This is a genomic window from Granulosicoccus antarcticus IMCC3135 (genome assembly GCF_002215215.1).
GTDB classification, from domain to species: Bacteria; Pseudomonadota; Gammaproteobacteria; order Granulosicoccales; family Granulosicoccaceae; genus Granulosicoccus; species Granulosicoccus antarcticus.
The window spans coordinates 5,342,268-5,457,610 of sequence record NZ_CP018632.1; the positions used below are offsets into that span (position 1 = coordinate 5,342,268).

Consider the following 115,343-nt stretch of genomic DNA (forward strand, 5'->3'; position numbering starts at 1 on the left):
TCACCCAGCCGTTCATGGTGACTGAGGCCTTTACCGGCATACCCGGTGCCAGTGTGCCGCTGGCTGACACCCTGTCAGGTTGTCGTGCCATTCTGGATGGCGCAGCCGATGACTGGTCGGAAAGCTCGCTGTACATGGTAGGCACCTTAGAGGATGCCCGCCAGAAAGAGAGCGCCGCGAAGGCTCGTGATACCTCTGATACAGAGGCCGCAAAGTGAGGTTGATAATCGTAACGCCTCTGTCGATCGTCGTGGATGAAGAGATCGACAGTCTGCGGGCTGAGGATGCCAGCGGTAGTTTTGGCGTGCTCGCCGGTCACACCCCCTTTCTGACGGCACTCACGGTCTCCATCGTCAGCTGGCATCAGGCAGAGAATGAGCGATTCTGTGCTGTACGAGGTGGCGTCATGACCATCAAAGAGGGACGCGCCATCGATATTGCCACCCGCGAGGCTGTCGTCGGTGATGATCTGGCAACGCTGGATACAGTGGTATTGACCCGATTCCAGACAGACGCTGATGCGGAGCGCACCGAACATGTCGAAACGGTGCGCCTGCAGCTACACGCGATCCGTCGAATGATCAGCCGGTTGCAGCCAGAGTCAGGCAAGGGTAAGTTTCTGTGAGCAACAAGCCACCCAAGCCGCCAGAAAACGATCCTCTGGTTACGCAAACCCGCCTGCACCGCGATCGGCGCGAACGCTGGCTGCGTGAGGGCGACCAGTCCATCGGCCGTCATCTGGCGCAGATTGGTGTACTGGGCTGGATCTACGTCGCGCCAACGCTGCTGGGCCTGTATTTCGGTCGCTGGCTTGATGAGCACTTTGCTACAGGCATCTTCTGGAGCGCAACCTTCATCGTTCTGGGGCTTTGCCTGGGTGGCTGGAGCGCCTGGAAATGGATGAACGCGCGATGATTGACTTATCCACATGGCCGCTGACGGCAACTCTTCCGATCTGCTTTCTGGGAGGCATGATACTGGGCTATGGCTATTTCCGAGCTTTGCAGGAGACAACCAATCTGCTGGTTAGCCAGAGGCCTTTGCCCTGGATCCTGGGACTGACTCTGATGCGCATGGGGCTGCTTGGCGCAGGCTTCTACCTTGCCGCACAGGCAGGTGCTTATGCCCTGCTGGCAGCCCTTGCCGGTGTCCTGTTGTCCAAAGCTCTGCTGCTGCGTCGCATAAACAGGAAACAACCATGAATTCTCCGCTGTCCTCCGTTGTTCTGTTTCATATCGGACCCGTGCCGATCTCGCAGGCGATTCTCACCACCTGGGGCATCATGCTGGTGCTGGTGTTGGGTGCCTTTGTGCTGACCCGACGGCTCGATTTGAAGCCGGATAAACGCCAGACTGTGCTTGAGCTGATCGTTGTTACGCTGGACACACAGATTCGTGAGACCAGTGGCGCTGAACCTGCGCCCTATCGCGGATTCATAGGCACTCTGTTCCTGTTCATCCTGATCGCAAACTGGTCCTCGCTGGTACCGGGGCTGGAGCCACCAACGGCGCAACTGGAAACCGATGCGGCACTTGCCGTGCTGGTCTTTCTGTCAGTGATCTGGTTCGGCATACGTGGCGCAGGCGTGAGCGGCTATCTGAGATCTTTTGCCGCGCCCAATGCCGTCATGATTCCTTTGAACATGCTGGAAAGCGTCACCCGGACCTTCTCGATGTTCGTGCGCCTGTTTGGCAATGTCATGAGCGGGGTTTTCATCATCGGCATCGTCGCCTCGCTGGCAGGACTGCTGGTACCGATCCCGTTAATGGCGCTCGACCTGCTGACCGGTCTGGTACAGGCCTATATTTTTGCGATTCTGGCGATGGTGTTCATCACTGCCACGGTCGAGGACGGCCAGCCCGAGCCGGCCGACACAGAACCTACCTCACCTACCTCTTTTCCAACAAAACAAGACAAGGAACCCTGATGGACTATCTCAGCCTGGCCAGTATTATCTGTGCCGCTTTCGCCGTATCTTTCGGCGCTATCGGACCTGCACTGGCCGAAGGTCGCGCTGTTGCCGCCGCAATGGATGCCATTGCGCGGCAGCCAGAAGCAGCGAACACCATCTCACGAACGCTGTTTGTGGGACTTGCAATGATCGAGACGACAGCGATCTATTGCCTGGTGATCGCGCTTTTATTGCTCTTCGCCAACCCGCTACTGGCGTAGCCCCATGACAATCGATTTCTGGGGTCTCGGGCTACAGGTCGTCAATGTCCTGATCCTGATCTGGCTACTCTCGCGTGTGTTCTGGCGTCCGATCTCGACGGCCATTGCCAAGCGGCAAGAGGCTACCCACGCCATGCTCGCCACGGCACAAACAACGCAGAGCAAAGCCGACGAGACTCTATCAAGACTGCTTGAGGATCGTAACGGCATCGAGATGGAGCGCACGACATTACTAGCCAACGCCGCTACCGAGGCACAGGAAGCCTCCAAGGCAATCCTGGCCGATGCACAGAAGCGGGCGGACACGCTACTCAGTGCTGCGCAAACCTCTGTTGAGCGTAACAACGAGACTGCGCGCAAGGACAATGCTGTGCAGGCCTCGGCATTGTCAGTGGACATTGCGGCAAAGCTTCTGGGACGACTGAACAGCCCCACGCTTCACAACGCCTTTCTGGCCTCTTTGCTTGAGGCCATCGCGACCATGTCGGACTCAGAGCGCGCCTCCTTGCTCGCCGCTGATGACGATATACAAATAGTGAGTGCAGCCGCCCCGACGAGTGAGCTTAGAGACGAGATCGAAAAAGCGGTGATCACCGCCCTGGGCGGGGCTCCGTCCGGGCTGAGTTTTGTTGTCGATCCCGACCTGATCAACGGACTGGAACTGCGTAGCAAGCATTTCGTACTGCATAACAGCTGGCAGGCGGATCTGGCGGTAGTCCTGAAGGAGATGAAGGGTGCAGCCTGAAACACCTGACTGGTTTGCTACCGCGCAGACGGCATTAAACAAGACGCAGCTTGGGCCAAGAGCTGAATATAAAGGCCGAGTCGAGGAAATCGGCGACGGCGTGGCGATGATCTCGGGGCTCGACAACGTTCGACTAGACGAGGTGTTGCGCTTTCAGGGCGGTCAGATCGGCTTTGCCCGCGTGCTTGATCCCGACCTGATCGGCTGTGTGCTACTGGATGCAGCCAGCGAAGTCGAGGCCGGCGATGCGGTGTTCGGCACCGGTGAGGTGGTCAATGTTCCCGTCGGTGAAGCGCTGCTCGGACGCATCATCGACCCGCTTGGCCGCCCCCTCGATGACAAGCCGCCCATCGAGACTCAAACACACCTGCCTATCGAACGCCCTGCACCGTCGATCATCGATCGTGACCTGGTGACCGAACCGGTACAGACCGGTATCGTGGCCATGGATACTTTATTTGCGTTGGGCCGAGGTCAGAGAGAACTGATTGTCGGTGATCATTCCACCGGCAAGACAACGCTTGCCATCGATGCATTGATTGCACAGCGCGACAGCGACATGATCTGCATCTATGTCGCAGTGGGTCAGAAAACATCCAGCGTGCGCCGCGCCATCGATGCATTACAGGCGAAGGGGAACTTTGCACGTTGTATCGTGCTGGTGGCAGGCTCAGCCTCAGCCCCCGGACTGCAATGGATTGCACCCTATGCCGGCATGACAATGGCTGAGTACTTCCGTGACAAGGGGCAGCACGCCTTGATCGTGATCGATGATCTGTCCAAACACGCTGCCACCCACCGCGAGATTGCGCTGCTGACCCGTCAATCGCCAGGGCGTGAAGCCTATCCCGGTGATGTCTTCTACATTCACGCACGTCTGCTGGAACGAGCGGCAAAGCTGTCGAAGGAGCTCGGCGGCGGCTCTCTGACCGCCCTGCCCATTGCCGAAACGGATTCGGGCAATCTGTCGGCCTATATACCGACCAACCTGATTTCGATTACAGATGGCCAGATCGTTCTGGATGCCGCCCTGTTCCATCAGGGACAGAAACCGGCAGTCGATGTCGGTCTGAGTGTCAGTCGTGTAGGTGGCAAGACCCAGGCACCCGCCTTGCGCGAGGCCGCCGGCACACTGCGGCTGGACTACGCACAGTTTCTGGAGCTGGAGGTTTTCACCCGTTTCGGCGGTATGCCTGAAGGTCGGGTGCGCGACCAACTCAGGCGCGGGGAAAGAATTCGGGCAATCCTGCGTCAGTCGCAACACGCCCCCTATCGCCTCGCCGACGAGGTCGCCCTGATGCTGGCGGTGCAAAGCAGCGCTCTGGACAAGCTGCCACTTACAGCAATAACCACATTCCTGGCGAAACTGCCTACCATCCTGGACAGAGACGCAGCCCAGCTTCTGCAGACGATTAACGAGACCGGCAAGTTGGATGCGGATGCTCGCAAGACTCTGACAGAGGTGACGACTCGCCTTGCCACATCGCTTTGCAATATGGAACCTTCAAGTCCATGACTGAAAGACTGGCCGATATCAGTGCCCGGATCGATGGCATCCGTCAGCTCGGGGCTGTCGTCAATGCCATGAAGGGTATTGCTGCGGCTCGTGCTCACGCCGCCCGTGCCCAGCTTGCAGCCGTTGACAGCTATGCAACAACCCTTGCAACAGCGATGGCAAGCGCCCTTGGCCCTGAGGCCGCAACCGCAGCCAGAGAACCCAGCAAGCCAGAACCGGGCAAGCTCGGCCTGCTCGTTTTCTGCGCCGAGCAGGGATTTGCCGGTGCCTTCAGCGAACGCATGCTCGACAGTATTGGTTCACAGCTCACTCCTGAAACTCTGTTCCTTATCGGCACCCGAGGTCTGACACTCGCCACAGCCCGCGGGATTGAACCGGTATGGAATGCAGCCATGCCCTCACATACGCCGGGTCTGCCCAAACTTGCCGACGAGATAACCAAAGCCATCTACCGCCAAGTGGACATGAACAGGATCGAACGACTCGATGTCCTCTACACCGGCTGGCACTCGGGCCGGCCCAGCGTGATTCGCAAGACGCTATTTCCGATCGATCTGTCTGATCAACCTTCAAGCATTGGTGAACGGCCTCTTACACAACTTCCCGTTGCCAGCCTGATCGATAGCCTGGGTATGGATTATTTTCACGCACTGGTTTGCAAGGCTGCTCTCCACGCGTTTTCAGCCGAGAACGAGGCGCGGATGGAAGCCATGTCCGCCGCCGGTAGCCAGATTGCCAGCGAACTGGAAACCTTTCAGGCGACATTGCGCAGAGTACGACAAGAAGCAATCACCGCAGAAATCATCGAACTGGGCACCGGCGTTGCCTCAGCGAGCACCAAAACCTGATCATCTGATCACCCGCAACGCAACATCACTATTCGGGCTTGAAGATAAACATGCACGGATTACCGGATGTACACGTGTACCCGGGACACTGACCTAGATCAATACTGCACTGCAAAATTGATTTTATGCTTATCAAACGTAATGGGACCTACACACTACCCATTACCGGAGAATTCAGCTTGAACCAGTCCCGCACAAATAAAAACGCACTGACACTTGTCAATGATGCCCCTCAAACCATCCAGCCTGAGCCGGTGGCCGTGGCCTCACCCCCGCCAGGGGTAGATGAGCCGACACTTCATGAATCGATAGATCGCACTGTGCGTGCCAACCTTGCCAAAGCAACTTCAGGGATCGCCCCTTCGCCGCTCGCCGAAGCCTGGATGGACTGGGTTGTGCATCTGGGCGCCTCTCCCGGCAAGCAAATGCAACTGGTGGAATCCGCTCTCAAAAAGAACCAGAAACTGTGGAGCGCAGCTCTTGGCATAAAGCCTGCCAGCGATGATCCAGACACGCCAACCGATCGTCGGTTCGCTGGCGAGGGCTGGCAGCAATATCCCTTCAATCTCTACGCACAAGCTCATCTGCAAAATTATCAGTGGTGGCAGGAAGCCACGACTGATGTTCATGGGGTTGCACCTCCTAATGAGGATCTGATGGCGTTTGTGACCGGTCTGTTGGTCGACGCCACCTCGCCTTCCAATTTCGCCCCCACCAATGCCGACGTGGCTTCTGCAACTGTGGCACAAAACGGTCAGAATCTTGTTCAAGGCACAAAGAACATGATCGAGGATCTGGGCCACAAGCTCGGCGCTCCACAAGAGGCGCCACCGCAGCTCTTCGAAGTCGGTCGCAATCTGGCCATTACACCGGGTAAGGTGGTCTACCGCAACGAGCTGATTGAGCTTATCCAGTACACGCCGACTACCGACACCGTGCACCCCGAACCGATACTGATAGTGCCGGCCTGGATCATGAAGTACTACATCCTCGACCTGTCACCGGAAAAATCACTGGTCAGCTTTCTGGTCGCACAGGGTTATACCGTATTCATTGTCTCCTGGAAGAACCCGGGCTCCGATGATTCCAATCTTGGTATGGATGATTACCTGCGTCTGGGCGTCATGGATGCCCTGGATGCCACGCAGGCGATTACGCAGGCGCCAAAGATCCATGCGGTTGGTTATTGTCTCGGCGGCACACTGCTGGCGATTGCGGCAGCGGCGATGGGACGCGACGGCGACGATCGTCTTGCATCGGCAAGTTTCCTGGCCGCCCAGATTGATTTCACTGAGGCCGGCCAACTCAAGCTGTTCATCAATGAAGCCGAAATCTCACTGATCGAAGACCTGATGGCGGAAAAGGGTTTCCTGTCATCGGAACAAATGGCGGGAACCTTCGCCCTGTTGCGCGCCCGCGACCTGATCTGGGCACCCAAAATTCGAGACTATATGCTGGGCGTACGCGGCAAGACTTTCGACCTCATGGCCTGGAATTCGGACGCGACACGGATGCCTGCGCGAATGCATTCAGAATACCTGCGCAAACTGTATCTGAACAATGAACTGGCCGAAGGCCACTACCAGATGAACGGCCAGTCAGTCACTGTCTCGGATATCCGTGCCCCGATCTTTGCGGTAGGTACCGAGAACGATCATGTTGCGCCCTGGCATTCGGTCTACAAGTTTCACCTGTTCGCCGATGTCGACGTGAACTTCGTTCTTACCAGCGGCGGCCACAATGCCGGCATCGTCTCCGAACCCGGTCATCGTAACCGGCACTTCCGCATGGCTAACACGCCGGCAGACGCCCCGTTTCGTAACCCCAGCGAATGGCTTGCAGATACCGACCCGGTGCAAGGTTCATGGTGGCCTGCCTTCACCGCCTGGCTTGACGAACGTTCCGGCAAACCAGCCGCCCTCCCACCAATGGGTACCTCTTCAGGGCCATACGCCGCGCTTTGCGATGCGCCCGGCACCTATGTGATGCAAAAATAATGTTACTTGATAATAAAGTTGCGCTGGTAGTCGGCGTCGCGAATACCCATTCGATTGCCGCTGGTTGCGTGCAGGCCTTTGCCAGGGCCGGCGCCCAGGTTGCAATGACTTACGTCAACGAGAAAGCCAAACCCTATGTGCAGCCGGTTGCAGACACTGCCGGAGCAACGCTTCTGTTACCGCTCGACGTGGAAACAGAAGGAGAAATGGAGGCTGTCTTTGACGAGGTCAGGAGACAGTGGGGCCGGCTCGACATTCTGGTACATTCGATTGCCTATTGCCCCGCGGATGATCTGCACGGCAGGGTAACGGATTGTTCGCGCGCAGGCTTTGCCCGCGCCATGGACGTCTCGGTGCATTCACTGATCCGTATGGCGCGACTGGCTGAACCCTTGATGGCCAGGGGCGGCACCATTCTGACCATGAGTTATTACGGGGGCGAAAAGGTCGTCGATCACTACAACATCATGGGCCCTGTAAAGGCGGCACTGGAAGCCACCATGCGTTCACTGGCTGTAGAACTGGGTCCACAGCACATCCGCGTCAACGCCATCTCTCCGGGGCCACTGCAGACTCGGGCCGGTTCAGGCATTGCACATTTCGACGAACTGATCGACAACGCACGGCTACGTGCACCTGAGAAAAGTCTGGTCACTATCGATGACGTCGGTGATGTTGCCGTGATGCTGGCAAGTGATGGCGCACGTTGCGTTTCCGGTGATACAGCCTATGTTGATGGAGGTTTACATGTCCGCGCCTGAGCAAAGTGAATCTGTTCCAACCATGCAATATATCGAGAATCGTACCTACGACGAGATCTCAGTAGGCGACAGTGCCGAACTGACGAGAACGTTGAAGGCGCAGGATATCGAGTTGTTCGCCATCATGTCAGGGGATGTAAACCCGGCGCATGTTGATGCCGAATATGCAAAGACCGATATGTTCCACGGTGTGATCGCTCACGGCATGTGGGGCGGTGCGTTGATCTCGGCCGTGCTGGGCACCGAACTGCCCGGCCCTGGCACCATCTTTCTCGATCAAAGTCTACAGTTCAAGGCTCCCGTGGGCCTGGGCGATACGGTTACCGTAAGAGTCGAGGTGAGCGAAAAACAAGCCAAGGGACGCTTGATCCTGAGCTGCACTTGCCTCAATCAGGACGGCAAGATGGTCATCGAAGGCGTGGCCAAGGTTATCGCCCCACGTGAAAAGGTGCGCCGGCCCCGCGTCGTCTTGCCAGAGGTACATCTGCACGTGCGGGCCGCCCAATATACCAAGCTGATCGCGGCAACCCAGGCATTGGCCCCCATTTCCACTGCAGTGGTGCACCCTTGCGATGCGCTATCGTTGAATAGTGCGCTGGATGCCGCCGATCAGGGCATGATCGTGCCCGTTCTGGTAGGCCCACGGGACAGGATCGAAGCCGCAGCCCTTGCTGCAGGTCGTAGCCTTGAGGGTATAGAGATACTGGATACACCTCACAGCCATGCAGCAGCGGCAACGGCCGTGGCGCTGGTTCGCTCAGCTAAAGCGTCTGCCCTGATGAAGGGGGCCTTGCATACAGACGAATTGATGGAAGCCGTTGTCAACTCCGATATGGGCCTGCGGACCGAGCGGCAGATGAGCCACGTTTATGTACTCGACGTGCCAACCTACCCCAAGCCACTGCTTATCACCGATGCGGCTATCAATATCTATCCCGATCTTGCTGCAAAGCGAGACATTGTCCAGAATGCCATTGATTTGGCTCTGGCGCTTGGCATCGTACTGCCCAAGGTAGCGATTCTTTCAGCCGTCGAAATGGTCAACCCTCGCATGGCCTCCACAGTGGATGCAGCGGCACTGTGCAAGATGGCCGATCGGGGACAGATCACGGGTGGATTACTGGACGGCCCGCTGGCCTTTGACAATGCCATCTCACCGGCAGCGGCAGCAACCAAGGGCATTCTGTCCGATGTCGCCGGTGTGGCCGACATTCTGGTCGCGCCTGATCTGGAGGCCGCCAACATGATGGCCAAGCAGCTTGTGTATCTGGCCGGGGCTGATGCGGCCGGTATCGTTCTCGGCGCACGGGTACCCATTATACTGACTAGCCGTGCGGACAGTTCAACCTCACGTCTTGCCTCCTGCGCTCTGGCGCAACTTTTCATCAACCATAGTCTGCAGTCAGCATTGTGACAGACGCCACCCTTGTATTGAATGCGGGCTCATCAAGCCTCAAGTTTGCGCTCTACCCGAACGAGGATGGTTCACCCTCCCCGATCTTGCACGGCAAGATTGCGGGTATCGGAAATGCTCCACAGTTCTCGGCGCGCGATGCCAAAGGCAATACTCTGCCACCCGATGCCAGCATGCCGCTCAAGCCCTGCGCCGGACACGACGAGCTTATCCCCCAACTGCTTGACTGGCTGCAATCTCACCAGAGTGGCCTTACCATCACTGCAGCCGGTCACCGCGTGGTGCACGGCGGTCGAAATCATGCAACTCCAGTACGTATAAACCAGGCACTGCTTGCCGAACTTGATTTGCTGGTGCCACTGGCACCGCTGCACCAGCCACATAATCTGGCAGCGATCCGTGCTGTTGCAGCCGTTATCCCCGAGCTCCCTCAGGTCGCCTGTTTCGATACCAGTTTTCACCGGACTCAGGAGCGACTTGCTCAACTCATCCCCCTGCCTCGCAAGATGACTGAAGCAGGAATCATTCGCTACGGCTTTCACGGACTGTCCTACGACTACATTGCCAGCACCTTGCCGATGCATCTTGGCGAACGGGCTCAAGGTCGCGTAATCGTTGCTCATCTGGGCAACGGGGCAAGCTTGTGCGCCATGAACAAGCGTCGTAGCGTTGCCACCAGTATGGGCTTCACGGCGCTTGGCGGACTCATGATGGGCCGGCGCTGTGGCTCCATCGATCCTGGCGTATTGCTGTACTTGATGGATAACCAGGGTATGACAACTCGGGACCTTGAACACCTGCTCTACCATGAATCCGGCCTGCTTGGAGTGTCGGGGGTCAGCAACGATATGGCGGTTCTACAGGCAAGTGATGCACCCGAGGCACGAGAGGCAATCGAGCTGTTCTGTTACCGCACCGCTGGCGAATTGACATCGCTTGCAACAGCCAACGGTGGTCTGGACGCCATCGTCTTCACAGCCGGAATCGGCGAGAACTGCGCTCTGGTGCGCAGCCTCATCTGCGAGCGTCTCGGCTGGCTAGGGGTGGAACTCGATCCTGATGCAAATATACGCAACGCAACACACATCAGCTCAACAGCCTCGAAGATCGAAGTACTGGTCATCCCAACTGACGAGGAATCCGTCATTGCGCGTGCGACATACAGATTGAGTAGCGCCTGTACGTGACAACGCCATCGCGGTAGGCCATATTACGGTGAACAAAGCGCTCTACCCCTCAGAAAAAACCGCTACATTCACCCAAGAGACCTGCACATGTTCTACGATCCCAGAAGCGAAGCTCACGGGCTTGCCCACAGCCCCTGGACTGCGCTGGTAGCCCCACGTCCGATCGGCTGGATCTCGAGTTTATCGGACGATGGCATTGCGAACCTGGCGCCCTACAGTTTCTTCAACGCGGTCTCTGGCGTCCCCCCTTTCGTCATGTTCTCTTCTGCCGGTCGCAAAGACAGCCAGGCCAATGTAGAGGCCACCGGCGAATTTGTCGTGAACATGGCAGTGGCTGAACTACAAGAAGCTCTCAACCTGACATCGGCACCGTTCGAGCCGGGAATTGATGAGTTTGAACGTGCCGGACTGGAAAAAGCCGCCTGTCGTAATGTATCGGTACCGCGAGTCGCCGCCTCCCCGGTCGCTATCGAATGCGTCCTCAGCCAGATCGTACCGCTCGTCACGCGGGGCGGCAAAAAGATCCAGTCGGAAGTGATCTTCGGCGAAGTGGTCGGCATTCACATCTCGGAGGATGTCATCGTGGACGGCATGCTCGATATCTCGCGCATCCGCCCACTGGCTCGCCTTGGCTATATGGATTATGCAATTGTCGACGAGGTTTTCGCGATGAAACGGCCCAAGATGAAGGAGTGAGACTCTGGCCTGGGCAGTCGCACGAGATAATGAAAGGCAGTAAGGCTCTGACCCGGCACAATCGAGCGGGATATTAAAATCAGAGGGGCTATGGCCTGGCACATTCGAGCGGGACAATAATTCGAACGTGCCGGTGGTCAGATTCGATCTTCAGACTCCAATATATCGTTTCAAAAAAACTAGGGGGTGCGTTATGCTTCATGAGCCTTAGGGATCGTGAAACAATTAACTATCATTTTCAGTCGTCCCTGCATCCTGCCCTGCTGCGTTGTTCGGCGGTTGAATAGCCGGCTATTCGCCCTTCTCACGCCTTGCCGGACAGGCGCAGGAACACCTGAAAATTGATACTTAATTATTTCACAATCCCTTACGTACAAAAATAGCTGGTTTCAAACCGGCATAAAACCTCAAGGAGACTGATTTTGAAATTCAATCACCAGCCGATGCTTCGCGTATCGGTCATGCTGGCGGGTATTTTCGCGCTAAATGCCTTCGCCGCAGACGGCAACAGTACTCAGGCTGACGAGCCTGCGAATGCCACATCAGAACCACAGACCGGTACCGAGGCCGCAACCAATGCAGAACAACCCCTGCCACTTGGGCCGAAGACTTGCGGAGAGTTGCTTGACTACGCAGTCACCTCAGTAACGACCGAAATCACCAACGCCGAACCTATCCAGGCGAGTGTCAGCTCACCATGGACAAGCCCGGATGGCGGCGGCGGTTCCGTCGATGTCACAAGTCCGATTTGCCGGATCGCCGGATCCATCAAACCGACACGTGATTCGGATATCCGCTTCGAATTGTGGATGCCATTGAACGCAGACTGGAACGGTAACTTTGCAGGAACCGCCTCTGGTGGTTCGAATGGCTATATATCGTACCGGGCCGTCAATCAACATCTGTCAATGGGATACGCCAGCATCGGGCACGATAACGGACACCGAAAAGAAGAAACCGATTTCGCACTGGTAGAGGCGCGTAAAATAGATTTTGCCTACCGGGCTCAACACGTGGCCACCTTGGTCGGCAAAGAAATAACCGAAGCGTTTTATGATGCAACTCCACAGTATGCCTACTACAACGGCTGCTCACAGAGTGGTCACCACGGCATGATGGAAATGCAGCGCTACCCCGATGATTACGATGGCATCATCGCAGGCGCGCCCGCGAACGACTGGACCGGCACCCTCGCGGCCGAAGCCAATGCCGCCTTGGCGCAGTGGTCGAACAAGGGCGCAGGTGTATCCAGAGACTTACTGGCCAAGGTAGGTGAAAAAGTTCTGCAAAGCTGTGACGGCCAGGCAGGCATCGACCATTTACAAGACGGTATGCTGGACGATCCTCGAAAGTGCAACTTCGACCCTGCAAGCCTGCAATGCGATACGCAAGGTGCTGATAGCACAGCCTGTCTGACTCAGCCACAGGTGCAAGCCTTGCGTACAGCCCTCGATGGCAGACGTAATACTTCAGGCGACATTCTCGCCATGCCGTATCTAGCCGAGTCACTGGCTGGATCTTTCTACCCTACCGACCAGACCTCCCCTACCAGTCCGCAAGGCAGTTGGGCTAATCACTGGAGCTACGCGGTACACGGCAATCCAACCTACGACTTCAGCAATTTTGACTGGCCAACAGAGGTGGCATTTGCACGTGGCAAAGAAGGACCAAGCTATGATGCCATCAACGGTAACTACTCAGTCTTCGCAAATCAGGGTGGCAAATTTCTGATGTATCACGGCTGGGCAGATTCGCTGATACCGGCGAGCTTGTCTTTGCAAACCTGGGATCGCATGAATGCTCAGATGGGGAAGGAAAAAGTCGATTCTTTCGCCAGATTATTCATGGTGCCCGGTATGGATCATTGCGGCGGCGGAAGCGGAGCCTCGAGTTTCGAGTTGATGAGCTCTCTGGCTGACTGGGTCGAGAACGATATCGCCCCCGATAGTACAAGCGTTGCCAACACGCCGATCGCCACTCGTGAAGCCAACACAGAGACAGGCATTGAGGCCATGACTCGGCCGCTATGCCCGTTCCCAGCCATTGCAACCTACTCTGGCAATGGTGACGTAAACGCTGCAGAGAACTTTTCCTGTAGCCAACCCTGAGAACGGCTAAGTACCCTTGTCTCAGAGACATTCAGCGCCGCCCTCTGAGGCAAGTTCGAACTGTCCCGGATAAACGACCAGCCTGAAACGGGGTGGTCGTTTACCGTTCCCCTGGTGAGACGAATCAGTCCGACGTTGGAGATAAGCCAAAGCCGGGAGTTCCGACCAGATCAGCAAACTGGGCAGGGTAAAGATCGGCGGCTAGAGCCTCAATGCCATCAATGATACGAATTCCGGGGTTAACAGCTTCCTGCGGTAAAACAAGGTAGCGCTGATTGGCGATGGCAGGTACTTCGTCAATGCCATCAACAGAGCTCAGGAACGCCATCTTTTCATCGCCGCTCTGACCGGCGCCAGCGCTACCATAATCGGTGATCACAATGAATTCCGGCTTCGCATCGACGAACGCTTCCCAGCTGACCGAGCCCCACATCTCGAGCAAGTCTTCGAAAACGTTAATAGCGCCGGCTCGTCGGTAAAGCTCAGAGACGATAGTCAGGCCAAGACCGCCACCAGGGGCATCATCACCGAAACCGTAACTGAACACAGGCACCGGATCAGTGTCAGGTAGGCGCTCAGCGACCCGGGCAAGGCGACCTTCCCAGTGAGCAATAAGCGCTTCGGCTCTATCAGGGACTCCGAAGATGGTGCCGATATTTCTGACATCGTCGTACCATTCATCAATCGTTGCGGGAGTAAGGCTATTATTGATTCGACGGCATGATTCGTTGAGTACATAGCTATTGATTCCAAAGTCAGCGAGGATCGCCGGACTGACGCCATCTTCGCTGAAGCCGTAGTTCCAACCGGAAAATACAAAATCCGGGTTTGCACCAAGAAGTGGTTCCAGCTTGAAGTAGTCATCACCGAGCGAGGTCACAGCCGCATAATCATCTTTAAACGCTGCCAGTCGAAGCCGAGGCCCTGCGGCGGAGTAAGCTGACATGTGCTCCGTCAGGCCAAGGGCGAACATCAACTCGATCATGTTGTCATCGTTGACGACAGCACGCTCAGGAGCTGCCTCAAAAGTCACACCCTCGCCGCAGGAGTGCACCGTCACAGGGTAATAATCTGCTGGCAGCTCGGCATCGGGCCACGTGTAATCGAAACTGACCGCAGGCAGTCCGGTAATGCTGCCTGAGGTTGGCACAATCGAATCGTCAGCATGGCCTCCACTTGCCATGAAGAATATGATCACCGCAATTGCACTGCTGTAGCGATGAGGTGTAAGTCTGATAGTCAAGGGCGTAGCTCTCCTTCAGTAAATTGGCGAGTATGTGGCGAGGTGGAAGGGGCGACGGAATCGCCGGTAATCGGTGAGAAAACAAGTTGTGTCTCACCCGTGCGAGGATGTATGACCGAGTCGACGTGAACCTGCAATATCGGGGCGAGCACTTCATCGGTAAGAACGGCATCCGGAGAACCAAATGCAACGACAGCACCTTCAGACAGGACAATGACCTTGTCGCAGTAGCGGGCTGCAAGGTTCAGATCGTGGAGCGCCGCAATAGTCGTCGCACCGAGCCGTCGCACAGTCGCCAGCAAATCCAACTGGTAGCGAATGTCCAGGTGATTTGTTGGCTCGTCGAGCATCAGTACGGCGCTCTGCTGGGTGAGAGCGCGGGCAAACAGCGCCCTTTGCTTCTCACCACCTGACAGTGTCTGCCAGTTGCGATCAGCAAGATACTCCACCCCAGCAGTCGCCATGGCTGCATAGGCGATCGCCACATCTGTCCTCGATGCACCACCAAACGCTCTCTGGTATGGAAGTCGGCCCAACATGACCATCTCGGACACCGTCATCTCGATCTCGGTTGGCGCCTCCTGTGCAACAACGGCAAGCTGGCGGGCCACCATGCTGCTCGACTGGCGGAGAATATCGGCCCCGTCGAAAAGCACACATCCGGACTCCGAGCGCAGCACTCGTGAAATAGCCTTGATGAGGGTTGATTTGCCACTGCCATTCGGCCCGACAAGACCCACAAAGCTCCCAGCTTCAATCGTCAGGTCGAGACCATCAATCAACAACTGCTGCCCAACCCGAACACGCAATGCATCAATGTCAATATGCATCAACCGAGTCCCCGTTGTGTACGTCCTCGACGGCGCATCAGCGCCAGGAACAATGGGCCACCGATAATCGCTGTCAGGACCCCGGCAGGAATCTCCTGCGGTGCAATCAGCCATCGGGCGAAGACGTCGACCCAAACCATGAAGAGAGCACCAAACAACAATGAGATCGGCACGACACGAACATGCAGGCCACCGACCAGTAGCCGGGTAATATGTGGGATAACCAAGCCGATGAACCCGACCGCGCCGCTGATGGCAACCATCACACCAGTCAACAAGGCTGTAATCACAAACAACTCCGCTCGACGCCAGGCGATGGGCACGCCCAGAGTGGTCGCTGCCTCGTCACCCGCATGCATGGCGTCAAGTTGACGCGAGATCATCATCATCCGCAACGCCACCACTAAAAGCACCGTGGCAGGTAGCCAGAGCACGGCCCAGCGAGCTCGCCCCAGGCCACCGAGCAGCCAGAAAAGCACTTGTTGAGCAGCACGAGGATCACCCCAGAACACCAGAAGACTGGTAATCGCCGACAGCACATAACCAATTACAACGCCCGAAAGCACAAGGCGCATCGGTGTCAATCGGCCACCCTCCTGAGCAATCAAGTACACGACGGCCATTGTCAACGCCGACGTCACGAATGCGGCAAGCGAAATACCCAAACTACCTAATCCGAAGCTACCGAACAGGATCACCAGTGTTGCACCGACTGATGCGCCAGACGAAGCACCGAGCACATAAGGATCGGCCAGCGGATTGCGGACCAACACCTGCATTGCTACGCCTACAACCGATAGTGCAGCTCCAAGGATAGCCGCCAGAACTACTCGGGGTGCACGCAGCTCCCATACGATCTGGACCACGTTGCGGGGTATGCCATCGATCTCTTCCTGGCCCAGAAGTTTGCCGATTATGATGTCCCAGATTGTTCCAGGTGTCACGGCAACAGCACCTATGCCAATCGCTAGAATCATCGAGATCGCAAGAGTTGCAATCAGAGCGACCACCACCACAGGGACTGCGTTCACATCGAGAAGTCCGGTCGTACGTATTTGCCTCGAACCGTGATGGGTCGACGAGACCGTGATTTCAGAAGCTATGGCCATATCGCGCTCAAAAACCGACAATGAGCGACAAGGCAACACTAACGCCACGACAGCGCTTGCGTAGCCCACGACGCAGACCACGGCGACTAATGGGGGTAATAAAACTCGCCGCAGGCATTCGGGCTCGCCGATCGTGAAAACGATCAGCCTACCGTTGCGGGTCAGCGCCGGATTTTGACCGGACTTTCCCTGCGCACGAATTACATTTTCGAACAACTATAGTAGCATTTGCGCGGGCAAAGAATGACCAGGCGATGATGTCATTAACGGAAACGACTCAGTCTTCGTCAACCAGAGTGACAAGTTCGGAATCAATCAGCCTGACCTGCTTGCGGACAAGCTGATTGAAGTGTGAGTAGTCAGCTCAGAACGACTTCTGTTGTAAGACTCATTCGGCAACAACAAGTGGAATGCTGGCTAATAGCTGTCTGTCGGTATCGATGATATATCGGATTTCGTAATTGCCTGCGGCGGAAGGTGCGCTGAATTGCAGCGTATCAACACCAGCTTGCACATACCGGAAGCTCTCATAGCTGTTCAGGCCATCGCCTTCGATTGCAATGGCGATATAGTCCCGATTATTGGCTGGACCTGTCCACTGAACATCAAACGTACTTCCACTAGCGACCGTTGAGGGCGCAGACAGGGAAGCTGACACGCTGGTGACAGTAATCGGAACCGATGCCAGTACCTGATTGTTGTTGTCTATGACATATCGAATCTCATAGTTACCCGGTATTCCCGGCACCGTCAATGCCACGCTACCAGTCCCTTCCTCCAGGTAGCTAAAAGTCCGATAACTGCCTGGGGAGGCGCCCGCATCTGACAGTGATATGTAGTCTCTGTCATTCATTGGGCCTACCCACTCAACCGCGATAGTCGATCCGGCCGGAGCCGTGCCGGGCGCCGTAACCGTCGCAGTAACAGTTGTGACTGTTATAGGCAATCTGAATAATATCTGGCTATCTGAATCAACGATGTAACGAAGTTCGTAATCCCCGGGAGGAACAGATAAGGTCAACTCAACTTCATTCGAGCCCTCTTGTAAATACTCATAGGTCTCGTAAGAGCCCGCTGCCGCACCTGGCTCTGCCAGCGCAATATAATCTCGTGGATTGTTTGGACCACTCCACTGAATCACAATATCGGAACCCGCTGGAGCCGCCTCAGGTGCCGTTAATGTGACTGTGGATTCAACAACCTCTAGAGTCACTGCTGCCACAATCGGGTTTTCTGATTGCAAAGCAGGATCCAGTACATATCGTATCTCGTACGTCCCTGTGGCACCGGGTGCCGTCAACGTTACCGAATCAGAATCCGGAGTCGGATAGCTGAAATTCGAATAGCTTGACGGAAAGGCGCCGACATCAGCGATAGCAATGAAATCACGAGGATTTCCAGGCCCAGTCCAGCTGACAGCAAAGACAGCACCTTGACCAACCGTTGACGGTGCAGAAAGTGTGGCAGCTCCTGCTATCGGAACATTCTCATTCAGGATTTCCTGTAGTGGCTCACGAATGGTTAACGCATAATTTCCACCCAGGGTGCTACCAAAAATCTGCACACGAAAGGGTGTCCGCGATTCTGTCAATTCAAGCAATCCCAGATCCTGACATATAGATGCAAAGTCAATGACGGGTTCATTAGTCGAATCCAATACTCGCCAAACTACATCACAGTCGGCCCCAGCCTCAGAGCCAAGATAGACTGTGTTGCCGGCAGCTGAGGGCAATGTACCCACCGCCACTTCATTGTTTGCAAGTTGCCCCTCGACCAGCTGGCCCAGCGGCAGTACACCAAGATCGAGCGTCGCCGGCGTGATCAAATCAAACGTGTAATTCGTCGCATCACCAGCGGCACTGTAGACATCGATCTCTGCCACATCAGAATTAATGAAAGCCGAACTTTCACACGATAATAATATTTCTTGCTGCGAACCAGATTCGGTTCGTACAATTGCACTTATCGATACAGCGCCATCACATGGAGTACGCAACTGCAACAGCTGTGGCTCTCCGACAGCATCGGCCAATCGATAACGGTCCAAAGCAGTGTCAGTTTCAAGGTTGCCAGCACCATTTGCAGGGATATTCAATGCAACAGACGCGTTATGTTCAAGAGTAAAGGCAGTAACATCCTTGCCAAGGATAGATGCTGCGCTTAGCGTGCCAGGAAATCTTTCTCTCAACGATAAAGCATCATTGATCAAAGATGCATCTCCGGTTACCGCGACATCAAAGGTACACTCATCCAGCCCAGCGCCGAGCTCTACCCCAGCTGCAAGACACTGCAAACGGGCTTGTCTGCGGATTTCAGGATCCAATTCATCAAGCGTTTGTATCTGTGGCCCCGCCCCTTCAGAGGGATCGGTAGTGTAGTTGAAAGGCGTCAGAAACAGAGAAGCATCACCCACCCGCCTCCAATCATCTGCATAGCTGCCATAGAGTTCTTCTTGCGTGTAAGCGACGGACGCTCCCGCAGCCGTTCGTAAATCATTGCCCGGATCACCATCGCCATCACCCAGCAACCCCGTTGTCGCACCCGCGAATCGCTTGTTCAGCTGAACGGTTAATGTTGTTCCGCTGATAGCCAGCTTAACGAACCCATCAACCTCTATTCGGAACCCATCCTCAATCCTTTGTATCAAAAAATCCGGATCGGCCAGCTCATACCAATCTCCTGAACTCAGGAAAACCAGCTCACCGTTGATGTTGAGACCGGAATTTTCCTCGAAAGAATCATCGATTGACACAGTGTGTTGCCCTGCACGTACAGCAACACCGTTTGTATAGCCAATACTGCCAAGCAGGCGCACTTGAACTTCAAGCTCGTCAGCTACGACCAGTGCATAGTCTCCTTCCTGATGGAAATTGAACCGCAGTCCATCACGCGTGATCATATGCGGATCGCCCCAGGATTCATCACAGGGTGTGCCGCCCAGCGCCCCGCTCAAGATACAATCAATACAATTATCTTTGAAATCTTCATAGCTCGGATACGGGATGGCATCATTGCAGATTTTCTGAGCTACGGGACCGCTGGCCAAATTGCAGGCTATTTCCATTGCGACTCTTCTCTGCAGCGAAGTGGCCACATTGTTCGCACTGCATGCCCTCTCCCGAGGAGTTTGAACAGATTGGGCATATGCCAGACTGCCCATGAAGGTAAGGCAGATGAAACAAAGGAACCTTGCATGGTTTTTCATGGGGTTGCCTCCGATACAACGAAGTTGTTTTGTACGACAGACGTCAACGTACCCGCCTGCCCATTGACGCTAACCTCCCCTTCAAAACTGGATTCCCGAATGAGTTCGGTTTCGATGAGCAACAGGGTGTTCGTGTCATAGCTAGTGGTAGCAGTGACGCTATACCCTGAACTGGCAAGTACATCGGAGGGCAGAATAGTAGCTTGCAGGTCAATTTTGACAATAGAATCATTGATCTGGGCGACGGTTACCGTGTTAGTAACTACGCCTTCCGGCTCGGCGGATTGATACGTCCAAATAGCGCCCTCACCAACTTCTGCATCAGGCACTGCCAGGATCAGCTCAGGCATCATGAATACGCCCAGTGTGTTGTGACGGGCAATACCGGTTGAGTCGGTATTCACGGAGTCAATTAGCTCCCCGAATTTCGTGTAGGTAAAATTCCACCGGCCATCGATAGTGGCGGGAAATTCGTTGGGTGCGACAGAGTAGCTTTTTAAAACAGGCGTCAGCTGCAGCGACACAACGTCTTCCAGCAACGTCATTTCTGCACTAACGTCATACGAAGCAGAAACAGAGTCCGTACTTGGTATATTTTCAAAGTCAACTGCCTCCTCTGCGTTTGCAACTGCAGAATAGAACCTGTCAGCACTGCTCATCACTGAAAGTGATCGCAACGGTTCACTACCAGCCTCTATCAGAGTTACAAACGTCAGCGTATTTCCGCCCCCGTTATTTAGCAGCGGGTCATCTTCGGAGCTTGAAGAGCTACAACCGACCGCAAAGATCGTTGTAACGCCAAACAGCAACAATGGCATTCGAAAGACAACAAGGCGTGATCGATAATCTACAGATTTCATGGAAGCTCCATTTCGACATATCCTCTAGTGCAAAACCTGAGGATAAGAATCAACTCGTGCAGCCACTCTAGATGAATATGGAAAAACGTAAACTGCTTTTCCCCATCTTTATGACTAGTTGCAGCTGACCCTGTCAACAATCACATCCCAATCTATCCTTAGACTGACTTCCTCATTGAGCACGCGCTTGTGGCTCTTCCGATAGGCTCTATTTTGCAATGACTATCAATGCAGCACCACAGAACACCCCGGGATTTCTCTGAAACAACAGGTTCTTGCAAACGTCAGTTGTAGACTTGAGACGCTATGCTGGAGTTACCGATAGCCAGGGTCGTCGTCTCAACCACTGCATTCAACAGGGCAACGTCAGGATCTGTTTTTGCCAGCACGTTCAGGCCTTGTGAGACACAGAGCAGATGTTGTGCCCAGATGGAGGCGTTCTTGATCCCATCGCGTTCCAGAGCTCTTTCGAATACTTTGGCTAAATGTGCGAAGTGATTCTTGAAGATTTTAGCGACTTCGTCATCGGACTCTTTGAGTTCAATGAAGGCATTTGTACCAAGGCACCCCCATCGCCGATTGTTATGCAGGATGCCTTCAACGATATGTTCGAAATAGTCTCGTATACCGCCCAAGCCCTCAGGGTTAGACTCCAGAATGACAATGCCAGGTTGATTTATCTGCTCTAGATAGTGGTGGATTACAGCTAGAAACAAACCTCTTTTGTTGCCAAAAGCGCCATATATGCTACCCGGATTGAGGCCCGTGGCTGTGCAAATGTCGCCTATCGCAGCACCAGAATAGCCATCACGCCAAAACACGCCCATCGCACCATCCAGAACATCGTCCATATTGAATTCGCGATGACGTGCCATGCTGTTCATTACTCCTGGTGAGGCTTTGGACCTAATGGAGGCTACCCCATAACGGCCTCTGATTATATGTCAAATCGGTAGAAAACTTATGCAGCCATCTATCTATACTGATACAGATGCATATCAGTATAGATGTGAGGCCTGAAGGCATTCCTGTAATGAACAGGTATACGTGTTCAGAAGAACTTCAGCCGCCCTGAAATTCCCGGATAGCGAGCACCGACGAGTAGGTTGAAACGGAATACGGCACGCAGAATGTCAACAATATCTTGAACATGATGCTTACATCGATATCCCCAGCCAACAATCGATCACCATGATTGATTGTAGCCAGCACCACACCGACCAGAATTGACACCCGTAGTGCCCGTTTCATGACAGAGGGACTACAGGCTATCTGCAAAAAGCTTCTAACCGGTAGTTGCGGCGCCGATTCTTTCATTTTATCAATGAGGCAAGGTCTGAAAGTGATGTAAGACGATGATCAGGCTCCATGCCAAAATTCTCCAGTTGCATCCGTAATAATTTGAACATGGTAGACGGACCAACGACCTCCTGGGATGCTACTTCAGCCGCCAATGCCTCCGGGGTAACTCGTTCTATCCAGGCTACCTGGAAACCGAAGTTCTTTGCGGCTGTAGCATCAAAGGAGTTGGAAGAGACAAACATTACATTCTCCGGCTTTATACCGAGAGTCTGCTCGACAAGTTCATAGGCCGTTGGATGTGGTTTGAATGTTTTGACTTTATCAACACTGATAACCGATTGTAAGCGCGTATCCAGTCCGGTATTTTTAACCAGCTTGTCCAATATTTCCTGATTGCCATTGGAGAGAATGGCAAGCGGATAACCTTTCAAAGCATCCAGAGCGGACAGGCAGTCAGGATATGGATCCAGGTGCAGATATTTGTCGAGAATACGATTTACGACCACCTTGTCAGTTGAGAGTCCAATCGCTTTCAGCGTGTAGACAAGCGACTCTTCAGAGACTTCCCAGAAGTCACGATACACCTGCATTTGTGAACGTAGCCAGGTATATTCCAACTGTTTCAATCGCCAGATTTGAGTGATCAAATCCCCTCTTCCAGGAAACTCTTCCTCCGTGAGTTGTGAGACGGAATGGACATCATAAAGAGTCCCATAAGCGTCAAACACAAAAGCTTCGATTGTCATGTGTAGCTCTCCATTTTTTATTTTCTAGAGTCAGTTATTCAGGAAGGTAAAACTGAACAGGAATATTGCGGCTGAACTTACTGCCCCCACAGAGCGCAAAATCGACCACGAAAGTCTGGGTGCCAGCAATCGTGCTGCTGTGTATAAAAAGGCACATAAACTCAGCATAGATATCAACCCGGCTACGCTCACCAATGACTTCCCGGAATATAAACAGTAGGCAAGCGCTGGAGCACCCACCCATAAGGGCAATGATGCAGAGCAAATCAGAGTGAAAAGCTCAGTAAAAGGCAGGTGCGCACCAAATGCTCGCACCATCGCCCAGAGAACCGCTGAGAATCCTGCCCATAAAGCAATAGTTTGCGTAAGGCCACCAAGAGCAACAACCATGAACGCCTGAGTCGGCAAGACCCCCGCGGTAGCGAGCTGTTCAGTATTCAGCCACACGACAGCCAGACTCCATAGCAGTCCTGTCACTGGAATACCAATCATGGGCATCCAGCTATTTTGCACAGTCCTGGTCTGCATCATGGCCCTTACCATGGGACCAAGCCCCAAAGCAAAACAGGTACCCATAGTCCACACAGAATCAGCAGCCAGGTAGAACTGTCATAGCGCACGCGGGTGACATCCGCCCAGCCATGCATTCTTTCCACCAACTCCTGTGCTTCGCTTCGCTCAGCAGAGGCGGCCTGTACAACCACCCTCTCTGCCAGAAAAGAGACGAGTATTGTCACTATGAAACCGACAGGAACTGAAATCAGCGCTTGTGCAAAACCAAGCTTGCTGACCAGGCCAGTACCAACTGATAGATCCCCAAACACATACGGGGAGATAACAATATATAAAGCACCTGACACAAAACTACCAACAAAGGCACCCCAGGAATTAATACGCGTTGACCAGACTCCCAGCACCACCATCGGTGTGATTGTCGTTGCGCAGAGTCCAAATGCCCAGAAAATGGAGGTAATCAGGAATGCTGGCGGGTTCAGCGAAACCAGAAGCGAAACAACGCCCGTGCCTGCCAACGCAAAGTACCCATACTTTAGCTGGGTCTTCTCATTCATTTCCGGTTTGATCACACCCACTATGTCATGCCCTACCACTGTTGCAACACCAATCATCAGCCCTGCAATGGTGGAAACACCGGCTGCCAATACTCCTGCAATGACAAAGGCAGACACCCAATCCGGGTTATAGGCCAAATTTAGCAACAGAGTCGTTTTGTCAGCAGCCTCTGGTGAAAGTTCAAGGCCGAGCAAGGCAAAATGATAAACACCTGCGAACCCCATCGCATAAATCCCCAGAAACATGATGCCGACCCAAAGACAAAACCAGGGGACGACTTTGCGTGCGGACTTGATGCTCTTGGAAGTCAGAATACGTTGGGCTAATTGCGGAAGACCGATGGTGCCAATTGTCAGTGCGACAAACAGTGACAAGTAGAAACGAGGTTCATATTTCAGATCAAAGAATGTCGGGATTTTCTCTAACAGTGCATCCGTCATATCCCCATAACCCAATGGTGGAAACCAGTATCCTGAGACTCCCATTGCCTTGAGGATAGCGGCCAGAGGCACTAACAATGCGACCATCATGATCACCATTTGAATGGCATCGTTATAAGTCGCCCCTTTCATGCCGCCAATGGTGATATAGCCTGTAATTACCACGGCGGAGAGAATCAGCGACAGGGTGTAATCCAATCCCAACAAGACCTCAAACACCTTTGCAATGCCAATGAACTGTCCGACCATGTACATCAACATGATCAACAGCATCCAGCCTGCGGCCAGAAAAGCACTTTGACGCCCGTATCGTTGCTTCACGAAATGAACGGAAGTAAACACCTCCATCCTGTAAAGAGAGGCTCCGTAAAGCATCACGAGTAGTGGCACACTGAGAATCAGTTGAATCCACATATAGACAAAAGGCAGATGCAGCTGCTGTATAAGCGCCACAACGCCCAAAAATGTGGCGACACTCATCCAGGTAGATGAGGCAGCAAGGGAGTTGACCAATGGCCCTATCGAACGCCCTGCCAGATAGAGGTCGGTGGCATTCTCTGTCTTTTTATTGTTTATAAAAGCAACAATATAGTAAAGGCTAAAGACCGCAAACGTTATCCCAAGTCCTAGCCAGATATTGTCTAACTGCCAGTTTTCTGCAGTCATTTCGCCTCTTCCTGCAGCGCTGAATTCTCAGCCTCTATCTCGTCTTCCAGCTTGTTCGCATAGCTTGCCCAGAATATGGACACGACTAATATTCCCAGCGACCCGAGAATAAGAGCAATAAAGTAGTGAGTAGGGAAACCCAGAATTCGGTTGTCGTTATTAGTCCCAATCAGTATCGCGAACAAACCTGTATGGCCCAGAATCACATAAATCGCACCGAACCAAATCGTAGATCTTATTTCTTTGTCATATGCCTTCACTGCCATCCTCCGGTTTTTAAAAACCCTGTTTTTCTATTGGGTGAGTGGTATCTACATATTTCTTTTTTTATTTGTGGCGTGACACTATCCTTTTTTGAATTCATATTCAAGAATAATTTTCAGCATAGCCATCATCAAGATTCATCAATCACTCTGTTGAATTCGAGCACCAAAACGCAGACAAGCACTTTTCTTCATGAGGGCTACCAGTGCGTCTCACTCTGGAATTGCTGGCAAATTGATGAGTCAGGTTTTCTGAGCAACCCTCATCCTGCCTTGTAAGGCATCACTGTGGACGGTCCTCCTACGGAGGCAACTGCCTTCAGGTACCCAGCCAGAAATTGTGCACATCAATTCCCATTACGTTTCAGATTATGAGATTTGTGCAAGCTGTGAGAGCTGTGCAACTTATGGGGGTGGCGCATCGCGCCTGAGCGAAACAGCATTCCGGCAGTACGCGGTTACCGGTACTGCTACAGGGGAAGAGAGACACCACTGATTGGTCGGTAACTGATTGAATAGAAAGGTTAAAACTGCGCGCCGAGCCCAGGAAGGCTTCAGGCTCCGGGCCCAGGAAGGTTCCAGACTCCGGGCTTTACTCATCAGAGAGTGTGTGTATGTTTCAAAAAACGAGAGCGCAAGGCTTTCAGGCCTGCCTTGCGCTCTCTCAATACGGGCAATACGGGCTGTTAAGGCTTGTTAAGGCGTGATAACGACTGTGTTGATGATCGTACCTGTCGCCTCTGGTACACCGACTGCATCGATATCAAATATAAACGCCGAATCAGGATTCGGCCAGTTCACGAGAACGTACAAAGGTTTGTTGAATGATCCAGGCATCGAAGCTGGCACGATGTCGCGTTGCCGCAGCCTCATCGATTAACTGCAGCTTGACGGTATCCCAGCACTCGATCTGAGCCTCTGACATCAATTGCTCGATCGGGCTCAGCGTGAACTGCATTGGCACGCGCGCAGCATGAAACAAACTGGTCAGCCAGGGTCGGTCCACGACCCAGCCATCCGAGTAAGCTGATTGACCAGCCAGCAGGGAATTCAGGAGATCGGCGACTTCGCGTACCGGCTTACCGTGGGCAAGCAATGTTTCGCGTGATATCTGATGAAGTGATTCAGCCGAACTTTCCCAGTCCGTCCATTCAGCAACCGGGTGGATGAGCATGCTGTGACGCTGACCGTCTGCCAACGCCACGCCCACTTCAATCGGATAGCACATGGCCCCAAATCCGGACGCTTCGATATCGATAATGATGGGAGTCATAGCAGGCCTTTGCATAAGTGGAAGAGCATGATTTCAGACACATGAGCTCATTGCCACCCCAATGCTGCATATCTCCTGTGCCATTCCGGTCAACGCATCCTTAGTGACTCAGTAACGACAAGCTAAAACGCCACCAGCACAAACCGAGCCTGGTCTCCCTATGAGGCTCAAGTCTTCTCAGGGCGATCCCCCATGAGAAAACGTGGTCCCTGACCAAAGCCTGATGCTTCATCCTGCGGGTTGTACAGCCTGCAGCGTGCCAGAGACAGGCAACCACAACCAATGCAGGATGTCAGGTTTTCGCGAAGCTGTTCAAGGCCTGCAATTCGGCGATCAATATCTGCGACAAAGTGTTGGCTCAATATCTCCCAATCACGTTTGCTTGGTGTCCTGGAATCAGGCAATGTTGCCATCGCTTCTCGTATATCTCCCAGTGAAAAACCCAGATTCTGAGAGATCTTGACAAAGGACAATCGACGAAGACTACTGCGTGGAAACCGCCGCTGGCCACCGGGACTACGATTCGAGCTGATCAGATCCTTGCTTTCGTAGAATCGGATGGCCGTCACCGATAAGCCCGAGCGTTCCGCCAATTCACCAATAGTGAGTGCATCAGTCTTTTTCTTGCCTGCAGTCATTACTCCCCAGCCCGTAATATTTGTCTTGACCTCTACCTTACTTGAGGTATTAGCCTATGACTACACCCTGGACGAAGACTGTGAAATCTCATGAACGAATCCATACTTGAGCACATTAACCTGACGACTCCCGACCCGCTAAGCACCGCCAGCATGTTGTGTGAGCTGTTCGACTGGCGCATTCGCTGGCAAGGCGACTCCATCCATGGCGGATTTTCGGTTCACGTAGGAGGCATGCACTCATACCTGGCTCTGTATTCGAACGAAAAGCAAAGTAAAAACGCCACCGATAGCTATTTCCGACAACATGGGCTTAACCACATCGGTGTGGTTGTCAACAATCTGGAGCAGGTCGAACGCAAAGTAATCGAGCTTGGCATGACACCCCACTCACACGCTGACTATGAGCCGGGCAAGCGTTTCTACTTCCACGATGCCAACGGGCTCGAGATAGAAGTCATCTCCTACGATAACTGATTGCGAGCCAGTCACACCCCACACCCTGACAGTTATCCATCTACTGTCGGGGTGTGGAATGACACGCTATCTTATAGGCAAGGCTTACTGCAGATGGTGAGACTCCTGCAATTTGTACGTTGGAGTATCAAGCCCTTCCATGCGAGCTTTCAATTGCAAGGACAGATACTGCGAATAATGCCGGCTCTGATGAAGATTGCCGCCATGGAACCACAATGCGTCCTGCTGTGTGGGCTTCCACATATTGCGCTGTTCGCCTTCCCAGGGACCAGGGTCTTTGGTGGTCTGTGAACCGAGTCCCCAAACCTTTCCTACCTTCTCGGCCGTTCCCTTGTCAATCAGGTCCTCGACCCAACCATTCATCGATCCGAAGCCTGTGGCATAGACTATGAGATCGGCGTCCAGATGCTGCCCGTCAGACAGAATGACGCCGGTTTCATCCAATGCCTCCACACCCACACCACTAACCAGCTTGATGGTCCCATCAATGATCAATTGACAAGCACCGACATCAATGTAGTAACCCGACCCACGACGCAGATACTTCATGAATAGCCCGGATTCATCATCGCCCCAATCAAGCATGAAACCAGCTTTCTCCAAGTCGGCATAAAATTGAGCATCACGCTCTTTCATCTGCTGGTATAGCGGAATCTGAAATTCGTGCATGATTTTGTAGGGCAAGGAGGCGAAGATCAGATCAGCCTTTCGAGTCGTCATGCCATTGGCAACTGCCTCTTCGGAATACAAGGCACCCAGGCCAATATCCATCAATGAATCAGAACGTACGATATGCGTGGATGATCGCTGCACCATGGTCACATCAATACCGGCTTCGGCAAGTGCTGCACAGATATCGTGTGCCGAATTATTCGCACCCAGCACCACGACTTTCTTGCCCGCATAATTATCAGGTCCCGGGTGTTGTGAGGAATGTTGCTGCTCGCCTTTGAACACGTCCTGCCCGGTAAAATCAGGCACATTGGCCTTGCCAGACATGCCCGTCGCCATGACCAGTTGTTTAGGCCTCAGAGTCACCTCCTCACCATCCCGATTGACCTTGACAACCCATTCTTTCTTTTCCTCATCATAGTAGGCATTAGTAGCCTCACTCGATGTCCAGTAATTGAGTTCCATGATTTTGGTGTACATCTCCAACCAATCACCTATCTTGTCCTTGGGTGCAAACACAGGCCATGTGGAGGGAAATGGCAGATAGGGCAAATGGTCATACCAGACAGGATCATGCAAACAAAGCGACTTGTAGCGATTACGCCAACTATCACCCGCCTTGGGATTTTTCTCGATGATGATGGTCGGTACATTCAGATGTCGCAAACGCGCGCCCAATGCAATACCACCCTGACCACCACCGACAACGACACAATAGGGTTGCTCGGTATACCCCAGGGTATCGCGCTCATGGGCCAGCTTCTCTGTCCAGTTCATGCGATTCTTGTCGACACCATGTTCAGCCCCCATCGGTCGGGTGGCACCCTTGCATTCTTCAAAATCTTTGAGCTCTGACATGGTCGTCAGAAGGGTCCAGATACGTCCCTCCTTGATGCGTATATGACCGAAACCTCTCGAGACTTCTGTGTCAAATTCGATCCAGCCTTCTACCAGCGCAGCATCACCACTGGCCGGCTCATCGCTTGCTGGACGAATACTGGCAGGTTTTATTCTGGCCAGCTGAGTCGTCAGCATGTCTCGAATCTCGGCCTTGCCCTCCATCGTTCGAAGATTCCAGGTGAAGGTAACAAGATCGCGCCAGTAACAATCGTCTTGAAACAGTTCGAGGGCGGCGTCGATATTGCCACTTTCCAGGGATTCACTGAGTCGAGTCAGGGTCTCCTCCAGAATGGCCTGACTTGTCTTGTCTAACATGGTGTTTCTCCTTATCCTTTTTTGTGGTTATGAGCAGCTTGGCGCGGTATCATTCCGCGCTTTCAAGGTCGAAGCGCACGGTAATCAGCAATAGTTATTGTTGCCCGTCACTGCACCGTTACGACGTAATATCTCAAGTCTTGTGCCACAAAGGAAATTTTTATTTATTTCATATAAATCATCAACTTAAATAATCAGCAGTGTTGCACGGATCTCTCAAACGCCACAGCTGTTGCAACAAACTGTGGCGTTTATTCATGCCAGTGCAAGGGAGGAATGGGCTCAGTTTATTGTCGAACTAGCTCCATCCGCTACGAGCGAGCAAGTCCGAAGCGTTTTATCTGTCGATGAATGGTCGAGCGATCCACTGCAAGCCTTCTGGCGGCTGCCGAAATGTTCCAATCACACATTTCAAGCGCTTCCTTGAGCAGTTGACTCTTTGGATCTGGCGCTGCATTTGACTCAGCTTCCTCATCAAAATTGTACGGTAACAACGATTCTGGAAGGTCTTTGACATCAATGAGGCCAGTCTCTGTCAATGCAACAGCTACGGCTATTGCATTGTCCAACTCACGCAGATTCCCCGGCCAGTCATGAGATTTGAGTGAGATCAGGGCTGAGTCCGAGATACTCATGATTTGACCATTCCCATGACGCTCCAATAGTTTTTCAACCAACCATTTGAAGTCACAGCGATTGCGAAGCGCCGGTAAAGTCAGCGTCGCTGCATTGATACGGTACAAAAGATCTGCCCGGAATTCCCCAGCTGCAACCTGCTCCACCAGGGAGCGATGCGTGGCCGCCAACACTCGTACATCCACCGTACGCATATGCGTACTACCGACCGGCTGCACCTGTTTTTCAGACAAGACTCGCAGCAGTCGACTTTGCAGCACTAAAGGCATATCACCAATCTCATCCAGAAAAAGCGTGCCTTTATCAGCCTCTTCGATCAAGCCTTTTCGGCCCTTGGGTGCCGCTCCGGTAAAAGCCCCGCCCAGATGCCCAAACAGCTCACTTTCAATCAGGTGCTCTGGTATCGCTGCGCAGTTGATCGCTACAAAACGGCCCTGACGACCGCTACTTTCATGAATCGCTCTGGCTAAGTATTCCTTGCCGGTTCCGGTTTCCCCTTGAATGAGAATACCCACATTGGTATTTGCCAACTTGCCTGCCCGGTACTGCATTCGTGTCATCGCAGGGTCATTGTCACTGAGTTTACGAAGCGGCTTGGGTACATCTACTTTCTTGTGGTTCAGACTTGCATTTTTGGGTTGTGGTTCAATCGCATGTACAAAGTAGCCATGTCCGAATCGAGTTCTGACCAGGCGCTCTACCGCTGGCCTGCCTCTTGTCAATTGAGGTAGATCGTTGACGTCCATTTCCAGAAACAGACTGATTGGCTGTCCAATCAACGCCTCAGGTTCACGCCAGACACGCTGAGAAGCTTTTGCAAGCAACTTGGCTCCGTTGTGAGTCAAGCCACTCACATTACCCGAGCCATCAATAGCCACCGCCGCCTCCGGATCAACATCCAGAAAGTCTGGAGATCGTGCAAATCGAAGCACCCATTCGTGCGGTGACTTGGCCATCAAATTCGCAAGCTCGATACGTCGGGCTGCCGCTTCTACGAAATGCAATGCAAGATTCTGACTCACCTTGACGATTGGTGAGCTCAACAATGATATATCCAGTACGGCAGATAGCTCTCCTGCAGCACTGTATATGGGAGCCGCTGTACAGGACAGTCCGGTATGCATGCCATCAAAATGATCGGTCTGATGTATCGTCAGCGTTTCGCCGGTCTTCAGGCAGGCGCCTACGGCACACGTACCTGCACGCTCTTCAGACCACTCCGAGCCCATGAACAAACCTGCCTTTTGCAGTTGATTGTTGAAAAAAGCATCACCCATGAATTCGACAGTGACGCCCTTCTGATCGGACAACAACACAACATAATTCTGACCACCGACCTGACGATACAATTCCTCGATGCCTGAACGAGCGATGTTGATCAATTCCTCAGATTGCTGCCGATGCTCACGCAACTGCGTGGCAGGCACAATATAGGCACCTTGTTGTTTTGATGGATCAAGGTTGTGCTCATTGAGGCACCTCAACCAGGAATCAAGCACAACATGATCACGTTGCGACTGGACTCCTGAGCCGACAGTTTCGATCTCTTTTATATGCTCAAAATCCGACATGGTTGACGATCACTCCCCTGCTGAGTAGCTGGCCTCTTGGGTGGACCAGTTGGTGACAAATTCAGTTATCTCGATCGTCGTGACCGCTTTGCAGTAGCTCTCGACACTTGCAGGTACAGTTTTACTTTGAGCGGTCATGTTCAGTCAAGGTATGTGTTCATGACTGCTCGCTGTCAGGGCGCATGTACGCAGCGCCAGAATCCGCGATCAATTATTCGGATTCTGGCGCGATTACCAACAATGCGTCTATTGAACGAATCCCGATCTGTACCAATTCGTCAGCATCAAATAGTTCTGAGGCCAGACACCCTTCTAGCCACAAACCATCAAGTTGAGCGTTGAGCGCTACCGCTAACTGCTCGATTTCCCGTTCCTTGCAAACCCGCTGTTGCTCTATCAATACGTCGCGAACCAATTGGCGACACTCACGACGAAATTCCAGATACGACTCCTGGTGAACCTGTGCAAAGTCAGGAATCGAGCGCATCAAACTGGTAAATGAGGCCCACAGTTGATGTTGCCGAGCAGACATGACCGGGGGGCTCAGTACCGCTTTGATGAACTGGTGCAAACGCACGGTGGCCCCACCCTCCAGGTCCTCTAGACCCACCACGGAATGCGCCGTCATTTCCCACATGGTATGGCGATAAGCCTCACACAAAAGCGCATCTTTACTGGGGAAATAGTGCCTGATCAACCCGGGAGTCACCCCTGCTTGTGCCGCAATATTTCGCACTGTCGCCCACTGAATGCCGCCTTCAACAATACAAGTCTGTGCAGCTTGAATCAGTGCAAGTTTGCGATCCTCTTCATTTTCACGTTTAAAGCATTTTCTGCCTTGACTCATACAATCTCCTTCTCAGGCATCACCAACATGAAACACCTTGCGCCAATTCGGTGCGCGGGCATAGGGGCAAGTGCTAACAAAAAAATAAACATTGCGTAGTTGTTATACACACGTACAATAACTCAACTTTGTCTGACTGGAAGCATGTATGCCCTCAGCTGACCCTAGCCCCGAACAGGCGCCCATGGCGCTGCGCATTACTGGACTACACAAGAGTTTTGAAAAACTACACGTTCTCAAGGGCATAGACCTGCAGGCGAGACGTGGTGATATTGTCGCCATCATTGGCGGTAGCGGCTCAGGAAAGTCGACACTACTGCGGTGTATCAACCTGCTGGAAGCCCCTTGTGAGGGTCAGATCGCGGTAGATGGCGAAGAAATTCTGCTAAAACGCTCTGGCAAAAGCCTGGTAGCGGCAGACAGGAAGCAGATACGAAAAATTCGTAGTCGACTCGGCATGGTGTTCCAGAGTTTCAATCTGTGGCAACACATGACCTTGCTGCAGAATCTGATTGAAATACCCACACAAGTACTCGGCATACCTCGAGCTGAAGCGATTGCGACGGCCGAATCCTTGCTGGAGCGCGTAGGTCTGAGCGACAAACGGGACACCTACCCAGCCTTTTTGTCTGGTGGTCAGCAACAACGGGCGGCCATCGCTCGCGCCGTCGCCATTCAGCCCAGTCTGATGCTGTTTGACGAACCAACCTCTGCCCTGGATCCAGAGCTGGTGGGCGAGGTGCTCAAAGTCATTGCAGACTTGGCAAAAGAAGGACGCACCATGATTCTGGTCACACACGAGATGCAATTTGCTCGTGAAGTCGCCACCCACGTCGTGTTTTTACATCAAGGTGTCATCGAAGAGCAAGGCCCACCCGACCAGATTTTTGACAATCCGAAATCGGCGCGTTTACAACAGTTCATCAGCACGGTGAGATAGCTCGAACCATAGAAGCTGACACACCTGAAAATCAACAACTGAGGAAATTCATAACATGAAAGTCAAAAACAGCAAATTGCTATTGGGCGCCGTAATGGCGCTACTCGGCGCTCAAGGTGTATCCGCCGAAACCGTCAAGGTGGGCATCGCCGCTGAGCCATACCCACCGTTCGCTTCGGCAGATGCGGCCGGCACCTGGCAGGGCTGGGAAGTGGATATGATCGGCGCTATCTGTACCGCTGCCGAACTCGAGTGTGAAATTTCCCCCGTATCCTGGGACGGTATCATTCCAGCACTGACGTCCAAGAAGATTGACATGATCATGGCATCAATGTCGATCACCCCCGAACGTTCAAAAACTATCGACTTCTCGGACAAATACTACAACACCCCCTCCTCCATCGTTGGCGACAAACGCCTTGAGATGGACGCCACACCTGAAGGATTAAGCGGAAAGATACTCGGTGTGCAAGCGGGCACCATACACCGCGAGTACGCGCTCAAGCACTTTGCGCCCGTGGTTGCAGAGATCAAGGAATACCAGACACAGGATGAAGCCAATCAGGATCTGGCGGCAGGTCGCATTGATGCAACACAGGCAGATTCTCTGGCCATGACAGCATTTTTGGAATCGGATCAAGGCCAGATGTGTTGTGAGTTCAAAGGCGACGCCGCTGGCGATCTGGACATTCTTGGGCCGGGTATCGGCATCGGACTGCGCCAGAGTGAAGACGAGCTGAAAGCCAAGCTCAACAATGCCATTGCCGCCGTGCGTGAAAGCGGGCAATACACTGAGATATCCGACAAATACTTTGACTTCGATATCTACGGCGAATAGGTGCAGCGGCGCATGCCCAGTGACCATATCTCCCCTCGCACAGACTCTGTGACAGGCATCATATGGAATCTCTGAGCGTACTGCAGAGCAATCTTGCTCTGCTCGCTTTGTCTCCCCCTGGTTGGGGAGGCAATTTGTTACGCGGCCTGCTGCATTCACTGGAGATCGCCTTTGGCGGCTATTCCCTGGGCTTGCTGATTGGTATCGCAGGTGCTTGCGGAAAACTCTACGGAGGTCCGGTGACGCGCGACTTGCTCGCAACCTATACCACCTGCGTTCGCGCTATCCCAGAACTGGTATTGATTCTGCTGCTGTACTACGCCGGCACCGACCTCGTTAATCAGTTGATGACCTCGATGGGCCGTCCCACCGTCGACATCAGTGGACTTGCTGCCGGAATTTTCGTTATCGCAGTCGTGCAAGGCGCCTACGCCACTGAAGTCATTCGTGGTGCGATCAAGTCAGTGCCAGCAGGTCAGCTCGAAGCGTCACGCGCCTATGGCATGGGCGGCTTTCAGAGTCTGCGACGTATCACTCTACCTGCCATGCTGCCCTACGCTATTCCAGGGCTTGCCAACTTGTGGCTGATTGCCACTAAAGACACAGCTTTGCTGGCGGTCGTCGGCTTCAGCGAATTGACCCTTGAAACGCGACAGGCGGCAGGATCAACCAAACATTATCTGTTGTTCTACTGCGCTGCTGGCGTGTTGTACCTGCTAGTCACTCTGATTTCTCAACAATTGATTCGGATGATCGAAAAACATGCCCGTCGCGGCCTGCCACAGGAGAGCTGACAATGGAGCATGAAGTCAAATCCAGCTACTGGCCAGCTCCACATCGAATAGTGATGGCGCTGATCGCTGCTGCACTGATCACCTATATCGCTATAAGCATGCGCTGGGAATGGTTACCTGGCTACACTGAGCAGATTGCCCAGGGACTCTGGCGCACCTTGTGGTTACTGGCCTTGAGCGTATTGTTCGGTTTCCTGCTGGCCATCCCCCTGGGCTTGGTGCAAGTCACCGGCCCCAGGCCTCTAAGCGCTTTGGCGCTCGGGTTCTGCACACTGATCCGTGGCACCCCACTGCTACTACAGCTCTGGCTGCTCTATTTCGGCTTAGGCTCGATTTTTCCGACCATACCCGAGATTCGTGACTCGTTCCTGTGGCCTTATTTACGTCAGGCCTGGCCCTATGCCCTGCTGACTCTGACGCTCTCTTTCGCAGCTTATGAAGGAGAGGTCATGCGTGGCGCTTTTGCCGGAGTGCCCAAAGGCGAGCTGGAAGCGGCACGTGCCTATGGCATGAGTCCCTGGCAAGTGTTGCGCCGTATCTGGTTACCCCGAGCAATCCATCGCGCACTGCCAACACTGGGTGGCGAGGTCATCTTGCAACTCAAGGCAACGCCACTGGTGGCAACCATCACGGTTATCGACATCTATGGCGTTGTTTCAAGAATACGACAAGACACTTTTCTGACCTATGAACCGCTGTTGTTACTGGCACTGATCTACATGATCCTGGCCGGCATTCTGACACTGATTTTCAAGCACTTCGAGAACCGCCTGCCGGTTCGTTAATCCCAAGGGAAAAGTAATTATTTATGCGCTTTAGTGATTTAAGTCAGCGTATCGGTGGCGAAGGAGCCGAAGCCTGGGCCACACATGCCGCAGGCTCACGTGCTCACGATAAAGGCGAAGAGGTCTACTTTCTCAGTGTCGGAGACCCGGACTTCGACACCCCTGTAACGGTCGTCGATGAAGCCATTACCGCCTTGCAGCAAGGTGATACACACTACACCGACATTACGGGTCGTGAGGAATTGCGCAGCGCCATAGCCGAGCGCATGAACAAACGAGTTGGCAGCCATTACACTGCCCGGAACGTCAGCATGACAGTTGGCTGCCAGAATGCCTTGTTCAGTGCCGCCGCCCTGTTGCTCGGCTCCGAGGATGAAGCGATCGTATTTGATCCCACCTATGTCACATATGCAGCAGCGCTGGGCGCGACAGGTGCGACGATCATCTCGGTACCCTGTCCGTCTGAATCAAGTTTTCGGCCTGACCTGAATGCACTGCGCAAGGCGATCACCAGCAAGAGTAAAGTGATTTTTCTGGTCACCCCGGTCAACCCTACCGGGGTTGTCTACAACCGGGAAGAGCTGCAATGCATTGCCGAGCTAGCCATCGAACACGATCTGTGGGTTGTCTCTGATGAGGTATACGCCGAGCTGGTGTTTGAAGGCGAATGCCTCTCCATCGCCACCTTCGAGGGTATGCAGGATCGCACCATCACCATCAGCAGCTTGTCCAAATCCCACGCGATGACCGGCTGGCGTGCAGGCTGGGCTGTTGGTCCTGAAGATTTTTCCAGACATATGAGCAACCTTGCCTTGTGCATGACCTACGGCATACCTGGCTTTGTCCAGCGCGCCGCCCTGTGTGCACTGCGTGATGATGGTAGCGATACACAACGTATTTCCGACACATTCAAACGTCGTCGTGATCTGATACTGCAGGAACTGGAACCGCTCACCGCTGTTAGCTGCGAAGTACCGCAAGCAGGCATGTTCATCATGCTCAACGTCGCTGACACTGGACTGAGCAGTGCCGAGTTCGTGCGCCAGCTCTACCAGCAACAGTCAGTCACCAGTATCGATGGAAAGGCTTTTGGGAACTGCGCGGACGGCAGTGTACGTCTGGCTTTTACCATCGGTGAAGACTCACTACGCGAGGCCTGTCGACGTATTCGACTATTTGTCGAACAGCTAGAGACTGCATAAATGACTGAAACCATCGGCGAGCAACTGGTACGTCTGCTGGCACAACGCGACGTCAATACCGTGTTTGGTATCCCGGGGGCGCATACCATCGAGCTGTACCGTGGTCTGGCCAACAGCGGCATACACCACGTCACATCTCGTCATGAACAAGGCGCCGGCTTCATGGCCGATGGCTATGCGCGCATAAGCGGCAAACCTGGCGTGGCATTTGTCATCACGGGTCCCGGCATGCTGAACATTGCCACACCGATGGCACAAGCCATGGCCGACTCTATCCCGATGCTGGTTATCGCTGGCGTCAACCCACGTCCTTATCTGGGCATGGGCAGTGGCAATCTGCATGAATTACACCGGCAATCACAGGTTGCCAGCAGCTGTTCCGTTCTCAGCCATACCCTTTCCGATGCTCGTCAACTCAAACCTTTCCTCGATAAAGCATTTGCAGTATTCCAAAGCGAACGCCCTGGCCCTGTATACCTGGAAGTGCCCGTCGATTTGTTTGCAGAAGCAGCCAGTGAATGTATAGCGTTACCGCCTGCCGGCATTAGCAAGCCAGCCCCACCGACAGCCGTCATCGACCAGGTTGCCAGGCTCCTGAACAGCGCCAGCACACCTTTGATATTAGTGGGCGGCGGTGCAAGCAAGGCCAGTGAGGCCATCAGAGTCCTTGCAGAAACCATCAATGCGCCTGTGGTGATGACCACCAACGCTCGAGGAGTTCTGACCCCCAATCATCCGCTTGCCATTTCTGCCAGTCCATCATTAATCGCCGTCCGACAACTGGCAGCTGCCGCCGATATCGTCCTGGCGCTGGGCACAGAATTTGGCAGCACCGATTACGATATGTATGAACGCGGTGATTTTTGTATCGACAACACGCTTATCCGCGTCGATATCGATAGCAGACAATTACACAGCGGCTGTGTTGCCGAACTAGCCGTACTGGCTGACAGCGAGCAATTTCTGCACATGCTGCAGCCTCAACTGCAATCTCGCACAGATAGTACAGCGATGACAAGAGCCGCTGAAACACGCGCGGCTGCATGGCAAGAGCTGGACGATGACATGCAACAAGACTGCAAAGTGCTCGAGCTGTTGCACCAGCACTTCCCCACCCAACCCTTTATTGGCGACTCTACTCAGCTGACCTATGCCGGTAATCTGTATGGCGGTGCATCGGGCCCCAATCACTGGTTCAACTCTGCCACCGGCTTTGGCGCACTGGGCTACGGTGTGCCCGCCGCTATCGGTGCAGCCATCGCCAGCCAAGGCACGACAGTCTGCCTGATTGGCGATGGCGGTTTACAGTTCTGCCTGGCCGAGCTTATCGTTGCAGTTCAGGAGCAAGCGCATGTTGTCTTCATTGTCTGGAACAACCAGGGCTACGGTGAGATAGAACGCTATATGCGCGGCGCTAATATAGAACGCGTGGGGGTTGCTTTGCACACACCAGACTTTGTCGCCATCGCTGTCGCCATGGGCCTGGACGCTACCTTTGCCGATAGCAAGGAAGCATTCGAGACCGCGCTTGTCAACGCCAAGGGCACAGGCAAAGCCACACTAATCGAAATCGACGAGCAGACGGCTCGTTCAATGGCTCTATAATTGACATAACCAGCCACTTTTCATCGACCGAAAAAAGCGCATCATGAAAGCCATCACACGTGCTATCTCATCAGCCATGCAAGACTGCGAGCTGACTCATATGGATCGACAAGCGCTCGATCTGGACCGCGCTCGTCAGCAACATGAAGCTTACAACCAGGCGCTGAGAGACTTGGCGGTTGACGTCATTGAACTAGCCGAGCAACCGACGCTTGCAGACTCGGTCTTTGTCGAAGACGCCGCACTGGTTTTTGACGAGATCGCAATCATTACTCACCCCGGTGCAATCTCGCGTCGCCCCGAGACCAGCAGTATCGCCGAAGCGCTCGAGCCGCTCCGTCCACTGGCCCATATCATGGAACCCGCGATTCTGGATGGCGGCGACGTGCTCACTATTGGCAAAGAGGTCTATGTTGGCCTGTCGAGCCGCAGTAACAGCGAAGCCGTCGTGCAGTTGCAGCAGCACCTGGAAAGCTTCGGTTACACCGTGCATGGCCTTGAAATGGGAAAATGTCTGCACCTTAAAACCGCCGTAACAGCCCTTGATGACCAGACCGTTTTACTCAACCCGGACTGGGTAGATGTTGACTTGTTCAAGGGCTACACTATCGTCAAGACACACCCCGACGAACCCTTTGGCGCCAATGTCGTCCGTGTAGGAAGCAGCTTGCTCTACGGGGCCGGCTACCCCAACACACAGGCAGCAATCGAGGCTCTGGGTCACGACGTGCATGTTGTTGACATGTCCGAACTGGCCAAAGCTGAAGGAGCTGTGACCTGTTGCAGCCTGATGTTCAACTAGCATTGACGATCGAGTCGCTTTATGTCACATGTTTTCCCGCGTCACACAAAAAGCAATCTGCCCACGATCGCCTCCGGCCAGGGTTGTTATCTCATCGACAGCACAGGCAAGCAATATTTTGATGGTTCTGGTGGCGCCGCTGTCTCCTGCCTCGGCCATGGCGACAAGGTAGTCACGGAAGCGATCAAAAGCCAACTGGATAAGGTGGCTTATGCCCACACCAGCTTCTTCACTTCTGAACCCGCAGAGCAACTGGCAGACTTTCTCATCGATCATGCCCCCGGTGATCTGGATCGTGTTTATTTTGTTTCCGGTGGCTCAGAAGCGGTAGAAGCGTCGTTGAAGCTTGCCCGGCAATATTTTCTGGAAATCGGGCAAGCTTCCAGACATCGCGTCATCGCGCGTCGCCAAAGCTACCATGGGAATACGCTGGGTGCTTTGGCGGCAGGTGGCAACCTGTGGCGCCGCGAGCCCTTCTCCCCTCTCATGATTGAAACCAGTCATATCTCGCCCTGCTATGAGTACAGAGGCCGGACAGAAGGCGAAAGCGCTACCGACTATGGCTTGCGTGTCGCCAATGAGCTGGAGGCAGAGATCCTGCGTCTTGGGCCCGAAAGCGTTATGGCCTTCGTCGCCGAACCTGTTGTCGGAGCCACATTGGGAGCCGTTCCGCCCGTCGAAGGTTATTTCAAACGTATCCGCAAGATCTGCGACCAATACGGCATTCTTTTGATCCTTGATGAAGTCATGTGCGGTATGGGTCGAACCGGAACCCTGTATGCCTGTGAACAGGACGGCATTGCTCCGGATATCATGACGATCGCAAAGGGATTGGGTGCAGGCTATCAGCCCATCGGCGCCATGCTGTGTACATCCGGAATTTATGATGCCATTGAAAACGGCTCAGGCTTTTTCCAGCACGGACACACCTATATCGGGCACCCCACCGCCTGCGCAGCTGGCCTGGCGGTAGCGACCAGCATTGTGGACCGAGATCTCCTGAGTGCCGTCAACTCCATGGGGGAAAAACTCAAGGCAGAACTCAATCGGCAGTTTGGCCAGCATCCGCATATTAGCGATATTCGTGGACGTGGACTTTTTCTTGGCCTGGAAATAGTAGAAGACAGAGGCTCGAAAAAACCTTTTTCTCCTGACAGGCAAATCAACAAGAAACTCAAGAAGGCGACCTTTGATGCCGGCTTGATTTGTTATCCCATGGGCGGCACGATTGACGGCCAGAACGGCGACCATATTCTTCTGGCACCACCTTTTATAATCTCTGACAGCCAGATTGATGAAGTCGTAGGCAAGCTGAACAACGCTATCAAGGATGTTCTTTGAAACCCCTTGTCTCATTCTGAATATTAATAGCGGCTGTTACGGGTCGGCAGAAACTGCTCAGCCAGCACGGCCTGCTTTACGAAGGCAGCAGGCGTCAATCGTAGAATGAAACGATAGTGATGCTTGGCTAAGGGATCGTGAAACAATCCCTAAGGAACAAGCCTGATAATGGTGCCCTCGGGACTTTGGACGGCCACATAAATCCAGCCGTCCGGGCCTTGCTGCACATCACGTACACGCTGGTATTTGCCTAACCAGATGGGTTTTCTTTCAACAATCTGATTGCCTTCAACTTTCATCAGCATCAATGCCCGACTGTGCAACACCCCCATCAAAGAAGGCGTACCGGGGTACGTCAAGGAGAGGCAACGCAGACGGGGAGGCACACTGCGGCTCGCTGAACATGAAAATATCTTCCGGTTGGACTACTAGCAACAGCACTGCTTGTCCCTTGCTGGCCACTGGCTGCCGGTTCACTGTAACTCCAGAATACGCGGCGAGACTGACTGAAATCAGGCGCGATCGCTATACCAAGCAACCCTCCTTCGCCACCCTGGGCGATCAGCGGAAGCCCACTAATGGGGCCGCTGAGCAAACCCTCAGAATCTATGTGTCGCAACCTGCCGACCCTTTCTGTGACCAGCATGGAGCCGTCAGGCAGAAAAGCCATTGACCAGGGAATCTCCAGCCCGCTGGTGAGTTCTACCAACTCCAGGCCCTGGGTGTAAAATCGTCGCATCAGCTTTGGAGTCAGTCTGACTGCGACTAACACCGTTATTAAAACGGCACAAATGAATATGACAAGCCCGAAGCGCTTATTCCTGATCAAGGCTATTCCTCTGCTCACGGTTAAGTTTTGTATATTAAGCTTCGATGAAAGAATACTTAAAGCAAGACATCGGCGACAATAGCCTGGGCGGAATCAGAAACTTGGTGCCCGCAGGCATGTAAGCCGCCGAGTCTACCTTACTGATGAAAAAACCTGATTTTGATGGTTCCCAGCAGTTAACTGTCGTGTTATCGAATCGCGTGTTTATCTTGTTACGCGCGATGCTGATACGGAGTAAACGCTGATGTGCGGCATAGCCGGTATCTGGAATCCAGAGCACGGGCCTCAACGTGAAACGCTCCAGGCAATGATCGCCACGTTGAATCACCGTGGCCCCGACGGTGTCGGTTTCCATCTGGATGGTCCTGTTGGACTGGCGCATTCACGCTTGGCAATCATCGACATAGCCGGTGGTGCACAGCCGATGTCAAATGAGGACGGCACCGTCTGGGTCAGCTGCAACGGTGAGATATTCAATTATCCGGAACTACGAGTAAAGCTGATACAACGAGGGCATCGTTTTTCAAGCCGCTCCGATACCGAGGTTCTGGTTCATCTTTACGAGGAGTACGGCAAGGAATTCTTGCAGGAGCTCAATGGCCAATTTGCAATAGCGTTATGGGATGTAAAGGCCAGACAGCTACTTCTGGCTCGTGACCCTGTGGGTATTCGCCCCTTGTATTACGCCTGGCAAGGTAGGCAGCTGGCTTTCGCCTCCGAGGTAAAAGCCCTCTTTGCCGTTCCCGGGCAAGTGCGTGACTGGGACACGGCCGGACTTGCGTCAACCTTTTCCTGGTGGAGTGCACTACCACCGGCGACGGTATTCAAGGGCGTTCAGAATCTGCCCCCCGGGCATTTGATGATTATCGGTGAGACAGGTCATCGTATTGAACAATGGTGGGAGTGGCCAGGACCGGATCTTGAGAGTGATTATCTGAATGGCGACAACTGTGATGAAGATCAACTCGCCGACGAATTACATGCGCTGATAGTCGATGCCGTGCGCCTGCAAACACGTGCGGATGTACCCGTAGGTGCCTATCTGAGCGGAGGACTGGACTCGGCGATCATAACGGCGGCCATAAGATCGCAATCGACAACACCGCTGCGAAGTTTTTCACTCACCTTCGACGATGCCGAATTTGATGAGAGTGCTCACCAGAACGAACTGGTTTCGCATCTGGGCACCACTCATTCATCAGTCAGCTGCTCGCGTGCCGATATAGCCGGCGGTTTCGCACGAGCGGTATGGCACGCAGAAACCCCACTGATACGTGCAGCACCCGCTCCTATGATGCACCTTGCCCAAAGTGTTCGTAATGCAGGCTTCAAGGTGGTACTTACCGGTGAAGGGGCTGATGAAGTATTCGCAGGCTACGATATTTTCAAGGAAGCGAAGGTTCGACGCTTCATAGCAGCACAGCCGAACTCTTCAAGCAGAACTCGTATTCTGGAACGGCTCTATCCTTACCTCAAATCATCACCAATGGCCTCGCGTGCCATGTCCCAACGTTTTTTCACACAAAGTACAGATCAGATCGACAAGCCCTGGTTTGCACACACAACTCGTCTTGCCACGACGCGACGTTCGTTGGGCTTCTTCAATCTGGACAGGCAACAGGAGTTGGGACACTGGGACCCCTACAAGCCGCTATGTAACCTGTTACCCGGCGGTATCGATAGCTGGCCTGTTCTGGCCAGAGATCAAGCCGTTGAAGCCACGACCCTGATGAGCGGATATCTGCTCTCAAGCCAAGGCGATAGAATGGCAATGGCAGCATCGATTGAAACTCGCTATCCTTTTCTTGATCCTCGGGTTATCGCATTCGGTGCACGGCTTCCGGCCCGATTGAAAATGCGAGGTCTGATCGAAAAGCTGATACTCCGAAAAGCCTTTGCGCGCGATCTGCCCAGTAGTATCACAAAAAGAACCAAACAACCCTACCGTACACCTGATAGTGCCGCTTTCTTCGAAGCAGGCAAACCTCTGGATTGGGTCGCAGATATACTGGATGCGCCCAGCATCCTCAAGGCAGGTTTGTTTGATGCGCCTGCAGTTTCCCGCCTGGTCGCCAAATGCAGCGCGGGCCGCGCCATCGGTTTCGGGGATAACATGGCTTTTGTCGGAGTGCTATCAACAATGCTTGTTCATCAGCAATTTATTGAACCTGCGACAGGACCCGCCTCGGAACCGTCTGCTTCATGAAATCATTTCCGATATGACAGATGCAAAGACTATGCATTTGAACCCTGCGACTTCAAGCGACTCGGTATTGTCTGCCGATGAGACGATTGCAGCTGTTCGCAACATAACGAGTGCATGGCGAGCCACATTGACACGCATGCCTGGCAAAACGGCCCTGATCTGCGGCGAAAACAGCCTGAATCACCTGGAGCTGGCAAAGCAGGTCATGGTGCTTGCCAGAGCGCTCAATACGGCAGGAGTCAAGCCTGGCGACAGAGTTGTAGTATTTTTGGAAAACAGTATTGAATTCGCAGCTTCGATGCTGGCTATTCTGGAATTGCAAGCGGTCTTTGTACCAATAAGTCCACAGACGCGAAGTGATAAACTCGTTTTCATACTTGAGGATACACAGGCAAGTGCTCTGGTTTCACAAGTCTCACTCACGCGAGTCTGGTCGGTGGCCGCCGAACAGCCCGGTTTACAGCAAACTCTCATGATGCTCTTGGCAGACCAGCTTCTGGTCGAGCCGTCTGTCGTAACTGAGGAAGGAGATTCAGATGATGCATTCGCACCTTTCTCGGCAGTTTGTGCAGATGATGATCTTGCCGCCATCATCTATACCTCGGGTACAACAGGCTACTCCAAGGGCGTGATGCTCAGTCATGGCAATATCTACGCCTCACGACACAATGTGCAGTCCTATCTTGAACTACGCAGTGATGATGTGATCGGACTGGCGTTACCGCTGGCATTCAGTTATGGCCTGTATCACCTGATCATGGGGCTATGGCTCGGCGCCACTATCGTGATAGAGAGAAATGTTGTATTCCCAGTGGTTATGCTCAAAAGCTGGGAGCAACATCGAGTGACGGTGTTTCCGGGAGTCCCGACTCTGTTTGCCAGCCTGCTGACACAGGATCTGTCTGCATACGAGCTGCAATCGTTGCGTCTCATCACAAATGCTGGCTCAGCCCTTAGCGAAAAAACAGCGACACGAGTGCGGCAGGCATTTCCGCAGACCCGATTGTTTCTGATGTATGGACTAACCGAATGCAAACGAGCCAGCTATTTGTCGCCAACGGATCTTGACGCCCGAGCCAATAGTGTTGGCAAGGGTCTGCCTGCTCAGCGCCACTGGCTGATTGACAATGAAGGTCGCGAGGTCGTTCAGGGGCAAACCGGGCAGCTTGTCGTTGCCGGACCGCATGTCATGAAAGGCTATTGGCGCCGCCCCGCAGAAACTGCCCAAGTGTTGCGCCCGGCTCCGGATGGAACTCCAGCCTTGTACACCGGCGACCTGTTTTACTCTGATGCTGACGGCTATCTGTATTTTATTGCTCGAAGTGACGACATCATAAAATCCCGTGGCGAAAAGGTCAGCCCGCTTGAGGTCGAACGAGCGATTTGCGAACTACCAGAAGTACTCGATGCAGTTGTAACAGGCGTAGCAGATGACATTCTGGGCATGGCCGTTCGTGCCTATATAAAACTCTCGCCTGGCGCACTGTTGGTTGAACGTGCTGTTATCCGACACTGTCTGGCCAGACTAGACAGCGTCATGGTTCCGAAAAGCGTGATTTTCGTCGAGGAATTTCCCATGGCTGATTCCGGCAAGATTCGTCGTGCGTCACTCAAATGATTCCCTCTAGCCTCTCTCATTGCAATTCTGCTTGTATTTGAATTCATTCCATTTGGACCCGTTTCTATATGAACGATGTAAAGACTCAAGTTAAACACTATATCGAGGAAAACTTTCTGCTGGGTGCCGGTGCTCGCCTGCCTGCAGACAGCGATTCTTTCATGGATCAGCATTTACTCGATTCCACCGGCTTTCTGGAGCTGGTGCTGTTTCTTGAAGAGCAGTTCGGTATATCTGTAGAAGATAGTGAGATGGTTCCAGAGAACCTTGACTCACTCGATGCGCTGGCAGCTTTCGTCAAACGTAAACAGGAAAGTTCCAAAGCATGAAGAATCCCTCGGCCAGTGGCCCCGAAACGGGTATGGGTGAGAAGGTGCTAGAGCTCGACTATGAGAAGGAAGCAACACGGATTGCGCAGTGGATTCCCGATGTACTGACCAGCCGCTTGCGAAAGCGTGGCGTTGTGGTAGCAATCTCGGGCGGCATCGACAGTTCGGTTTGTGCAGGCCTTGCCGTGAAGGCACTTGGTCCAAAAAGAGTATTTGGCCTGCTACTGCCTGAAAGAGATTCCAGTGACTCATCCAGCAACACGGGCCGGGAGCTGGCTGAACATCTGGGAATAGCCTATGAGACTCATGATATAGCGCCCGCACTAGAGTCGCTGGGTTGTTATCGGCAACGTGACGAGGCAATTCGCCGTGTAGTGCCTGAATACACGGACAACTGGAAGAGCAAAATCGTCATTGCCGGTGGCATCGATGGGGGTATCAATTTCTTTCGCCTGGTTGCCGAAGATCCCGAGGGAGGCAGGCAGGAACACCGCCTGGCCTTACCCGAATACTTGCAAATCGTGGCGGCCACCAATTACAAGCAACGTATTCGCAAATCGGTAGAATATTTTCACGCGGATCGCCTCAACTATGCTGTTGTAGGCACACCAAACCGGCTCGAATATGATCAAGGTTTTTTTGTCAGAAACGGTGATGGTTCGGCAGATCTGAAACCCATAGCGCATTTGTACAAAACCCAGGTTTATGCAATGGCTCATCACTTGGCTCTGCCTGATTCAATCCTGGCAGCGGTACCGACAACGGATACCTACAGCCTGCCTCAGGGACAGGACGAGTTCTATTTTTCTCTGCCCTACCAGCAGATGGACCTTGCGCTCTGGGCGCTCAACCACCAGCGCAGCGCCGCTGAGCTGGCACTGCTCATCGGTAGCACAGAAGCCCAGGCGCAGCGTGTATACGATGACATTCTGAACAAGCGCCGGGCGACGCGCAGTCTGCATGCAGCTGCGGAGCTCATTGAACCGGTTCTTGAATCGCTCGACGTTGCCAATAAAGGATCAAACTGCGCAACATGAATCGTTATGCCGTATCAGAGGTCAGTGCTGAGACTGATGCGCCCCCTATTTGCGAGCTGTGGGCTCGTAATCTTGAGTCCGGCTGCATCGAGCATGCAAAAGGCAAGCTGCAACAAGGCTACGTTGCCAATCCAGCAGCCAAAGGAGCCTTGTTCGTCATTCGAGAGGAAGTGGATTCAGACCCGGCACTGGCTGGTGTCATCGGCCTGCATCCTCGACGGTTTTTCCAGAACGGTCATCAATGGCTTGCAGCGACACTCGCTGACTTCAGCGTTGACAGTGCACATCGTAGTGCCGGACCTGCATTGATGCTAATGCGCACAGCATTGAATGCCGGCCGCGAACGATTTCCCCTCATCATCGGCATCCCCAATAGCCACTCATATGCAATCTGCCGCCGAGCAGGAATGACTCCACTGGGCACGCTAACCAAGTACACACTGATCAGTGCCAGCAGACAGAGGCTCGCGCAACGCATCAATCGGCATTTACTGCCAGTTGCAGCCCCTATTCTGGATCTGACTCTCAAGTGCCGACTTATCTGGAAAAATCTGGGGCTACGCCCTGCTCTGAATTGTCGCGAAGCCTCGTTTGATGATGCCGAACTGGATCGAATCTGGGCTCAGCGGCCACCAGCCTTGTTAGTGTCCGATCGTTCAGCGTCCATGCTTCGTTGGCGCTATTGCCGCAATGGAGTGAAGCCATGGCGCATAAACATCATGCAGGAACCAGGCGGTGTTGATTGTGGTTATGTGGTCTGGCGCCTGGAAGATGGCTTGGCCGTGATCGGAGACTTTTTCTCGATAGAACCTTCGCGCCTGACAGCCTCCTTGCTACGGGCTCATGCACGATCAGCCTTTGCTGCTGGTGCGCATTCGGTATCGGCCAGCTTTCTTGGCTCTGAATCGATAACTTCTGCCTTCTATCGAGCTGGCTATTTTCTGGCGGAATCGCCAGGAGAAACAGTTCTGGTTGCGAAAGATATGTCGTTTGGAGAAGTTACGCTCTCGGATTGCTACCTGACGACTTACGATAACGACGGTTGAAGCAGCTGAGAATGTGAAACTGACCTGACGCACAGTCAGGTCAGCGGCCGAGGATGGCTCAAATCGCTTTACGTTCAGCGGCTTGCTCAGCCGCTCGCTCTCGATAACTATCAAACAAGCCAAGACCAATGCGTAGTATCGCCAAGGTACTCAGCAAGGCTAAAAACCAAAGCCCCATCGAACCACCACCGCTGTTACTGGTTGACTGGCGACTCTCACTGAACATCGGCGCGGACGAATCCTGACGGGTTTGAGTGATCGACTCTGCTGCTCGCACCGTTCGGGCCGCTCGCTCTCGCTCAACACGCTTGGCATTATTGCGCTCTATGCCTTCGCTCTGGAATACCTCTTCACGGACAACTAGCAATGAGGTGTAATCCGTCACCAAACCATGCTGCAATGCCAGATCAGTAATTCCTTGTTTACTATCTTCGGTAACTCCGAGCAGATCTTGCTGATCCTGCAAACTTTTGATACTGGCAAAAGCCCACAGTCTTTCCAGCTCCGGATTCGAGATGGAATTTTCGGGAAATACCAGCTGCGAGACATAGTGTTTTGTTTCACCGGATATATCAGCATTCAAAGTGACATTTGCAACTCCAGCCCCGGAATATTTTCCCATGATAATCAGTTGCTCACCCCTGTAGATTCGACTGAACTTGTCAGGCGTCAGATCCCTGGTACGAATTCCATCGATGCTCAAATCAACATTGTGTAATGCTTCATGCGTTACCTTGCTCGTTACCTGCAGCATCAATCCCACCATGTCATCGTCGTTAGACACATTGATGGCAAAACCTTCCGAATGTTTGGTCAGGCCTTCCAGTAATGGACGGTTCGCACTATTGCCCATAACTGCCGTGAACAAGCGAACATCGACCTTGTCTATCAACTTCAGGAACTGCTTCATTTCAGTCTGACCGACATTAGCCACACCATCGGTGGCCAGCACAATAGCTGTCGTCCTGTCCTGATCCAGCGACTTGACCGCAGCATGTAAACCATCAAACAGATTCGTTCCGCCGCCTGCACTAATATGATCCAGTTGCTTGAGTGTGCGCTGCACCGCATCTGCTGAAACAGTCTGAAAATTATCCGAAAGACTCTTGGCTCTATCACTGAACAAGATGACCTTGAATCGGTCAGCGGGCTTCAGTGAAGTCAGTGAGCGTTGCACCGCATCAACCAGGGTTGTGAACTTTCCTTGCATTGAACCGGAGGTATCAAGAACGAACAACCAGTCACGACCTTCAGTAATCGGTGCCAGATCAATACCTGGCGTCAAGGTCAACATAAAGGTGCCTGTTGTCGCATCTGGCTCTTTATACGTCACAAGGTCCACAGCGCCAGGCAGGTTTTCTGCAAGACGCCAATAGACCACGATGTCTCGGTTCAGGGAATAAGCAGCCTTGGAATGAGCTGTTTCTGAGCCATAAGACTCAGCGTAATCAGTCGCCCGACCAGCGTTCTCAAGCGGTACGATATCATCGGCTAGCAGACGGGCGGACACCTCTTGATCGCTCAGTCCTGTTCCTGTTTGCGTGCCATCACCAGTTCGACTGTCTATGAGTAGTTCCCATTCGCCACTGTCCAGCTGCGTAATGGCAGCCTGGCCATTAGTGACTCGCATGGCATCAACCGGGTAAGCAGATCGCAGTCTGAGCTTGAAGCTGAACGCATCGCTGACTGTCTCATTGCGAGACCAGAATTGCTCCTTCACCTCATCGACACCGCCCTCTTCCAGTGGATAGACATAACGTCCCATGGCGTGATCAATGGCACTTCGTTGTAGATAGACCAGTCGTATGCGAACATCCTGGCCGGCTCTGACAGGTGAGACTTCTGCATCGAAAGTGCGATAACCGTCTTGCTCAACCAAGGCTGACTCATTACCTTGTTGTACTTGTTGATCGTGAATTTTCCTTGCCGCCTGCTTCTCCAGAACTTCTGCGTGTACCGGCGTGCCATCGATCCAGAAGGTAAATTCCCCCACCGCAGCCTCCTCGGGTACTGGAAAACTGTAGATTGCGGTCAGATCCTGTGAATGAGGGTTTGAGAATGTCTGGTCTACTTCGGTGACTGCATAGCCGTTCTCGATAATCACCGATACATGTTGTTCTGCCAGCTTCAGTGCCGGACTGCCGTTGTTTGGCGAAAGTAATCCGGCGGCGCCGGCGAACTGTCCAGTCGTCAAGCCCAAAAGCAGCGTCGCGGCAGCCAGGCACCGTTTGCAAACCCCTGGCAATGTCATTTTTTTTGTACGAACCAACAATCCTGTTAAATATTTCATGTTCAATTCCAATATTAAACAACGTTCAATTACGGGAGTCGACCGATCTGCGCAGATGTGGCCAGCGGCTATATTGAACACTGTTTAATTTAAAATCAAGCGAATTCTGAACAATGTTTAATTAATTGTGAGCTTTTCGACAACAACGCTATGCCTTCAGGGTCGCTATACTTGCACACCATTCACACAAGGCGAATCTGATGGGCCGACGGAGTGATCATAGCCGTGAAGAACTTCAGACACTGATTGTTGAATCGACATTGGCGCTGGTCAAAGAACACGGCGCATCGAATGTGACGGCACGGCAAATTGCGAAAGCTGTCGGATACACACCCGGAATGCTGTACTCGATTTTCCTCAATCTTCAGGATATCTTCCAACACGTCAACCAGGTTGGGCTTCATACGCTATACAAGCTCTGCGAAGCCTCACAGAAGAATACCGAGGGGCCTGAAGATGCCATCAAGGCCATGGGCATGGCCTACCTGCAATTTGCAGCACAGCATACCCATCAATTTGACCTGATGTTCGCACGTAGTCTGCGAGACGCACCCGCCTCGCCCTCCTCGCTCAGCAATCAGATACAAGTTCTTTTTCAACTGGTAGAGGCTCAATTACGCACTCTCAAGCCTGGCGCAACAGAGGCCCAGTTGCAGCTGGGGGCACGTGCACTCTGGTCTGGTGTGCACGGTACTGCGGCTCTACGCCTGTCCAACCAGCTTTACATCGACACACCAAACGCAGATCAGGAAATTGTGGATATCCTGGTTTCAAGTTTCGTCAACCAATGGTGCCGATAAAGTTCCAGCGCCTTTTCTACTTTTCGATCGTGTAGATCAGATCAGCACTACTACCACTACCACTCTCAGCCTCCAGAGCCAGCTTGTCCGTCAGCTTGTAGCGCATGTTGAAGGTGTTGATTGCGTCGAACAGACCGATCCCGTAGCTGACATACAGATCCGGTGTGAGGTATTTGCCAAGCGTGTAGCTGCCACCGGTTGTACCGGGAGGCTGCCCTAATAGAATATAGGACAGGATGCTGGCATCGGGCATCGGCGGATCCGAGTAGAGCTCCAGTCTCGGGCTCTGTGCGGTACCCTGAATCTTGGCGCCTGCAACTACATCGTACTCTTGTACGGTACGGGCCACCTGCATATCCAGACTGGGGTTGTCCACCGGTCCGCCGCTGAACAAGATCCGACCACGCTCCATATCCAGCTGTTGACCATAGATCACGTAATCGCCATTGAGAACGTTGATCGTACCCGTGCCGCGAGGCGCAAGTTCTGGAGTTTGCTGAACCCTCAGATCCCCTTCAAGACGGCCGCGGAAATCGCCAGCCTCAACCTCGACACTGTCGCCAAGAATGATCTGTACGTCCAGGTTGAGCTGACTTGGCGGCGTCTCAGCCTGCTCTCCCTCCTCTGATACGTAAACTACATCAGAAGAAGAACTGACGGTCTTGATACCCTCATTACCACCATTTGCATTGATATAGGCACTGGGAATGGTGACTTTGCCATTCACTCGCATGCCGGTGTCATCCATTGCAATATCCAGCTCTGGGCTAATGACGGCCTGCATCAAGGAGGTATTGGCCACCTGATACTGTTCACCGTTTATGCTTATATTGAGCGCCTGGGTGCCCGGATTGATATCTCCTTCGATGTCTAGCTGCCCCTCACCCGAACTCGACTGTCCCTTGATAAGCATCGTGCCATCAGGATTACCTGTGATGCTGAGTTGCGTGTCTTCGATCAACATGGCCGTTTCGGGAATCTCCGCAGTGAAATCAACGAGTGCCAGCTCACCTTCAACCTGCGGTGTCTCAAGTGTGCCACCCAGAGACAGGTTGCTTTTGAGCGCCCCCGAGACCTGTTGGATTTGCGGGGCAAATGCACTGATCAGGGTCAGATCCGGAAAGTCAGCATCCAGAGTTCCACTCAGATTACCCTCGCCATCAAGCTCAGAGACAGCCCCCTTCACATTCAGATTACCGAAGTCAGTAAAGGCCGTCGCAAGATCAAAGGTGGCGTCATTATCACGCAAGGTGGCATCAATGCTTGTCTGCTCGAGTCCAATCTCAACCGGCGAGGTGTCGGCATTGAGCGTCAGCTTGCCTGAATCGAGTACGATTCTGGCTTCTGCATTCACACTCCCATCAGAGCCTAGCGCAGCTGTCGCATCAGCATTGAGCTCGGTCTCCACCAGCAGTCCGGGCGGCAGATATGCCTCTGCCAACTCCGGTGAAAGCCCGCTGATACTTAACGTTGCATTCGAGTCACCTTCGGCAAGCCAGTTGCCCAGAAGGCAAATATTACCGAGCTTGTCGCTATTATCGAGGCACAACTGCGCGACGTCCGCCTTTTGTGCATTAGCGCTGATGGCGACGGGTTCTCGCAAACCCCAATTACCCGCAGGTGTGTTTTCAAGCTGCAATGATGACAAGAATCCGTTCCAGGTATCGGACTCATAGCCACCGTCAAGTTGCGTGACAAGATCGCCTTGATCTGTTTCAGCCGACAATACAAGACTGTGTTTAGTTTGTGTCCCTTGACCATCAAGCTTGATGTCGCTGATTTCCTGCCCGCCTGCTGTAATACCGGAGGCCTCGATAGCCAGGGTCGATACCACGCTTGCTGCAAGGCCGCCATCCACACTGAAGTCCAGTTTACTGACACTGTTTTCTGCATAAACGACGTTATTTGCACTACCACTGGCATTGAGCATCGGTGCCTCTTTGCTGCCGGAGATATTGCCCGACATCGAAATCGCACCCGCCAACTCTGGCATCAAAGTGCCAAGATCAGGACTGTCAAGCTCAAAATCCAGTGCGATCTGATCATCAATTTGACCATTTGCATCAAGTTGAGAAGGACCATGGGTCACAATCAGATTGTCGATGTTCAGCTTTTCACCATCCAGCCTGACACTGCCACTACCGGCCAGGGGTTGCTCACGCAGGCGACCTGACAACTGATTGATCTGGGCAGTGAGCTGTGGGCCACTATCGCTTATCTGCCCTTTTGAGCTGACATCCAGATTGATGCGACCCGGAAACTCACTCCACTGCTCGCCCGGGTTGATACCCTCAGTCACAAGCTCGACATCCCAGTCAGGCTGATTCTCCCAACTGGCCGTACCACTGGCAGCGATGGTGCCATCAAGGGTCTGGCCTTGTACTTCAAAATTGCTGAGCTCGGTTGCCGATCCATCCAGAGAGACAGTCCATTGACCTTCAGGAATAGCTTCACCGTCGACACTCGTATTGAGGCTTGCCTTGAATTTCTCGAGCGAACCCTTCACATCAAAGCTACCGGTGGGGCTGGTAAATTGTGGTTCGCCTTCCAGCGGCCAGCTCAAGGCTTGCCACTGGCCCTGGATATCGCCCTCCAGTGTGGCAAAAGCGAGCTGGCCTGATGCCGACAGCTCACCGCCGTTCTCACTCAGCCTGACGATCAGCGAGCGGATATCGAGCATCTCGGTCGAGCCATTGACATCAGCATCAACAGTGACTGGACCGGTTTCGGTTGTTGTCACATTTACTGTCGCCTGCGCCTCGTAAGCATCTGGAGTACCGCTTGATTTCAACGTAATTTGCGGCGTGCCACTCAGAAGCTCTGATAGCGACTCCGGATTCGGCAGACTTGCTTCGACCGAGGCATTCCAGGCAGGTGCCTGCATGACATTACTGACCGTCGCTGCAATATCTGCCATCGCAAAGCCTGCGATTTGGTGGTCGATCTGCAACTGTGTCAGGTTGCCGACCAGTGTGCCTTTACCTTGCAAAGGTGAAGGCTGAGCGATATCGGCCTGCCAGCTGACAGTCAGGTCCATTGGATAATCACCACTGGTCTGCACCTTGCCAGCAAGGTGCAACTCACCTTGGGGGGCGATGACGTCCAGATTTTTCAGGTTCACATCTGACTGCTCGGCACTGGCAGCAAGCGCAACAGAACTGATCTCAATTGCCGTCTCCTGCCCTGCTGGAAAGATGGCAACGTTAGTCACTGAGATATCAGCAAGGCTGATAGAGACCGGCAAGGAGATGTCCGGTAACTCACCACCAGACGAGGTTTCCTCAGGCTCTGCTGCAGACTCTGCCAGATGCACTTCTACGCCATCCAGATGCAATTGATCAACGGCCAGTTCGGAGCCGAACAAGGCACTCGGTCGCCAATCGAAATCCAGCGCACCGAGTCGAGCCTCAATGCCACCTTCTTGCAGATAATGGAAGCCTCGAACTCGCAACGGACCGATCAACTTGCCATCGGCCTCGTCCCACTCCAACGTGCCGGGTGCAAATTTCTTCCCCAACGCCAGCGCTTGTTGAAAACCGCTTTCGGTGCCGACAATCCAGCTAATGCCACCGACAATCAACAGGATCAACAGTAACAAGAACAGGCTTGTTCTTTTAAGGATACGTTTAATCACAAGTCAGATCCGATTGTCAGATGCAGGCGGAACTGTTTGCCTGGTGGTCTGTCCAGCGCATGCCCCAAATCCAGACGAACCGGACCGATGGGCGAGCGCCAATGAAGGCCGAGGCCAACACCACGCTTGTAATCCGGCTTGTCATCGAAGGCGTCACCGATATCCGCAAAAGCGGCAACACTCCATTTTTCAGTAAAAGGTATTTCATATTCGAGACTGCTCTCGAGCAGATTTTTACCGCCGACAACATCATCGCCAACTGTGGGACCGATGTCGTTATAACCGTAACCACGAACACTTTTGTCACCACCGGTAAAAAAGCGTAACGATGTCGGCAGCTTGTCGAAGTCTGTGACCGAGGTGGTTCCAGCAGCGCCACGGGCAATCAGGCGAGTTGAGTTGGCAAACGAATAAATCCACTTGCCACTGACCATTGGCTGAATGAAACTGGTGTCAGACAGCACGCCTTCACCAGCACCACGAACACTGAACTGAATCAGCGTACCGTAGGTGGGGTAGATTCGTTTATCCATTTCCGCAGGAAAGGTACGTGTCCACTCAGCACTGGGGATCAGAAGCTTGCTGGTATCCTCCCCGCCCGATACCTCAAAGCGCTCTACCAGGTAATCCAGCGAATAGGTTTTCATCCAGAGTCCGTCCCTGTGACGATAGTAACCGCCGACGCTGGCCGAGGTGTAATTGTTATTGTCCGAGTGTTCATCTTCAAGCGAGCCACGGATGCCCCAGGAATCAGTACGCGGATCGCTACCAGGAATAACGTAATCCCCTGCTATACCGTACTTGTACTCAGCGAGAAGAACTTCGCCTGTAAAATGGTGGCCTGCTTCATTGATTCGACGTCGTGTAACACCTGCCTTGACTCTGGCTCCTGTGTCCGTGCCGTAACCTGCACCGAACGTATAACGCGTCGGGTTACGTGCGCTGAGATTAACGACAACGGGTATCTCATGATCTGCATTGGCATTTTGTGGTGAAACGTCGAGGGTCACCTCTTCGTAATATTCGGTATTACTCAGATCTCCCTGCAGTTGCTGAAGATCCCCTGCCAGGAAAGCCTGCCCGGGCTCGATATCCGAGAAGCGCCCGAGCATGGCTTCACTTAACCAGGGTTTGTCCTGATTGAAGCTCACCTCGCCAAGGAAATACCGTATGCCACTGTCAAAATGCAATATGACGCTTGCTTCATAGTTCTTCAGATCAATACGAATCGCGCCTTTCTCTAGCTTCGCATCAAAATAACCACGTTGCGAGGCAAGCACCTGAAAGGACTGTTTGAGCGACTCGTAATTTTCATGTAGCAATGGATCTCCAACCTTGAGTGATGAGTTCTGGGTCGCATCGGTAAACTCCGAATCATCCTTTGCCTCTCCAGTAACTTCAATGTCAACCGTCTTTATCACAATGCGATCACCAGTTTTGATCGCGTAACTCGCCTTCCAGACGTCATCGATCAAGTCGAGGGTGGGCGTAACCGCTGGTCGATAATAGCCGTAAGGGGCCAGAGCCTGACGGATCTTCTCATCTGCTTGCCCATGCAAATAGCGCAAACGTCCCGCACTCGGAGCCGTCTTTTTATTGAAGGGGTAAAGCGGCAGAAAACCACGTACATTACTGAGCAGCTCGTCCTTGACACCGGTTATCGAAACGGCAACGGTGGCTGAGGTGTCAGCCTGAGCCAGCACCGCAGGGGCTTGGAGCAACAGCAAAGCCAGTGCTGTGTTTCTGACAGCCTCTAATATGACCCGGCCTTGAGTCCACCGAGTGTATAACCGTTTTGTTTGGCGCACGCCTGTTCCGTCGTTGCAGTGTCGGAGGAAATTGAATGATAAAGGCCCCGATACTGGAGTCCAAGTGGTGTGAATCAAGCACCGCGAATTCTAACGATGCACAAGCTGTATCTTCACACTTTTTTACCATGTTATCTCATACGTGAACTGTATGGCATCAGATTGAAATATAGAGCATTTAGCGGCGGATCCATGCGGTACTTGATACTTTGCGAACCAAGGCTTGTTCCGGCCCCAAAAACACGGCCAAACACGCTCCTTGAAAGAAAACAGAAGCGCTGTGGATTGCCAGCAGGTGAGATCAGAAAATCTCAGCCGCGATCACCATCAAGCAGCTCTCTGAGCAATGCCATCTCCACTTCCAGAGCATCAGTTTCGCCGGCCTGACGAGCGCTTACAGACGCATCCAGTACGGTAATGACCTCATCTGCCAGTTCGTCTGACAAGGTGCCGTTGACAACAAGTTTGTTCAATTGTGGCCAGCGCGCCACGGCAAAAGCACGCAGCTGACGATAGACACCATAGGCAGGTAGCGGCCCATCGTAGGCACGGGCAAGTGCTACAGCCACCCTGCGCCACTGCAGGCTTTCAGGCAATTGCACGCTGGCGACATCAACCAGTATCTTGAAACGCAGCTGGTCCCAATCGAACTGACGCCCATCACGCATCTCACTCATCGTAAGCCTCCCGATTACCAACCGATTTTTCGGCAGTCTCACTGTTGCTGAGCAACTGATTGGTCAATATTTTGTCAACCGACCTTTTACCGAAAAGCACATCATCAACCCGTGCTTTCAACATGTCAGCCTGCTGTTGCCAGCCCTCAATGGTCACCGGCAGTACTCGTACGCCAATACGCGCAAGCATGGCATGATCATCCAGCGCGAAGGGCTCTCTATCCGGGCTATCCATGAAATCGATTCCGAGGGCTGAGTCACCTCGATGCAATACGGCATCCAGCACCAGTCTGCCGACTTCGACATTGAGTTCAACTTCGGTATCTGAACAGGCGATCGCGGATGTCATTCCCTCAGGCAGGATGTCACGTTCAACAAGCGCATCGGAATGCAACCTTGGCGAGTTTATCCAGTCCAGATACTGGCCGAACAATGTATCCGGATTGATACGCTCAGGTGAACGTGACAGGAACACCCATTGCTGGCGTCGCGCGCGCGTGATACTCACGTTCAGCACATCCGAACGTGACAGAAAAGCCAGCGACCCACCGGACGAGGCATCGTCAACACAGCAAGAGAACAATACAACATCCCTCTCCTCACCCTGTAGCTCATGTGCAGTACCCACAATCATGTTGTGGCGATCACGCGTTGCGGCATCAAACGTCTGGTCAATACGCTTTTGCAGGTACTCAACCTGGGCACGAAACGGTGAAATCAAGCCGATACCCAATGCTTTGCCAGACTCACTGACCATTGATTGTAACGTTGCCAGCATGGCGTCTGCCTCCACCCTGTTCACACCATTGGGGGCGCGATGAGCGTTAGCAACCTCTACAAGTTGAAGTGCACCAGGAGAACGGCCCAGCGTCACACGAGTCAGTAGCTGCAGACGTCCTCCGTAAAAACTGCGATTACTGAAACCGATGATTTGGGGCGCACTGCGAAAATGCTCATCCAGTGCATTGGCAGCATCGGCAGTGCTCAATGAGCGATCAACCCAATCAAGCAGACTATCGCGCCTGAAATCGGGTGTATCTGCCACATCCGGGGCAAAGCGTTCACGTAGCGAGTCATTCAACGACTGTGGCAAAAAACTGATATGCCGAAGCTGCTCTGCATCACCGAACAAGACGGCACGACCGGCTCGCTGCAAGGCAGGCAATGCACTGGCTGCATCCACCTGTGACGCCTCATCTATCAGCAACAGGTCAAACAATTCCACCTGCATCGGCACCAGGCGCGTCAGCTCATCAAGCGTTGTCACCCAAACCGGACAGCTTGCCAGCAAGGGCTCATAGTTTAACGTTCCCTGCAACTCCCGTTGACGACGTTCGCGCGCGGCAACACTGTCAGCCAGGTTGATCAGTGAGCGGCGATCAACGGCAATGCTTTGTCGTGTCCGTTGCTCAATGACAAGCTGAAGCGCATCAAGAACGTTGACGTCTCTGGCAAGTTTGAGCTGATCCCACTGTGCAAGAATTTTCAGCAAAGTATCCTGACGAGTTTCACGTCTCAGCAGGCTCACCACTTTCTGCCACCAAAGAATTTTTGACCAGCGACTCCAGGATTTTTTCATTGCAGCCAGTGAACGATCCTGACGGTTCAAACCACGCATTGCCTGGTGCGTCGCCTTTAACAGGGCCTGATCGATATCCTCCGCCTGTCGGCAAGCCAACAGCACTTGGCGTGGCCGCGTAAAACCAATTGAACGCGTGTTCACTACATCGTGCAGTTGACGTTTGAGATTGCTGAGACGACTGGCATTTCCACCACGCAACACCGCCCCTTCGAGACCCAGCTCTACATCAAGAAAATTGGCAACAACTTCAGCCGCTGCCTGGCTTTTCGAACACACCAGCACCGAGCCACCTCTGGCAACGGTGTCGGCAACGATCATGGCAAGCGTGTGTGTCTTGCCCGTACCCGGTGGGCCGAACACGATGCTCAGAGTTTGCTCCCGAGCCCCCTGGACCGCACGGCGTTGTGCAGCCGACAGTGCCCCCGTGCAACGCAGCGCCAGGCTTTGCACTATTTCATTACTTGTCGATATCGAACTCTTGAGACTGGATCTGTCAGCGGTGAGTGCCGACAGTGGAGCGCTCAGTCGTGCTGATTCAGCGAGCTGTTCGAGTTCATGCAAGATACCTGTTGATCGGCGCGAACGCTGCACCAGCAAGATGGATGCTGCGGCATGTAGCACCGGGTTGTCTCCGCCAAGCCCTTTATCCGTTGACGCGGTTGATCTGACGGGCAACACCGGCCAGCTATCAAACCCGACTGGCGTCAACGCAGGCAGCTCATTAGCCAGAAGATCCAGCACCATCGCCATGCCCTCGCGATCAAGCACCTGCGAATCGACAATGCCCTGTACAGCATTAGCCAGTGCATCGGCTGCATCGTCATCCAGCATACGCTCCAGCAGCACACGATTAACCTCTAGCGATGCCTTGACGATTGTTTCTTGAGGCTGTGCCTCAGCGGCGCTCCAGCTATCCAGCATGGCAAATAAAAGGGGTGCTTCAAACCGCTCACCCGGGACGGAAATGGGGAGCAATGCGTACAGTGTCGAGGTGCCGCGCGCATGAGCCTCCAATGCAAGAGTGAGTTTCTCAGCACTGTGCGCAGGCAACCACGGGACCGGTGTCATACCGCAGGCCATTGTCTCAAGCGAGGTATCAACCCGGGCCTTGACACGAGAGCCTCCCATGCGAACATCGCTACCGTTCGCATACTCATGTGCAAAACAGGCATGCAGATAACGGAACAGGCCGCTGGTATCTTTCAGGTTCATCTTGTGTGCACGATTATTTGAAGAAACACTAGACGATCGGGAACCAAAGCGCAGGAATCACAAACCAATCACTGTGGAACCGATGAGTACAGAAGCCATCATAGTGTGAGCAATGCTGCCGGTATGAGCCTCATTGAAGTTCAGTTACATTCCAGTGCAAGTCATGAATTTGCCGGTACAGTGTGCAAGAATCTGTGAGCAGGCGCTTCCAGCCTGTAGCGATTATGACTCGATCCTGCTCCTTCATCGCTTCATCGCAATAAAATTTGCTTCTAAATGGATTCTCAATGAGTACTGGTTCTCCCAAAAAGCGCGGTATCGTCTTCAGATTCTTTCGCTTCCTGTGGCGCTCCGTAAAAGCGTTCAACACACTGGTATTCAGTCTTGTCTCTCTATTTGTCATCGCCGTCATTCTATATGCCGCTTTCAATCAGCGAGGTCCGAAAATACCCACAGGTGCTGCATTGCTGCTCAACCCGGCAGGGAATCTGGTGGAACAACAGACAGTCGTCGATGCCGCAACCTTATTGCAAGGCAATGAACTTCCACAGCAAGCATTAGTCAAGGATCTGCTTGATGCTTTAGCAATGGCTAAAGACGATAACAAGATTGAACTGGTCGTACTCGATCTTTCAAAACTCGAAAGAGGACTACTGCCAACGCTGGAGAGTATTGCAACTGCGATAGCTGACTTCAAGACCAGTGGCAAGAAAGTAATCGCGGTGGCTGGCAACTACAGTCAATCGGCAATATTTTTAGCGGCCCACGCCGATGAAGTGTTATTGAACCCCGAGGGTATGGCCGTACCGGAGGGCTTTTCCATGTATAGCACTTACTTTAAAAGCTTCCTGGAAGAACAAGACGTGACAGTCAATCTATTCAAGGTGGGTAAGTACAAGTCTGCTGTCGATCCATTTCTGCGCGACGACATGTCAGAAGAGGACCGGACTGCGCGGATGGCCATTCTGGATGCATGGTGGGAGGCCTATACCGTAGGGGTAGAAACAGCCCGGGGTATGGAGGCAGGCAGTATCAACGCCCTGTTGCAAAACGCGCCAGAGCAAATGCGACTGGCAGAGGGTAATCTTGCTCGCTTGTCACTTGAAAAAGGTTTTGTGGATCGTCTGGTGACAGACAATGAAAGACGTGACTACCTCATTGGCCTGGCCGGTGAGGACAAGCAAAACAAGGACTATCGCAGAGTAGCCTATAAAGATTATCTTCGAGCCACGCGATTGCCACCGGAACAGCATCACTCCGACAAAGTGGCTGTTATTACAGCCGTAGGCGACATTGTTGACGGTAATGCACCCGCTGGTGAAATTGGCAGTCAATCACTCTCCAAGCTGATCAGAAAAGCCCGACTGGATAGCAACGTTAAAGCCATTGTTCTGCGTATCGATTCAGGTGGTGGTAGCAAAACAGCCTCGGAAGTCATTCGTAGCGAACTTCAGGCAGCACAGGATTCTGGCATCCCGGTAGTCGCATCGATGGGATCAGTAGCAGCGTCCGGAGGCTACTGGATTGCAGCATCAGCGGATGAAATCTGGGCTTCACCGACAACAGTTACCGGCTCTATTGGTATTTTCGGGCTCATGCCAAGCGTTGAGAAAACGCTGGCTCGATACGGTATCTACAGTGATGGCGTAGCGACCACACCCATCGCTGGTGGCGCCAGTTTCACGCGCGGCATTTCACCTGCCTATGGTGAAGTCTTGCAAGCAGTCATAGAGGGAGGCTATCAACAGTTTCTAACGACAGTCGCCGAAGGGCGTGGCATGGATGTAGGCGCCGTTAATGAAGTCGCTCAGGGGCGAATATGGACAGGTAAAAAAGCTAAGCAACTTGGCCTGGTAGACGAACTGGGGGACCAGGAACAAGCTATCAGCGCAGCAGCCAGGCTTGCCGACGTCAAGGAATACTCTGTGATACAGGTGGAGCCGGAACTATCAGTTGAAGAAATATTGTTGCGCAGGTTCTCAGAGACCATAGCCAGTAGCTTTCCAGCAATCACAAACAACCCTGTTTCCCGACTGACCAATATGGTTCGGCAAAAGCTTGGCTTTCTGGGCCGTCTGAACGACCCAAACAACGCCTACGTCATCTGTAGCGATTGCCCTGTGCTGCCGTAGAGATGCAGTTTGCAACGCGCAAACAGACACATTTTGGCCAATGCTAGAATATGCCTGTTTTCGATTTCCAATCAACGTGCCAGCTAACGACCACATCAGATATGTCAAATAAAAACACTGATTTCGATCCTAATGCCAAAGAGCAAGAGCTTCGTTCAGAGTCTGAACAATGGGATACCTCGAAGCCTGAGGATGCAAAGCCTGATGACATTCCTACCATTGATCTTGAAGCCTATTTTACAACCGGGGCGGATGAAGATTTAGCTGTTGCAGCAGAACAACTACGAATTGCCTGTGAAGAAACCGGATTTTTTTCTATTGTCGGACATCAGGTGTCCAGTGAAGATCTCAACGATACGTTTGAACAAGTACGCCAATTTCATGCATTACCGATTGAGCAAAAAAGTCAGATTCTAATGGACCGCCCCGACTGGCCTGTCGGTGGCATGGGCTATTTGCCGTTGAAGAATCGCAAACTCCCTGCTCGTGAAACCGGCAATGCGAACGAGGCGTTTATCATCAAATGTGATGACAAGCTGGGCATGGATGACAATCAGTGGCCCGATGCCGCCTGGTTACCTGAGTTTCGTGCGCAAGTCGAACGCTATGCGCAGCAAATGGAAACTCTTGGCAAGCGCATGCTGCCTGTTTACGCACGTGCACTGGATATGCCCGATGATTTTTTCGACAAGGCGTTTATCAATCCCTTATATCGATTGCGCATGACTCACTACCCTGCAGTGAAGCCTGATCCGGAGAATGCTTTTGGTATTGCACCGCATGTTGATACTTCATACTGCACAATTCTGGCTCAAGACCGACCGGGATTAAGCGTGTTCAGTGAACGCAGAAAGGTATGGGTCAATGCGCCAGTGGTCAAGAATTCATTCATCGTCAATACCGGTGAGTTACTAAAACAATGGACTAACGATCGCTTTCTCAGCACACGCCACTTTGCCAATAACAACACCGGTTCCGAGTCACGTTACTCTATTCCCTTTTTCTTCAATGCAAATCCACATCATGTGATGAGCTGCATACCGAGTTGCTGCAGCGATGAGAACCCGGCCAAGTACCCCCCTATCTCTTACGCTCAAAGTCAGGGTGTTGTGCAGGGCGAATAATGTAGCGCCAATCGCAGTGAGGCCCTGGTTGGGACGATGATGTTGACTCAAGCACACTCGAATAGTTCAGGCATTCGACACGTCAGATCAGCAAATGAGTAAACAATTAGCAACCTCTCCGCCTATGCTTAACTTTGGCGAGCAATTCGCATATGATCTCGTTGCGCTACCAGCGTTCAAATTCGAAAGCAATTCACAATGAGTAGAACTATGACCCCTATACGATCCATTCTGGCTGCAACGGCCGTCGTGCTGCTCACGGCTTGCGCCGGTGCTCAGTCTCAATCGCAGGACAGCAACGAGGCAGTAACAAGTTTGAAGAAGGGCGCCGCTCGCCCGGGCATGCCAGATCTTACAGAAGCAGCTGAAAAGCTTGGCGTCACCAAAGAAGCGCTGCAGGAAGCAATGAGCAAGGCCGGTGGTCCACCACCTGATCTGGAAACTGCGGCTGCCGAGCTGGGTGTCAGCGTAGATGCTTTGAAAGAAGCCTTGCCTATGCGTGGCAGGCCTCCTCAGTAAATAGCTGACTGTAGTATGAGAACGCTGCACATCGCAGCTCCCCTGACGAGGCAAGGACATTCTTCGACAAGGCAATTGTATATGTCGATGAAGTGGGCGCAGAAGAAGCGGTCACCACGTTTAATGATCCTGATGGTCCCAGGGAGTAGCAAAGTACGAGTGGCTCAATCCACAAACCAACCAGCTCGAAGACAAATCAGCTTATGTCAGCGAGGTAGGTGGCATGGTTGTAGGCGTGGGCTATTACAATTAGAAGTCAGGCAAGGCTTGAATGGGCGGGGGGTTGTCCGTACTCTCTGCTCTACCGTCTGCCGATCAACAGACTGGCCTCCGCAGAGTCGCTAACCGCCATCAACACTGAGGCGTCACCGCTTATCCACTCGGAACGTTGAGCAAAGTACTCAGGTAGCGAGTACATGGCAGCATCTTCTACATCCAGAAGAAAGTGATCGACTGCTTGTTCAGACTCGGCAGAAAATCGACTGATGTAGAGAAACAGCACGTGTTGAGCATTAGAAGTGTAATGCTCAGCTTTGCTGGTGATGGCTCCGGGGACAGAGGTGTATTGACAATTTGACTCGTCTAACTCGTTTCCGTTTTCATCGGTCAATGGGCAGGCATTCAAGGCGCGATTCAGCGAAATCGTTTTATCACTGCTGCGTTGATAGAGCTGGTAGCCGGCGGTTGTGCTTTCGTCGTAGGAACCTGCAAAGAACACGAGCTGATTCCCATCCTTGTTGGTGATCATGGATTGAACATTGCCAGCGCCTTCGACTGGGAATTCAACCGCTGAATCCGTCTGGGAATGTTTGACTGATGATGCGAAATTCTCCCACGGTGGACGGTTTTCAAAACGCTCGCCCACGGGCACCTCCCAGTATTGCTCATTGCCGTCAGCGGACAAGGTATAGGAGTACGGCGGCAGGCAATCAACCTTGTCAGTAATAGTGCATCCTCTAAGATCTGCCGTCAGGCCGCGAACTAGCCATTCACCAGTCACGGTGTTCCACAGTGTGGCTCCAACCTGACGTACTGTGCTTCCATCGCTGTCCGTACCTTCCCACCACTGCTGGCTGAAAAGTAGTTGGCCATCATCACTGAACTCATAGCCTTGGTAACTGACGCCAGACAGACGCGGCGCAAGCAGCACACCATCGATATCAAGACTGGTATCTGGGTAGTCAACAAGGTTCGCCGAGTTCAGCGTATAGGCATGCAACGTGGTGCTATTAGGTGTGTTGTACTGAGTCAAATCCAGCGGATCATAGGTATTGAACAGCACAACATTGCCATCAGCGGATTGATCAGTGTCTTTGTAGATACACCGATTCTCAGGGCTCAGCGTTGAAAGATCAGCCAAGCTGTCATTGAAAGCCGCTGTGTAAGATACGGTGACGCAGGCAATTCCTATAACGGCAACCGGCGTATTCTCAGAATCGAACAATAAACGGGTGTTCTTTCCGATGTCAGTCACCAGCCAGCTGGACGCACCTGTCACGGTGTCTACAAGAGCAATGGCGGTAACGTCGTTTTCATCGTTGAGTACATCTGCCCTGATCGTTTTCCCGTCACGAGACATCTGGTAGCTGTCGACACGGTTCAACCCCGCCTCGGTAATCATGGGTTCCAGGTCGACCTGGAGTGTGCTGGCAAAAGCCAGCTCCCCGCGATAGTCAGGCGTTTCCAGAACCACCGACGGTTCTGACGGTTCTGACGGTTCTGACGGTTCTGACGGCTCACCCCCACCTTCGCTCGGTAGCGATGCGGAGTCATCACTACTGCTGCAGGCAACCAGCTGCATCGCCAGGACAAGGGGGAACAGCAGGTGGTAAGGCTTCATGGCAACTCTCCTCAGAAGTCGCATCAGGCAGAGCTATGCAAACGGTACTCACACATTCTGGAACCGCGGCATGCAGCCTGATGTCGTTTATCTAATAGATGAGAAGCTTACAGCCGATGCTGATTCATGAGCAATAGTGCCCGACAGTATTAATACCGCAGGCCACCTCTGGAGCGTGCGGTGGCCATGCAAACGATGCCATTTGTGACAATTTCTACCTAGATAGTTTCTATACCAACCATTGGCATCCAAACTGTTTGCCTGCATCATACCGCCCTATGCACAAACAACACGATTATCAATTTCACGCACTGCTCCATTCAGCAGATCTGGTCGAAGACAGACTTCGCGAGAAGCTGACACCGCTTGACATTCGTCCCAAACAAGCCCGGGTTCTAAGCGCCCTGGACATTCTGGGCAGCGTCTCGCAGGCTCAGCTCGCTCGGGAAATCTACGTCACGGCGGGCAGCATGAGCACGATGGTGACTCGGCTTGAGAAACTGGGACTGATTTCCCGCGCTCGACATCCGGACGAACGACGCAGTGACGTACTCAGCCTGACAGAGGTTGGAAAATCACAACTGAAGGGTATTCACCAAACCTGGAAAGAGATGGATGAATACATCGAAAAGACGATCGGCCACAAAAAGGCGCTGATGCTGCTTGAGCTGACCGAAGAACTCAGACTGGCACTGGGTGGACAAGTGCCCGGCGATAAAACAAGAGATTGATCATGAACCCAAGCACTACTCCCATCAACAGCAAGCCACTTGCACTTTATTCGATACTGGTTCTAGCCCTGCTGTCTGCCGTAGCGCCGCTGGCAACGGATATGTACCTGCCTGGATTTCCACTGATTTCCAGAGACCTTGGAGCAAGTGCAGCACAGATCCAGATGACGTTGACAAGCTTTCTCGTTGCCCTGGCAATCGGACAGCTATTGATCGGTCCGCTATCGGATCGTTATGGACGACGCAAGCCTCTGATCATCGGTACTTCCCTGGCCATTGTTGCAGGGGCACTATGCATTGTTGCCACAGATATCCACACATTGATTGCATTGCGTGCATTGCAGGGTCTGGGCGGTGCGGCAGGCGTGGTACTGGCGCGCGCCATCATCACTGATTCGTCAGCCGATGAAATTGCCTCAGCCCGGCTATTTCAGTTAATGATGATCATCGGCGGTCTGGCCCCGGTTCTGGCTCCCATCGTCGGTACAGGCATCGTTACATTTGCCGGCTGGCGTGCAATTTTCGCCCTGATCGCTCTGCTGTCTGTCATCTCACTGGTCGGCGTCTTTTTCCTAATCAAGGAGAGCCTGCCACAGGAGCAACGTACAAGCGGTGGAGTAACAGAGCTATGGACAAACATTCGCTCACTGGCACACAACCGCAGCTATGTCGGCTACACACTGACAACAGGCTTCACCTTCATGGTGTTGTTCAGCTATATCGCATCCTCACCCTTTGTTTATCAGAACATCCTTGGATTCTCACCGACAGCCTATTCCATTGCTTTCGGCATTAACGCCAGTGCCATGATTCTGGGAGGCGTTCTTTCCGCCTGGCTGGTTGGCACTGTAGGTCCTCGCCGACTTACGACCTACGGCCTCGCTATCATGCAGGCAAGCATAATACTGGTCTTTATCTGTGTACTTGCAGGCGCCGGACCTATGATAATGGCCCCCGCAATTTTCATGACAGTGGCACCAATCGGCATGGTTCTCGGCAACGCCAGTGCTCTGGCAATCGGCCAGGCAACGCACAATGCGGGAACCGCCTCAGCACTCCTGGGTGCCTTACAGTTCACTCTTGGTGGTATTGCCTCTCCACTGGTGGGCCTGGGAGGCAAATACGATGCACTGCCAATGGCCCTGGTCATGGTCACTGCCGGACTGTTGGCACTGACAAGCTTCGCACTGGCAACGCCTCGCAACGAGACGCTCCAAACTCCGGTCAAGGCAAGCTCCTGATCCTCAGAGACAACGATGGAAGCCTTGGCTCACTACGCTCAGACAGCTGCAGATTCATTACCGTATCGAGTTCTGAGCAAGTATCGCTGACGCGGTTGGCAGACCGCTCAAGAATTCTGGCCAGTGAAATCCTGTCTCCAACCTCAAATGGACTTCGTGAATATTTTCTTCTCCAGCAGGTAATCAATGAGCGCACGCACGCGCTGAGGAACCTGTCGTCGAGACGGATAGACCAGGGAAAACACCAACAACTCACTGCTCAGAGAGGGAAAGATGCGCAGTAATTGACCACTGTCGATCTCTTGCTCAACGGAACTTGGCAGCAAACTGCCAATGCCCAATCCCTCAATAACCATCTTCTGCACCAGCAAGGGTGAATCACAGCGATAGAAGGTGGTGGGACGTATTTCAACCGTCTTGCCGTTTTTGCGCAGATGTTGCACGCCTCCGTGATCCAGCTGATTCAACAGGATCCAGTGGCATTTTTCCAGATCTTTCAGCGTTTTCAAAGAGCCAGCATGATCCAGGTAGTCCGGGCTGACAAATAGAGCTAACCGCTCTTCGTGCATGACTCTGGCAATAATGGATTCATCCTTGGGGATACCAACACGAATGGCCAGATCAATCTGCTCACCTATCAGGTTCACACGTGAGTCATCCGGGATCAGATCAAGCTGAATCTCCGGGTAGCGCTGACGAAAATCTTTCAATACCGGCAACATGAACTTGTGAGCAATATCATGGGGCATGGTGATTGCCACTCGTCCACGTGGCAATGCAGGCGTCACCGCAGATTCCACCTGATCGAGAATATCCGTCAGTTGTTTTGCCTGCTCATAAACCAGTTTGCCCTCATCAGTAATCTTCAGCTGTCGCGTAGAACGTTGCAGGAGGCGAGTACCGAGACTCGATTCCAGAACCGCCACCTGTTCACTGATGCGTGACCGGCTACTGTTCAAGCGGCGAGCCGCTGCCGCAAAACTGCCGTTATCCACGACCGTTGCAAAAATCGCCAGCAGGCGCAGATGACTGAAATCGATTGTACTCATTATCCGAACTGTCCGTCTTGCATTGAACCACTTATGAGATCGACCATTATTCTCCATAATGAACCTGATTTCAACAAAACGTCTTTCAAAGGAGACAACCATGATTGCAATAACGGGAGCCAATGGACAGCTTGGCCGGTTAGTCATTGATAGCCTGCTGAGCAGAACAGATGCCAGCAATATCGTGGCATTGATTCGCAATCCGGACAAGACTGCGGCGCTACAAGCGCTAGGAGTGGAGGTTCGTATTGCCGACTACAGCAAGCCTGAGACATTACTGCCTGCTCTTGCCGGGGTCAGAAAATTACTGCTCATTTCGGGCAGTGAAATAGGACAGCGTTTTCCACAGCATACAGCGGTGATTGATGCGGCTCAAAAAGCAGACCTTGAGTTATTTGCCTATACCAGTCTGTTGAAGGCCGATGTATCGCCGTTGCTACTCGCTCAGGAACACAAGCTTACCGAACGGGCTATCATGGCCGCCGGTTTGCCGGCAGTCATTCTGCGTAACGGCTGGTACACCGAAAACATTCTGGGCAATCTTGACAATACGCTGGAAAGCGGCAAGTTAGCAGGTGCATCCGGACAGGGCCGATGGGATACCGCGGCACGACAGGATTATGCCGAGGCTGCAGCCCTTGTATTAACATCCACAGAGGAACAGGCTGGCAAGATCTATGAACTGGCAGGTGATGCTGGATTCACGCTGCAACAATACGCAAACGAAATCAGCAAGTTCGGTGACGGTGAAGTCATATATGAAAATATCGAGACTGAAGAGCTCGCCAGCAACCTGGTACAAGCCGGGCTACCGGATAGCATTGCAGCCATTCTGGCCGATGCTCAGAAGCAGGTAGCTGATGGCTGGCTAGCGGATGACAGCGGTGATCTAAGCCGCCTGTTAGGACGTGCAACCACCTCCCTGACTGACAGTCTGGCGTCTCTACAGTCTTGATGAATTAAGCCTGGTTGTTGTGACAGACAGTCCGTACAGTAGATTCATAGGGTCTATTGAGACTTGAAACGGACTGTCTATTCCCTTCACCACTGATCCTCGTATGAAGTAATCAGTTTGTTACGAACAACTCGATAACTACTGCAGCTCTGTGGCGAAAACCTGATCGTGCAGAGCCATCACAGCATCAAAATCAGGATTGTAGGTAGTGCGAGCTACAGGCACCCCATCAGGTGATTCAGCCCCCTCAGCCCCACGCCAGCGAGTCCCCCCGGAATAGTAGAGACAGGCGCTGAACACCTTCCATTCGTTTCCATTGCAGACCAGTTGCGTACCCAGGGCTCCGAAAAGCGAATTCTGTGGGGATAGCATCATTCCCATATGCGATTGATTCAGAATTCGATGTTCCGGGTATCGGCTCGATCGGACTATTTCGTACTCTCCTGGCTCTGTCTCTTCATTGCCGTAAAGCACCAGACGTCGTTTAGGTGAGCTGAAACGCGTTGCAAATATTTTCCGGGTTGTATCAACGTTTACCACCGAGTCGTCCAGTGTTTCCACTATCAGCACCGGCATCGTCAACCGTTTGCGGTTCTGCTTTTCATTCCACAGATTTTGCAGATACTTCGCAGCCTTGTAGTACTGAGCTGCCGCGTTAATGGGTATGGAATTGTATTTGGTAGGATTATCTTCGATAATCATCCCACCGAACACCCATGGCTTGAAGTACGAGACAAGCGATGCCCAACGCAGCAACCCTACCCTTGAGCTGTTGTAAGCAGGTGCGAACAGGAACAGGCCATCAATACCATCGCTCTCAAGAGCGAGAATGGTTGCGAGCACCCCTCCTAGCGAAAAACCACCCAGGTAGATCGGCATGTCAGGTGAGCGCCAGTATTCAAGCTGAGTTCTGGCAGCGTCAAGCCATTGCAGATAGGAGACATTCAACTGGGCTTCTGGCGTATTGCCATGCCCGGGTAGCAGTATGGCTCGAACGTCAAAACCGCGCTGCGCCAATGAGGCAGCTACATCACGCCAAACGGCCGGCGAGTCATTCAGACCATGGATCAGCAGATACTTTCCGCGAAAGGGCACCTTGGCACTGGCGCTCAATTCAAACGGTACGTTGTACTCGACATCGCCAGGTTGTCGCCTCTCGAGCTGAGTGTCCAGCAAGTAGGCGCGTACTTCCTTGATGTGCTGTTGAAAGTTGGCTTGTGGCTCTGGAAACCGGTCCAATGGATCCTCAAGCATCTGCCCCATGACAGCGCTCGAACAACTGAACAGGAGCAGTGTCAAGAGTCTGAAAATGAAGTCTTTGTGTTTTCTCATGACGCCATTTTCGCATTGAAACGACTACCGCAGCGTTATTGGCGTCATATAAGACGATGTGAAAAACTCCTGGCCTTGCCATCTGCGTTACAGCCAGCCTGTTTCCTCGGTATTCAAGCACGAGCTGAATGTCTACAGTGATTTTCTGGGCTCTACCACTGCACTGGCAAATACCAACCCTGCAATCAGTGACATGAACAGCAGGAATGATTGCACGCCGATATTATCAATCCCCAGAGCGTTGCTAGAGATCGCATCATCCAGGCCCACATACACTTTGCTACCAGGCACCAGAACGACGATACCCGGCAAGGTCACCAGAGCTGCTGGTGCGTTGCGCCAGCGAGCAAACAGATTGGCATACGCTCCAACCACGAATGCACCAAGAAACGCCCCCAGGGTAGTACCCCAGGCGTCAGTCACAAGAGTGCTGACCCCATAGGCCAGCAAACCCGAAGCAATCCCCCAGGGTGCGTCAACAAGGCGTGCCTTGAAGACCACTGACAGACTGCTTGCCAATAACAATACGGCTGGCCAGACGGTCCAGTGCGGTACATGGTATTCGTCGACCGGGAACGTATCACCCCAGATCAACACACCGATTGCCACGCCCAGAACAGTGCCAAAATACAATTTGAACAGCACCATCAGTGAATCCATAATCCGGGCAGTACCGGATATCAGTTCCCGCTCTGCCAGCTCTCGAAATCCCATAGCCAGTGACAGGCCCGGGACAAATACGATAATGCTGGACAGTACGACCAGTGGTTGGTTGACACCGGGATCAAACCTGCTGACAGCCACAGCGATAACGGCAACCACCGTGGCTGCCAAGGGCTCAAGCATGGTGGAAATGCGCTGCGACTTACCCGACCAGACAACGAATGAATAGACCAGCATGGAAAGCCCGCCCGCCCACATCACATCGTTCCAGCTGCCACGCATCATCATGGAAAAAGCACTACCCAGGACAATGTATGCCAACAATGTCACCAGCTCCGGATAGGGTGGGCCAGAAGTTTCGATAGTTTTCAGACCCGTTTTGGCCTCCTCCAACGTGCAATTTCCTGCAACCAGATCGTTCACCAGAGCATCAGTTCTAGCCAATGAGCCCAGATCCAGGTCACCGGGCCTTACGCGCATGGAGTAGTTGTAGACATCATCGTCTGGTGCGCCCTTGATCCACAGACAATAAGTCAGTGTTGTTGGACTGACGAGGAAATAGCCATCCAGTTCAAGATAGCCAGCAACCGTCTTGAGGTGAGCTTCCAGTCTGAAGGCCGGTGTGCCGTATTTGTGCAGCATCTCACCGAGCTTGATAACAAACGCGCACTGCTGTTTAAACGTAAGGGCCATAAGACTAAAGACAAACCTGAGATGAACGAATAGTGAATCAAGATACATTCCCGATTCTGGATCGACAGCACTGCCATGGATCGGCACTCGTCCACTAGATCGTAATTATAGGCACTATCAACCCCTCATTGTCGATTCACTGACGGGGTGCAACAAGCTCTCCAGTATCGCAAAACGCGATCTATCTCATCGATATCTTGAAGTGATTGGCAAGATCACTTAATGTAGCCGACAAGGCATCCAGTTCACGAACGGCTGAACTTTCCTGATCAGCACCAGCTCGTACGCTCTCACTATCCTGTGCCACCAGTCCCACTCTATCGGCAGTTTGTGTACTTCCCTTTGCGGCAATTTGAATAGAGCGAGTTATTTCCTCTGTTACTGCTGTTTGTTCCTTTACAGCGACGGCCACAGATTCCTGGAATTGATTCATCTGATTGACGATAGTTGCGATTTCGCTGATGGCCGTAACAACCCCCTTGGTGTCTGATTGAATCGAGCGAATCTTGTTATCGATCTCTTCAGTGGCTTTTGCCGTTTCCTTGGCAAGTTCTTTGACTTCATTCGCCACCACAGCAAAGCCTTTGCCATACTCTCCTGCTCTGGCAGATTCGATCGTGCCGTTAAGTGCAAGAAGATTGGTTTGCTGGGCAATGGTAGCAATCACTTTGGTTTGCTGTGCGCACACCAGCCACTGACCGGCTCCAGAGTGCCTGATTTTCTGTTACCAGAGATATAGCTCATTTTTCTTTGAACTCCCGTGAGCGAACGCCAAAAAGCTCCGGTAAAATACCCTGATCGCGTCAACCTTCAAAATCATTGATCCGCATCAATGGTTTGAGTCCAGCTGTCGCAGACTTGGCCAATATAGGTGGTACGGTCGAAGGTGGCAGCAAACAATGTCGCCTCCTGCTTCTCATACCTGCAATTTCTCCCCTACCTCATCTGATAGCGCCAGCTAACAAGGATATTGATTACATATATGGAACTGGAAAAAATTGCTGAAATAGAACACGCAACCTCAACAGGGCGCCATGAGTTGTTCAGGTTGGGAACTGCACTGTTGTTCATCGTCGGCATCGTTCTGTTCGTCGGCTCTCTCACCCATGGCGTCAACAATATGTTGGTCATTGCCGCCATGATAGGCGGCTATATGGCACTGAACATTGGTGCCAATGACGTTGCAAACAATGTCGGTCCTGCCGTTGGCTCCAATGCCCTTACCTTGACTGGTGCAATTCTGATTGCCGTCATATTCGAAGCTGCAGGCGCACTGATCGCCGGGGGTGATGTCGTTGGCACGATAAAAAGCGGCATCATCAACCCTGATCTGATTGCCGATACCGATACCTTCATCTGGGTCATGACGGCGGCTCTGCTGGCCGGCGCTCTGTGGCTGAATCTGGCGACGGTGATGGGAGCCCCGGTCTCCACGACGCACTCCATCGTAGGAGGTGTTCTGGGTGCCGGTATTGCGGCTGGTGGACTCGGAATAGCCGATTGGGGCAAGGTCAGTCAGATTGTTATCAGCTGGCTGATTTCGCCACTCATGGGGGGAATCATCGCTGCCTCATTCCTGTATCTGATAAAACGAACCATCATGTACCAGGAAGATCGCGTCGCTGCCGCAAAGCGCATTGTGCCTCTGCTGATAGGCTTCATGGCATGGGCCTTTGGAACCTATCTTGTTCTCAAGGGGTTGAAGAAAATCTGGAAGACCGACTTGACCGGTGCCCTGCTTGTTGGTCTGGCGATCGGCCTTATTGTTCTCCTCATCAGCAAGGTTACTGTACGACGTTCAGCCAAGACCATGGACAATAGCAAAGAGGCGATAGACAAACTATTCATGGTACCTCTGATTTTTGCTGCAGCGCTGCTCAGTTTTGCTCATGGCGCCAACGATGTTGCGAACGCAGTCGGTCCTCTGGCAGCCATCAGTGAGGCGATCAGTACCGGGCAATTCGCCAGCGAGGCGCACATTCCTGTCTGGGTGATGCTCATCGGTGCTTGCGGTATTGCTCTGGGCCTGGCCTTGTATGGACCGAAACTGATTCGCACCGTGGGCTCTGAAATCACGGAGCTCAATCAGACGCGGGCCTATTGCATCGCACTGAGCGCGGCGATAACGGTTATTATCGCCACACATTTCGGATTGCCCGTCAGCTCGACGCATATTGCGGTAGGCGCAGTGTTCGGCGTTGGTTTTCTACGCGAATATATCAAGTCTCACTATGCCGGTATGGTGGTCGAAATCGAACACCATCATCAGGGCGCTGATCATGAGGAAATAGAAGCTTATCTGGCGCAATTCGAAGCCGCTCCTCTGGCACAGAAAGGGCACATGATTCGGGAGCTCAAACGTAACAAAGGCTCTATCGCACTGACTAAGAAAGAACGACGAACTCTCAAGAAAACCTACCGACATGAGCTGGTCAAGCGCTCGGCTTTGCTCAAGATAGCAGCGGCCTGGGTCATTACCGTCCCCGTATCCGGCCTCCTTGCAGCCATGCTCTTCTTCACTATCAAGGGCATGATGCTTTAACCTGCTCGTAGACAGCAGGCAATGAAAAGCAGAAGTTGAATCGGTAATCGGTGACGAGTCACGCCGCTCGTCACCGACTCGAACACCATCATCTTCAGGCGACCTACACATCAACCCAGCGCGAACCTTCCACTGATGCCCAAACCGCATCAATGGCACGATTCACCTCCATGCCATCACGAAATGTCGGCCAACGCGATTGCCCGGCATGGATGGCTGCCAGAAAGTCACGCGCCTCGATGATCAACTGGTCCTGATAGCCGGTACCATGCCCCGGTCCCAGGCAGAAATTCACGTAATCCGGATGATCAGGATTAGTCAGAATCTTGCGAAAACCACGCTCACTCTCCGGACCTTCCATTTTGTACAACCACAAGGCATTCTGATCTTCCTGATCAAAACGAATAGCCCCCTTACTGCCACTGATTTCATAGGCATAACCCATCTTGCGCCCCGTGGAGACATCACTGAAATACAGATGTCCCATAACCCCTGATGCAAAACGACACAGGCATTGCGCATGATCATCAATGGTGGCCGCCTCCTCGCCGCCAGCCTCTGAGGGCCTTTAGCCCGCGCCGATAATACCGATACCAATAGTGCTCATTTTGCAACTTGCTCGCAGTGTGATTTGCCACAGTGTATGCGAACCATCGCTGGAACGACATTTACCGTGTTGTGGCTCTTATCATTTAGTACCAGAGGCCGCTGCATCGGTGGTTTCAGGCCTACCGTTGCAATCCTTGAACGACTACAATGCCAGATCATTCGATGACGGACTCACGGGACAAAAACCATGAAAACACGCGCAGCAGTAGCTTTCGAAGCGGGCAAACCATTAGAGATTGTCGAGGTCGACCTGGAAGGACCAAGAGCGGGTGAAGTCCTGGTAGAAATCAAGGCAACCGGTCTTTGTCATACTGATGAATTTACCCGTTCAGGTGCAGATCCTGAAGGTGCATTCCCGGCAATTCTCGGCCATGAAGGCGCTGGCGTCGTGCTGGAAGTCGGCCCGGGCGTGACCAGTCTGGTACCTGGCGATCACGTCATTCCTCTGTATACCGCAGAATGTCGTGAGTGCGAATATTGCCTCAACCCAAAAACCAATCTGTGCCAGAAAGTGCGGACCACCCAGGGCCAGGGTGTCATGCCCGACGGCACCTCTCGTTTTTCATACAAGGGCAAGCCCATTCTGCACTACATGGGTTGCTCCACATTCTCCAACTACACGGTTCTGCCCGAGATCTCTCTGGCCAAGGTACGTAAAGACGCTCCATTCGACAAGATCTGCTACATCGGTTGTGGTGTCACCACAGGTATCGGCGCTGTCATGTTCACCGCCAAGGTCGAGCCTAACTCCACAGCTGTTGTTTTCGGCCTGGGCGGCATTGGTCTTAACGTTATCCAGGGTCTGCGCATGGTGGGTGCCCGACAGATCATCGGTGTCGACATGAACCCTGCCAAGGAAGCGGTGGGCCGCAAGTTCGGTATGACCGACTTCGTCAATCCGAAAGATCACGCTGATCTGGTCGGTCATCTGGTCGAATTGACAGGCGGCGGCGCTGATTATTCTTTCGAATGCATCGGCAATGTCGACGTCATGCGTCAAGCCCTCGAGTGCTGTCACAAGGGCTGGGGTGAAAGTATCATCATCGGCGTTGCAGGCGCTGGTAAAGAGATCACCACACGCCCCTTCCAACTGGTTACTGGCCGCTCCTGGCGCGGTACTGCCTTCGGTGGTGCACGAGGTCGAACTGATGTGCCAAAGATTGTGGATATGTATATGGAAGGTCGCATCGATATCGACAGCCTCATCACCAGCACCATGCCACTGGAAGATATCAACAAGGGCTTTGAGATGATGCACACCGGTGAAGGTATCCGGAGTGTGGTGCTGTACTGATGGAAACAATTTCCAGCTGGACAAGTTTTGGCGGCAAGCTGTCTGTGCATCAGCACGACAGCGAACTGTGCCAATGCCCGATGCAATTTGCGGTGTACACACCACCGCAAGTAACGGCAGGCTCAACTGAGAAAGTTCCGGTTATCTGGTACCTCTCAGGCCTGACCTGCAACTGGTCTAACGTCATGGAAAAGTCAGGATTGCAACGTATCGCTGCGAAACTGGGCGTCATGATCATTGCACCTGACACCAGCCCGCGTGGCGACGATGTGCCTAACGATGATGCCTACGACCTGGGACAGGGAGCCGGTTTCTACCTGAGTGCGACACAAGAACCATGGTCAACCCACTTTCACATGGATCGCTATCTTGTCGAAGAGCTCTCAGCACTGGTGTTCAAGGAATTTGCTGGTGATGCCGATCGACAAGGCATCATGGGTCATTCCATGGGAGGCCACGGTGCTCTTACTCTGCATCTGAAGCACCCTGAGACCTTTCGCTCTGTATCTGCACTCTCCCCTATAGCATCCCCTGCGCAGGTACCCTGGGGCGAAAAGGCCTTCACCACCTATCTGGGTGATGATCGCAGTCAGTGGTCGGACTATGATGCAACTGAGCTGGTTGGCAAGCAGCCCAGCAAGGCTCACATTCTGGTTGATACCGGTGATGCGGATCCGTTCCTGGAAGAACAACTGCGACCTGCACTGTTCATCGACGCCTGCCAGAAGGCCGGTCAGTCGCTGAACTATCGCATTCAACCGGGTTACGATCATTCCTACTGGTTCATCGCCAGCGTGATCGAGGATCATCTGGAGCATCACGCAGCCATACTCAAAGGCTGAATCAGGCACGCTTGATTCAACGCTTTGCGACAGGCAAACCGATGCTTGTTTGATAGGCTTGCGGTTCTCGGGTAAGGTGGAACGTATCCCCTCTTACCCGAGAACTTGCAGGTTATCATGCCGTCGACTCCCGACTCAGTGAACATCCCGTTTGACAACAGCTACTCAGCGTTGGCACCGGAGTTCCATCAACACCTGAACCCAACCCCCGTCAGCCACCCTGAGCTGATCATCGTCAATGATGAGCTCGCTGCACAGCTGGGAATCGAAGCCAGTGAGTTACGCAGTGAGGCTGGCATCAGCCTGCTTGCCGGCAACTCGGTACACCCGGATTCCACCCCTATTGCCATGGCCTACGCTGGCCATCAGTTCGGCAATTGGGTGCCGCAACTGGGTGACGGTCGTGCCCTGCTGCTCGGAGAGGTGATTGACACACAGGGTGTTCGTCGCGATATACAGCTCAAGGGCGCTGGGCGCACACCCTACTCTCGCGGCGGTGATGGACGCAACTGGATAGGTCCGGTCTTGCGTGAATACGTCGTCAGCGAGGCCATGGCGGCTCTGGGCGTCCCCACCACCCGGGCATTGGCGGCTGTGACCACTGGCGATCACGTTATGCGCGAACAGGGTGCCTTGCCTGGTGCGATTCTCACACGAGTTGCCAGGAGCCATATTCGCGTCGGCACCTTTCAGTATTTTGCTGCCCGACAAAACCAGACAGCTATCGAGCAATTGATTCAGCACGTCATTGCCCGTCATTACCCTGAAGCGGCACAGGCTGAGAATCCAACCCTGGCGCTACTGGATGCCGTTATCGAAGCACAGGCCTCACTGGTGTCTCACTGGCAATCCATCGGATTCATACACGGTGTCATGAATACCGATAACTCATCGATCAGTGGTGACACTATCGATTATGGCCCCTGTGCGTTCATGGACACCTATTCTGCAGACAAGGTCTTCAGTTCAATTGATCGTGGCGCACGCTACGCCTATCAGAATCAACCACGCATCACGCAGTGGAATCTGGTGAATTTTGCGCAATGCCTATTGTCACTGCTGCACGAAGACCAGGAAGAAGCGGTGAAACTGGCGCAAGCATCCATCAACCGCTTTGATGAGTACTTCGTTGCTTATTACCTGCAGCGTATGCGAGCCAAGCTGGGCCTGACCACCGAGCAAGATGATGACCTGGCACTGATCAGCAGCCTGCTGACTCTGATGGAAAACAATGCTCTGGATTTCACGGTTACCTTCCGACAACTGACACATCGTTCAGCAAGTGACCCGTTTGCGCCTGGCGGCAAACTGTACGACTGGCATCTGCGCTGGCAACAACGAATCGACTTGCAGGCGGAAATTATTCAGGATGCTCAGGACACTGCCCAGGACACTGACGAAGATCAGCTCAACGGTAAAAAGCCGGCCATTGACCCCGCCCTGCTCACCGCGGCCCACGAGGCGGCAATCAAACTCATGGAGCAAAGCAACCCGGCCATCATTCCGCGCAATCATCAGGTTGAAGCCGTCATTGCGGCCGCACTCGATAACAATGATTTCGCCCCGTTCCATACCCTGCTTGAGGCTGTCACCCAGCCTTTCGACAGTGCCCATGAAAACGGGATTTTTGCAGCGCCGCCAGCTCCCGAAGAGACCGTCACTCAGACATTTTGCGGAACCTGAGGGGCTTCATCTCTAACCCGGGCTCTTGTTTCACGAGCCCTTGGTTAGTGAGTTAGTCAATCGGTCAGCTTGCCGCTCATTACCCAGCCATCAACGTTCCATCGCGCAAGGTCGTGTTGAGGACCTTGCAGGCATTCTTCATGGCTGCCTGAATGGCCGCGGGTAAGGCCGTTGTATCGATAGGTTTGTTATCGATACCGGCGGCCGCATTGACCACCACACCACAACAAGCATAGGCAATGCCCAGTTCGGCAGCCAGCGCCGCTTCTGGCATACCGGTCATGCCGACGATGGTACAGCCGTCATTGGCCATGCGGACAATTTCAGCAGCCGTCTCCAGTCGTGGCCCCTGGGTCACACCATAAACACCGCTGTCTACCAGTGTGATACCCGGACTTGACTTGGCGCCATCAATCAGAGCCTGTCGCAGCTGCTCGTTGTAGGGGTAGCTGAAGTCGATATGCTCGACCGGATCATCGCCGCCATCGAAAAAGGTATTCTCGCGCGCGCTGGTGTAATCGATGATCTGGTGCGGGATCACAATCGAGCCGACCGTACAGTCTTTGTGAATTCCGCCGACAGCCCCCACAGCAATGATCTGCTCGATACCGACACTGTTCAGCGCCCAGATATTGGCGCAGTAATTGACGCGATGAGGTGGAATACGGTGGGTAACGCCGTGGCGTGCCATAAAGGCTACTTCGCGCCCTCCCAGCTCACCAAAGACAATCGGGCAGGACGGTGCGCCATAGGGTGTCTTGACCATTTCCCGTCGGGTGACGGTCAGCCCATCCATGCGTGTCAGACCGGTACCACCGATTATTGCCAGAGTCGTCATTACACAGATCCTTGAGTTAGCTCACCAGATTCGGATAACAGCACTGAGGCCATTGCCGCAATACCTTCTTCACGCCCACAAAAACCCAGCTGCTCGGTGGTTGTAGCCTTGACGTTTATACGAGACAGCTCCATCTGCAAATCAGCGGCCAGTATCTGACAGATGGTTGCAATATGTGGGCTCATCTTCGGTCTCTGGGCAATGATCGTGGCATCCAGACTGGTGCACTGCAATCCCCTTTCACTCAATTGTGCAACCACCTGGCGCAGCAAATCACGACTGTCTGCCCCCTTATAGGCGGCGTCAGTATCCGGAAAATGTCGTCCAATGTCACCCAGCCCGGCAGCACCCAGCAAGGCATCGCTGATGGCATGCAGCAAGACATCACCATCAGAATGGGCTCGAAATGCCTTTTCAAAGTCGATCCGTACACCACCCAGCATCAGGTGATCGCCTTCCATGAAGGCATGTACGTCGAATCCACTGCCGATTCTCATGTCTGATCCGCAAAATGTGTAAGTAGAAGTCGGGCAACCAGCAAATCGGCTGGTCGCGTCACTTTCAGGTTCGGTTGTAAAGCTTCGACCAGCTGCGGTTCATGACCCAGGTTTTCCATGGCCGAGGACTCATCGGTAACAGGTATGCCAGACACCTCGCCGTGACGACTCGTTTCCAATGCCTCAAGTAGCTCACCGGCACGAAACATCTGCGGCGTCTGGGCCTGCCAGAGCTGGTTGCGACTGACTGTACACTCGATACAGCAATACTCATCGGCGCTCTTGAGGGTGTCCTGCACTGGCGTGGCAAGAATACCGCCTATCGCGCCGCTGTTATAAACCGTATCAACAAGCCGTCTGATATCTGACAGACTCACCAGTGGTCGCGCTGCATCGTGCACCAGAACCCAGGAGGATGGAGCCGCCCTGTCAAGCACATAGCGCAGTCCTGCCAGTACCGAGTCTGCCCGTGTAGCACCACCGATGGTTGTATGAACCCGCTCGTCAGCGCCTGCTTCCACCATTGGCCAGTGATCGTCATTCTCTGACAGAGTGACAACGATACCGTCTACATCCGGTACAGGTAGCAAGCGTGACAATGTATGTTGCAACATGCATTGCTCGCCAAGCATGACGTACTGCTTGGGAATATCGCTGCCCATCCGCTCGCCGCGGCCAGCCGCAGGCACGATGATCCACATGGCATCGTTCATGGTGTCGTCACTGTCGGTGCACTCTCAGCAGGGGGAATCAGAGGCCTGGCACGCACACTCTGTTCGCGCACAAACTGGTAGAACGTCTCGCCTTCGCCGATCATGCCCAGCTCGGCACGTGCCCGTTCTTCGATAGCATCAAGCCCACTTTTAAGATCGGCCACTTCGGCCGCCAGCGCTTGATTGCGAATATTCAGACGCACAACTTCCTGACGGCTGACAAGCGCCTCTTCCCTGAGACGCCACACCTCTTGAATACTGCCATCACCGAACCAGAGCCGGTATTGCAATGCCAGCAGCAATGCCACCAACACCCCGATCAACACCTTCATGGCATCATCAATCGAACGGCTACACGCCGCTCATATCGATTGATAATCCCCCGAGAAGTGCTGATCAGGACACGACAGGATTGATTCGGCAAACCAGTCACTACAGAGTCTGGTTGAACGCAGCAGCACCTGGATAGACGGCACGATCACCCAGATATTCTTCGATGCGCAGCAGCTGGTTGTACTTGGCAACGCGATCAGAACGAGACAGTGAACCTGTCTTGATCTGTTTGGCGTTCGTCGCTACTGAAAGGTCTGCAATAGTGGTGTCTTCGGTTTCGCCAGAGCGATGCGAAGTTACTGTCGTATAACCCGCCTTGTGAGCCATACGAATGGTTTCCAGTGTCTCGGACAACGTGCCGATCTGGTTGACCTTGATCAGTATGGAGTTGGCAATGTTCTCTTCGATACCACGTGCCAGAATCTTCGGGTTGGTGACGAACAGATCGTCTCCGACCAGCTGAATGGTGTCATTCAAACGTTCAGACATGATTTTCCAACCCGCCCAATCGCCTTCGTCCAGTCCGTCCTCGATAGAGATGATCGGATAGCGATCTACCCAGTCAGCCAGGTAGTCGACAAAGCCTGCCGCATCGAACTCACGCTCTTCTGATGCCAGGTTGTAGATGCCGTTCTTGTAGAATTCCGAGCTGGCCACATCCAGTGCCAGATAGACATCCTTGCCTGCCTCGTAACCGGCCTTCTCGATGGCGACCAGGATAGTCTCGATGGCTTCTTCATTGGAGGACAGATTGGGGGCAAATCCACCCTCATCACCGACACTGGTATTCATGCCACGATCGTGCAATACGCCACGCAGGGAATGAAATATCTCAGCACCACAACGCAGCGCTTCACGAAAAGATGATGCACCGACCGGCATGATCATGAATTCCTGCAGATCAACACTGTTGTCAGCATGCGAGCCGCCATTGATGATATTCATCATTGGCACGGGCAGGTTGACCGCCTCTTTGCCACCCAGGTATTCAAACAACATCTGCCCAGAGTCAGCTGCTGCGGCATGCGCACTGGCCATGGAAACAGCCAGCAAGGCGTTGGCACCCAGCTTGTCCTTGTTCTCGGAGCCATCGAGCTCCAGCATGATCTTGTCTATGCCAGCCTGATCGGTGACATCGTGGCCCATGACCGCATCACGAATCACACCATTGACATGCTCAACCGCTTTGAGCACACCCTTGCCACCATAGCGCGACTTGTCGCCATCACGCAGCTCCAGTGCTTCGCGGGTTCCCGTGGATGCACCGGAAGGTACGGCAGCACGGCCTCTGGCACCGGAAGCCAGAACGATATCGGCTTCAATCGTCGGATTACCGCGCGAGTCCATGATTTCGCGAGCATGCAACTCAGTTATTTTGGATGTCATGTGATGTCCTGACCTGTAGTGTGTTGATTGGAAATCTGAACCGAACCGGTAACCTTGTAGCCTGGCAACCCGTCAGAGTGCTTCCGCCGGAGGATAGAACTGCACAGGTTACCCCTATCCGGCGTTATCAGCTCAGATACGGCGTTTCCGCCAGTTCGCCTGCCTTGATTGTACTGTCCAGTCGCATCAATGTTTCAAGCAGTGATTGCAACTGATCCAGAGGCCAGGCGTTGGGTCCGTCGCTCAGCGCCTTGGCCGGGTTCGGATGAGTTTCCATGAACAGACCGGAAACTCCGGCAGCAACGGCTGCCCGTGCCAGAACAGGGACGAACTCGCGTTGCCCTCCCGAGCTGCTGCCCTGTCCACCCGGCAACTGTACCGAGTGGGTCGCATCAAAAACGACCGGACAACCAGTACTACGCATGATGGCCAGGCCACGCATGTCGGATACCAGGTTGTTGTAACCAAAGGAGGCTCCACGTTCGCACACCATGATCTGCTGGTTACCGACCGCATGAGCCTTCGCAACGACGTGCTGCATGTCTGCAGGGGCCAGAAACTGACCTTTCTTGATGTTGACAGGCTTGCCGGCGCGCGCAACCCGTTCGATAAAATTGGTCTGCCGGCACAAAAAAGCCGGTGTTTGTAGCACGTCCACCACATCGGCGACTTCGTCAATGGGGGTGTCTTCATGCACATCGGTCAGCACTGGCACACCGACCTCATCCCGGACCTTGGCCAGAATGCGCAGGCCTTCCTCGATGCCCGGGCCCCTGAAGCTGAGCTGCGAGGAACGATTGGCCTTATCAAACGAGGACTTGTAGATGAACGGAATACCCAGCTCCGCCGTCATACGCTTGAGCGTGACGGCGGTGCTCATGGCCATGTCCTCGGATTCGATTGCACACGGACCTGCAATCAGAAACATCGGTTTATTCAAGCCAACTTCGAAACCACAGAGCTGCATGACAATACCCTTCGTAGATCGCGAGCGTACTCGCGGAATGATTAGCTAGTAAGGATAGCTGATCTATCTATTCTGTAGAAGGTTCCACTTGCACGAGATCTTCAGGCTCGACATCAGGGCGTGATGCCTGAAACTCCAGCGCCGCTGTCACCAGGCCGGTAAACAGGGGATGACCGTCACGTGGATTGGATCTGTATTCGGGATGAAACTGGCAACCGATGAACCAGGGATGGTCCGGTAATTCGATCATTTCAACCAGTCCGTCCGTGTCCAGCTGCAGTTTTTCACTGTCGTCGGTGGCCGCAATGGCACCACTGGAACGGGCTGATATGACCAGACCCGCATCAGTCAGGCGTTTGGCGTAGTTGTTGTTGAATTCGAATCGGTGACGATGTCGCTCAACCACCTGCTCGACACCATAGACTCGTGCGGCCAGAGAATCGGGCTCCATCACACACAACTGCCCACCCAGACGCATCGTGCCGCCCAGATCGGAGTTCTTGTCGCGCAACACGGTTTCACCATTCTCACCCTGCCATTCGGTAATCAGTGCGATAACCGGCTCAGGCGTGTGCAGATCAAATTCACTGCTGTTGGCCTCAGGTATGCCGGCCACATGCCGGGCATGTTCTATGACCGCAACCTGCATGCCCAGGCAGATGCCCAGATAGGGAATCTTGTGTTCGCGAGCGTAGCGGGCAGCAATGATCTTGCCTTCCACGCCACGGTTACCAAACCCACCGGGAACCAGAATGGCGTCGACTTCACCCAGCGTACGCAGATCGCCCTGCTCCAGCTTTTCGGCATCCAGGTAGCGAATCTTGACGCGACTATCGGTCTGAATACCGGCATGCGTCAGCGCTTCATTGAGTGACTTGTAGGACTCGGTCAGTTCGGTATATTTTCCAACCATGCCGATCGTGACGGATTTACTGGGGTTGCGAATACGATCCACCACCCGCTGCCATTCACTCAGATCAGCCGGCGGCAGATCCAGTTTGAACTGCTCGACGACCAGTTCGTCCAGTTCCTGAGCATGCAGCATGCGCGGAATGTCATAGATCGTATCGGCATCATTGGCCGCAATGACGGCTCGCTCATGGACATTGGTGAACAAGGCAATCTTGCGACGCTCCGCATCCGGCAACAATCGATCGGCGCGGCACAGCAGAATATCGGGCTGGATACCGATGGAACGCAACTCCTTGACCGAGTGTTGGGTCGGCTTGGTCTTGATCTCGCCAGCCGAAGCAATATAGGGCACCAGTGTCAAATGCATGAACAGCGTCTTTTCACGACCCAGCTGCACGGCCATCTGCCTGATGGCTTCCAGAAATGGTAGCGACTCGATATCACCCACGGTGCCACCGATTTCCACCATCGCCACGTCAGCATCTCCTGCACCCACCAGCACACGTCGCTTGATCTCGTCAGTGATATGAGGAATGACCTGCACTGTGGCACCCAGGTAATCACCCCGGCGCTCATTGGCAATAACCGTCTCGTAGACACGACCGGTTGTAAAGTTGTTGGACTGGCTGGTCTGGATCCGTACGAAGCGTTCGTAGTGCCCCAGGTCCAGATCAGTCTCGGCCCCATCGTGCGTAACGAAGACCTCTCCGTGTTGATACGGACTCATGGTGCCCGGATCGACATTGATGTAGGGATCGAGCTTGAGCATGGTGACCTTGAGGCCACGTGCTTCCAGTAGGGCAGCCAGTGAAGCTGCAGCAATGCCCTTGCCCAGAGACGATACAACGCCCCCGGTTACGAATATAAAACGCGTCATAGACAGCAAAGTCTGTTGGAGCCGAGAGCATGATCAGGACAGAATATCCTGGGTGCAGACGACGCAAATAAGCGTGACGCGGAACGTCCTTGAGAGTCCCGCTACAAAATGCAAGAAGCACCCTGAACGGGCGTTGAGATTACCAGAACACGCACAGGCTAACAATTGCAAAACACCTATCCGTCGCATTCAGTTGACAAGACACTCGTCTCAGCGACTCGAATACGGGCTATACAAGCTCAGGGCAGCTCCAATGTCGAGTCTTCCCAGTGACGAGAAAGCTCCTCCACTGACCTGCCGGCCTCGGATTCAGGCAACTCTTCTGGCGCCAGTGGCGGCGTTACAACCAGCGGCGAGTCATCGATGCGGCAATCCACGGCCACAGCCAGGTTCCAGATAGCGGCCAGCCGCCCTTCGATGTAAAGCAACGGAATGCTCTCCCGCACCCAGGGTGGTGTGGCCGACTCTTGCAATACTTTCTTGACGGCCTTGTGATAAGCCGGCTCACCCAGCTTGATCAGCTCCCCCCCTGCACGACTCTTGACGCTGATAGTCCCCGTCAGCGGCAATGTAATGCCCTGTGCACGACATAATTCGCGAGTCAGGGTCAGACCTGTCTCCTGAATGGTCAGCGGCTCGAACGGGGCTTCCCACTGATAACGGAACGCCTCCACCGGAGTCTGTGGCAGCAAGAGATAGAGCCTGTCACGATGACGGCGGAATACATAATCACGCACATTCACAATGCCCGCTGAATCATGACGGGCTTCAACCAGGTCTGTCATCACCTGAATCAGGTCCTGCAGACGCGGCATGCGCAGTCCACGTTGTCGTACAAACAGGCGCAGTGCAGTAAAAGCCCGCTCCCGTGGCAAATCAGCAATAGCCTGCAGGCTGAGCTCGGTGGTGCCCGGAATGCGAATGTTCGCCAGATCCTGTTGTGCCAGAGTCAACAGACTCTGACTCGCTGCAGCGCTGCGAAGCGCAGAGCGACTCAGTGTTTCGGCAGCAGCTGGCCAGCGCGTCTTCAGCAGCGGCATGATCGCGTGACGCAGATAGTTGCGATCGTAACGGTAGTCCTCGTTGGAAGGGTCTTCAATCCAGTCCAGAGCATGGTGCCTGGCCAGAGCCTGCAACGAGGCCTGTGAACAGACCAGCAAAGGTCTGCCCATATAGCCTTCGCCAAAGTGACGTTTACGTGGGATGGCCGACAGCCCATCCGGACCACTGCCCCGCAATGCCTGCAGCAGAAAGGTTTCGGCCTGGTCTTCTGCATGCTGGGCCAGCAACAGGTGCTCATCCTTGCCCAGTACTGCGCAGAATTCGGCATAGCGCGCCATACGCGCACTGGCTTCGGGACCTTGCACCCGCGCATCATTGTCTTCCCCATACTGGGCATGACGTACTTCCAAAGACACGCCCAATGCCTGGCAGATCTGACGCGCATGATCTGCCCAGCTGGCACTGTCATCCTGCAGACCGTGATCGATATGGACAGCCCGCAGTTCGAACTTGCCTTCGGCTTGATCACGCAACTGCGTCATCAGCAACAGGAGTACGTGCGAGTCCAGTCCACCACTGTAGGCCACACAATAACGACCGGCCTCCGGCTGTTGCGCCACATAGTGAGCAACGGCCTCGAACGGGGTCATGCGTTTTCCTTGTACTGCCCGTATGCGCGCAACTTTTCCTGACGATTGGACAACAGAGTGTCCAGCGGCAAGCTGGATAGCAATGCCAACTCTTCGAACAGAGCCACTTGCATATTGACAGCCATCTGCTGCGGATCACGGTGTGCACCGCCCAGAGGCTCGCCGATAATCCGATCGACCAGTTCCAGCTCCATCAAACGCTCGGAGGTAATACCCATGGCCTCGGCAGCATCCGCCGCCTTGTCGACACTCTTGTACAAGATGGAGGCGCAGCCTTCAGGACTGATGACCGAGTACACCGCATATTGCAGCATCATGACTCTGTCACCGACGCCGATAGCCAGGGCGCCGCCCGAGCCGCCTTCACCGATAACCGTGCAGATGATGGGAGTCTTGAGACCTGCCATGACGAACAGATTGCGTGCAATCGCCTCGCTCTGGCCCCGCTCCTCAGCACCGATACCCGGATAAGCACCTGGCGTATCGATAAAAGTGATGACCGGCAGTGAGAAACGCTCGGCCAGCTCCATCAGGCGTTTGGCCTTGCGGTAGCCTTCGGGCCGTGGCATGCCGAAGTTGCGATGAATCTTTTCCTTGGTGTCCCGGCCCTTCTCATGACCGATGACCACGACAGGCTTACCATTGAGCCTGGCGGTGCCACCAATGATGGCGTAGTCATCGGCGTAGAGCCGATCACCGTGCAGCTCGTCAAAGTCCGTGAAGACATTGTCGATGTAGAAGCGCGTGTAGGGGCGCTGCGGGTGCCGAGCCAGCTGGGCTATCTGCCAGGAGCTTAATTTGGAGAAAATGCTGCCAGTCAGCGAGTCACACTTCTTTTTGAGAGTGTCGACTTCCTCGCTGATGTTGATATGCGCCTCGTCGGTTGCAAACTGCAACTCGCGAATCTTAGCCTCCAATTCGGCAATTGGCTGCTCAAAGTCAAGAAAATTGGGGTTCATGGAGTAAGCGACAGCGCCTTTGGCATTCAGTGGGTACTAGTGTACTGGATAGTGGAGATTGTTGAAATTCAAACAGTTCCGTTAATCGCAAAGTGCGACCGTTGACCGGCGATTACGACACTCAATACAGTAGTTCAACATTACCCTCACCGGTTAGTCGACCTAACTGGTCGATCAATTCCAGCTGTGGGGTCACCGCCCAGCGATTACCAGCCCGAATGCGGGCTTGCGCCTGATCGTTCTGGTAGCTGAACCATACTGGAATTGTTCCGCTCTTGTAATTCGACAGCGTACTGATCATCTCGTCCAGCGCACCGGGCTGGCAGTTCTGACCATTGAGACGAATCAGTAACTGACGTGCAAATCGTCCTCGGGCACTCGCCATATCGTATATTTCGCGCGCCTTTATCTTGAAACCACCGTTGAATTCGTCCGGACTTATATCGCCATCGACGATCAACACCTCATCCTTGACGATCAGATGGCCACTACTGTCTATCTGTTCGCCCCGCATGGTTACCTCGATCCGTGCAGTCCCATCGTCCAGAGTGACAAACAGCATGCGCCCATGATGCCCATCACGCTGTCGCACTCCCATGACCAGCCCCGCGGCAACCACCGGCACGCCTCGTGGTCGGAAAGAAGGACCAGAATCGGCACTGTTAGCCTTGCCGCAGACCACCTTCAGCCTGCCGTGAGTGAAATTACCCAGCTCGGCCAGATACTCATTGATCGGATGGCCACTCAGATACAGACCCAGCGTATCTTTTTCGGCCCGCAGACGTTCGCGATCACTCCAGTCAGGCAACGTGAGCATCAGCTCCGGCTCATCGGCTTCTACCGGCTCACCCAGGCCGAACATATCGTTCTGACCGGCGGCCTTGTTCTTGTGAAACTGATCCGCACCGCGCAATGCGCTGGCCAGATGCGCCCACAAGCTGGCCCGGTTGGGGCCCAGCACATCGACAGCTCCGGCCTTGACCAAGGCTTCAAGCACCCGCTTGTTCACGGTGCCAGGCGCAGCTCTGCGACACAGGTCATCCAGAGAATCAAAAACACCGTTCTGATCACGCGCCTCCAGCACATTGGCCAGTGCCGCCTCACCGACGCCCTTGATAGCGCCCAGGCCATACAGCACGGTTTTCTCGTCTACCACTGAAAAACGCACCGATGAACGATTGATATCCGGTGGCAGTACGGTCAGCCCCATGACATTACATTCATCGATCAGACCGACCACCTTTTCGGTGTTGTCCATATCAGCCGACATAACAGCCGACATGAAAGCGGCCGGATGATGACATTTCAGCCAGGCGGTCTGATAGGACAACAAGGCATAGGCGGCCGAGTGCGACTTGTTGAAGCCGTAACCGGCGAATTTTTCCACCAGGTCGAAGATATTGCCCGCCAGCCCAGGGTCGATGTCATTGCCGGTACAACCATCCAGAAAGACCTGGCGCTGCTTGGCCATCTCTTCTGCCTTCTTCTTACCCATGGCACGACGCAGGATATCCGCGGTGCCGAGCGAGAACTTGGCCATGACCTGAGCGATACCCATGACCTGTTCCTGATACAGGATGACCCCGTAGGTCGGCTCCAGTATGGGTTTCAGGATTTCCAGCTGATAATCTTCATGTGGCCAGGCCACTTTCTTGCGGCCATGCTTCCGGTCGATAAAGTCATCAACCATGCCCGACTGCAAAGGCCCCGGTCGATACAGGGCCACCAATGCGATGATGTCCTCAAAACTATCTGGACGCAGGCGTTCAATCAGGCGCTTCATACCCGCGGATTCAAGCTGGAACACCGCCGTTGTCTGCGCATCCTGCAGCAGCTTGTAGGTGGGTGCATCATCCAGCGGCAAGGCCAGCAGATTCAGCGGTTCATCACGATGCCGATCAATCTCCTTGACCGCATTATCGATAATGGTCAGGGTACGCAGACCCAGAAAGTCGAATTTGACCAGTCCGACATCTTCTGCGTCATCCTTGTCAAATTGCGTCACCAGGCTCGAACCGTCAGGCTCGCAGTACAACGGTGCAAAGTCGGTCAGCGAGGTGGGTGCGATAACCACACCCCCGGCATGTTTGCCGCAGTTACGCGACAGGCCTTCAAGCGACAGGGCCATATCCAGCAAGGCGGTGACTTCTTCGTCTTCCTTGTAGGCCCGGGCCAGATCCTCAGACTCGGCCATAGCCTTGGTCAGCGTCATGCCAACCTCAAAAGGCACCATCTTGGAGATGCCATCGACAAAACCGTAAGGGTGGCTCATGACACGACCCACGTCACGCACCACCGCCTTGGCAGCCATGGTGCCGTAGGTGATGATCTGCGAGACTCGGTGAGAACCGTATTTCTGGGACACGTACTGAATGACGCGATCGCGCCCATCCATACAGAAATCGATATCGAAATCCGGCATCGATACCCGCTCAGGATTCAAGAAGCGCTCGAACAGCAGGTCATAGGCCAGTGGATCCAGATCGGTGATCGTCAGAACGTAGGCCACCAGGGAGCCGGCACCTGAACCACGACCCGGACCGACAGGAATATCGTTATCGCGTGACCACTTGATGAAGTCCGCAACAATCAGGAAGTAGCCGGGGAATCCCATACCGGCGATAACGTCCAGTTCACGCTTGAGCCGCGCATCATACGGGATGCGAATCTCGGCAAAATCCGGTCGACTGGTGTCATAGAGTTGCTTGAGGCGCGTTTCCAGGCCTTCTTCTGCCGAGGCATAGAAGAACTCGGTTTCGGTCATGCCCTCAGGGATCGGGAAGTCGGGTAGAACCGGAGTACCCAGCTTCAGGGTCAGATTGCAGCGCTTGGCAATCTCCACGGAGTTTTCCAGCGCGATCGGAATATCGGCGAACAGTTCATGCATCTGCTCTGCAGACTTGAGGTATTGCTCTTCGGTCACCAGTTTCGGCCGACGCGTATCCGCCAGTACATATCCGGTCTGAATACAGAGCCGTGTTTCGTGCGCACTGAAATCACCGGCTTTCAGAAAGCGGACATCATTGGTGGCCACCACAGGTATATCGGCCTTGACGGCGATATCGCAGGCACCCACGATGTACTGCTCTTCAAATTCCTTACCGGTGCGGCACAGCTCCAGGTAATAGCGATCGCCGAAAACTGTTTGCCAACGGGTAGCCAGTTCCAGAGCTTCGTCAGCGTGGCCACGTTTCAACGCCTGTCCGATATCACCCTCTACACCACCTGATAGTACGATCAAGCCTTCGTTCGCCTCGAAGATCCATTCCAGGTCGACGATCGGTGAGCCACTGCTCTGCCCTTCCTGATAACCGCGCGATACCAGATTGGTCAGATTGCGATAGCCATCGGCATCCTGCACCAACAGGATGACACGGGATATCTCGTCATCGGGCAGTGCGCCACGCACCCCCATGTCGACCCCGGCAATCGGCTTTACACCAGCCGCCAGAGCGGCCCGGTAATATTTCACCAGAGAAAACATATTGCAGCGATCAGTTACCGCTGCCGCCGGCATGCTCTGCTTTACCTGTTTGGCCAGCGGTTTGATGCGTACGGTGCTGTCAACCAGCGAGAATTCAGTGTGAATGCTCAGATGTACGAAGGCAGGCGCTGCCGGTGATAGCTCGGCAAGCTCGACAATGGCCGTATCCACGTTCTCGTCCGTCATGGAGCGGGTACCACCTGGGTTTGACTGGCTGCCCGCTGCAGAGCTTCGCGAACAGGTTTGAAGGAGCGCCTATGCAGAGGCGTGACACCATGCTCGATCAGAGCCTGGCGATGCTGGGCAGTCGGATAACCCTTGTGGCCGGCAAACCCATAGTTCGGGTACTGCTCATGTAACTCCATCATCATGTGATCGCGCATGACCTTGGCAATGATGGAGGCGGCGCTGATGGACTGTACTCGCTGGTCACCCTTGACGATCGCCTGTGAGGGACAGTCAACTGTCGGACAGCGATTACCGTCGATCAGTGCCAGATTGGGCCGGACACCAAGTCCCTCCACGGCACGTGACATGGCCAGCATGCTGGCATGCAGAATATTGATGGTATCTATTTCCTCGACACTGGCTTCAGCAATGCAGAACGCCAGTGCATCACGGCGGATAATAACGTCCAGACGCTCCCGAGTGGCCTCGTTGAGCAGTTTGGAATCCAGCAGACCTTCAATGGGCTTGTGCGGATCAAGTATGACCGCTGCAGCCACCACGGGGCCTGCCAATGGACCGCGGCCAACTTCGTCGACACCGGCTATCAAAAAGGGCTGTATTTGCATCTGCCAAGGATACTGCCTCAGCGTCAATCTCCCAAGCCCTGATCGACAAAAATAAGCTCTCCGACTGGAAAGCCCATCGCATCCGCCTGAGCGATAAATGCCTGTTTCTGCTCATCACTGACGGTAGGTGTGCGCGACAGGAACCACAGATAGGAACGATCATCCCCAGCCACATAGGCCTGAGTGTAATTTTCGTCCAGATCGAACACCGCATAGGTCCCGAAAAAAGGCCCGAAGAACGACACCTTCAAGTAACCCTCATCTTGCTCTCTGGCGAACCTGGCCCGGCCTTCCGCCTCGCTCCATTCCCCGTTTTCATCCAGCCCCTTGTTCAGAACCCGGATCTGACCATTGTCCTTGAGGCTGTATTCTGCCGAAACGTTACTCAATCCTCGCTCAAAACGATGATCCAGACGCGCTATTTCGTACCAGGTACCCAGATAGCGATCAACTTCAAAGTTCTGCACCGGCGTAATGCCCTTGGGCAGTCCTCCGGCACAGGCTGACAACAGCAACAAACTGCCCAGCGATACCAGCCAGCTCAGCGATCCTTTCATGCCTGATCTGCCTCCGAGCACACTTTGGCGGGGCAGTAATAAGGTCAATCGGTCAAGGTAACGTTGCATTTCAAGCACTCGTAATTTGTGGCGAAGGATGAGTCCGTGCTAATAATCATTTGCATGCAGCATGACTGGACAATGGGTGCCCTCCCGATTTTACCAACCCATAAACAAGCGATCAGTCGACACTGATCGACTCAGCCGCACAGGTAACACCGATGCAGAGTTTTGAATTTGACCTTGAAGAGGATCATCCGGACGAACCCGCTGTTGGACTGATCGTGCTGCAAACTGACGAAACCCTGGAGCATGAGCTGCGTCTTGGCTTGCCAGACAAGATACGGTTGTTCCATAGTCGAATTCCCAACAGCGTCGACATCAGCACCGACAGCCTGCTTGCCATGAAAGCGGCCATGCCGACAACACTCGCACTGCTCCCCTCAACAACCGCCTTCCGGGTCATTGTCTACGGCTGCACCTCAGCCGCTACCGTCATCGGTGAGCAGGCTGTTACAGAAACGGTCCGGTCGGTGTTTCCGCAGGTTGCGGTTACCAATCCCCTGAGTGCCATCAAGGCACGCCTGACATCACTGCAGGCAATGGAGGCACTGATAGCGGATACCAGCGTCGATGCCATCGTTGCCTCCTGCACCAACCTGCGCATGTCCGGCATGCCCTCAGATGCCAGCGCACGATTGGGTGTGCCGGTCATCAGCAGCAACTCAGCACTGATCTGGCATATCCAGACACTGTTAGACGCCTGCCACAAAACAGACTGAGCTGCTGCGGGCGCTATTACCGGACAGTCTCCTGAAGGTTCATGAAACACGCTGAGTGCCTGATGCGCAAACTCAGGCTAACGTGACTAGCTGATAGAGGATATAGCCTGCATAGCCGAGTATCAGCAGTGCGCCTTCTCGACGCGTGATGCGCCAGCCGGTCATCGCCACAAGGATCAATAGTGCGGTGGCTACCAGCATTACCCAGATATCAAAACTGATAATGGTGGCAGGCACCTGTAACGGTTTGACCAGGGCGGTGACACCTAAAATACCCAGAATGTTGAACAGATTACTACCCACCACATTGCCAAAAGCCACATCGCTCTGCCCCTTGCGTGCAGCAATTACGGAGGTAACCAGTTCGGGCATGGAGGTGCCGATGGAGACAATGGTCAGACCGATGACAGCCTCCGAGATGCCCCACGCTGTCGCCATGGAAACCGCAGCACCCACCAGCAACTTCGCCCCGATAATAGTGGCCAGCAGTCCGCCAATCAGCAAGCCTGCAGACTTTGGCATTGACAGCGGCGCCGCATCGATTGATTCAGCTTCTGCATCATAGACATCACCCGCTGGCGACTTGTGCTTTCGCTCCAGATAGATTGTCGACCCCAGATACAGAAACAGGAAAACCAGTAGCAGGCTTCCGACCGGGCGACTCAGTGAGCCCATGACAACTACCGCCACACATAACAGCGTGGCAAACACCAACATGGATCCGTCACGCTTGAAGGCGTTCCGGGAAACGGCGATGGGCAAGACCAGTGCCGCCACACCCAGAATCAGCAGAATATTGGCAATGTTGCTACCCACCACATTACCAACCGCGATACCTGGCGACCCGACCATCGCTGCCTGCACACTGGTTACAAGCTCTGGTGTGGAGGTACCAAAACCGACCAGCGTCAGACCGATAAGCATCGGTGAGACATTGAACTTGTGGGCAATGGACACCGCCCCTCGTACCAGCCACTCACCACCCAGAATCAACCCGGCGAAACCGAGTAGTAGAAGCACTATGTTCAAGTTGTTTTCCGACAGTATCCGATTGATTGTCGAGATCTGCCTTCAGCAGTTCACGATGGCGTGAGAGTGAGGTGAAGTTGCACGTTTTCAAGCGCTGAGAATAAAAATATCAGCTTACGATTTCTCCAGACCCGATTATTGTTTCCGGCTATAGACCATGACTGCGATCGTAGGCGTTTGGATCCTCCGGCGTAAAGTCTGCCAGCATCTCATCGGAAGGTGCCAGGATATCTACTTGCAATGGATAACACGGCGTTTCGTCATCCGAATGACTGCTGCCGCAATCACCACCCGGACAGGCAGACAGAGCACCCAGCAACGGGATATCAGCCAGAAATTCCAGATAGTCTCCCGGGCGAACCGGGCTTGCCTTCATGAAATACTGATGCGTGTCTTTGGTAAATCCGGTACACATGAAAACATTCAGTACATCATGAACAAGGGCTTCGACATCCTGAGTATTGCGACCCAGCTCGCTGGCCATCGCGCGTGTCAGGTTCGAATGGCAGCAGTGATGATAATCAACACCCTTCAGCAGACGGTTGGTATAGGGGTCACAGCGCGTACCGATAACATCATGCACACCACCGCCATCGGCATCCCAGCCATACCATTCCAGCGTGTCGTATGTGATGCTCGCCATGGCCCTGATGCCCGGCATGCTCGACCAGAGTCTGTCGCCACGAGTCAGGTGTGTTGCATGTAACTGCCTGGTCTTGCCGCTGAAGAAACGCTCGGACAAATCCTCAGAATTCCACAGGTTCAAATCGCCCACTTGCGGACCTTCGACACTGATAATGCGAAAGCCATAACCGGCAGGCACCTTGAAGGTGGAGGCCTCTCTGGGTGGCACCATGATGGTGTCGACCACTCGCAGGCTGCTACGCCATTTTTCCAGCCACCCTGAATCACGCCGAGGCACTGAATCGACGTTGTAACAGACAACCGGAGGGGCTTGCTGGCGCAGACTGGCATCATCGGGGCGGTTCATGAAACTCTCGCGTGTCTTGGAATTGTGCATTGACTATCAGGCCAGCAGCTCTCGCTCAAGCTCGATCAAGGTCTCAAGGTTATGAGCACTGCAGTAACGATCCACATAAGGTACTACCGGATCCATGTACTTGTCAGCCTCACCCGGCTCGAATCGTCCGAGCAAGGGATTGACCCAGACAAGCTTGCCAGCTCGCCGCTGTATTTTTTCCACTTGTTCAGCCAGTTGCAAAGGTGTGTCCGTATCGCAACCATCACTGAAAATCAGAACCGTCGTCCTGGTGTCGACGCAGCGCATGAGATGCTGCTCATTGAAACTTTCCAGTGAGCCTGCTATCCGCGTTCCACCCAGCCAGCCCTTGCCCAGACGATTGAGTGTGCGTTCGAAATCGGCTTCACTCAAACGCGCATGGCCGCGGCCCAACTCACTCAACTCGGTGTTGAACACATAGGCATCGGATCGCTGGAAAACACACATCAGAATTCTGGCAAAGCGCATGAACAGGCGCGCATAAACATCCATTGACTGACTGATATCGAGTAACAGAACAAAGCGTCGCAACCTGGGCTTCTTGCGCCGATAGCGCAGTTCTACCGGACGCCCTCCATAGCGTAGCGATAAGCGACTGGACTTGCGCAAGTCGACACTGGCACCTCGGCTTGCGATGTATTCGCGCCGAGAAACTCGTCGCCTGGCACGCCTTGCCACCTGCTCCACCAGGTGCTCGATTTTGCGCATCTGACGTGCATCGAAAACAAACCGGAAATCGGCCAGCGACAATGCCTTGAAATCGCCAGCACCATAGACCTCCTCCTGCTGCTGTTGCTTTTCCGAGGTGCCTGCCAGCCCTACCAGACGTTGCCGCCCCGTGCTAGCACCATCCAGCTTAGGCTCAGACTGCGTATCCGGCTTTTCACCGTCGACATCCAGAGACTCACCCACAGCCTGCCAGAAAGTCTCAAACAGGGTATCGAATCGCTGCCAGTCACGCGGGCTGCGACAGGCACAAGCCCGTGTCGTGTTTCGAAATTGCGTGCGGGATGTCGCGTATCCGGAGGCAGCCAGACTCTGGATTTCAAGCAGTGTGCCGGGGTCAACGACCAGCTTGTTGGCCCTGAGGTATCTGACAAAATCGTGCACGCGAATACGCAGATCGATAGCGAGCGACTCGTTCACGGTTGCCCGGGTCGAGAGGCGAATATCAATGCAGCATTGTCCCTTTTGACCAGAAGCAGATCCTCACGCGTCTTGATCAAAGCGGACAGACTTTGTTGAACCTGCTCGACTGAATCCTGCAAATCGACAATGCCCATCTGCATGAGCGAGGCCGCCCAATCCAGAGTCTCCGCCACGCCCGGTGCCTTGCGCATGGCCGCACCTCGCAGGCGCTGAACAACGCTCACCAGCTGCCGCGCCAGATGCGAATCGATGTCCGGCAGGCGGGCTCGCACAATAGCCAGTTCGCGTTGTTCATCCGGATAATCCAGGTAGTGATACAGGCAGCGACGGCGCAAGGCATCACTGAGTTCGCGCACACCGTTGGATGTCAGAATGACCTGTGGCCGCCTCTGCGCCGTGAAGGTGCCCAGCTCCGGAATGCTGATCTGAAAATCCGACAGCACCTCCAGCAGTAAAGCCTCGAACTCCTCATCAGCGCGATCAATTTCATCGATCAGCAACACCACCGGCGTCGTGCTTGAAATCGCACTGAGCAAGGGGCGCTTTATCAGAAAGTCATCACTGTAAAGCGTCTGCTTCAAGAGCGTCGGATCGGCACTGCCGGCCATCTGGATGGCCAGTAGCTGACGCTGATAGTCCCAGTCATACAAGGCATGCTGCGCATCCAGCCCCTCATAACATTGCAGGCGAATGAGCGAGGCACCCACGGTCTGCGACAGACACTTTGCCACCTCCGTCTTGCCGACCCCGGCCTCCCCCTCAATCAATAACGGTTTACCCAGCGCCTGCGCCAGCTCCAGCGCCGCCACCAACGCATCATCCGCCACATACCCCAACCCCTTGAACGCACCACCCAATTCCAACACCACCCCTCCAGGTCAGACCACCGTAAACGCTTGATATTTCATCACAATGTGCCTCACAACGATATCTTTATCGCCCTTAATCGACTATTAAATGCCTTGAAAAGCCGCGTTTAAGAGCAATACCACTCCAGATTTTAGTCCAGTACTGACACCAGCACACCTGGCGGGACTTTGGCCTGATCGGCGTTAAATGCCATAATTCGGGCTATAAAACCGTGTATCAAGGGCCCCATAGTGGCGAATTGTGCACATGAATTTAATATAATCAACTACATAGCGTGGTCCGACCCAGTGATGAGTGATGTTGAGCGTGTGTTGCAGCAGGTGGATGATGAGTTGCCGAAGGCTTTGGAGCGACTGTTCGAGCTGTTGAGTATTGACAGCATTTCGACAGACCCGGCTTACAAGGATTCTTGTGTGAAGGCAGCAGATTGGCTGGTGGAGGATCTGCGCAGCATCGGCTTCGAGACTCAGCGCCATGCTACGCCCGGACACCCCATGGTGGTAGGGCATCAGACAGGCGCCAATGACAAAGGTCCACACCTGTTGTTCTATGGTCATTACGATGTTCAGCCGGTAGACCCGCTGGAGCTGTGGAACAAGCCCCCGTTCGAACCCGCCATTGAGGACACAGAAAAAGGTCAGGTTATCCGGGCACGAGGTGCGGCTGATGACAAAGGTCAGCTGATGACTTTCGTGGAGGCGTGTCGCGCCTGGAAACAGGTGACCGGTTCCTTGCCAACTCAGGTCAGTCTGTTTTTTGAAGGTGAAGAGGAAAGTGGTTCACCGTCGCTGATACCGTTCATGGAAGCCAACAAATCGATGCTCACCGCCGATCTGGCGCTGGTCTGCGACACCGGCATGTGGGACAGCGAAACACCAACGATATCCACCATGCTGCGTGGCATGGTTGGCGAGGAAATCACCATCACCGGTCCTTCACTGGATCTGCATTCCGGTATGTACGGTGGCCCCGCCATAAACCCTATCCGCGTGCTGACCCGCATATTGTCTGACCTGCATGACGATGAAGGCCGTATCACGTTGCCCGGTTTCTATGAGGGGGTCCCTGAAATTACTGCCGAACTGCGTGAACAGTGGGCATCGCTGAGTCAGGACGGTAACGAGTTTCTGGAATCGGTGGGTTTGTCGACACCTGCTGGCGAGAAGGATTTTTCTGTTCTTGAACAGATCTGGGCGCGTCCGACCTGTGACGTCAATGGCATCAGCGGCGGCTATACCGGCGCAGGTTTTAAAACCGTATTGCCATCAAAAGCCATGGCGAAAGTCAGTTTTCGCCTGGTTGGTGATCAGGACCCGGTCAAGATTCAGCAGTCGCTGTACGACTTCATTGAAGCGCGTCTGCCGCCCGACTGTACGGCCACTTACCTGACCAAGGATGGCTCTAAAGCCACAGTCATGCCCGTGGATGCACCCGCCTTCCGACAAGCTCACAAAGCACTGAGCGATGAGTGGCAAAAAGAGGCCGTCTATGCAGGCTGCGGCGGCTCCATTCCGGTGGTCGGGCATATCAAGCAGATTCTGGGCATGGATAGCCTGTTGATCGGCTTCATGCTTGATGATGATGCCATCCACTCACCCAATGAGAAATACTCACTCAATAGTTATCACAAGGGCATTCGCAGCTGGGTACGAATCCTGGATGCACTGTCGCAGGATGAAGCAGCCACCTGACACTCGTTCAGACATAACGATTCAACGCCTCTTCGGTCGGGCCTGTATAGGCCTGGCCAAACTTGATGGCGTGCACGATCAGTGGTGCCAACTGGTGCAGGGATACTCGCTCCTGCCAACCGTCGGCCAATGGAAACTGTTCCTGATAAGCGTGAAAACACTCTTCGCCAAAACCACCGAACAATCGCATCATGGCCAGCTCAAACTCACGGTGCCCACCATGACTGGCCGGATCGATCAACCAGCTACAACCATCCGAATCCACCAGCCGATTGCCTGCCCACAAGTCTCCGTGTAGACGGGATGGCTGTAATTCCGCGTCCCCGTATTCGTCAAGGCGACTGGCGAGTGTCTCGATCTGTTGAACAGTGGAACGCCGCAAGGCATTACGCTCAGCCGCGATGCGCGCCAACGGCAACAATCGTTGCGAACCATAGAACTGCGACCAGGATTTTCCCGATGCATTCGGCAGACCCAGACTACCCGTACTGCGCTCATCCAGCCTGCCGAAATGCGAACAAGGTGCCTGATGCAAACAGGCCAGTGCACGCCCCAATTCTGCTTCAGTACTCGCAATGCGCGAACCCTCTTCGATCCATTGCAGCGCCAGAAAAGGAGGTTCATCACTCACAGCCAACACCGCAGGCACAGCCAATACCTTCACTTCCTGCAACCAGGCCAGCCCCCAGGCTTCCGTGGTGAAATGACGCGGTGGCGGATTGGCGTGGGTCTTGATGAAAACCGATTCCCCCGGTTTCAACGCTGACGACAACTCAGCCTCCATCACAACAGCACGCCAGCTCTGCGCAAAGTCGCCACCGCCCAACGGCTGCCACTGCCCCAGCGTGACCTTCAGCTTTTCCTCGACTGTTTGTCGCCACATGCCTCAACGCTCTACACAACTTCAACCAGCTATACGTTACCCTATCCACTCCCACCCACCTGAAGGTTCTGGTTTCATCATGCGCTTACATATCGTTCGTCACGGTCAAACCCACTGGAATGCCGTACGGCGAATTCAAGGCCAACTGGAATCCGAGTTGAACGATAACGGCAAGCAGCAGGCCAGAGACCGTGGTGCTGACATCGCCGATTTACACCTGAGCGCGGTGTATTCGAGCAGCAGTGTCCGCACCCGTCAAACCACCGCACTCATCCTCGGGGAGCGGAACGACTTTGTAACCTTTCGGGACGATTTACGAGAAGTCCGGTTAGGAATCTGGCAGGGACGTATGTGGGCTGATGTAGAAAAGGCACACCCAAAGCTGGTCGAAGCACACCGGGTTGCCTCGCCCTCCTTCGAAGTGGAAGGCGCTGAGAACTCCTACGAGGTACAAAAGCGCGGCGTTCGAGCCATCGAGTCAATCATCAGTGCCCATACGGGCGCTCCAGACGATGCCAACATTCTGATCGTCAGTCACGGCGCCATCATGAAAACCATCCTTGCGCACTACTCCAATGTCGCACTGGGTACTCTGCACACCTTGCCCGAATTGCCCAACTGCGCGCACTGCATTATTACTGTTGATCGGCACTTGCGCTCGGTAGAACAGATAGCCAGCACCCCTTTTAATGAAACAAGCTGGACGCAGGCGGCTAAACAGCCCTCACTAACAACCGTTGACATGAACAACGTGCCACGCGCCTAAAACAATCTGATTGGACAAGAGCGGTCAACGAGTGCATGTTCGAACCATGACTCGTTTTCTGCTTCATGCAAGGACGAAGTGGTAGCAAAGACGTATCGGTAGCCGAATAATCAGGAGCCTGATCCATGACTGACAAGAGCATCAGAAACTATACCGGCAAGCATGCCACCATTGCCTGGGACAAGAAGCTGTGTATCCACGCAGGTGATTGCATTCGTGCCGACGGAGATCTGTTTGAGCTAGGCCGCAAACCCTGGTGCAGCCCGGATACCAGTAATAATGAGGATATCCTCGATATTGTCAGCCGTTGTCCTTCAGGCTCATTGTCCGTCGTCTTCACAGATTCTGACAAGGCCGAACTGGCACCGATACAGAACACCATCACCGTCGTCTACGACGGTCCGTTACAAATCAAGGGCGAGCTACAGATAGAAGGCGTAGCAGAGGATGACTCGGCCGGCCTGATGTTTCGTGCCTCGCTGTGTCGCTGTGGGCTGAGCAAAAACAAACCGTACTGCGATAACAGCCACAAGCAATCAGGTTTCAATGATGACGGTGCGGTGAATAACCCGGGCACGCCACTGGAAGAGAACGGCGGTCCGCTGGCCATCACATTGCGCGAGAATGGCCCCCTGTTCATCAGCGGCAATGTGCGAATTGTTGCTGCCAGCGGTACCACTGAATGGCAAGGTACAAAGACAGCGCTATGCCGTTGTGGCCACAGCAAGAACAAACCCTTTTGCGACGGTACCCACCGAAGCGAACAATGGCAGGCAGATTAAGAACCCTAAAGGCATGAAACAGATATGAGCAATGCGCCTCTGAACGGGATAAAGGTTATCGAACTGGCCCGAATTCTGGCAGGTCCCTGGATCGGACAGACCTTGTCCGATCTGGGGGCAGATGTGATCAAGGTAGAGAGCCCGGCTGGGGACGATACCCGCACCTGGGGACCACCGTGGATCGATATTGATGGTGAACAAAGCGCGGCCTACTTCCATGCCTGCAATCGTGGCAAGCAGTCCGTCGTGGTTGATCTGAAAACCGAAGAGGGTCGCAAGAAAGTGCTCGACTTGCTGGACGGTGCCGATGTTCTGATCGAAAACTTCAAAGTGGGCGGACTAGAACAATACGGACTTGATGCCGCCACTTTATGCAAAGCCTTCCCCTCGCTTATCTATTGCTCAGTCACAGGCTTTGGACAAACCGGCCCTTACGCCAGCCGTGCCGGTTACGATTTCATGATTCAGGGCATGAGTGGCATCATGGAACTGACTGGTGAACCCGAAGGCGAACCGCAGAAAATGGGCGTCGCCTTTGCCGATATCTTTACCGGCCTGTATGGCGTGATTGCTGTCCAGTCTGCCCTACTGCAGCGCCAGACGACGGGGCGTGGTCAACATGTGGATCTGTCACTGTTCGATTGCATGACGGGAGTGCTTGCCAATCAGTCCATGAATTACCTGGCCAGCGGCCAAGCTCCCACCCGTATGGGCAATCGGCATCCGAACATTGCCCCCTATCAGACCTTCCCTGTCAGCGATGGGCACTTGATCATAGCGGTCGGTAATGATGGTCAGTTTCGACGTCTATGCAAGCTTCTGCAATTACCTGAACTGCCCGACGATGAGCTCTACTCCAGCAATGCCGCACGTGTGACAAACCGGGACTCTCTCGAACAACTGCTCGTGGCAAAAACATCACTCTGGACCCGCGATGATCTGCTGCAGGCGCTGGAGAAATCCGTGGTCCCTGCCGGCCCGATCAACAGCGTAGCCGACGTTTTCGCTGACCCTCAGTTCATCGCCCGAGGCATGAAAATCGAACCGGATGGCATTCCGGGTGTACGAACCCCAATCCGCTTCAGTGACAGCACCTTGAACCTGGAACGTCGCGCCCCGAAACTCGGGGAACACGACGGGTAATCTGAAACTCGGAAACCGTGACTATCTCAGGTACTGGTAATGCCTGCAAAGTGCGCCGCAAGAGGCATGCAAGCACGCATTGCTTTAATGCGCGAGCATTTGCCAAATGCGACCGCGTCGAGAGTGAATATTTGGACTACTAGGGTTTCCCCTAATAGGCAAACGTAACCCATGGCGATACACTGAGGTTCCAACTAATAAAGTCACAAGGATGTGTGCAACATGATAGTCAACAGCCAAACTCGGCCAGTCGCTCGTGCGCCTTCATTCAGCAGCGATTCATCAAACGAATCCGACAAGCCAGCCAATCTGGCTGAAGACAGGTCGGTTATCCGGCCCGTTCCTTCAAGTAATCGCGGCTTTGGTGATACCTCAGCGTTACGTGATTCTGTACTTTCAAAAAGTTTGTCCAATGAGTCCAGGCCGAGTGGCGACCTACAGAATGACTTCGTAGAGCAGTTTTCCAATCTGGCCACAGACAAGGAAGCTTTTCATGCGACGCTGCAGGATGTCTTCGGCGATAACCATGATACTCAGGCTGGCGAAGCAATTCGTCAGCAGGCACTGGCTGGTGATTTCAGCTGGATGCCCGAAGTCAGATTTGTTGATGCAGCAGTTCTTGAAGGGGCTCAAGGGGCTTATGACTCAACAAATGACAGGATTCTGATCAGCGCTGATCTTAAAGGTACGACACAAGGCGCTGCGGTATTGACCGAAGAAGTTGGCCATGCGTTGGATAACAGGTTGAATACATCGGACACAGCTGGAGATGAAGGTGAACTATTCCAGATGTTGTTATCGGGCAAGGCGCCCAGCACTGAACAGAGGCAAGCGATGCTGGTGGACAATGACCATGGCAGTATCGTTGTTGATGGTGAGGAGGTCGCCGTCGAATTTTTTAGTTTCAACCCTTTCCGCCCTTTAGAGTCGATTTTGGATGAGATCATCCCCGACGACCCTGTTCAAGAGTTTATTCAAGAAGAAATAATTGACCCTGTCGAGGATTTTATTGAAGATGAGATCATCGAACCGATTGACGAGCATATCGTGCAGCCGGTCATTGACCTTGGTGAAAGCATTATTGATATCACCGTCGATATTTTCACCTCCCCGGTCGAATTAGGCCAAGTTGCTTTTGCAGGCATAGATGATTTTGTGTCTGCCTTGGGAGATGGTGATTGGTCAGCGGCAGGCCAGGCGATAGTGGACAACTTTGTTGATTCATTTCATGCCGCAAACGGACAGCTCACAGATACACTGGTGATGAGTCTCCACATGGCCGTCAATCTGGTTGAGTCGACGGCGGGGATAATCGAGGAGCGTCCACTGAGTCAGAATGAAATTGACTATCTGCGCCCCATTTTTGGTAATTCAATCGATTACAGTGAAGTGACTGTTCAAAGCGGCGGGGTCAAGGAATTGCTCAATATGCGTGCAAATGTCGTGGGTAATGATATTTTCATGTCCGAAGATGATTTTGCGGATGGTGGCCCTGGCCTGACAGACGCGGGGCTGGTCACGCTGGGACATGAAATGGGCCATATCTGGCAGTTTCAGACTCAGGGTCCGGAATACATCCATACGGCTTTAGCGGATCAAGAAAATCACGGCAGTCAGGGAGTTGGAACCGGTGAAGCCTACGATTGGCTCCACGTAGCTGATCAGGGTGTGTCATTCAGCGATATGGGACCAGAGAGGCAGGCTGAACTGGCTTCGTTCATTGGTCAGATAATTCACAAGAGTACCGGACAGCTTAACGGGGATATGGCCAACAAAGAGCTTCGGAAGATATTTGGTAACGACTACTGGATGCCTGCGGAAACGTGGGCGTTAGTCAACGAAGCTCACACGATACTTCTTGACGGATAAGATCGTTTCACCTTTAATTGGATGAGCACACACTAGTATGAGAAAACACCACTGCCTGGCGGTTTTTCTATGTTTATTTGTTCTGAGCGGTTGTGAATCATCTTCGCGCAACTGTGACGGATTTAATCATCCGTTGGCAGAGGCGTGGACAGGCAATGACGGTTTGGGTGAGACGCGTTCTTTTGTCGACAATGCCGGCAACCGCAAGACCTATGCGTTGCAGTCGATTGACAAAACAGACCCTAGAGTCAATACCTCAAACGGTTCGGATTCCAACCTGGTGCCTTGTTATGAAACGGCGCAATATCAGTATGTGCAAACCAATGCTGATATTGCCTACTCGCTCGATTTCCTTCAGAGAGATATCCGTGGAGATCAGCCTACGGAAGATCAGAACGTGACTCTGACAGTGAACACGCAGAACCCTGTGGGCACGAACACCGATTCAAACGTAAGGGATTGGTGGTGGTTAACCAGTTTTGATCTAAATTACTCATCAGATTCTCCCGAGAGCACAACCTGGCCCGGCAATGGGAGCTATTTCCCTGAAGCCACCATAAACGGAAATGTCTATGTGGATCTACTTCAGCACACATTCAATAACAACAGCGAACGATTCACCAGCGGGTTGGTTGATGAAGAGGCACAGTGGGTTCGACTGGTGGTTGCCAAGGATTTCGGGCTTGTACAATATGAGCTGTTGAACGGTACCGTTTACACACTGGACAGGGAATAAGCAGACGAACTCTGTTTGACATCAATCAATTGCATGAGCATCCACTAATATGAGAAAACACCACAGCCTGGCGGTTTTTCTATGTTTATTTGTTCTGAGCGGTTGTGATTCATCTTCGCGCAACTGCGACGGGTTTAATCATCCATTGGCAGAGGCATGGACAGGCAATGACGGCTTGGGAGAGACACGCTCCTTCGTTGATAATGCCGGCAACCGCAAGACCTATGCTTTGCAGTCGATTGACAAAACAGGTCCTAGAGTCAGCACCTCAAACGGTTCGGATTCCAATCTGGTGCCTTGTTATGAAACAGCGAAGTATCTGTATGTGCAAGCCAATGCAGATATTGCCTACGAGTTCGATTTCCTTCAGAGGCAAATCCGTGGAGATCAGCCAATAGACAATCAGAGTGTGACTCTGGTAGTGAATACGCAGAATCCTGTGGGCACGGACACCGATTCAAACGTAAGGGATTGGTGGTATGTAGATGATCTTGAGTTTAATACCACATTGAATCCAACCGAGAATACAACCTGGCCCGGCAATGGGAGCTATTTCCCTGAAGCCACCATCGACGGAAATGTCTATGTGGATCTGCTTCAGCACACATTCAATGACAACAGCGAACGATTCACCAGCGGGTTGGTTGATGAAGAGGCACAGTGGGTTCGACTGGTGGTTGCCAAGGATTTCGGGCTTGTACAATATGAGCTGTTGAAAGGTACCGTTTACACGCTGGACAGGGAATAAGCAGACGAACTCTGTTTGACATCAATCAATTGCATGAGCATCCACTAGTATGAGAAAACACCACTGCCTGGCGGTTTTTCTAGGTTTATTTGTTCTGACCGGTTGTGATTCATCTTCGCGCAACTGCGACGGGTTTAATCATCCATTGGCAGAGGCATGGACAGGCAATGACGGCTTGGGAGAGACACGCTCCTTCGTTGATAATGCCGGCAACCGCAAGACCTATGCTTTGCAGTCGATTGACAAAACAGGTCCTAGAGTCAGCACCTCAAACGGTTCGGATTCCAATCTGGTGCCTTGTTATGAAACAGCGAAGTATCTGTATGTGCAAGCCAATGCAGATATTGCCTACGAGTTCGATTTCCTTCAGAGGCAAATCCGTGGAGATCAGCCAATAGACAATCAGAGTGTGACTCTGGTAGTGAATACGCAGAATCCTGTGGGCACGGACACCGATTCAAACGTAAGGGATTGGTGGTATGTAGATGATCTTGAGTTTAATACCACATTGAATCCAACCGAGAATACAACCTGGCCCGGCAATGGGAGCTACTTCCCTGAAGCCACCATCGACGGAAATGTCTATGTGGATCTGCTTCAGCACACATTCAATGACAACAACGAGCGATTCACCAGCGGGTTGGTTGATGAAGAGGCACAGTGGGTTCGACTGGTGGTTGCCAAGGATTTCGGGCTTGTACAATATGAGCTGTTGAACGGTACCGTTTACACGCTGGACAGGGAATAAGCAGACTAATTCTGTTTGACTTCGACTAACTTGACCGGTCTTTGCGTCAATTGCCATGACCGGTTGAGCATCTGATTCCTACATTTTCTTCTTTTGCTGTCAGAGTCGGCTTCTACGGTTTAAAATCTTAAGTGCAACCCCCTATCAGCGATTGGGCACTTGATCATAGCGGGTAGGTAATGACGGTCAGTTTCGACGTCTATGCAAGCCTCTGCAATTACCTGAATTGCCCAACGTCGTGCCCCCAATCTGGGGGAACACGACGAATAGCTTCCGGGGGTTCGTTCACGAAATCAGATCATTTTGGACTTCATGGCCTCCGCAATATAGTCAGCTTGACGAATGGCCAGGCTGACAATGGTTAACGTCGGGTTCTCGGCCGCTCCTGTGGTGAACTGACTACCATCAGAGACAAACAGATTGTCAATGTCATGAGCTTGCCCGAACTTGTTGACGACACCCAGCGAGGCATCTGCACTCATGCGGTTTGTTCCCATGTTATGAGTGGAAGGATACGGTGGCGTGGGATATGTCTGAGTTGCACCCACTGAGTCATACAGCTCCATCCCCTTCTTATACGCATAGTTGCGCATCGCAATGTCGTTGGGGTGGTCGTCGAAATGGACATTGGCTACCGGCATACCAAACTGATCCTTTGCATCAGACAAGGTAATACCGTTGGTTTCCTGCGGCATATCTTCACCAACGAGCCACATGCCTGCCATATTCTCGTACCCATCCATGGCAGCGGTGAACTCCCGTCCCCATCCGCCCGGATTCAGAAAAGCTGCCATGAAAGGCACACCCAGTGACAATGTCTCCATCTCGAAGCCCCCGACAAACCCGCGACTGGGGTCCAGACGGGCTTCATCGGAAATGATACCGGCCATCGTGGTACCACGATACATATGTACCGGCTCTTCAAACACGCCATAGACCGAACCGGTCATGTGACGCATATAGTTCTTACCAACCTGCCCCGACGAGTTAGCCAGACCGTCCGGAAACATGGAGGAGGAAGAATTAAGCAGAATTCTCGGGCTCTCTATCGAATTGCCCGCGACACAGACTACCCGTGCTTTCTGCAACTGTTGATTGCCATCGGCATCCTGATACAGAACACCACTGACTTTACCCTTGTCATCGTGTTCTATTTTGAGCACATGCGCCTGCTCACGGACTTCAAGTTTGCCAGTCGCCTCACCCTTGGGAATTTCAGTATAGGCAGTTGACCACTTCGCCCCCATTTTACAACCCTGGAAACAGAACCCCAGCTGCCGACAAGAACCGCGATCATCACGTGGCTGTGAATTGATAGCCATACGTCCTGAGTGGCACTCCTTGTAACCCAGTTTGTCTGCCCCAGCCTTCATGACCTTGAAATTATTATTACCCGGCAATCCGGGGATATCGTTGGTACGCGTGACCCCCATCTTGTCTTCAGCTTTGGCATAGTAGGGCTCTAACTCCTTCAGAGTCACAGGCCAGTCAAGAAGATTGGCGCCGGGAACATCGCCATATTCTGTCTTGGCACGAAATTCATGATCCTGAATACGCAGAGAAGCACCTGCCCAGTGTACGGTAGAACCACCGACCGCTTTCACGATCCAGGCTGGCAGGTTGGGAAAATCCTTCGCGACTCGCCAATCGCCCGAAGTAGTCCGCATGTCTGTCCAGGCAAGCTGCCCGAAGCTTGCCCATTCATCATTCAGGTAGTCGGCAGGCAGGTGTCTGGCACCGGCTTCCAGAGCAACAACGTCAATGCCCTTCTGGGCCAATTCATTTGCCAGTGTGCCGCCACCTGCACCGGTGCCGATGATAACAACCACACTGTCATCATTTAAATCATAGGGAGCTGCCATGTTTTTGTTCTCTTTGTCTGTTTAGAATTTGGAACCGTGTATCGCCAGAAGCCTCGCGATTGAAATCAATGATTACTGTGCCTGAGCAACTACCCTCATCAAAGCCAGTTAACATCATCAAATCCACGTTCCAGGTATCCACCTTTTTCAAATGAAGACCCCTCATAGCCCAAAATAGACCAGACCTCATGTTGGTTGTACAGACTCACTACAAGCCCACCCCTCACAGTTTGAAAAAAACCTTCCTGTTCCATTGTTTTAAGAATGGCAACCCGGTCAATTTCCCAACCGGTACCTACATAAGACCCATGCCCATTCGCCTTCGCCATTTCATCCAGACTCGCGATGCCTGCCTCAATCATTGCCTTGTAGTCGGCATCTTCTTCGGCTTTTTCTTCATGCCCCTTTACAGCTATCGCGTAGAGTTCATCACCAAATCTGTCGTGAGGATAGATGTCTCGCGCCATCTGCACCAGCGTTGCCATTACTTCGGGCGATAACGTTTTTGTTTCCAGTGCCCAGGCGGCATTACCAGCGGCAAGAAATCCGTTACCAACCATCAAACCAGCACCAATTCCAACCCCTCGTTTCAAAAGCTGACGGCGGGTCATCTTTCCTGCAACAGGTGCTTTGTTACGTACAAACTCAATAGTTTTAATATTGGATATATCAACCATTTTCACTCCTCCAGACTCCATTAGTGCTTAGGGCTCGTAAAATACTCAATCAGCCCTTACCTGCTTGAAACGACAGTGACGTTACAAGCCCTTCAATTCCTACCGGAAAATGAGCGTAAGCGCAAGCCTTACGCTATTGCTCACTTCAACAGATCCTGATATTAAAATCAGGGACGCCCCAGAAGCTCAGCCCCACCACCAAGGGCCGGACCTGCAGTAGGATCAGCCTCGCCTTCAGCCAGATCAGCTATCAACGTCTCTGTCGTCAGGATAAGTGTTGCAACAGAAGCCGCATTGACCAGCGCACTAGTGGTCACTCTCACAGGGTCGATAATTCCGGCCTTGAACATATCGTTGTATTCGCCAATGGATGCGTCATAGCCTCGCCCTGAATTCGACGCCAGAACATCTGCTTTCACCGCATCGGCATCGGCACCGGCATTGAATGCGATTCTTTCCAATGGCCGTGTCAGCACGGAACACAGTAGTTCTATCCCTGTACGTACATCGCCTTCATTGTCTGCACTTACCTCTTCCAGTTTATGACCAATCTGTGCCAGGGCAGTACCACCACCGGCAACAACGCCATCCTCCGCAGCTGCTTGCACGGCACACAGCGAATCTTCGATCAATTGGATCTTGCGCTTCTGCTCTACTGGCGTGAACCCACCGACACTGATGACCGCCATGCCACCCGATAGTTTGGAGAGTCTCTCTCGTAATTTGTCCTGGTTGATATTGGGAGGCGAAGCATCATGCTGACGCTGGACTTGCGCTTTTCTTGCCTTGATCGCAGCACTGTCGCCATTGCCACGAACAATACTGGTAAACGAGGAGCTGGCGATGACTCTTTCGGCACCACCCAGTTGCTTCAAAGTAATGTTGTCGATGGTCTTGCCCAGATCACGCGCCACGACCTCTCCCCCTGTCAGGATGGCCAGATCATCCATCATGGCGGTGCGCCAATGCCCGTATTCTGGTGGATGAACAATCAAGTATTTTCCGACACCATCATCGTCCATTAAAGAGACAACTACCGAGGGTGCAATTTCTTCGGCAATGATCAAGAGCGGACGACCTTCGCCCTGGGCAATCTCCCGTGCCTTGGCCAGATGGCTCGGATCAAGAATCTTGTGATCCGTCATGAGAATGAGTGGGTTCTCAAGCACCGCTTCCATCTTCTCTTCATTGGTCACCATATGGTGGGAAAGGTAGCCTCGTTCAAACGACATACCCTCGACGACATCAAGCGTGGTGTTGACAGTCACCGAGTAATCCGCACTAATGACCCCCTCCTTGCCCACTCGATGATAGGCCTCCGCCACCATGGCACCCAGCTTTGGATCTGTTGCAGCTACGGTAGCAACAGCAGTCAGATACTCAGGGTGCTCATCGCAGCTGCGCGCGCTCTGCAAAAGCTCGTCAACGACAAGCTGTACGGCAATATCGATGCCTTTACATAGATCTACCGGCCTGACTTTCCCGTCATTGATGTTCACGCCTTTTTGAATCAGTGCATTTGCCAATACCATGGCCGTCGTCGTGCCATCACCAGCCACCTCATTTGTCTGCATAGAGACTTCCCTGACAACTTGTGCCCCCATGTTCTCGAATCGGTCTGACAATTCAATCTCGCCAGCAATCGAGACACCGTCACGGGTCACAATGGGAGTACCTATCGGGCGGTCTACCATTGCATTGAGTCCTTTGGGCCCAAGCGTTGGTTCGACAGACGCTGCCAGTTGTGCGACCCCTTTTGCAAGAGCACGCCGTGCGTCGGAGCCGTGGAGAAGTAGCTTTGCCATAAAATTCAATTGTCCTTGAAGTAGCTGGAACGATCTGGCAGTTCCTGGATTCAGAGGCTGGCCTATTGACCGGATTCCCTGATATGAAGATAGAGTAAAACGCCTTCTGCAGAGCGACTCACCTTGAACACTCTTGCCGAGTTAAATAACAAGGCTGTCCCCCTACAGAAGGTTTGACTCGGACTGATAATCCGACGTCGTTTTTCAGACCTGAAGCTGTCAGAGAATCACTCGATATACTCGAACATATCCTCCATGTTTCCATAGAGAATGATGGTGTTCTCATCAACGCGGACCATGCGCCCATAGTGAGTGGACGTATTTACTTCAAAGATCTCCGCCGTCATTTCCCGACCCAGAAACTCACCGATCTCATCCATCTTGAATACCAGCTTGCCTTCACCATCCACGCGTATGGTGGCCGGGTTATGAGTCACGGTTACCGCAGGGTCCTCGTCCATGAACTCGGCAATGGCACGGGCCTCCACGGAATCATTCATTGTCACACCACATTGGTGTGAGATGGTTTGATCGAACTTGATGTCTTTCATCGACTTGAAGACATTCTGATTTGTCGAATTACGCGCTGACTCTGACATTCGAAGTGCTCCTTGTATTTAGCGGCTAAGGCCGAGTTCGCTCAGAATATGATCTACGCGTTCATGCGAGATGGCTTTTACGTCCTGGAAAGACACAGGTTTGGAATGTGCCTGTGACCAGATCGGTTGCAAGCTGTTAGCAGCTTTCTCTGCCAAAGCACCATGCTTGTCGACCCAGGACTGAAAGACGGATTTATTCTGCTCAGCAAACTGCTCATCATTAATCAGCACATACATCAGATCGATGGTGTTCGCCAGGTTGCGCTCGTAATCAGCTTCGGCGGCAGAAATCACGGCGGGCGTCATGAAATCATTATTGGCAGCTGCTGCCTGCATCAGAAATCCTGAGCGAAACAACTCACCAACCAATGGCTCGAAGATGATGTTGATGGCGAAGTACTGCTCCAGATAATCTTCAGTTCCCATGATGGTTTCAATTGCTTCACGGCAACCTTGCCAAATGGGATCTTCCAACCATGCTTTCTTACCCAGCTCATCATCCCATCCCTCTATGTCCATACCGATTTCAGCAAGGAACAACGTGATGTCCTGTGACAAACGCAGCTTGTAGGATGAATTGGTCAGTATTGCATTGTTGATCATCTGCGTATAACCATAACGCTGTGCTTGCATCAACGATGTTCCCAACCCAAACTCGACATGCTTCCAGGCACTCATATGTGTTTTCAGGACCTTGTTCCAGGACTGATCTAAAGCCTTGTGTGCGCCCGTTTTTCGCGCATTGGAAACCACGCCCTGCACCATCGTTTCAATTCTGGCTTGCCGCTGGTAGTGGGTTCTTTCCCATTCCTGATCGGGTGCACGGTAATCATGCCAATTGGAGCTCTTGATAGCCGTATCTTCCTTGCGATACGCACCAGCACCTTTGCCACCGCGAAAATCTATGATCCAGTCCTGTATCAGATAGCGCTCAGGATCCGGTTGAACGTCTACTGTGACATCCTCGTAGTGCGTTGCTCGCCTACCTCGCGGCTCAAAGTAGTTGTACTTTCTACTGTTGGAACCGACAAATGTTGCCGCGCCGGCTGCACCTGAGCCGACTGAACTGGATGTTGCTACCATGATAATCTCCACTGGGTATTGTTGATGATGGTTTGTTAGTGGACCGACGAGGAACCTGAAGTCGGTGTGAATTTGTCGAAGAAAATTCGATCGGTTTCAAAATCATTCATGAACAGTATCGGTGCCAACGCTTCGATCATTGGCGGTGGCCCGCAAGCATAAACGTCACCTTGCCCCTGAATATCCAGTTCCTGAAGTCGACGCTCGACACTTTCGTGAACGAATCCACGCTCACCGGTCCAGTCTGAATCCTCTTCTGCATGACTGAGTACCGGTATGAATTCGACCAGAGGATATTGCTCGGTAAGACTTTTTATCTCCTCCAGCTTGATCAGATCATTCTCGGTACGTGCTCCGTAGAAGAATAGAATCTGCCTATCCTCTGCGCTCACCACCTGGTCGTTGAGAATGGACCAGACTGGCGACATACCGGAGCCAGCACCAACGAGAATAACTGGCCCTTCTCGCTCTTCACGCCTGAAGCACATTCCGAATGGGCCTGAAATACTGACGGAGGCACCTACTTTGATACCGCCATCGTCCAGTTCATTTGAAAATCGTCCATCAGGATATTTCTTGATAATGAATGACAACTTCTGAGCTTCGCTGGGTGGGTTGGCCATGGAGAAGGAACGTGTAATCGTCTCTCCACCAGCTGTCGATACCGTGATATCCACGTACTGCCCTGCCCAGAACTTCAACGGCGCGTCTATCTCTATATCCACGCCACGAATATCATGTGAAAGAGCGCTGAAATCGACGATCTTGCCTTCGTAGGTTTTGACGGGAATCGATCTGGACAACAACTCTTCATCAAAATTGAGCAACTCGATTTCGATATCACTATAGGCCTTGGTACAACACATCAGAATGTGGTCACTTTCTCGCTCGAAGTCATTCAATGCAAATGTTGAATGCTTGAGCAGTTCGATCTCACCTTCGAGCTTTATGCACTTACAAGCGGAGCATTGCCCCTCCTTGCACCCGTGAGGCAAGGCAATACCCTGTCGAAACGCAGCATCAAGAATTGTTTCATCTTCCTGGACTTCAAACTCCAGCCCTACCGGTTCCAACCGTACGTTATAGACTTCACTCATATCTAACAGCTCCTGAAATCGAATTCTCTGCAATTTTTATTGGGATGCGATGTGGTCGTGCGATGGCAGAGGCTCAACCCACCTCTGCGCATCGCCTACTTCAAACGCAGACTCAGTTGCAGGTGTTGATCGTGAATCCGGCTTGATATTCTTTGATATGAGCAACACGATCTGTGTCATTCATCGCTCGCAGCGCATTCAGCGGTGAAGTCATCGTATTACCGCGGATGTCATCCAGCTTCCACATGTCCTTATCGTCGAATCGCAGATGAGGTTGTGGTACCAGCGTCTTGCCATCTTCGCGTACAAAGTTGAGGTCCTTGACCACGTCGGCCAGATCCCAACCGTCATAAAGCGTTTCCCATTCGCGCTTGCCGGAGAACTCACCCATGGCAGGCGTAGCTCGACCCTGATACTCATCGGAGAAGGCTTCCACCGCTGTCCAGCGATCCAGTTCATGAGCGAACGTGTGCAACTTGCCGTCAATCGTATCGACGACCATGTCCTCACGAATCAGGCACGGAACCAGGCAAGACCAGCAACGATGTGGGTATACATAACCCACCTCTTCATTGAACGCGAGCACCTTCTCACCAGGCACACTCAGCTTTGCATACCATTTCCAATACTCACCGAACTCTGCATACCAACCTGGATACTTGTGCTCGAACCACTCAAAATCCTTATCGGTCTGAGCTTCAATACGCCAGAAATTCACGGGCCAGCCAACGGAGAAGAATTGCGCAACCTTGTGCACATAGCGTTTTTCGACAATGCGCTTCCAGGCCTCCTGAACATCATCGTGATGAACCTTGATTCCGTACTTTTCAAGCGGCAGCATATAGGTTCGATAGTAGTCTTCGAATATCCATCGATGCCACATCTCGGCATAAGACTCCTTA

At 53.2% G+C, this 115,343-nt stretch carries 100 protein-coding genes, 1 pseudogene and 1 riboswitch (2 of these 102 cut by a window edge); of the genes and pseudogenes, 49 read left to right on the forward strand and 52 right to left on the reverse strand.

The window, feature by feature from the left end; all coding sequences use genetic code 11:
• The 15 genes from atpD to IMCC3135_RS23195 form a co-directional block, all read left to right on the forward strand.
• A protein-coding gene (gene atpD, locus IMCC3135_RS23125; RefSeq protein WP_088919745.1) for a F0F1 ATP synthase subunit beta crosses the window boundary here: on the forward strand, positions 1 to 218 show its end. Its footprint begins 1,246 nt before the window's first position; the window shows 218 of its 1,464 coding nt (coding positions 1,247–1,464); its start codon lies beyond the left edge, outside the window; its stop codon occupies positions 216 to 218.
• Positions 215 to 625 carry a F0F1 ATP synthase subunit epsilon gene (locus IMCC3135_RS23130; RefSeq protein ID WP_088919746.1) on the forward strand — a complete coding sequence of 137 codons (411 nt, stop codon included), beginning with the start codon at positions 215 to 217 and terminating at the stop codon, positions 623 to 625. Before atpD ends, IMCC3135_RS23130 begins: the two co-directional genes overlap by 4 nt.
• The gene (locus IMCC3135_RS23135; RefSeq protein ID WP_205737679.1) at positions 622 to 915 is read left to right on the forward strand and encodes an AtpZ/AtpI family protein; all 294 of its coding nucleotides are present in this window, start codon (positions 622 to 624) and stop codon (positions 913 to 915) included. The genes IMCC3135_RS23130 and IMCC3135_RS23135 overlap by 4 nt, the downstream gene beginning before the upstream one ends.
• Positions 912 to 1,202 carry an N-ATPase subunit AtpR gene (locus IMCC3135_RS23140; protein WP_157736224.1) on the forward strand — a complete coding sequence of 97 codons (291 nt, stop codon included), beginning with the start codon at positions 912 to 914 and terminating at the stop codon, positions 1,200 to 1,202. Before IMCC3135_RS23135 ends, IMCC3135_RS23140 begins: the two co-directional genes overlap by 4 nt.
• Positions 1,199 to 1,927 (forward strand): F0F1 ATP synthase subunit A, encoded by a 729-nt coding sequence (locus IMCC3135_RS23145; protein ID WP_088919748.1) that lies wholly within the window; start codon positions 1,199 to 1,201, stop codon positions 1,925 to 1,927. The genes IMCC3135_RS23140 and IMCC3135_RS23145 overlap by 4 nt, the downstream gene beginning before the upstream one ends.
• Positions 1,927 to 2,172, forward strand: coding sequence for a F0F1 ATP synthase subunit C (locus IMCC3135_RS23150; protein ID WP_088919749.1), 246 nt, complete (start codon positions 1,927 to 1,929; stop codon positions 2,170 to 2,172). Before IMCC3135_RS23145 ends, IMCC3135_RS23150 begins: the two co-directional genes overlap by 1 nt.
• 4 nt (positions 2,173 to 2,176) lie before the next feature.
• Positions 2,177 to 2,917, forward strand: a complete 741-nt coding sequence (locus tag IMCC3135_RS23155; protein ID WP_088919750.1) for a F0F1 ATP synthase subunit B family protein — start codon at positions 2,177 to 2,179, stop codon at positions 2,915 to 2,917.
• Positions 2,907 to 4,433 (forward strand): F0F1 ATP synthase subunit alpha, encoded by a 1,527-nt coding sequence (locus IMCC3135_RS23160; protein ID WP_088919751.1) that lies wholly within the window; start codon positions 2,907 to 2,909, stop codon positions 4,431 to 4,433. The genes IMCC3135_RS23155 and IMCC3135_RS23160 overlap by 11 nt, the downstream gene beginning before the upstream one ends.
• A complete protein-coding gene (locus IMCC3135_RS23165) occupies positions 4,430 to 5,281 on the forward strand; it encodes a F0F1 ATP synthase subunit gamma (protein ID WP_088919752.1) in 852 nt (283 codons plus the stop codon). The genes IMCC3135_RS23160 and IMCC3135_RS23165 overlap by 4 nt, the downstream gene beginning before the upstream one ends.
• Before the next feature lie 125 nt (positions 5,282 to 5,406).
• Positions 5,407 to 7,278, forward strand: a complete 1,872-nt coding sequence (locus IMCC3135_RS23170; RefSeq protein ID WP_088919753.1) for a PHA/PHB synthase family protein — start codon at positions 5,407 to 5,409, stop codon at positions 7,276 to 7,278.
• On the forward strand, positions 7,278 to 8,039 hold the full coding sequence (fabI, locus tag IMCC3135_RS23175) for an enoyl-ACP reductase FabI (protein WP_088919754.1): 762 nt from the start codon (positions 7,278 to 7,280) through the stop codon (positions 8,037 to 8,039). Before IMCC3135_RS23170 ends, fabI begins: the two co-directional genes overlap by 1 nt.
• Positions 8,026 to 9,453, forward strand: coding sequence for a bifunctional enoyl-CoA hydratase/phosphate acetyltransferase (locus tag IMCC3135_RS23180; protein ID WP_236994644.1), 1,428 nt, complete (start codon positions 8,026 to 8,028; stop codon positions 9,451 to 9,453). Before fabI ends, IMCC3135_RS23180 begins: the two co-directional genes overlap by 14 nt.
• The gene (locus tag IMCC3135_RS23185) at positions 9,450 to 10,640 is read left to right on the forward strand and encodes an acetate/propionate family kinase (protein WP_088919755.1); all 1,191 of its coding nucleotides are present in this window, start codon (positions 9,450 to 9,452) and stop codon (positions 10,638 to 10,640) included. The genes IMCC3135_RS23180 and IMCC3135_RS23185 overlap by 4 nt, the downstream gene beginning before the upstream one ends.
• A gap of 87 nt (positions 10,641 to 10,727) precedes the next feature.
• Entirely contained in the window at positions 10,728 to 11,336 is a 609-nt protein-coding gene (locus IMCC3135_RS23190) for a flavin reductase family protein (RefSeq protein ID WP_088919756.1), read from the forward strand.
• A 422-nt stretch (positions 11,337 to 11,758) separates the two neighbouring features.
• Positions 11,759 to 13,444, forward strand: a complete 1,686-nt coding sequence (locus IMCC3135_RS23195; protein ID WP_157736225.1) for a tannase/feruloyl esterase family alpha/beta hydrolase — start codon at positions 11,759 to 11,761, stop codon at positions 13,442 to 13,444.
• 124 nt (positions 13,445 to 13,568) lie between these two features.
• On the opposite strand, the gene IMCC3135_RS23200 is transcribed toward IMCC3135_RS23195, so the two are convergent.
• The 12 genes from IMCC3135_RS23200 to soxR form a co-directional block, all read right to left on the reverse strand.
• Positions 13,569 to 14,687, reverse strand: coding sequence for an ABC transporter substrate-binding protein (locus IMCC3135_RS23200; protein ID WP_088919758.1), 1,119 nt, complete (start codon positions 14,685 to 14,687; stop codon positions 13,569 to 13,571).
• Complete coding sequence (locus tag IMCC3135_RS23205; protein ID WP_088919759.1) at positions 14,684 to 15,517, reverse strand: ABC transporter ATP-binding protein; 834 nt, start codon at positions 15,515 to 15,517, stop codon at positions 14,684 to 14,686. Before IMCC3135_RS23205 ends, IMCC3135_RS23200 begins: the two co-directional genes overlap by 4 nt.
• On the reverse strand, positions 15,517 to 16,548 hold the full coding sequence (locus IMCC3135_RS23210; RefSeq protein WP_205737680.1) for a FecCD family ABC transporter permease: 1,032 nt from the start codon (positions 16,546 to 16,548) through the stop codon (positions 15,517 to 15,519). The genes IMCC3135_RS23205 and IMCC3135_RS23210 overlap by 1 nt, the downstream gene beginning before the upstream one ends.
• 170 nt (positions 16,549 to 16,718) lie before the next feature.
• A riboswitch (cobalamin riboswitch) is annotated at positions 16,719 to 16,859 on the reverse strand.
• A gap of 155 nt (positions 16,860 to 17,014) precedes the next feature.
• Positions 17,015 to 19,690, reverse strand: a complete 2,676-nt coding sequence (locus IMCC3135_RS23215) for a VWD domain-containing protein (protein ID WP_157736226.1) — start codon at positions 19,688 to 19,690, stop codon at positions 17,015 to 17,017.
• 137 nt (positions 19,691 to 19,827) lie between these two features.
• Complete coding sequence (locus IMCC3135_RS23220) at positions 19,828 to 20,691, reverse strand: hypothetical protein (protein ID WP_088919762.1); 864 nt, start codon at positions 20,689 to 20,691, stop codon at positions 19,828 to 19,830.
• A 284-nt stretch (positions 20,692 to 20,975) separates the two neighbouring features.
• Positions 20,976 to 21,566 (reverse strand): TetR/AcrR family transcriptional regulator, encoded by a 591-nt coding sequence (locus tag IMCC3135_RS23225; RefSeq protein ID WP_088922024.1) that lies wholly within the window; start codon positions 21,564 to 21,566, stop codon positions 20,976 to 20,978.
• 187 nt (positions 21,567 to 21,753) lie between these two features.
• Positions 21,754 to 21,942 (reverse strand): nitrate/nitrite transporter NrtS, encoded by a 189-nt coding sequence (gene nrtS, locus IMCC3135_RS23230; protein ID WP_205737681.1) that lies wholly within the window; start codon positions 21,940 to 21,942, stop codon positions 21,754 to 21,756.
• 62 nt (positions 21,943 to 22,004) lie between these two features.
• Positions 22,005 to 22,739, reverse strand: a complete 735-nt coding sequence (locus IMCC3135_RS23235; protein ID WP_088919764.1) for a haloacid dehalogenase type II — start codon at positions 22,737 to 22,739, stop codon at positions 22,005 to 22,007.
• A 536-nt stretch (positions 22,740 to 23,275) separates the two neighbouring features.
• Positions 23,276 to 24,916 carry a sodium:solute symporter family protein gene (locus tag IMCC3135_RS23245; RefSeq protein WP_088919766.1) on the reverse strand — a complete coding sequence of 547 codons (1,641 nt, stop codon included), beginning with the start codon at positions 24,914 to 24,916 and terminating at the stop codon, positions 23,276 to 23,278.
• Entirely contained in the window at positions 24,913 to 25,176 is a 264-nt protein-coding gene (locus IMCC3135_RS23250) for a hypothetical protein (RefSeq protein WP_157736227.1), read from the reverse strand. The genes IMCC3135_RS23245 and IMCC3135_RS23250 overlap by 4 nt, the downstream gene beginning before the upstream one ends.
• Before the next feature lie 784 nt (positions 25,177 to 25,960).
• On the reverse strand, positions 25,961 to 26,452 hold the full coding sequence (locus IMCC3135_RS23260; RefSeq protein ID WP_205737682.1) for a 3'-5' exonuclease family protein: 492 nt from the start codon (positions 26,450 to 26,452) through the stop codon (positions 25,961 to 25,963).
• Between the two features lie 167 nt (positions 26,453 to 26,619).
• Entirely contained in the window at positions 26,620 to 27,090 is a 471-nt protein-coding gene (gene soxR, locus IMCC3135_RS23265; protein WP_088919770.1) for a redox-sensitive transcriptional activator SoxR, read from the reverse strand.
• Between the two features lie 90 nt (positions 27,091 to 27,180).
• Between soxR and IMCC3135_RS23270 the strand changes: the two genes are divergently transcribed.
• Positions 27,181 to 27,567: a VOC family protein gene (locus tag IMCC3135_RS23270; RefSeq protein WP_088919771.1), complete on the forward strand. Its 387-nt coding sequence runs from the start codon at positions 27,181 to 27,183 to the stop codon at positions 27,565 to 27,567.
• Positions 27,568 to 27,651: 84 nt separating this feature from the next.
• On the opposite strand, the gene IMCC3135_RS23275 is transcribed toward IMCC3135_RS23270, so the two are convergent.
• The 3 genes from IMCC3135_RS23275 to IMCC3135_RS23285 all read right to left on the reverse strand — a co-directional run bounded on the left by IMCC3135_RS23275 (position 27,652) and on the right by IMCC3135_RS23285 (position 32,508).
• Complete coding sequence (locus tag IMCC3135_RS23275; RefSeq protein ID WP_088919772.1) at positions 27,652 to 29,454, reverse strand: NAD(P)/FAD-dependent oxidoreductase; 1,803 nt, start codon at positions 29,452 to 29,454, stop codon at positions 27,652 to 27,654.
• Between the two features lie 311 nt (positions 29,455 to 29,765).
• Positions 29,766 to 31,661 carry a sigma-54-dependent Fis family transcriptional regulator gene (locus IMCC3135_RS23280; protein WP_088919773.1) on the reverse strand — a complete coding sequence of 632 codons (1,896 nt, stop codon included), beginning with the start codon at positions 31,659 to 31,661 and terminating at the stop codon, positions 29,766 to 29,768.
• Between the two features lie 211 nt (positions 31,662 to 31,872).
• Complete coding sequence (locus IMCC3135_RS23285; RefSeq protein WP_088919774.1) at positions 31,873 to 32,508, reverse strand: TetR/AcrR family transcriptional regulator; 636 nt, start codon at positions 32,506 to 32,508, stop codon at positions 31,873 to 31,875.
• A gap of 148 nt (positions 32,509 to 32,656) precedes the next feature.
• Here IMCC3135_RS23285 and IMCC3135_RS23290 point away from each other — a divergent pair, with 148 nt between their 5' ends.
• The 8 genes from IMCC3135_RS23290 (at position 32,657) to IMCC3135_RS23325 (ending at position 40,815) form a co-directional block, all read left to right on the forward strand.
• Positions 32,657 to 33,448, forward strand: a complete 792-nt coding sequence (locus IMCC3135_RS23290; protein WP_088919775.1) for an ABC transporter ATP-binding protein — start codon at positions 32,657 to 32,659, stop codon at positions 33,446 to 33,448.
• A gap of 55 nt (positions 33,449 to 33,503) precedes the next feature.
• Positions 33,504 to 34,286, forward strand: a complete 783-nt coding sequence (locus tag IMCC3135_RS23295; protein ID WP_088919776.1) for a transporter substrate-binding domain-containing protein — start codon at positions 33,504 to 33,506, stop codon at positions 34,284 to 34,286.
• A gap of 62 nt (positions 34,287 to 34,348) precedes the next feature.
• On the forward strand, positions 34,349 to 35,080 hold the full coding sequence (locus tag IMCC3135_RS23300; RefSeq protein WP_088919777.1) for an ABC transporter permease: 732 nt from the start codon (positions 34,349 to 34,351) through the stop codon (positions 35,078 to 35,080).
• Between the two features lie 2 nt (positions 35,081 to 35,082).
• A complete protein-coding gene (locus IMCC3135_RS23305) occupies positions 35,083 to 35,865 on the forward strand; it encodes an ABC transporter permease (RefSeq protein WP_088919778.1) in 783 nt (260 codons plus the stop codon).
• Between the two features lie 23 nt (positions 35,866 to 35,888).
• Complete coding sequence (locus IMCC3135_RS23310; RefSeq protein WP_088919779.1) at positions 35,889 to 37,067, forward strand: pyridoxal phosphate-dependent aminotransferase; 1,179 nt, start codon at positions 35,889 to 35,891, stop codon at positions 37,065 to 37,067.
• Positions 37,068 to 38,672 (forward strand): 5-guanidino-2-oxopentanoate decarboxylase, encoded by a 1,605-nt coding sequence (locus IMCC3135_RS23315; protein ID WP_088919780.1) that lies wholly within the window; start codon positions 37,068 to 37,070, stop codon positions 38,670 to 38,672.
• A 43-nt stretch (positions 38,673 to 38,715) separates the two neighbouring features.
• Positions 38,716 to 39,474, forward strand: coding sequence for a dimethylarginine dimethylaminohydrolase family protein (locus IMCC3135_RS23320; protein ID WP_205737683.1), 759 nt, complete (start codon positions 38,716 to 38,718; stop codon positions 39,472 to 39,474).
• Between the two features lie 21 nt (positions 39,475 to 39,495).
• A complete protein-coding gene (locus IMCC3135_RS23325) occupies positions 39,496 to 40,815 on the forward strand; it encodes an aspartate aminotransferase family protein (protein ID WP_088919782.1) in 1,320 nt (439 codons plus the stop codon).
• Positions 40,816 to 40,964: 149 nt separating this feature from the next.
• Here the strand turns inward: IMCC3135_RS23325 and IMCC3135_RS23330 are convergent, their stop codons facing one another.
• Entirely contained in the window at positions 40,965 to 41,147 is a 183-nt protein-coding gene (locus IMCC3135_RS23330) for a PQQ-dependent sugar dehydrogenase (protein WP_088919783.1), read from the reverse strand.
• A gap of 23 nt (positions 41,148 to 41,170) precedes the next feature.
• Positions 41,171 to 41,554, reverse strand: coding sequence for a PQQ-dependent sugar dehydrogenase (locus tag IMCC3135_RS23335; RefSeq protein ID WP_157736228.1), 384 nt, complete (start codon positions 41,552 to 41,554; stop codon positions 41,171 to 41,173).
• 334 nt (positions 41,555 to 41,888) lie between these two features.
• On the opposite strand from IMCC3135_RS23335, the gene asnB reads away from it, so the two are divergent.
• From asnB to IMCC3135_RS23360, 5 genes are all read left to right on the forward strand, one after another.
• On the forward strand, positions 41,889 to 43,850 hold the full coding sequence (asnB, locus tag IMCC3135_RS23340; protein WP_088919785.1) for an asparagine synthase (glutamine-hydrolyzing): 1,962 nt from the start codon (positions 41,889 to 41,891) through the stop codon (positions 43,848 to 43,850).
• Positions 43,851 to 43,881: 31 nt separating this feature from the next.
• Positions 43,882 to 45,468 (forward strand): class I adenylate-forming enzyme family protein, encoded by a 1,587-nt coding sequence (locus IMCC3135_RS23345; protein ID WP_169727515.1) that lies wholly within the window; start codon positions 43,882 to 43,884, stop codon positions 45,466 to 45,468.
• 68 nt (positions 45,469 to 45,536) lie between these two features.
• Complete coding sequence (locus IMCC3135_RS23350) at positions 45,537 to 45,797, forward strand: acyl carrier protein (RefSeq protein ID WP_088919787.1); 261 nt, start codon at positions 45,537 to 45,539, stop codon at positions 45,795 to 45,797.
• A complete protein-coding gene (nadE, locus tag IMCC3135_RS23355) occupies positions 45,794 to 46,834 on the forward strand; it encodes an NAD(+) synthase (protein WP_236994645.1) in 1,041 nt (346 codons plus the stop codon). The genes IMCC3135_RS23350 and nadE overlap by 4 nt, the downstream gene beginning before the upstream one ends.
• Complete coding sequence (locus tag IMCC3135_RS23360) at positions 46,831 to 47,880, forward strand: GNAT family N-acetyltransferase (protein ID WP_088919788.1); 1,050 nt, start codon at positions 46,831 to 46,833, stop codon at positions 47,878 to 47,880. The genes nadE and IMCC3135_RS23360 overlap by 4 nt, the downstream gene beginning before the upstream one ends.
• 58 nt (positions 47,881 to 47,938) lie before the next feature.
• Here the strand turns inward: IMCC3135_RS23360 and IMCC3135_RS23365 are convergent, their stop codons facing one another.
• Entirely contained in the window at positions 47,939 to 50,170 is a 2,232-nt protein-coding gene (locus IMCC3135_RS23365) for a VIT domain-containing protein (RefSeq protein ID WP_205737684.1), read from the reverse strand.
• A gap of 200 nt (positions 50,171 to 50,370) precedes the next feature.
• Between IMCC3135_RS23365 and IMCC3135_RS23370 the strand changes: the two genes are divergently transcribed.
• A complete protein-coding gene (locus IMCC3135_RS23370) occupies positions 50,371 to 50,970 on the forward strand; it encodes a TetR/AcrR family transcriptional regulator (protein WP_088919789.1) in 600 nt (199 codons plus the stop codon).
• Between the two features lie 16 nt (positions 50,971 to 50,986).
• Here IMCC3135_RS23370 and IMCC3135_RS23375 read toward each other — a convergent pair whose 3' ends face one another.
• From IMCC3135_RS23375 to IMCC3135_RS23390, 4 genes are all read right to left on the reverse strand, one after another.
• Complete coding sequence (locus IMCC3135_RS23375; RefSeq protein WP_088919790.1) at positions 50,987 to 54,604, reverse strand: translocation/assembly module TamB domain-containing protein; 3,618 nt, start codon at positions 54,602 to 54,604, stop codon at positions 50,987 to 50,989.
• Positions 54,601 to 56,412, reverse strand: a complete 1,812-nt coding sequence (locus IMCC3135_RS23380; protein ID WP_088919791.1) for an autotransporter assembly complex protein TamA — start codon at positions 56,410 to 56,412, stop codon at positions 54,601 to 54,603. The genes IMCC3135_RS23375 and IMCC3135_RS23380 overlap by 4 nt, the downstream gene beginning before the upstream one ends.
• A gap of 311 nt (positions 56,413 to 56,723) precedes the next feature.
• Entirely contained in the window at positions 56,724 to 57,089 is a 366-nt protein-coding gene (locus IMCC3135_RS23385) for a hypothetical protein (RefSeq protein ID WP_157736229.1), read from the reverse strand.
• Positions 57,082 to 59,883, reverse strand: a complete 2,802-nt coding sequence (locus tag IMCC3135_RS23390; protein ID WP_088919793.1) for a DEAD/DEAH box helicase — start codon at positions 59,881 to 59,883, stop codon at positions 57,082 to 57,084. Before IMCC3135_RS23390 ends, IMCC3135_RS23385 begins: the two co-directional genes overlap by 8 nt.
• A gap of 287 nt (positions 59,884 to 60,170) precedes the next feature.
• Between IMCC3135_RS23390 and sppA the strand changes: the two genes are divergently transcribed.
• The 3 genes from sppA (at position 60,171) to IMCC3135_RS23410 (ending at position 63,658) form a co-directional block, all read left to right on the forward strand.
• Positions 60,171 to 62,015 carry a signal peptide peptidase SppA gene (sppA, locus tag IMCC3135_RS23400; protein WP_088919794.1) on the forward strand — a complete coding sequence of 615 codons (1,845 nt, stop codon included), beginning with the start codon at positions 60,171 to 60,173 and terminating at the stop codon, positions 62,013 to 62,015.
• Positions 62,016 to 62,116: 101 nt separating this feature from the next.
• Positions 62,117 to 63,139: an isopenicillin N synthase family dioxygenase gene (locus IMCC3135_RS23405; protein ID WP_169727516.1), complete on the forward strand. Its 1,023-nt coding sequence runs from the start codon at positions 62,117 to 62,119 to the stop codon at positions 63,137 to 63,139.
• A 210-nt stretch (positions 63,140 to 63,349) separates the two neighbouring features.
• A complete protein-coding gene (locus IMCC3135_RS23410; protein WP_088919796.1) occupies positions 63,350 to 63,658 on the forward strand; it encodes a hypothetical protein in 309 nt (102 codons plus the stop codon).
• 301 nt (positions 63,659 to 63,959) lie between these two features.
• Here the strand turns inward: IMCC3135_RS23410 and IMCC3135_RS23415 are convergent, their stop codons facing one another.
• The gene (locus IMCC3135_RS23415) at positions 63,960 to 65,498 is read right to left on the reverse strand and encodes a hypothetical protein (RefSeq protein ID WP_088919797.1); all 1,539 of its coding nucleotides are present in this window, start codon (positions 65,496 to 65,498) and stop codon (positions 63,960 to 63,962) included.
• A gap of 278 nt (positions 65,499 to 65,776) precedes the next feature.
• Between IMCC3135_RS23415 and IMCC3135_RS23420 the strand changes: the two genes are divergently transcribed.
• Positions 65,777 to 66,229, forward strand: coding sequence for a MarR family winged helix-turn-helix transcriptional regulator (locus tag IMCC3135_RS23420; protein WP_088919798.1), 453 nt, complete (start codon positions 65,777 to 65,779; stop codon positions 66,227 to 66,229).
• 2 nt (positions 66,230 to 66,231) lie between these two features.
• Positions 66,232 to 67,470, forward strand: a complete 1,239-nt coding sequence (locus IMCC3135_RS23425; protein ID WP_088919799.1) for a multidrug effflux MFS transporter — start codon at positions 66,232 to 66,234, stop codon at positions 67,468 to 67,470.
• A gap of 143 nt (positions 67,471 to 67,613) precedes the next feature.
• Here IMCC3135_RS23425 and IMCC3135_RS23430 read toward each other — a convergent pair whose 3' ends face one another.
• A complete protein-coding gene (locus IMCC3135_RS23430) occupies positions 67,614 to 68,519 on the reverse strand; it encodes a LysR family transcriptional regulator (protein ID WP_088919800.1) in 906 nt (301 codons plus the stop codon).
• Between the two features lie 100 nt (positions 68,520 to 68,619).
• Here IMCC3135_RS23430 and IMCC3135_RS23435 point away from each other — a divergent pair, with 100 nt between their 5' ends.
• Positions 68,620 to 69,474 (forward strand): SDR family oxidoreductase, encoded by an 855-nt coding sequence (locus IMCC3135_RS23435; protein WP_088922027.1) that lies wholly within the window; start codon positions 68,620 to 68,622, stop codon positions 69,472 to 69,474.
• A 138-nt stretch (positions 69,475 to 69,612) separates the two neighbouring features.
• Here IMCC3135_RS23435 and IMCC3135_RS23440 read toward each other — a convergent pair whose 3' ends face one another.
• The 3 genes and pseudogenes from IMCC3135_RS23440 to IMCC3135_RS23450 all read right to left on the reverse strand — a co-directional run.
• A complete protein-coding gene (locus IMCC3135_RS23440) occupies positions 69,613 to 70,806 on the reverse strand; it encodes an alpha/beta hydrolase (RefSeq protein ID WP_088919801.1) in 1,194 nt (397 codons plus the stop codon).
• 132 nt (positions 70,807 to 70,938) lie between these two features.
• On the reverse strand, positions 70,939 to 72,162 hold the full coding sequence (locus IMCC3135_RS23445) for a threonine/serine exporter family protein (protein WP_088919802.1): 1,224 nt from the start codon (positions 72,160 to 72,162) through the stop codon (positions 70,939 to 70,941).
• Between the two features lie 181 nt (positions 72,163 to 72,343).
• A pseudogene (locus IMCC3135_RS23450) lies at positions 72,344 to 72,829 on the reverse strand (methyl-accepting chemotaxis protein); the annotation flags it as partial.
• Positions 72,830 to 73,144: 315 nt separating this feature from the next.
• Between IMCC3135_RS23450 and IMCC3135_RS23455 the strand changes: the two are divergent.
• Positions 73,145 to 74,704, forward strand: coding sequence for an inorganic phosphate transporter (locus IMCC3135_RS23455; RefSeq protein ID WP_088919804.1), 1,560 nt, complete (start codon positions 73,145 to 73,147; stop codon positions 74,702 to 74,704).
• A 103-nt stretch (positions 74,705 to 74,807) separates the two neighbouring features.
• Here IMCC3135_RS23455 and IMCC3135_RS23460 read toward each other — a convergent pair whose 3' ends face one another.
• A complete protein-coding gene (locus IMCC3135_RS23460) occupies positions 74,808 to 75,236 on the reverse strand; it encodes a Gfo/Idh/MocA family oxidoreductase (RefSeq protein ID WP_257790431.1) in 429 nt (142 codons plus the stop codon).
• 264 nt (positions 75,237 to 75,500) lie between these two features.
• On the opposite strand from IMCC3135_RS23460, the gene IMCC3135_RS23465 reads away from it, so the two are divergent.
• The 3 genes from IMCC3135_RS23465 to IMCC3135_RS23475 all read left to right on the forward strand — a co-directional run bounded on the left by IMCC3135_RS23465 (position 75,501) and on the right by IMCC3135_RS23475 (position 79,132).
• Positions 75,501 to 76,607: an S-(hydroxymethyl)glutathione dehydrogenase/class III alcohol dehydrogenase gene (locus tag IMCC3135_RS23465; RefSeq protein WP_088919805.1), complete on the forward strand. Its 1,107-nt coding sequence runs from the start codon at positions 75,501 to 75,503 to the stop codon at positions 76,605 to 76,607.
• Entirely contained in the window at positions 76,607 to 77,449 is an 843-nt protein-coding gene (gene fghA, locus IMCC3135_RS23470; protein ID WP_088919806.1) for an S-formylglutathione hydrolase, read from the forward strand. Before IMCC3135_RS23465 ends, fghA begins: the two co-directional genes overlap by 1 nt.
• A gap of 117 nt (positions 77,450 to 77,566) precedes the next feature.
• Entirely contained in the window at positions 77,567 to 79,132 is a 1,566-nt protein-coding gene (locus IMCC3135_RS23475) for a protein adenylyltransferase SelO (RefSeq protein ID WP_088919807.1), read from the forward strand.
• 79 nt (positions 79,133 to 79,211) lie between these two features.
• On the opposite strand, the gene IMCC3135_RS23480 is transcribed toward IMCC3135_RS23475, so the two are convergent.
• From IMCC3135_RS23480 to IMCC3135_RS23535, 12 genes are all read right to left on the reverse strand, one after another.
• Positions 79,212 to 79,970, reverse strand: a complete 759-nt coding sequence (locus tag IMCC3135_RS23480; RefSeq protein WP_088919808.1) for an S-methyl-5'-thioinosine phosphorylase — start codon at positions 79,968 to 79,970, stop codon at positions 79,212 to 79,214.
• Positions 79,970 to 80,467 carry a 2-C-methyl-D-erythritol 2,4-cyclodiphosphate synthase gene (ispF, locus tag IMCC3135_RS23485; protein WP_088919809.1) on the reverse strand — a complete coding sequence of 166 codons (498 nt, stop codon included), beginning with the start codon at positions 80,465 to 80,467 and terminating at the stop codon, positions 79,970 to 79,972. The genes IMCC3135_RS23480 and ispF overlap by 1 nt, the downstream gene beginning before the upstream one ends.
• Positions 80,464 to 81,180, reverse strand: a complete 717-nt coding sequence (gene ispD / locus IMCC3135_RS23490; protein WP_088919810.1) for a 2-C-methyl-D-erythritol 4-phosphate cytidylyltransferase — start codon at positions 81,178 to 81,180, stop codon at positions 80,464 to 80,466. The genes ispF and ispD overlap by 4 nt, the downstream gene beginning before the upstream one ends.
• Positions 81,177 to 81,512, reverse strand: a complete 336-nt coding sequence (gene ftsB / locus IMCC3135_RS23495) for a cell division protein FtsB (protein ID WP_088919811.1) — start codon at positions 81,510 to 81,512, stop codon at positions 81,177 to 81,179. Before ftsB ends, ispD begins: the two co-directional genes overlap by 4 nt.
• Positions 81,513 to 81,612: 100 nt before the next feature.
• On the reverse strand, positions 81,613 to 82,899 hold the full coding sequence (eno, locus tag IMCC3135_RS23500) for a phosphopyruvate hydratase (protein ID WP_088919812.1): 1,287 nt from the start codon (positions 82,897 to 82,899) through the stop codon (positions 81,613 to 81,615).
• Between the two features lie 127 nt (positions 82,900 to 83,026).
• On the reverse strand, positions 83,027 to 83,866 hold the full coding sequence (kdsA, locus tag IMCC3135_RS23505) for a 3-deoxy-8-phosphooctulonate synthase (RefSeq protein ID WP_088919813.1): 840 nt from the start codon (positions 83,864 to 83,866) through the stop codon (positions 83,027 to 83,029).
• Between the two features lie 67 nt (positions 83,867 to 83,933).
• Positions 83,934 to 85,655: a CTP synthase gene (locus tag IMCC3135_RS23510; RefSeq protein WP_088919814.1), complete on the reverse strand. Its 1,722-nt coding sequence runs from the start codon at positions 85,653 to 85,655 to the stop codon at positions 83,934 to 83,936.
• A gap of 239 nt (positions 85,656 to 85,894) precedes the next feature.
• Positions 85,895 to 87,307 (reverse strand): tRNA lysidine(34) synthetase TilS, encoded by a 1,413-nt coding sequence (gene tilS / locus IMCC3135_RS23515; RefSeq protein WP_088919815.1) that lies wholly within the window; start codon positions 87,305 to 87,307, stop codon positions 85,895 to 85,897.
• The gene (locus IMCC3135_RS23520; protein ID WP_088919816.1) at positions 87,304 to 88,266 is read right to left on the reverse strand and encodes an acetyl-CoA carboxylase carboxyltransferase subunit alpha; all 963 of its coding nucleotides are present in this window, start codon (positions 88,264 to 88,266) and stop codon (positions 87,304 to 87,306) included. Before IMCC3135_RS23520 ends, tilS begins: the two co-directional genes overlap by 4 nt.
• A gap of 121 nt (positions 88,267 to 88,387) precedes the next feature.
• Positions 88,388 to 91,936 (reverse strand): DNA polymerase III subunit alpha, encoded by a 3,549-nt coding sequence (gene dnaE / locus IMCC3135_RS23525; RefSeq protein WP_088919817.1) that lies wholly within the window; start codon positions 91,934 to 91,936, stop codon positions 88,388 to 88,390.
• On the reverse strand, positions 91,933 to 92,544 hold the full coding sequence (gene rnhB / locus IMCC3135_RS23530) for a ribonuclease HII (protein ID WP_088919818.1): 612 nt from the start codon (positions 92,542 to 92,544) through the stop codon (positions 91,933 to 91,935). The genes dnaE and rnhB overlap by 4 nt, the downstream gene beginning before the upstream one ends.
• 23 nt (positions 92,545 to 92,567) lie before the next feature.
• Positions 92,568 to 93,101: a lipocalin family protein gene (locus tag IMCC3135_RS23535; protein ID WP_169727517.1), complete on the reverse strand. Its 534-nt coding sequence runs from the start codon at positions 93,099 to 93,101 to the stop codon at positions 92,568 to 92,570.
• Between the two features lie 221 nt (positions 93,102 to 93,322).
• On the opposite strand from IMCC3135_RS23535, the gene IMCC3135_RS23540 reads away from it, so the two are divergent.
• A complete protein-coding gene (locus tag IMCC3135_RS23540) occupies positions 93,323 to 93,883 on the forward strand; it encodes a hypothetical protein (protein WP_088919819.1) in 561 nt (186 codons plus the stop codon).
• Positions 93,884 to 93,955: 72 nt separating this feature from the next.
• On the opposite strand, the gene IMCC3135_RS23545 is transcribed toward IMCC3135_RS23540, so the two are convergent.
• The 4 genes from IMCC3135_RS23545 to IMCC3135_RS23560 all read right to left on the reverse strand — a co-directional run bounded on the left by IMCC3135_RS23545 (position 93,956) and on the right by IMCC3135_RS23560 (position 97,951).
• Positions 93,956 to 94,903 carry a calcium/sodium antiporter gene (locus IMCC3135_RS23545; RefSeq protein WP_236994837.1) on the reverse strand — a complete coding sequence of 316 codons (948 nt, stop codon included), beginning with the start codon at positions 94,901 to 94,903 and terminating at the stop codon, positions 93,956 to 93,958.
• Between the two features lie 157 nt (positions 94,904 to 95,060).
• Positions 95,061 to 95,933, reverse strand: coding sequence for an urea carboxylase-associated family protein (locus IMCC3135_RS23550; RefSeq protein ID WP_088919821.1), 873 nt, complete (start codon positions 95,931 to 95,933; stop codon positions 95,061 to 95,063).
• Positions 95,934 to 95,939: 6 nt separating this feature from the next.
• The gene (locus IMCC3135_RS23555; RefSeq protein ID WP_088919822.1) at positions 95,940 to 97,079 is read right to left on the reverse strand and encodes a vWA domain-containing protein; all 1,140 of its coding nucleotides are present in this window, start codon (positions 97,077 to 97,079) and stop codon (positions 95,940 to 95,942) included.
• Positions 97,076 to 97,951 (reverse strand): AAA family ATPase, encoded by an 876-nt coding sequence (locus IMCC3135_RS23560; RefSeq protein ID WP_169727518.1) that lies wholly within the window; start codon positions 97,949 to 97,951, stop codon positions 97,076 to 97,078. Before IMCC3135_RS23560 ends, IMCC3135_RS23555 begins: the two co-directional genes overlap by 4 nt.
• Positions 97,952 to 98,242: 291 nt before the next feature.
• Here IMCC3135_RS23560 and IMCC3135_RS23565 point away from each other — a divergent pair, with 291 nt between their 5' ends.
• Positions 98,243 to 99,643 (forward strand): M20/M25/M40 family metallo-hydrolase, encoded by a 1,401-nt coding sequence (locus IMCC3135_RS23565; RefSeq protein ID WP_088919823.1) that lies wholly within the window; start codon positions 98,243 to 98,245, stop codon positions 99,641 to 99,643.
• A gap of 7 nt (positions 99,644 to 99,650) precedes the next feature.
• Here IMCC3135_RS23565 and IMCC3135_RS23570 read toward each other — a convergent pair whose 3' ends face one another.
• Positions 99,651 to 100,526 carry a fructosamine kinase family protein gene (locus IMCC3135_RS23570; protein ID WP_088919824.1) on the reverse strand — a complete coding sequence of 292 codons (876 nt, stop codon included), beginning with the start codon at positions 100,524 to 100,526 and terminating at the stop codon, positions 99,651 to 99,653.
• A gap of 79 nt (positions 100,527 to 100,605) precedes the next feature.
• Here IMCC3135_RS23570 and IMCC3135_RS23575 point away from each other — a divergent pair, with 79 nt between their 5' ends.
• The 7 genes from IMCC3135_RS23575 (at position 100,606) to IMCC3135_RS23605 (ending at position 107,318) form a co-directional block, all read left to right on the forward strand.
• Positions 100,606 to 101,292, forward strand: coding sequence for a histidine phosphatase family protein (locus IMCC3135_RS23575; protein WP_157736230.1), 687 nt, complete (start codon positions 100,606 to 100,608; stop codon positions 101,290 to 101,292).
• A 125-nt stretch (positions 101,293 to 101,417) separates the two neighbouring features.
• On the forward strand, positions 101,418 to 102,074 hold the full coding sequence (locus tag IMCC3135_RS23580; RefSeq protein WP_088919825.1) for a CDGSH iron-sulfur domain-containing protein: 657 nt from the start codon (positions 101,418 to 101,420) through the stop codon (positions 102,072 to 102,074).
• Positions 102,075 to 102,098: 24 nt separating this feature from the next.
• On the forward strand, positions 102,099 to 103,217 hold the full coding sequence (locus tag IMCC3135_RS23585; protein WP_088919826.1) for a CaiB/BaiF CoA transferase family protein: 1,119 nt from the start codon (positions 102,099 to 102,101) through the stop codon (positions 103,215 to 103,217).
• Positions 103,218 to 103,439: 222 nt separating this feature from the next.
• Positions 103,440 to 105,086 (forward strand): hypothetical protein, encoded by a 1,647-nt coding sequence (locus IMCC3135_RS23590; protein ID WP_088919827.1) that lies wholly within the window; start codon positions 103,440 to 103,442, stop codon positions 105,084 to 105,086.
• Between the two features lie 37 nt (positions 105,087 to 105,123).
• On the forward strand, positions 105,124 to 105,822 hold the full coding sequence (locus IMCC3135_RS23595; protein ID WP_088919828.1) for a hypothetical protein: 699 nt from the start codon (positions 105,124 to 105,126) through the stop codon (positions 105,820 to 105,822).
• 49 nt (positions 105,823 to 105,871) lie between these two features.
• Positions 105,872 to 106,570 (forward strand): hypothetical protein, encoded by a 699-nt coding sequence (locus IMCC3135_RS23600; protein WP_088919829.1) that lies wholly within the window; start codon positions 105,872 to 105,874, stop codon positions 106,568 to 106,570.
• 49 nt (positions 106,571 to 106,619) lie between these two features.
• Positions 106,620 to 107,318, forward strand: coding sequence for a hypothetical protein (locus tag IMCC3135_RS23605; protein WP_088919830.1), 699 nt, complete (start codon positions 106,620 to 106,622; stop codon positions 107,316 to 107,318).
• A gap of 293 nt (positions 107,319 to 107,611) precedes the next feature.
• Here the strand turns inward: IMCC3135_RS23605 and IMCC3135_RS23610 are convergent, their stop codons facing one another.
• The 7 genes from IMCC3135_RS23610 to IMCC3135_RS23640 form a co-directional block, all read right to left on the reverse strand.
• Positions 107,612 to 109,180: a GMC family oxidoreductase gene (locus IMCC3135_RS23610; RefSeq protein ID WP_088919831.1), complete on the reverse strand. Its 1,569-nt coding sequence runs from the start codon at positions 109,178 to 109,180 to the stop codon at positions 107,612 to 107,614.
• 98 nt (positions 109,181 to 109,278) lie between these two features.
• Complete coding sequence (locus IMCC3135_RS23615; RefSeq protein WP_205737686.1) at positions 109,279 to 109,857, reverse strand: Twin-arginine translocation pathway signal; 579 nt, start codon at positions 109,855 to 109,857, stop codon at positions 109,279 to 109,281.
• 167 nt (positions 109,858 to 110,024) lie between these two features.
• Positions 110,025 to 111,662 carry a molecular chaperone GroEL gene (gene groEL, locus IMCC3135_RS23620; protein ID WP_088919832.1) on the reverse strand — a complete coding sequence of 546 codons (1,638 nt, stop codon included), beginning with the start codon at positions 111,660 to 111,662 and terminating at the stop codon, positions 110,025 to 110,027.
• Between the two features lie 227 nt (positions 111,663 to 111,889).
• On the reverse strand, positions 111,890 to 112,261 hold the full coding sequence (locus tag IMCC3135_RS23625; protein WP_088919833.1) for an MmoB/DmpM family protein: 372 nt from the start codon (positions 112,259 to 112,261) through the stop codon (positions 111,890 to 111,892).
• An 18-nt stretch (positions 112,262 to 112,279) separates the two neighbouring features.
• On the reverse strand, positions 112,280 to 113,344 hold the full coding sequence (locus tag IMCC3135_RS23630; RefSeq protein ID WP_088922032.1) for an aromatic/alkene monooxygenase hydroxylase subunit beta: 1,065 nt from the start codon (positions 113,342 to 113,344) through the stop codon (positions 112,280 to 112,282).
• Positions 113,345 to 113,379: 35 nt separating this feature from the next.
• Positions 113,380 to 114,441: an NADH:ubiquinone reductase (Na(+)-transporting) subunit F gene (locus tag IMCC3135_RS23635; protein WP_088919834.1), complete on the reverse strand. Its 1,062-nt coding sequence runs from the start codon at positions 114,439 to 114,441 to the stop codon at positions 113,380 to 113,382.
• Between the two features lie 112 nt (positions 114,442 to 114,553).
• A protein-coding gene (locus IMCC3135_RS23640) for an aromatic/alkene/methane monooxygenase hydroxylase/oxygenase subunit alpha (RefSeq protein WP_088922033.1) crosses the window boundary here: on the reverse strand, positions 114,554 to 115,343 show its 3' end. 875 nt of this gene lie beyond the right edge of the window; 790 of the gene's 1,665 nt are visible here — the last part of the coding sequence; its start codon lies beyond the right edge, outside the window; its stop codon occupies positions 114,554 to 114,556.

What these genes read in the sequence shown, in the direction of transcription:
- IMCC3135_RS23535 (WP_169727517.1), bottom strand. Translation starts at nt 93,101, where the DNA reads ATGAAAGGATCGCTGAGCTGGCTGGTATCGCTGGGCAGTTTGTTGCTG.
- IMCC3135_RS23630 (WP_088922032.1), bottom strand. Translation starts at nt 113,344, where the DNA reads ATGGTAGCAACATCCAGTTCAGTCGGCTCAGGTGCAGCCGGCGCGGCA.
- IMCC3135_RS23520 (WP_088919816.1), bottom strand. Translation starts at nt 88,266, where the DNA reads ATGAACCCCAATTTTCTTGACTTTGAGCAGCCAATTGCCGAATTGGAG.
- IMCC3135_RS23595 (WP_088919828.1), top strand. Translation starts at nt 105,124, where the DNA reads ATGAGAAAACACCACTGCCTGGCGGTTTTTCTATGTTTATTTGTTCTG.
- IMCC3135_RS23405 (WP_169727516.1), top strand. Translation starts at nt 62,117, where the DNA reads ATGTCAAATAAAAACACTGATTTCGATCCTAATGCCAAAGAGCAAGAG.
- IMCC3135_RS23190 (WP_088919756.1), top strand. Translation starts at nt 10,728, where the DNA reads ATGTTCTACGATCCCAGAAGCGAAGCTCACGGGCTTGCCCACAGCCCC.
- IMCC3135_RS23310 (WP_088919779.1), top strand. Translation starts at nt 35,889, where the DNA reads ATGCGCTTTAGTGATTTAAGTCAGCGTATCGGTGGCGAAGGAGCCGAA.
- IMCC3135_RS23285 (WP_088919774.1), bottom strand. Translation starts at nt 32,508, where the DNA reads ATGAGTCAAGGCAGAAAATGCTTTAAACGTGAAAATGAAGAGGATCGC.
- ftsB (WP_088919811.1), bottom strand. Translation starts at nt 81,512, where the DNA reads ATGAAGGTGTTGATCGGGGTGTTGGTGGCATTGCTGCTGGCATTGCAA.
- nrtS (WP_205737681.1), bottom strand. Translation starts at nt 21,942, where the DNA reads ATGAAACGGGCACTACGGGTGTCAATTCTGGTCGGTGTGGTGCTGGCT.
- IMCC3135_RS23580 (WP_088919825.1), top strand. Translation starts at nt 101,418, where the DNA reads ATGACTGACAAGAGCATCAGAAACTATACCGGCAAGCATGCCACCATT.
- IMCC3135_RS23565 (WP_088919823.1), top strand. Translation starts at nt 98,243, where the DNA reads ATGAGTGATGTTGAGCGTGTGTTGCAGCAGGTGGATGATGAGTTGCCG.
- IMCC3135_RS23540 (WP_088919819.1), top strand. Translation starts at nt 93,323, where the DNA reads ATGCAGAGTTTTGAATTTGACCTTGAAGAGGATCATCCGGACGAACCC.
- IMCC3135_RS23280 (WP_088919773.1), bottom strand. Translation starts at nt 31,661, where the DNA reads ATGTCGGATTTTGAGCATATAAAAGAGATCGAAACTGTCGGCTCAGGA.
- IMCC3135_RS23180 (WP_236994644.1), top strand. Translation starts at nt 8,026, where the DNA reads ATGTCCGCGCCTGAGCAAAGTGAATCTGTTCCAACCATGCAATATATC.
- IMCC3135_RS23455 (WP_088919804.1), top strand. Translation starts at nt 73,145, where the DNA reads ATGGAACTGGAAAAAATTGCTGAAATAGAACACGCAACCTCAACAGGG.
- IMCC3135_RS23625 (WP_088919833.1), bottom strand. Translation starts at nt 112,261, where the DNA reads ATGTCAGAGTCAGCGCGTAATTCGACAAATCAGAATGTCTTCAAGTCG.
- IMCC3135_RS23390 (WP_088919793.1), bottom strand. Translation starts at nt 59,883, where the DNA reads ATGAACCTGAAAGATACCAGCGGCCTGTTCCGTTATCTGCATGCCTGT.
- IMCC3135_RS23550 (WP_088919821.1), bottom strand. Translation starts at nt 95,933, where the DNA reads ATGCACAATTCCAAGACACGCGAGAGTTTCATGAACCGCCCCGATGAT.
- IMCC3135_RS23430 (WP_088919800.1), bottom strand. Translation starts at nt 68,519, where the DNA reads ATGAGTACAATCGATTTCAGTCATCTGCGCCTGCTGGCGATTTTTGCA.
- IMCC3135_RS23145 (WP_088919748.1), top strand. Translation starts at nt 1,199, where the DNA reads ATGAATTCTCCGCTGTCCTCCGTTGTTCTGTTTCATATCGGACCCGTG.
- rnhB (WP_088919818.1), bottom strand. Translation starts at nt 92,544, where the DNA reads ATGCAAATACAGCCCTTTTTGATAGCCGGTGTCGACGAAGTTGGCCGC.
- IMCC3135_RS23300 (WP_088919777.1), top strand. Translation starts at nt 34,349, where the DNA reads ATGGAATCTCTGAGCGTACTGCAGAGCAATCTTGCTCTGCTCGCTTTG.
- IMCC3135_RS23165 (WP_088919752.1), top strand. Translation starts at nt 4,430, where the DNA reads ATGACTGAAAGACTGGCCGATATCAGTGCCCGGATCGATGGCATCCGT.
- IMCC3135_RS23410 (WP_088919796.1), top strand. Translation starts at nt 63,350, where the DNA reads ATGACCCCTATACGATCCATTCTGGCTGCAACGGCCGTCGTGCTGCTC.
- IMCC3135_RS23220 (WP_088919762.1), bottom strand. Translation starts at nt 20,691, where the DNA reads ATGAAATCTGTAGATTATCGATCACGCCTTGTTGTCTTTCGAATGCCA.
- eno (WP_088919812.1), bottom strand. Translation starts at nt 82,899, where the DNA reads ATGACATCCAAAATAACTGAGTTGCATGCTCGCGAAATCATGGACTCG.
- IMCC3135_RS23635 (WP_088919834.1), bottom strand. Translation starts at nt 114,441, where the DNA reads ATGAGTGAAGTCTATAACGTACGGTTGGAACCGGTAGGGCTGGAGTTT.
- IMCC3135_RS23350 (WP_088919787.1), top strand. Translation starts at nt 45,537, where the DNA reads ATGAACGATGTAAAGACTCAAGTTAAACACTATATCGAGGAAAACTTT.
- IMCC3135_RS23615 (WP_205737686.1), bottom strand. Translation starts at nt 109,857, where the DNA reads ATGGTTGATATATCCAATATTAAAACTATTGAGTTTGTACGTAACAAA.
- ispD (WP_088919810.1), bottom strand. Translation starts at nt 81,180, where the DNA reads ATGAACGATGCCATGTGGATCATCGTGCCTGCGGCTGGCCGCGGCGAG.
- IMCC3135_RS23590 (WP_088919827.1), top strand. Translation starts at nt 103,440, where the DNA reads ATGATAGTCAACAGCCAAACTCGGCCAGTCGCTCGTGCGCCTTCATTC.
- IMCC3135_RS23305 (WP_088919778.1), top strand. Translation starts at nt 35,083, where the DNA reads ATGGAGCATGAAGTCAAATCCAGCTACTGGCCAGCTCCACATCGAATA.
- IMCC3135_RS23600 (WP_088919829.1), top strand. Translation starts at nt 105,872, where the DNA reads ATGAGAAAACACCACAGCCTGGCGGTTTTTCTATGTTTATTTGTTCTG.
- sppA (WP_088919794.1), top strand. Translation starts at nt 60,171, where the DNA reads ATGAGTACTGGTTCTCCCAAAAAGCGCGGTATCGTCTTCAGATTCTTT.
- IMCC3135_RS23345 (WP_169727515.1), top strand. Translation starts at nt 43,882, where the DNA reads ATGCATTTGAACCCTGCGACTTCAAGCGACTCGGTATTGTCTGCCGAT.
- IMCC3135_RS23335 (WP_157736228.1), bottom strand. Translation starts at nt 41,554, where the DNA reads ATGCGACGATTTTACACCCAGGGCCTGGAGTTGGTAGAACTCACCAGC.
- IMCC3135_RS23325 (WP_088919782.1), top strand. Translation starts at nt 39,496, where the DNA reads ATGTCACATGTTTTCCCGCGTCACACAAAAAGCAATCTGCCCACGATC.
- IMCC3135_RS23170 (WP_088919753.1), top strand. Translation starts at nt 5,407, where the DNA reads ATGCTTATCAAACGTAATGGGACCTACACACTACCCATTACCGGAGAA.
- IMCC3135_RS23445 (WP_088919802.1), bottom strand. Translation starts at nt 72,162, where the DNA reads ATGGCCCTTACGTTTAAACAGCAGTGCGCGTTTGTTATCAAGCTCGGT.
- IMCC3135_RS23235 (WP_088919764.1), bottom strand. Translation starts at nt 22,739, where the DNA reads ATGACAATCGAAGCTTTTGTGTTTGACGCTTATGGGACTCTTTATGAT.
- IMCC3135_RS23360 (WP_088919788.1), top strand. Translation starts at nt 46,831, where the DNA reads ATGAATCGTTATGCCGTATCAGAGGTCAGTGCTGAGACTGATGCGCCC.
- IMCC3135_RS23270 (WP_088919771.1), top strand. Translation starts at nt 27,181, where the DNA reads ATGAACGAATCCATACTTGAGCACATTAACCTGACGACTCCCGACCCG.
- groEL (WP_088919832.1), bottom strand. Translation starts at nt 111,662, where the DNA reads ATGGCAAAGCTACTTCTCCACGGCTCCGACGCACGGCGTGCTCTTGCA.
- IMCC3135_RS23225 (WP_088922024.1), bottom strand. Translation starts at nt 21,566, where the DNA reads ATGGCACGTCATCGCGAATTCAATATGGACGATGTTCTGGATGGTGCG.
- asnB (WP_088919785.1), top strand. Translation starts at nt 41,889, where the DNA reads ATGTGCGGCATAGCCGGTATCTGGAATCCAGAGCACGGGCCTCAACGT.
- IMCC3135_RS23510 (WP_088919814.1), bottom strand. Translation starts at nt 85,655, where the DNA reads ATGACGCGTTTTATATTCGTAACCGGGGGCGTTGTATCGTCTCTGGGC.
- IMCC3135_RS23425 (WP_088919799.1), top strand. Translation starts at nt 66,232, where the DNA reads ATGAACCCAAGCACTACTCCCATCAACAGCAAGCCACTTGCACTTTAT.
- IMCC3135_RS23465 (WP_088919805.1), top strand. Translation starts at nt 75,501, where the DNA reads ATGAAAACACGCGCAGCAGTAGCTTTCGAAGCGGGCAAACCATTAGAG.
- IMCC3135_RS23570 (WP_088919824.1), bottom strand. Translation starts at nt 100,526, where the DNA reads ATGTGGCGACAAACAGTCGAGGAAAAGCTGAAGGTCACGCTGGGGCAG.
- fabI (WP_088919754.1), top strand. Translation starts at nt 7,278, where the DNA reads ATGTTACTTGATAATAAAGTTGCGCTGGTAGTCGGCGTCGCGAATACC.
- IMCC3135_RS23585 (WP_088919826.1), top strand. Translation starts at nt 102,099, where the DNA reads ATGAGCAATGCGCCTCTGAACGGGATAAAGGTTATCGAACTGGCCCGA.
- IMCC3135_RS23330 (WP_088919783.1), bottom strand. Translation starts at nt 41,147, where the DNA reads ATGGGGGTGTTGCACAGTCGGGCATTGATGCTGATGAAAGTTGAAGGC.
- IMCC3135_RS23610 (WP_088919831.1), bottom strand. Translation starts at nt 109,180, where the DNA reads ATGGCAGCTCCCTATGATTTAAATGATGACAGTGTGGTTGTTATCATC.
- IMCC3135_RS23205 (WP_088919759.1), bottom strand. Translation starts at nt 15,517, where the DNA reads ATGCATATTGACATTGATGCATTGCGTGTTCGGGTTGGGCAGCAGTTG.
- IMCC3135_RS23295 (WP_088919776.1), top strand. Translation starts at nt 33,504, where the DNA reads ATGAAAGTCAAAAACAGCAAATTGCTATTGGGCGCCGTAATGGCGCTA.
- dnaE (WP_088919817.1), bottom strand. Translation starts at nt 91,936, where the DNA reads ATGACGGACGAGAACGTGGATACGGCCATTGTCGAGCTTGCCGAGCTA.
- IMCC3135_RS23155 (WP_088919750.1), top strand. Translation starts at nt 2,177, where the DNA reads ATGACAATCGATTTCTGGGGTCTCGGGCTACAGGTCGTCAATGTCCTG.
- ispF (WP_088919809.1), bottom strand. Translation starts at nt 80,467, where the DNA reads ATGAGAATCGGCAGTGGATTCGACGTACATGCCTTCATGGAAGGCGAT.
- tilS (WP_088919815.1), bottom strand. Translation starts at nt 87,307, where the DNA reads ATGACCCCGTTCGAGGCCGTTGCTCACTATGTGGCGCAACAGCCGGAG.
- IMCC3135_RS23440 (WP_088919801.1), bottom strand. Translation starts at nt 70,806, where the DNA reads ATGAGAAAACACAAAGACTTCATTTTCAGACTCTTGACACTGCTCCTG.
- IMCC3135_RS23215 (WP_157736226.1), bottom strand. Translation starts at nt 19,690, where the DNA reads ATGGAAATAGCCTGCAATTTGGCCAGCGGTCCCGTAGCTCAGAAAATC.
- IMCC3135_RS23290 (WP_088919775.1), top strand. Translation starts at nt 32,657, where the DNA reads ATGCCCTCAGCTGACCCTAGCCCCGAACAGGCGCCCATGGCGCTGCGC.
- IMCC3135_RS23365 (WP_205737684.1), bottom strand. Translation starts at nt 50,170, where the DNA reads ATGAAATATTTAACAGGATTGTTGGTTCGTACAAAAAAAATGACATTG.
- IMCC3135_RS23475 (WP_088919807.1), top strand. Translation starts at nt 77,567, where the DNA reads ATGCCGTCGACTCCCGACTCAGTGAACATCCCGTTTGACAACAGCTAC.
- soxR (WP_088919770.1), bottom strand. Translation starts at nt 27,090, where the DNA reads ATGACTGCAGGCAAGAAAAAGACTGATGCACTCACTATTGGTGAATTG.
- IMCC3135_RS23150 (WP_088919749.1), top strand. Translation starts at nt 1,927, where the DNA reads ATGGACTATCTCAGCCTGGCCAGTATTATCTGTGCCGCTTTCGCCGTA.
- IMCC3135_RS23315 (WP_088919780.1), top strand. Translation starts at nt 37,068, where the DNA reads ATGACTGAAACCATCGGCGAGCAACTGGTACGTCTGCTGGCACAACGC.
- IMCC3135_RS23140 (WP_157736224.1), top strand. Translation starts at nt 912, where the DNA reads ATGATTGACTTATCCACATGGCCGCTGACGGCAACTCTTCCGATCTGC.
- IMCC3135_RS23370 (WP_088919789.1), top strand. Translation starts at nt 50,371, where the DNA reads ATGGGCCGACGGAGTGATCATAGCCGTGAAGAACTTCAGACACTGATT.
- IMCC3135_RS23415 (WP_088919797.1), bottom strand. Translation starts at nt 65,498, where the DNA reads ATGAAGCCTTACCACCTGCTGTTCCCCCTTGTCCTGGCGATGCAGCTG.
- IMCC3135_RS23480 (WP_088919808.1), bottom strand. Translation starts at nt 79,970, where the DNA reads ATGACGACTCTGGCAATAATCGGTGGTACCGGTCTGACACGCATGGAT.
- IMCC3135_RS23385 (WP_157736229.1), bottom strand. Translation starts at nt 57,089, where the DNA reads ATGAGTGAGATGCGTGATGGGCGTCAGTTCGATTGGGACCAGCTGCGT.
- nadE (WP_236994645.1), top strand. Translation starts at nt 45,794, where the DNA reads ATGAAGAATCCCTCGGCCAGTGGCCCCGAAACGGGTATGGGTGAGAAG.
- IMCC3135_RS23320 (WP_205737683.1), top strand. Translation starts at nt 38,716, where the DNA reads ATGAAAGCCATCACACGTGCTATCTCATCAGCCATGCAAGACTGCGAG.
- fghA (WP_088919806.1), top strand. Translation starts at nt 76,607, where the DNA reads ATGGAAACAATTTCCAGCTGGACAAGTTTTGGCGGCAAGCTGTCTGTG.
- IMCC3135_RS23575 (WP_157736230.1), top strand. Translation starts at nt 100,606, where the DNA reads ATGCGCTTACATATCGTTCGTCACGGTCAAACCCACTGGAATGCCGTA.
- IMCC3135_RS23245 (WP_088919766.1), bottom strand. Translation starts at nt 24,916, where the DNA reads ATGACTGCAGAAAACTGGCAGTTAGACAATATCTGGCTAGGACTTGGG.
- IMCC3135_RS23260 (WP_205737682.1), bottom strand. Translation starts at nt 26,452, where the DNA reads ATGACTCCCATCATTATCGATATCGAAGCGTCCGGATTTGGGGCCATG.
- IMCC3135_RS23420 (WP_088919798.1), top strand. Translation starts at nt 65,777, where the DNA reads ATGCACAAACAACACGATTATCAATTTCACGCACTGCTCCATTCAGCA.
- IMCC3135_RS23435 (WP_088922027.1), top strand. Translation starts at nt 68,620, where the DNA reads ATGATTGCAATAACGGGAGCCAATGGACAGCTTGGCCGGTTAGTCATT.
- IMCC3135_RS23275 (WP_088919772.1), bottom strand. Translation starts at nt 29,454, where the DNA reads ATGTTAGACAAGACAAGTCAGGCCATTCTGGAGGAGACCCTGACTCGA.
- kdsA (WP_088919813.1), bottom strand. Translation starts at nt 83,866, where the DNA reads ATGCAGCTCTGTGGTTTCGAAGTTGGCTTGAATAAACCGATGTTTCTG.
- IMCC3135_RS23605 (WP_088919830.1), top strand. Translation starts at nt 106,620, where the DNA reads ATGAGAAAACACCACTGCCTGGCGGTTTTTCTAGGTTTATTTGTTCTG.